The 115,343-nt window shown below is 40.3% G+C and carries 97 protein-coding genes, 2 tRNA genes, 1 pseudogene and 1 riboswitch (1 of these 101 only partly in view); of the genes and pseudogenes, 34 read left to right on the plus strand and 66 right to left on the minus strand.

The features are described from left to right. A protein-coding gene (gene hisF / locus A7P55_RS01165) for an imidazole glycerol phosphate synthase subunit HisF (RefSeq protein WP_016162352.1) crosses the window boundary here: on the plus strand, positions 1 to 632 show its 3' portion. 127 nt of this gene lie to the left of the window's left edge; only the last 632 of its 759 coding nucleotides appear in the window; its start codon lies beyond the left edge, outside the window; its stop codon occupies positions 630 to 632. 302 nt (positions 633 to 934) lie between these two features. Here the strand turns inward: hisF and A7P55_RS01170 are convergent, their stop codons facing one another. After that, entirely contained in the window at positions 935 to 1,588 is a 654-nt protein-coding gene (locus A7P55_RS01170) for a sterol desaturase family protein (protein WP_171550783.1), read from the minus strand. 115 nt (positions 1,589 to 1,703) lie between these two features. On the opposite strand from A7P55_RS01170, the gene A7P55_RS01175 reads away from it, so the two are divergent. Together A7P55_RS01175 and aqpZ are read left to right on the plus strand one after the other, a co-directional pair. After that, a complete protein-coding gene (locus A7P55_RS01175; protein ID WP_171550784.1) occupies positions 1,704 to 2,711 on the plus strand; it encodes an AraC family transcriptional regulator in 1,008 nt (335 codons plus the stop codon). Positions 2,712 to 2,888: 177 nt separating this feature from the next. Next, positions 2,889 to 3,578: an aquaporin Z gene (gene aqpZ, locus A7P55_RS01180; protein ID WP_171550785.1), complete on the plus strand. Its 690-nt coding sequence runs from the start codon at positions 2,889 to 2,891 to the stop codon at positions 3,576 to 3,578. 50 nt (positions 3,579 to 3,628) lie between these two features. Here the strand turns inward: aqpZ and A7P55_RS01185 are convergent, their stop codons facing one another. The 3 genes from A7P55_RS01185 to A7P55_RS01195 form a co-directional block, all read right to left on the minus strand. After that, positions 3,629 to 3,871, minus strand: coding sequence for a hypothetical protein (locus tag A7P55_RS01185; protein ID WP_171550786.1), 243 nt, complete (start codon positions 3,869 to 3,871; stop codon positions 3,629 to 3,631). Positions 3,872 to 3,939: 68 nt separating this feature from the next. Then, complete coding sequence (locus A7P55_RS01190; protein ID WP_171550787.1) at positions 3,940 to 5,013, minus strand: DNA/RNA non-specific endonuclease; 1,074 nt, start codon at positions 5,011 to 5,013, stop codon at positions 3,940 to 3,942. Positions 5,014 to 5,171: 158 nt separating this feature from the next. Next, positions 5,172 to 7,052 (minus strand): potassium transporter Kup, encoded by a 1,881-nt coding sequence (locus tag A7P55_RS01195; RefSeq protein WP_171550788.1) that lies wholly within the window; start codon positions 7,050 to 7,052, stop codon positions 5,172 to 5,174. A 125-nt stretch (positions 7,053 to 7,177) separates the two neighbouring features. Here A7P55_RS01195 and A7P55_RS01200 point away from each other — a divergent pair. From A7P55_RS01200 to A7P55_RS01210, 3 genes are all read left to right on the plus strand, one after another. Next, positions 7,178 to 7,267: transfer RNA gene (locus tag A7P55_RS01200), tRNA-Ser, on the plus strand. 183 nt (positions 7,268 to 7,450) lie between these two features. Then, positions 7,451 to 8,626 (plus strand): integrase arm-type DNA-binding domain-containing protein, encoded by a 1,176-nt coding sequence (locus A7P55_RS01205; protein WP_171550789.1) that lies wholly within the window; start codon positions 7,451 to 7,453, stop codon positions 8,624 to 8,626. Between the two features lie 124 nt (positions 8,627 to 8,750). Beyond that, entirely contained in the window at positions 8,751 to 9,344 is a 594-nt protein-coding gene (locus tag A7P55_RS01210) for a hypothetical protein (protein ID WP_171550790.1), read from the plus strand. Positions 9,345 to 9,570: 226 nt separating this feature from the next. Here A7P55_RS01210 and A7P55_RS01215 read toward each other — a convergent pair whose 3' ends face one another. The 10 genes from A7P55_RS01215 to A7P55_RS01260 form a co-directional block, all read right to left on the minus strand. Then, a complete protein-coding gene (locus tag A7P55_RS01215) occupies positions 9,571 to 12,726 on the minus strand; it encodes an HsdR family type I site-specific deoxyribonuclease (protein WP_171550791.1) in 3,156 nt (1,051 codons plus the stop codon). 84 nt (positions 12,727 to 12,810) lie between these two features. Then, positions 12,811 to 14,049 (minus strand): restriction endonuclease subunit S, encoded by a 1,239-nt coding sequence (locus tag A7P55_RS22845; protein WP_354667316.1) that lies wholly within the window; start codon positions 14,047 to 14,049, stop codon positions 12,811 to 12,813. 1 nt (position 14,050) lies between these two features. Next, complete coding sequence (locus A7P55_RS01225) at positions 14,051 to 16,807, minus strand: type I restriction-modification system subunit M (protein WP_171550792.1); 2,757 nt, start codon at positions 16,805 to 16,807, stop codon at positions 14,051 to 14,053. 166 nt (positions 16,808 to 16,973) lie between these two features. After that, positions 16,974 to 17,675 carry a hypothetical protein gene (locus A7P55_RS01230; RefSeq protein WP_171550793.1) on the minus strand — a complete coding sequence of 234 codons (702 nt, stop codon included), beginning with the start codon at positions 17,673 to 17,675 and terminating at the stop codon, positions 16,974 to 16,976. Next, entirely contained in the window at positions 17,662 to 18,105 is a 444-nt protein-coding gene (locus A7P55_RS01235) for a hypothetical protein (protein WP_171550794.1), read from the minus strand. The genes A7P55_RS01230 and A7P55_RS01235 overlap by 14 nt, the downstream gene beginning before the upstream one ends. After that, complete coding sequence (locus tag A7P55_RS01240; protein ID WP_171550795.1) at positions 18,102 to 19,202, minus strand: hypothetical protein; 1,101 nt, start codon at positions 19,200 to 19,202, stop codon at positions 18,102 to 18,104. Before A7P55_RS01240 ends, A7P55_RS01235 begins: the two co-directional genes overlap by 4 nt. A 148-nt stretch (positions 19,203 to 19,350) precedes the next feature. Continuing rightward, positions 19,351 to 19,584 carry an AlpA family phage regulatory protein gene (locus A7P55_RS01245; protein WP_171550796.1) on the minus strand — a complete coding sequence of 78 codons (234 nt, stop codon included), beginning with the start codon at positions 19,582 to 19,584 and terminating at the stop codon, positions 19,351 to 19,353. 76 nt (positions 19,585 to 19,660) lie between these two features. Beyond that, positions 19,661 to 20,557, minus strand: coding sequence for a hydrolase or metal-binding protein (locus A7P55_RS01250; RefSeq protein ID WP_171550797.1), 897 nt, complete (start codon positions 20,555 to 20,557; stop codon positions 19,661 to 19,663). A gap of 241 nt (positions 20,558 to 20,798) precedes the next feature. Then, positions 20,799 to 21,875: a lambda-exonuclease family protein gene (locus tag A7P55_RS01255; RefSeq protein WP_171550798.1), complete on the minus strand. Its 1,077-nt coding sequence runs from the start codon at positions 21,873 to 21,875 to the stop codon at positions 20,799 to 20,801. Positions 21,876 to 22,041: 166 nt separating this feature from the next. Then, positions 22,042 to 23,091, minus strand: coding sequence for a DUF932 domain-containing protein (locus tag A7P55_RS01260; RefSeq protein ID WP_171550799.1), 1,050 nt, complete (start codon positions 23,089 to 23,091; stop codon positions 22,042 to 22,044). Positions 23,092 to 23,331: 240 nt separating this feature from the next. Here A7P55_RS01260 and A7P55_RS01265 point away from each other — a divergent pair, with 240 nt between their 5' ends. The 4 genes from A7P55_RS01265 to A7P55_RS01280 all read left to right on the plus strand — a co-directional run bounded on the left by A7P55_RS01265 (position 23,332) and on the right by A7P55_RS01280 (position 25,991). After that, entirely contained in the window at positions 23,332 to 24,123 is a 792-nt protein-coding gene (locus tag A7P55_RS01265) for an NYN domain-containing protein (RefSeq protein ID WP_171550800.1), read from the plus strand. 401 nt (positions 24,124 to 24,524) lie between these two features. Further along, entirely contained in the window at positions 24,525 to 24,830 is a 306-nt protein-coding gene (locus A7P55_RS01270; protein ID WP_171550801.1) for a hypothetical protein, read from the plus strand. A gap of 136 nt (positions 24,831 to 24,966) precedes the next feature. After that, complete coding sequence (locus tag A7P55_RS01275) at positions 24,967 to 25,323, plus strand: hypothetical protein (RefSeq protein ID WP_171550802.1); 357 nt, start codon at positions 24,967 to 24,969, stop codon at positions 25,321 to 25,323. A 128-nt stretch (positions 25,324 to 25,451) separates the two neighbouring features. Then, entirely contained in the window at positions 25,452 to 25,991 is a 540-nt protein-coding gene (locus A7P55_RS01280) for a DUF1566 domain-containing protein (RefSeq protein WP_171550803.1), read from the plus strand. A gap of 129 nt (positions 25,992 to 26,120) precedes the next feature. Here the strand turns inward: A7P55_RS01280 and A7P55_RS01285 are convergent, their stop codons facing one another. The 4 genes from A7P55_RS01285 to A7P55_RS01300 form a co-directional block, all read right to left on the minus strand. After that, positions 26,121 to 26,390 (minus strand): hypothetical protein, encoded by a 270-nt coding sequence (locus tag A7P55_RS01285; RefSeq protein ID WP_171550804.1) that lies wholly within the window; start codon positions 26,388 to 26,390, stop codon positions 26,121 to 26,123. 89 nt (positions 26,391 to 26,479) lie between these two features. Continuing rightward, positions 26,480 to 27,376 (minus strand): inovirus-type Gp2 protein, encoded by an 897-nt coding sequence (locus A7P55_RS01290; RefSeq protein WP_171550805.1) that lies wholly within the window; start codon positions 27,374 to 27,376, stop codon positions 26,480 to 26,482. Between the two features lie 300 nt (positions 27,377 to 27,676). Beyond that, complete coding sequence (locus tag A7P55_RS01295; RefSeq protein WP_171550806.1) at positions 27,677 to 30,529, minus strand: hypothetical protein; 2,853 nt, start codon at positions 30,527 to 30,529, stop codon at positions 27,677 to 27,679. Between the two features lie 326 nt (positions 30,530 to 30,855). Next, entirely contained in the window at positions 30,856 to 31,587 is a 732-nt protein-coding gene (locus tag A7P55_RS01300) for a Fic family protein (protein WP_171550807.1), read from the minus strand. Positions 31,588 to 32,199: 612 nt separating this feature from the next. Here A7P55_RS01300 and A7P55_RS01305 point away from each other — a divergent pair. Then, the gene (locus tag A7P55_RS01305; RefSeq protein WP_171550808.1) at positions 32,200 to 35,148 is read left to right on the plus strand and encodes an ATP-binding protein; all 2,949 of its coding nucleotides are present in this window, start codon (positions 32,200 to 32,202) and stop codon (positions 35,146 to 35,148) included. 2 nt (positions 35,149 to 35,150) lie between these two features. Next, entirely contained in the window at positions 35,151 to 36,959 is a 1,809-nt protein-coding gene (locus A7P55_RS01310) for a response regulator receiver domain (protein WP_171550809.1), read from the plus strand. A gap of 20 nt (positions 36,960 to 36,979) precedes the next feature. Here the strand turns inward: A7P55_RS01310 and A7P55_RS01315 are convergent, their stop codons facing one another. The 7 genes and pseudogenes from A7P55_RS01315 to A7P55_RS01345 all read right to left on the minus strand — a co-directional run bounded on the left by A7P55_RS01315 (position 36,980) and on the right by A7P55_RS01345 (position 46,249). Beyond that, on the minus strand, positions 36,980 to 38,035 hold the full coding sequence (locus A7P55_RS01315; RefSeq protein ID WP_171550967.1) for a DNA cytosine methyltransferase: 1,056 nt from the start codon (positions 38,033 to 38,035) through the stop codon (positions 36,980 to 36,982). Between the two features lie 368 nt (positions 38,036 to 38,403). Beyond that, entirely contained in the window at positions 38,404 to 39,228 is an 825-nt protein-coding gene (locus A7P55_RS01320; RefSeq protein WP_171550810.1) for an HNH endonuclease signature motif containing protein, read from the minus strand. Positions 39,229 to 39,356: 128 nt separating this feature from the next. Next, a pseudogene (locus A7P55_RS01325) lies at positions 39,357 to 39,473 on the minus strand (AlpA family phage regulatory protein); the annotation flags it as partial. Positions 39,474 to 39,709: 236 nt separating this feature from the next. After that, complete coding sequence (locus tag A7P55_RS01330) at positions 39,710 to 41,434, minus strand: alpha/beta hydrolase (protein ID WP_171550812.1); 1,725 nt, start codon at positions 41,432 to 41,434, stop codon at positions 39,710 to 39,712. 1 nt (position 41,435) lies between these two features. Beyond that, entirely contained in the window at positions 41,436 to 42,494 is a 1,059-nt protein-coding gene (locus A7P55_RS01335) for a T6SS immunity protein Tli4 family protein (RefSeq protein ID WP_171550813.1), read from the minus strand. 20 nt (positions 42,495 to 42,514) lie between these two features. Next, positions 42,515 to 45,247, minus strand: a complete 2,733-nt coding sequence (locus tag A7P55_RS01340) for a type VI secretion system Vgr family protein (protein WP_171550814.1) — start codon at positions 45,245 to 45,247, stop codon at positions 42,515 to 42,517. Positions 45,248 to 45,271: 24 nt separating this feature from the next. Further along, positions 45,272 to 46,249: a hypothetical protein gene (locus A7P55_RS01345; RefSeq protein WP_171550815.1), complete on the minus strand. Its 978-nt coding sequence runs from the start codon at positions 46,247 to 46,249 to the stop codon at positions 45,272 to 45,274. A 315-nt stretch (positions 46,250 to 46,564) separates the two neighbouring features. Between A7P55_RS01345 and A7P55_RS01350 the strand changes: the two genes are divergently transcribed. Then, complete coding sequence (locus A7P55_RS01350; protein WP_171550816.1) at positions 46,565 to 46,891, plus strand: gamma-glutamylcyclotransferase family protein; 327 nt, start codon at positions 46,565 to 46,567, stop codon at positions 46,889 to 46,891. A 100-nt stretch (positions 46,892 to 46,991) separates the two neighbouring features. After that, positions 46,992 to 47,067: transfer RNA gene (locus A7P55_RS01355), tRNA-Thr, on the plus strand. Between the two features lie 9 nt (positions 47,068 to 47,076). On the opposite strand, the gene A7P55_RS01360 is transcribed toward A7P55_RS01355, so the two are convergent. The 4 genes from A7P55_RS01360 to A7P55_RS01375 form a co-directional block, all read right to left on the minus strand. Continuing rightward, positions 47,077 to 47,499, minus strand: coding sequence for a GFA family protein (locus tag A7P55_RS01360; RefSeq protein ID WP_004803720.1), 423 nt, complete (start codon positions 47,497 to 47,499; stop codon positions 47,077 to 47,079). A 7-nt stretch (positions 47,500 to 47,506) separates the two neighbouring features. Continuing rightward, positions 47,507 to 48,334 carry a class I SAM-dependent methyltransferase gene (locus A7P55_RS01365; RefSeq protein WP_171550817.1) on the minus strand — a complete coding sequence of 276 codons (828 nt, stop codon included), beginning with the start codon at positions 48,332 to 48,334 and terminating at the stop codon, positions 47,507 to 47,509. A gap of 2 nt (positions 48,335 to 48,336) precedes the next feature. Beyond that, the gene (locus tag A7P55_RS01370; protein WP_171550818.1) at positions 48,337 to 49,635 is read right to left on the minus strand and encodes an FAD-dependent oxidoreductase; all 1,299 of its coding nucleotides are present in this window, start codon (positions 49,633 to 49,635) and stop codon (positions 48,337 to 48,339) included. A gap of 432 nt (positions 49,636 to 50,067) precedes the next feature. Next, positions 50,068 to 50,934 (minus strand): pirin family protein, encoded by an 867-nt coding sequence (locus A7P55_RS01375; protein ID WP_171550819.1) that lies wholly within the window; start codon positions 50,932 to 50,934, stop codon positions 50,068 to 50,070. A 285-nt stretch (positions 50,935 to 51,219) separates the two neighbouring features. On the opposite strand from A7P55_RS01375, the gene ycaC reads away from it, so the two are divergent. Then, positions 51,220 to 51,846 (plus strand): isochorismate family cysteine hydrolase YcaC, encoded by a 627-nt coding sequence (gene ycaC, locus A7P55_RS01380; protein WP_171550820.1) that lies wholly within the window; start codon positions 51,220 to 51,222, stop codon positions 51,844 to 51,846. Positions 51,847 to 51,915: 69 nt separating this feature from the next. Continuing rightward, positions 51,916 to 52,842, plus strand: coding sequence for a LysR substrate-binding domain-containing protein (locus tag A7P55_RS01385; protein ID WP_171550821.1), 927 nt, complete (start codon positions 51,916 to 51,918; stop codon positions 52,840 to 52,842). 7 nt (positions 52,843 to 52,849) lie between these two features. On the opposite strand, the gene A7P55_RS01390 is transcribed toward A7P55_RS01385, so the two are convergent. Then, the gene (locus A7P55_RS01390; protein WP_171550968.1) at positions 52,850 to 53,770 is read right to left on the minus strand and encodes a LysR substrate-binding domain-containing protein; all 921 of its coding nucleotides are present in this window, start codon (positions 53,768 to 53,770) and stop codon (positions 52,850 to 52,852) included. Positions 53,771 to 53,906: 136 nt separating this feature from the next. Between A7P55_RS01390 and A7P55_RS01395 the strand changes: the two genes are divergently transcribed. Then, positions 53,907 to 54,584, plus strand: a complete 678-nt coding sequence (locus tag A7P55_RS01395) for a hydrolase (RefSeq protein WP_070074517.1) — start codon at positions 53,907 to 53,909, stop codon at positions 54,582 to 54,584. A gap of 68 nt (positions 54,585 to 54,652) precedes the next feature. On the opposite strand, the gene ssb is transcribed toward A7P55_RS01395, so the two are convergent. The 3 genes from ssb to A7P55_RS01410 all read right to left on the minus strand — a co-directional run bounded on the left by ssb (position 54,653) and on the right by A7P55_RS01410 (position 57,903). After that, the gene (gene ssb, locus A7P55_RS01400; protein WP_016542674.1) at positions 54,653 to 55,249 is read right to left on the minus strand and encodes a single-stranded DNA-binding protein; all 597 of its coding nucleotides are present in this window, start codon (positions 55,247 to 55,249) and stop codon (positions 54,653 to 54,655) included. A gap of 51 nt (positions 55,250 to 55,300) precedes the next feature. Next, positions 55,301 to 56,665, minus strand: coding sequence for an MFS transporter (locus A7P55_RS01405; protein WP_171550969.1), 1,365 nt, complete (start codon positions 56,663 to 56,665; stop codon positions 55,301 to 55,303). A 155-nt stretch (positions 56,666 to 56,820) separates the two neighbouring features. Then, on the minus strand, positions 56,821 to 57,903 hold the full coding sequence (locus A7P55_RS01410; RefSeq protein WP_171550822.1) for a DUF475 domain-containing protein: 1,083 nt from the start codon (positions 57,901 to 57,903) through the stop codon (positions 56,821 to 56,823). Positions 57,904 to 58,074: 171 nt separating this feature from the next. Here A7P55_RS01410 and tenA point away from each other — a divergent pair, with 171 nt between their 5' ends. Continuing rightward, positions 58,075 to 58,749, plus strand: coding sequence for a thiaminase II (tenA, locus tag A7P55_RS01415; RefSeq protein WP_101235457.1), 675 nt, complete (start codon positions 58,075 to 58,077; stop codon positions 58,747 to 58,749). Between the two features lie 156 nt (positions 58,750 to 58,905). Here tenA and A7P55_RS01420 read toward each other — a convergent pair whose 3' ends face one another. The 3 genes from A7P55_RS01420 to A7P55_RS01430 all read right to left on the minus strand — a co-directional run bounded on the left by A7P55_RS01420 (position 58,906) and on the right by A7P55_RS01430 (position 60,912). Continuing rightward, positions 58,906 to 59,259: a DUF1304 domain-containing protein gene (locus A7P55_RS01420; protein WP_171550823.1), complete on the minus strand. Its 354-nt coding sequence runs from the start codon at positions 59,257 to 59,259 to the stop codon at positions 58,906 to 58,908. 69 nt (positions 59,260 to 59,328) lie between these two features. Further along, on the minus strand, positions 59,329 to 60,306 hold the full coding sequence (locus A7P55_RS01425; protein ID WP_171550824.1) for a zinc-binding dehydrogenase: 978 nt from the start codon (positions 60,304 to 60,306) through the stop codon (positions 59,329 to 59,331). Between the two features lie 3 nt (positions 60,307 to 60,309). Continuing rightward, positions 60,310 to 60,912 (minus strand): TetR/AcrR family transcriptional regulator, encoded by a 603-nt coding sequence (locus tag A7P55_RS01430; protein ID WP_171550825.1) that lies wholly within the window; start codon positions 60,910 to 60,912, stop codon positions 60,310 to 60,312. A gap of 244 nt (positions 60,913 to 61,156) precedes the next feature. On the opposite strand from A7P55_RS01430, the gene uvrA reads away from it, so the two are divergent. Further along, a complete protein-coding gene (uvrA, locus tag A7P55_RS01435) occupies positions 61,157 to 63,988 on the plus strand; it encodes an excinuclease ABC subunit UvrA (protein WP_171550826.1) in 2,832 nt (943 codons plus the stop codon). Positions 63,989 to 64,091: 103 nt separating this feature from the next. On the opposite strand, the gene A7P55_RS01440 is transcribed toward uvrA, so the two are convergent. Then, positions 64,092 to 64,469, minus strand: coding sequence for an antibiotic biosynthesis monooxygenase (locus tag A7P55_RS01440; RefSeq protein WP_171550827.1), 378 nt, complete (start codon positions 64,467 to 64,469; stop codon positions 64,092 to 64,094). A gap of 112 nt (positions 64,470 to 64,581) precedes the next feature. Between A7P55_RS01440 and A7P55_RS01445 the strand changes: the two genes are divergently transcribed. Then, positions 64,582 to 65,493: a LysR family transcriptional regulator gene (locus A7P55_RS01445; RefSeq protein WP_171550828.1), complete on the plus strand. Its 912-nt coding sequence runs from the start codon at positions 64,582 to 64,584 to the stop codon at positions 65,491 to 65,493. 85 nt (positions 65,494 to 65,578) lie between these two features. Here A7P55_RS01445 and A7P55_RS01450 read toward each other — a convergent pair whose 3' ends face one another. Both A7P55_RS01450 and gigD read right to left on the minus strand, forming a co-directional pair. Further along, a complete protein-coding gene (locus tag A7P55_RS01450) occupies positions 65,579 to 67,300 on the minus strand; it encodes a GGDEF domain-containing protein (RefSeq protein WP_171550829.1) in 1,722 nt (573 codons plus the stop codon). A gap of 273 nt (positions 67,301 to 67,573) precedes the next feature. Beyond that, a complete protein-coding gene (gene gigD, locus A7P55_RS01455; RefSeq protein WP_004803678.1) occupies positions 67,574 to 68,026 on the minus strand; it encodes an Lrp/AsnC family transcriptional regulator GigD in 453 nt (150 codons plus the stop codon). Positions 68,027 to 68,173: 147 nt separating this feature from the next. Here gigD and kynU point away from each other — a divergent pair, with 147 nt between their 5' ends. From kynU to A7P55_RS01475, 4 genes are read left to right on the plus strand one after another with little or no spacing between them, the layout of a single operon-like run. Continuing rightward, positions 68,174 to 69,424, plus strand: coding sequence for a kynureninase (gene kynU, locus A7P55_RS01460; protein WP_171550830.1), 1,251 nt, complete (start codon positions 68,174 to 68,176; stop codon positions 69,422 to 69,424). Positions 69,425 to 69,464: 40 nt separating this feature from the next. Next, positions 69,465 to 70,871, plus strand: coding sequence for an amino acid permease (locus tag A7P55_RS01465; protein ID WP_171550831.1), 1,407 nt, complete (start codon positions 69,465 to 69,467; stop codon positions 70,869 to 70,871). 7 nt (positions 70,872 to 70,878) lie between these two features. Next, entirely contained in the window at positions 70,879 to 71,634 is a 756-nt protein-coding gene (locus A7P55_RS01470) for an alpha/beta hydrolase (RefSeq protein ID WP_171550832.1), read from the plus strand. Between the two features lie 24 nt (positions 71,635 to 71,658). After that, positions 71,659 to 72,819 carry a porin gene (locus A7P55_RS01475; RefSeq protein WP_171550833.1) on the plus strand — a complete coding sequence of 387 codons (1,161 nt, stop codon included), beginning with the start codon at positions 71,659 to 71,661 and terminating at the stop codon, positions 72,817 to 72,819. A gap of 343 nt (positions 72,820 to 73,162) precedes the next feature. Here A7P55_RS01475 and blaOXA read toward each other — a convergent pair whose 3' ends face one another. Further along, positions 73,163 to 74,005 (minus strand): OXA-286 family carbapenem-hydrolyzing class D beta-lactamase, encoded by an 843-nt coding sequence (blaOXA, locus tag A7P55_RS01480; protein ID WP_171550970.1) that lies wholly within the window; start codon positions 74,003 to 74,005, stop codon positions 73,163 to 73,165. 684 nt (positions 74,006 to 74,689) lie between these two features. Between blaOXA and omp33-36 the strand changes: the two genes are divergently transcribed. Beyond that, positions 74,690 to 75,634 (plus strand): porin Omp33-36, encoded by a 945-nt coding sequence (gene omp33-36, locus A7P55_RS01485; protein ID WP_289847002.1) that lies wholly within the window; start codon positions 74,690 to 74,692, stop codon positions 75,632 to 75,634. A gap of 120 nt (positions 75,635 to 75,754) precedes the next feature. Here omp33-36 and A7P55_RS01490 read toward each other — a convergent pair whose 3' ends face one another. Next, complete coding sequence (locus tag A7P55_RS01490; RefSeq protein WP_004657203.1) at positions 75,755 to 76,405, minus strand: response regulator transcription factor; 651 nt, start codon at positions 76,403 to 76,405, stop codon at positions 75,755 to 75,757. Between the two features lie 349 nt (positions 76,406 to 76,754). Here A7P55_RS01490 and msuE point away from each other — a divergent pair, with 349 nt between their 5' ends. Both msuE and sfnG read left to right on the plus strand, forming a co-directional pair. Then, entirely contained in the window at positions 76,755 to 77,495 is a 741-nt protein-coding gene (msuE, locus tag A7P55_RS01495) for an FMN reductase (RefSeq protein WP_005297521.1), read from the plus strand. Between the two features lie 27 nt (positions 77,496 to 77,522). Further along, positions 77,523 to 78,629, plus strand: a complete 1,107-nt coding sequence (gene sfnG, locus A7P55_RS01500; protein ID WP_171550834.1) for a dimethylsulfone monooxygenase SfnG — start codon at positions 77,523 to 77,525, stop codon at positions 78,627 to 78,629. Positions 78,630 to 78,706: 77 nt separating this feature from the next. Here the strand turns inward: sfnG and A7P55_RS01505 are convergent, their stop codons facing one another. Then, the gene (locus A7P55_RS01505; protein ID WP_171550835.1) at positions 78,707 to 79,120 is read right to left on the minus strand and encodes an AsnC family transcriptional regulator; all 414 of its coding nucleotides are present in this window, start codon (positions 79,118 to 79,120) and stop codon (positions 78,707 to 78,709) included. A 104-nt stretch (positions 79,121 to 79,224) separates the two neighbouring features. On the opposite strand from A7P55_RS01505, the gene A7P55_RS01510 reads away from it, so the two are divergent. Beyond that, the gene (locus tag A7P55_RS01510) at positions 79,225 to 79,767 is read left to right on the plus strand and encodes a cysteine hydrolase family protein (protein WP_171550836.1); all 543 of its coding nucleotides are present in this window, start codon (positions 79,225 to 79,227) and stop codon (positions 79,765 to 79,767) included. 59 nt (positions 79,768 to 79,826) lie between these two features. Here the strand turns inward: A7P55_RS01510 and acs are convergent, their stop codons facing one another. Beyond that, positions 79,827 to 81,770 (minus strand): acetate--CoA ligase, encoded by a 1,944-nt coding sequence (gene acs / locus A7P55_RS01515; RefSeq protein ID WP_171550837.1) that lies wholly within the window; start codon positions 81,768 to 81,770, stop codon positions 79,827 to 79,829. Between the two features lie 337 nt (positions 81,771 to 82,107). Here acs and A7P55_RS01520 point away from each other — a divergent pair, with 337 nt between their 5' ends. Together A7P55_RS01520 and A7P55_RS01525 are read left to right on the plus strand one after the other, a co-directional pair. Further along, positions 82,108 to 82,671, plus strand: a complete 564-nt coding sequence (locus A7P55_RS01520; protein ID WP_171550838.1) for a DUF805 domain-containing protein — start codon at positions 82,108 to 82,110, stop codon at positions 82,669 to 82,671. Positions 82,672 to 82,803: 132 nt separating this feature from the next. Continuing rightward, positions 82,804 to 83,775, plus strand: a complete 972-nt coding sequence (locus A7P55_RS01525; RefSeq protein WP_004803649.1) for a mechanosensitive ion channel domain-containing protein — start codon at positions 82,804 to 82,806, stop codon at positions 83,773 to 83,775. Here the strand turns inward: A7P55_RS01525 and A7P55_RS01530 are convergent. Together A7P55_RS01530 and A7P55_RS01535 are read right to left on the minus strand one after the other, a co-directional pair. Continuing rightward, positions 83,764 to 84,474 carry a 16S rRNA (uracil(1498)-N(3))-methyltransferase gene (locus A7P55_RS01530; protein ID WP_171550839.1) on the minus strand — a complete coding sequence of 237 codons (711 nt, stop codon included), beginning with the start codon at positions 84,472 to 84,474 and terminating at the stop codon, positions 83,764 to 83,766. The genes A7P55_RS01525 and A7P55_RS01530 overlap by 12 nt on opposite strands. Next, the gene (locus tag A7P55_RS01535; RefSeq protein ID WP_171550840.1) at positions 84,471 to 85,790 is read right to left on the minus strand and encodes a 3-deoxy-D-manno-octulosonic acid transferase; all 1,320 of its coding nucleotides are present in this window, start codon (positions 85,788 to 85,790) and stop codon (positions 84,471 to 84,473) included. The genes A7P55_RS01530 and A7P55_RS01535 overlap by 4 nt, the downstream gene beginning before the upstream one ends. A gap of 268 nt (positions 85,791 to 86,058) precedes the next feature. Here A7P55_RS01535 and A7P55_RS01540 point away from each other — a divergent pair, with 268 nt between their 5' ends. Beyond that, positions 86,059 to 86,793 carry a Hint domain-containing protein gene (locus A7P55_RS01540; RefSeq protein WP_171550841.1) on the plus strand — a complete coding sequence of 245 codons (735 nt, stop codon included), beginning with the start codon at positions 86,059 to 86,061 and terminating at the stop codon, positions 86,791 to 86,793. A gap of 101 nt (positions 86,794 to 86,894) precedes the next feature. Here the strand turns inward: A7P55_RS01540 and A7P55_RS01545 are convergent, their stop codons facing one another. The 3 genes from A7P55_RS01545 to prfB form a co-directional block, all read right to left on the minus strand. After that, the gene (locus tag A7P55_RS01545) at positions 86,895 to 87,959 is read right to left on the minus strand and encodes an alkene reductase (RefSeq protein ID WP_171550842.1); all 1,065 of its coding nucleotides are present in this window, start codon (positions 87,957 to 87,959) and stop codon (positions 86,895 to 86,897) included. A gap of 27 nt (positions 87,960 to 87,986) precedes the next feature. Continuing rightward, positions 87,987 to 88,289, minus strand: coding sequence for a helix-turn-helix transcriptional regulator (locus A7P55_RS01550; protein WP_010590065.1), 303 nt, complete (start codon positions 88,287 to 88,289; stop codon positions 87,987 to 87,989). Between the two features lie 162 nt (positions 88,290 to 88,451). Next, positions 88,452 to 89,547, minus strand: a protein-coding gene (prfB, locus tag A7P55_RS01555) for a peptide chain release factor 2 (protein ID WP_096089470.1) whose coding sequence is annotated in 2 segments (ribosomal slippage) — positions 88,452 to 89,474 and positions 89,476 to 89,547 — 1,095 coding nt in all. Because the reading frame shifts where the segments join, the coding sequence is not laid out codon by codon here. A 411-nt stretch (positions 89,548 to 89,958) separates the two neighbouring features. Here prfB and A7P55_RS01560 point away from each other — a divergent pair. Beyond that, positions 89,959 to 90,771 carry a putative porin gene (locus A7P55_RS01560; protein WP_171550843.1) on the plus strand — a complete coding sequence of 271 codons (813 nt, stop codon included), beginning with the start codon at positions 89,959 to 89,961 and terminating at the stop codon, positions 90,769 to 90,771. A gap of 211 nt (positions 90,772 to 90,982) precedes the next feature. Beyond that, the gene (locus A7P55_RS01565; RefSeq protein WP_171550844.1) at positions 90,983 to 91,840 is read left to right on the plus strand and encodes a putative porin; all 858 of its coding nucleotides are present in this window, start codon (positions 90,983 to 90,985) and stop codon (positions 91,838 to 91,840) included. A 48-nt stretch (positions 91,841 to 91,888) separates the two neighbouring features. Here the strand turns inward: A7P55_RS01565 and recJ are convergent, their stop codons facing one another. The 10 genes from recJ to A7P55_RS01615 form a co-directional block, all read right to left on the minus strand. Next, positions 91,889 to 93,589, minus strand: a complete 1,701-nt coding sequence (gene recJ, locus A7P55_RS01570) for a single-stranded-DNA-specific exonuclease RecJ (RefSeq protein ID WP_171550845.1) — start codon at positions 93,587 to 93,589, stop codon at positions 91,889 to 91,891. Continuing rightward, positions 93,590 to 94,240: a pyridoxamine 5'-phosphate oxidase gene (pdxH, locus tag A7P55_RS01575; protein WP_171550846.1), complete on the minus strand. Its 651-nt coding sequence runs from the start codon at positions 94,238 to 94,240 to the stop codon at positions 93,590 to 93,592. A 12-nt stretch (positions 94,241 to 94,252) separates the two neighbouring features. Further along, positions 94,253 to 95,590: a phosphoglucosamine mutase gene (glmM, locus tag A7P55_RS01580; RefSeq protein ID WP_171550847.1), complete on the minus strand. Its 1,338-nt coding sequence runs from the start codon at positions 95,588 to 95,590 to the stop codon at positions 94,253 to 94,255. Between the two features lie 127 nt (positions 95,591 to 95,717). Continuing rightward, positions 95,718 to 97,184, minus strand: a complete 1,467-nt coding sequence (gene guaB / locus A7P55_RS01585) for an IMP dehydrogenase (protein WP_004803627.1) — start codon at positions 97,182 to 97,184, stop codon at positions 95,718 to 95,720. 267 nt (positions 97,185 to 97,451) lie between these two features. Further along, a complete protein-coding gene (locus A7P55_RS01590) occupies positions 97,452 to 98,258 on the minus strand; it encodes an MBL fold metallo-hydrolase (RefSeq protein WP_171550848.1) in 807 nt (268 codons plus the stop codon). Positions 98,259 to 98,420: 162 nt separating this feature from the next. Further along, on the minus strand, positions 98,421 to 98,996 hold the full coding sequence (locus A7P55_RS01595; protein ID WP_171550849.1) for a TMEM165/GDT1 family protein: 576 nt from the start codon (positions 98,994 to 98,996) through the stop codon (positions 98,421 to 98,423). Between the two features lie 84 nt (positions 98,997 to 99,080). Beyond that, positions 99,081 to 99,221: riboswitch (yybP-ykoY riboswitch) on the minus strand. Between the two features lie 34 nt (positions 99,222 to 99,255). Further along, on the minus strand, positions 99,256 to 99,543 hold the full coding sequence (locus A7P55_RS01600) for a hypothetical protein (protein WP_171550850.1): 288 nt from the start codon (positions 99,541 to 99,543) through the stop codon (positions 99,256 to 99,258). Between the two features lie 122 nt (positions 99,544 to 99,665). Further along, on the minus strand, positions 99,666 to 101,633 hold the full coding sequence (locus A7P55_RS01605) for a 2-oxo acid dehydrogenase subunit E2 (RefSeq protein ID WP_171550851.1): 1,968 nt from the start codon (positions 101,631 to 101,633) through the stop codon (positions 99,666 to 99,668). 2 nt (positions 101,634 to 101,635) lie between these two features. Further along, positions 101,636 to 104,353, minus strand: coding sequence for a pyruvate dehydrogenase (acetyl-transferring), homodimeric type (gene aceE / locus A7P55_RS01610; RefSeq protein WP_171550852.1), 2,718 nt, complete (start codon positions 104,351 to 104,353; stop codon positions 101,636 to 101,638). Between the two features lie 204 nt (positions 104,354 to 104,557). After that, entirely contained in the window at positions 104,558 to 105,259 is a 702-nt protein-coding gene (locus A7P55_RS01615; RefSeq protein WP_005201593.1) for a M23 family metallopeptidase, read from the minus strand. A 105-nt stretch (positions 105,260 to 105,364) separates the two neighbouring features. Between A7P55_RS01615 and A7P55_RS01620 the strand changes: the two genes are divergently transcribed. Further along, the gene (locus tag A7P55_RS01620; RefSeq protein WP_004803613.1) at positions 105,365 to 105,805 is read left to right on the plus strand and encodes a hypothetical protein; all 441 of its coding nucleotides are present in this window, start codon (positions 105,365 to 105,367) and stop codon (positions 105,803 to 105,805) included. 98 nt (positions 105,806 to 105,903) lie between these two features. Here A7P55_RS01620 and lpxC read toward each other — a convergent pair whose 3' ends face one another. From lpxC to gshB, 8 genes are all read right to left on the minus strand, one after another. Beyond that, positions 105,904 to 106,806, minus strand: a complete 903-nt coding sequence (lpxC, locus tag A7P55_RS01625) for a UDP-3-O-acyl-N-acetylglucosamine deacetylase (protein WP_004803611.1) — start codon at positions 106,804 to 106,806, stop codon at positions 105,904 to 105,906. Positions 106,807 to 106,917: 111 nt separating this feature from the next. Next, positions 106,918 to 108,099, minus strand: coding sequence for a cell division protein FtsZ (ftsZ, locus tag A7P55_RS01630; RefSeq protein ID WP_171550853.1), 1,182 nt, complete (start codon positions 108,097 to 108,099; stop codon positions 106,918 to 106,920). Positions 108,100 to 108,263: 164 nt separating this feature from the next. Beyond that, positions 108,264 to 109,526, minus strand: a complete 1,263-nt coding sequence (gene ftsA, locus A7P55_RS01635; protein WP_171550854.1) for a cell division protein FtsA — start codon at positions 109,524 to 109,526, stop codon at positions 108,264 to 108,266. 61 nt (positions 109,527 to 109,587) lie between these two features. Beyond that, positions 109,588 to 110,445: a cell division protein FtsQ/DivIB gene (locus A7P55_RS01640; RefSeq protein ID WP_171550855.1), complete on the minus strand. Its 858-nt coding sequence runs from the start codon at positions 110,443 to 110,445 to the stop codon at positions 109,588 to 109,590. Positions 110,446 to 110,451: 6 nt separating this feature from the next. Then, positions 110,452 to 111,378, minus strand: coding sequence for a D-alanine--D-alanine ligase (locus A7P55_RS01645; RefSeq protein ID WP_171550856.1), 927 nt, complete (start codon positions 111,376 to 111,378; stop codon positions 110,452 to 110,454). 91 nt (positions 111,379 to 111,469) lie between these two features. Then, positions 111,470 to 112,921: a UDP-N-acetylmuramate--L-alanine ligase gene (gene murC / locus A7P55_RS01650; RefSeq protein ID WP_171550857.1), complete on the minus strand. Its 1,452-nt coding sequence runs from the start codon at positions 112,919 to 112,921 to the stop codon at positions 111,470 to 111,472. 13 nt (positions 112,922 to 112,934) lie between these two features. Next, positions 112,935 to 114,032 carry an undecaprenyldiphospho-muramoylpentapeptide beta-N-acetylglucosaminyltransferase gene (murG, locus tag A7P55_RS01655; RefSeq protein ID WP_171550858.1) on the minus strand — a complete coding sequence of 366 codons (1,098 nt, stop codon included), beginning with the start codon at positions 114,030 to 114,032 and terminating at the stop codon, positions 112,935 to 112,937. A 226-nt stretch (positions 114,033 to 114,258) separates the two neighbouring features. Further along, positions 114,259 to 115,203 (minus strand): glutathione synthase, encoded by a 945-nt coding sequence (gshB, locus tag A7P55_RS01660; protein WP_005201597.1) that lies wholly within the window; start codon positions 115,201 to 115,203, stop codon positions 114,259 to 114,261. Positions 115,204 to 115,343: the final 140 nt, after the last annotated feature.

The raw sequence follows: 115,343 nt of genomic DNA on the forward strand, positions 1-115,343 counted from the left end.
GTGCCGATGAAATTACCTTTTTAGATATTACTGCTACCCATCATGGACGCGACACCACTTATCGTACTGTAGAACGCATGGCAGAAAGCGTTTTTGTACCCTTAACTGTGGGTGGTGGTGTCCGTAAAGTTGAAGATATCCGTTTATTGTTGAATGCAGGTGCCGATAAAGTCAGCATCAACTCGGCTGCCGTGTTTACTCCTGAGTTTGTCCAAGAAGCCTCACAACGCTTTGGCGCACAATGTATCGTGGTCGCGATTGATGCGAAAAAAACTGGCGAGAACAAGTGGGAAATTTTTACCCACGGCGGTCGTAAGCCAACAGGCATCGATGCGATTGAATGGGCAGTGAAAATGGCTGACTACGGCGCTGGTGAGTTACTGATTACCAGTATGGATGCTGATGGTACCAAAGCAGGTTATGACATTGCCTTGATGCGTCAAATTAATGATCGCGTCAATATCCCGACCATCGCTTCGGGTGGCGTAGGTAACTTACAACATTTGGCCGATGGTATCTTAAAAGGTGGCGCAGATGCAGTACTGGCTGCTTCTATTTTCCACTTTGGTCAACATACCATTCCAGAAGCAAAACAATATCTTGCCGCACAAGGCATTGAAATGCGTCTTTAATCAGATAAGCCATAAAAAACCTCTCAAGCGAGAGGTTTTTTTATTTAAAAATAGCTGCATGCAGATAAAAAAATACCTTGCTGAGCAAGGTATGGAAACTGCGTTATACAACGCTAGAGGGTAAGCACAATATCATCATTTCGAACAAATTCTGAGCATTTAAAATGCTTGAGCTAAATTAGCGAGAAAATGAGTAAAGATATTGACATTAAAAGCCAATTTTATTGACAATTCACGACAAAACCTCAGGCTTGATGTCATGATCTGTCAATAAAAAGCTTACTCTCCAAAATCTATGCAGTTTAAGCCACCGATTCTTGTTTTGCTTCTGCCTCAGTGTGCTGTGCAGGCGATGCCACCAATTTTGGTTTCTGCTCGACCCATTTCACCGGAAATACCGCTTCCACTGCTTGAGTCAAAACTTTAGACAAGGCTGCCGGTAATGCAATACCTAAAGGATTGGCTTCTTTGAGATCCGCAGAAGAGACTACTCGGGTCCCCATGACATAATCAAACCATGGACGCGTTACACACCAGTTGGCGTCTTGGTTCGAATTCATATGATGATCATAATGCCAAGGAATGGTTTTTCTGGCCCAATCAGGCTCTAAATGTGCACGACGATGCACATAATAATAGTTACCCGCACTATATAGTGCCGCCAAAGACATGCCTTTTGAGATTGGGTAAAACGCCACACTAGCAACCCCTGCAACGACAGCCAATGACATGATTTCGTTGCGGGTACGCCAATGCTCCACGCCCTCAACATAGCAATCATCTGAAAATTCCTGCTTACGCACTTCCCGATGGTGTGCCCAGTGTGATTCCATGCTTTTCGGCACAGGGCTATAACGTGGCTGCCCCGGACGATGTACCCCATGCAAAATGTATTTATGTGCAAACCATTCAAATGCATTTGCAACCGCTAAACCTGCGATAAAACCCTTAATCATGGTTTTCTCCAAATGTTTCCTTATTTTTATTCAAGATATAAATTTTTGTAGGCGAAGTATTGACGATGCGATATATTTATATTGACAAAACACGACAAGATAAGAGGTGGACAGGATGTCTCAACTCAAGAACTATACCGGCTCAGTTTTTGGCGGTTTGGGGCATTTATTAAAAGCCTACTGCGAGGCAAAAAATATTGAAATTCCTGAACAATTGCAAAAAATTCAAAATCAGGAACGCTTTGATTATGTGATTTGGCGTGACTTACTTGAAGACCTGAATCAACTCCATCCCAAAATTGGTTTAGGCCTTGAAATCGCAGAATATGTGCAACCCAAACATCTTGGCATTATCGCCTATCTGGCCTTGTCCTGTGAAAATCTAGGTGAAGCACTATCACGCTATCAAGACTTTCACCGCCTGATTTATGATGGCAGTCCTTTAGTGGTTGAATTTAATCCCCCCTATGCATCGATTCGTTGGGAAGCCCCCGAGCCACACCCGACCCAATTGACCGATGAAATCGCGATTGCCTTGATGGTGCAATTTCTTAAGCTGTTTATGTCAGGTGATAGTATTCACCTACATGAAGTACATTTCGTGAATGCAGCACCGAAAAATATCAGCATTTATGAACAATACTTTCATTGTAAAGTACGTTTTGAACAAGCCAAGACTCAACTCCTGATCCCTGTCAGTGAGGCCTTTAAACCCCTACGCACCGGCGATCATACGCTGCAACAGTTGTTGTTGCAGCAAGCCCACGCCTTGCTGGATCAATTACCCAATTCGACTCAACTGGATCAACGCCTACAACATGCGATTTTGACCGGACTGCAAAAGAACCAATATCAGATCGATTTTATCGCTGAAAAACTGGGTCTTTCCGTGCGTCAATTACAGCGCCATTTACAACAACAAGACACTACTTTTCAAGAACGGGTACAGCAAGTCCGTTTTATGCTGGCGACCGAATATTTAAAGGACCCTCATCTGAGTTTGCAAGAAATTGCGCTACTGCTCTGTTATTCTGAACAAAGTGCTTTTCAGCGTGCCTTTAAGATCTGGACGGAACAAACCCCGCAACAATGGCGGAATAACAACACAACTTACAGTTCTTAATAAAAAATACTGAAGAACTAACGGTTTCACAACAGATCAGTTTCATTGCACGTTTTATATAAGAGCCTATATACCTATGTGAATTAGTTCACAATTTTTTCACGAGGGTTAAACATATCCATAATAAATTTTGGATGTTTGCTTTTTTTATTTTTTATAACTGATGTGGTGATAACAATGAACAAATATTTAGCAGAATTTCTGGGAACCTTTTGGCTCGTTTTTGGTGGTTGTGGTAGTGCTGTGCTTGCAGCTGCATACCCAGAACTTGGGATTGGTTTCTTAGGTGTTGCATTAGCGTTTGGTTTAACTGTATTAACTGGTGCCTACGCTTTCGGTCATATTTCAGGTGGTCACTTTAACCCAGCCGTCAGTGTTGGTTTATGGGTCGGTGGACGTTTTGATTCTAAAGATTTAGTCCCTTATATCGTGTCTCAAGTGATTGGTGGTGCGTTTGCAGCATTCGTGCTGTACATCATCGTACAAGGTCAAGCAGGCTTCGCAGGTACTGGCGGTTTCGCAAGCAATGGCTATGGTGAACTCTCTCCGAACCATTTCTCAGTTGCGTCAGCATTCCTGATTGAGGTTGTTTTAACTGCATTCTTCTTGATCGTGATCATGGGGGCTACTGATCGTCGTGCGCCTGCAGGCTTTGCACCAATCGCAATTGGTTTAGCATTAACATTGATCCACTTGATCAGTATTCCAGTGACCAATACCTCGGTAAACCCTGCACGTAGTACTGCGGTTGCGTTATTTGCTGAAACGGCAGCTATCAGCCAACTGTGGTTATTCTGGGTTGCGCCAATTATCGGTGCCATTATCGGTGCAGTGATCTACAAATTTGTGGGCAGTGAGAAAGACTAAGCGCGATATATCCCATAAAAAAAACAGCCTTTATCGGCTGTTTTTTTTATTTATAGAAATGGATTTTCAATATCTTGCTCAGGTTTTCTGTCAATCTGCTCAGGAAGTTGTTCTTTTTCCAAAGCGGCAACCACGTCATTGATAAAGCTTTGCAATACCTTGGCGGTTTTGAGGCCTGCCAGATCTTTGGTAATCTGCAAATTGCCATATAAACTCACGCAATCGACCTGATTTTCCAAAGTCAGATCATAAATTGCCGAAGATTCATCACCCTGTTCAAAAGGTTTAAACATCGTTTCCCTCTCATTGTTCTTGTCTAATCCACAACATGAGCCAAGCAGGCTGACTTTGCAAGCGGTACTTATCGCAAGATTTGTAAGAAATACTGCACCAAAGCATTGACCAATTGATTGATCAAGGCTTGCTTGGTTTCTTCATCAATTTGCGGAAATTTACTCTCCGTCGCTCCAGTCGGCTTTGAACTAAACTCACGTTGCTGCGCTTGAATTGCATCAGTTTTGGCATCTTCAGCACATTGACTCTGACCATCCCAATGCGAATAGCTAATGTCTTTATTCGGCTTCACTTGCTGCGCAGACAGCGGTAGTTGATAGACATTACGCTTCTGCTGTTCAGTCAACTGCGGGAATAAATTAATGCCTAGTTTCTCTTCTAAATAACAGACACTGACCACTTTGACCTGCTGAGAATTATTATTTGGCGCATAATACGCCCCTATAATCCCTTGCTTGGGTAAATACACGGCTTTGTAGACCGCAGTCGGGACAATCACACCACTGCCAATGGTTTTCAGGCGCTTGCCTTCAAATACGGGACCTGTCAGCACATAGGCGTCTTTATGCTGTTTAGTCACCATCGAACGTACAGCTTCTTCTAATTTACGCCACACTTCCTGATTATTCTTCGGCGCTTGTGGCACCATATTGGCCAGTGAGAAGCTGTCATATTGTGCAGCGGTATTATTCATATCACCATTCGGTGCCATATGACCACGGTCATAGCCAGAACCACGATAGTCCGACAATAAAGCACGATGAGCGGGCTTTACTCGTGTTTCCTCGTGGAAATTATCTTCCCGTTTAATTTTGACGCTCAAGCGTTCTGGGGTCAGATATTCTGCCGTCCATAATGGGGTCTTGGAAATACCTGAGTACATCACATTAAAATCATTAAAACACAGTGCATAACTGTCTTTTTTCAGACTGTCTTTGCTGAGTAAAGGCGGAACATCACGATAAAACTGTTTTAAACAACCGGTATTACTGGATTGAAATGGGATGAACTTGGAAATTTTTTCACTGCCAAATGCGATCGCAAAACTCCCTGTTGCGACCAGTGCCAACATCATTTTTCCAACATTTTGGCTCAAAAAAGCAAATGGGCTTTTACTCTTTCGGGTTGGTCTCTTTGCCATAACTACATCAAAATCAATATGAACGCGCAGCTTAACAACTCAAAAGCCCTATGTATATTGAGTTTCAGCCCAGAGCGACATTTTATGTCGCAAATCTGTACACTCAGGCAACAGACAATAAAAAAGGCACCCGAAAGTGCCTTATTATCTGTTTTTATTTAAATTTCAATCTGACTACCCAACTCCACCACGCGGTTGGTTGGAATCTGGTAGAAGTCACTGACAGGACTGGTATTGCGCTGCATCGAGATGAATAACTTTTCACGCCACGGCGACATACCATCGCCCACGGTATGTACAATACGATCACGTGAAATAAAGAAGCTCATTTGCATCATATCAAACTCAAAATCCAACGCTTTATAGGCTTGAGCCAAAGCCACTGGAATATTGGGTTGATCTTTAAAACCGTAATAGATAAAGATACGATAAAAATGCTCATCCAGTTTTTCAACTTTTAAGCGATCTTCATCTGCCACATAGGGAATATCTTGGGTATAGACCGTAACCATGACATTGCGTTCATGCAGCACTTTATTGTGCTTGATGTTGTGTAACATCGCATGCGGCACAATGTTTGGGGTTCCTGTTAAGAAAATCGCTTCACCTGGCACAAAATGGGTTTCTTTGCTCATGCCAATACTTTTGATAAACAATTCAATCGGCAAGGCATTGGTTTCCATACGGGTATAGACGATTTCGCGGCCACGTTTCCACGTCATTAAAATGGTATACACCACCACACCAATCAAGATCGGCACCCAACCGCCCGACAAGATTTTTAATGAAGTTGAACCAACAAAAATTAAATCAATAATCAGAAAAGGTACGGCAAATAAGGCCACTTTCCATAACGGCCAACGCCATACACCATAAGCTAAAGTCGAGATCAGAATGGTACCGCACAGCATGGTCATGGTCACAGCAACACCATAAGCACTGGCCAATTCCGCACTGCTTTCAAACAGTAAAATCAGGATCACCACCGAGATAAACAGCACCCAGTTAATGAATGGTAAATAGATCTGCCCTTGTTCCACATCCGAAGTATGGTGCACAGTTAGGCGCGGTAAATAGCGTAATTGAATGGCTTGGTTCGCCATCGAAAATACACCAGTGATCACTGCTTGAGAGGCAATCACGGCTGCGGCTGTTGCTAAGCCAATCATTGGGAATAAAGCCCAATCGGGAACCAGTAAATAGAACGGATTTTCAATGGCTTTGGCATCACGCAACAGCAATGCGCCTTGACCTGCATAATTCAGTAATAAGCAAGGAAGAACCACCAAGAACCACGCCAATTTAATCGGCACGCGCCCAAAATGCCCCATATCAGCATATAGAGCTTCGCCCCCAGTCATGGTCAGAATCACCGCACCCATGGTGATAAAGGCAACTGTCGGTTGATCAAAGACAAAATGGAACGCCCAATACGGATTGACCATCATCAAGACATAAGGCGTCTGGATGATGCTCCACAGTCCAATCAGACCAATAGATGCAAACCATAATAGTGTAATCGGACCAAAGAATTTCCCCATGGTGGCGGTACCATGTCGCTGCACCATGAATAATGCGGTGAGGATACCCAAAGCAATCGGAACCAGCCAACGATCTAAAGCAGGTGTCACCAGACTCAAACCTTCAATCGCAGATAGGACTGAAATTGCAGGGGTAATGATCCCGTCACCAAAAAACAGTGATGCCCCGATAAAGCCCAATGCGATCAGAAAGATTTTATTTTTATTGCTAAAAACGGAAGAGCGCAGATTCAGTGCGAGCAATGACATGATCCCGCCTTCACCATTGTTGTCCGCACGCATGATCATTGAGACATACTTAAAACTGATGGTTAGGTTCATACACCAGAAGATCAGCGAAAGAATACCTAAAATCGACCCTTCACTGATATCAACATGTCCTGTGACAAAGCATTGCCGTATTGCATAGAGGGGGCTGGTTCCAATATCTCCAAATACCACCCCTAATGCTGCCAGCGTCATTGCTGGCAAAGCGGCTTTTTTTGCAGTACTTTGCATATGATGTTGTCTTCAAAATTGAACGTGATATGGCGCAATATTATCATTAGCCAAAAACTTTTTCTGCAAATCTGTTCGACTACAACTTGGCAGCGTGCATTTTTTTGGGTACTATCGCACACCTTGGTGAGGTGTCCGAGTGGCTGAAGGAGCACGCCTGGAAAGTGTGTATACGTTTGCGCGTATCGAGGGTTCGAATCCCTCTCTCACCGCCAAATTTACTTTCTATGATATCTCATAGAGTCCTAAAAGCTTAAATTTAAAGGATTTAAGCTTTTTTTATTGCCTTATGTTTTCCAATTAACCCTATTGAATCCTGAGATAGTTGGGGGTATAACTGGGGGTATAATAAATTACCTCTATTTTTATACCCCCAAATTTCTACAGGAAGCGCTGCAATGCTTACAGATGCTCAAGTCAGAAAGATCAAACCTGCCGAAAAGAAAGCCAAATATTCTGATGAAAAAGGCATGTATCTGGAAGTCACACCATCAGGCGGTATGCACTGGCGTATGAAATTTCGCTTCAATGGCAAAGAAAATATTTTCAGCATTGGCACATATCCCGACACCACACTTGCCCAAGCGAGAAGAATTCGTGATGAAGCAAAGTTAAAACTCAAAGACGGCATTAATCCAAACGAAGCAAAAAAACAAAAAAAATTACTGGTCGATGAAAGTACGCTTTTCAGACCACTTGCGATGGAATGGATGCAAGATCGTAAAGCAGTGATAAAAGAAGCGACTTATTTACGTGATTTATCCGTATTTGAAAAAGACCTATTCCCTGCTTTAGGTGATATGCCTATTGATAAGATCAAAGGGAAAGATGTACTCGCTTGCGCCAAAAAAATTGAAGAGCGTGGTGCATTAGAAATGGCGAAACGCTCAATCCCTTTAGCTGGGCGTATTTTCCGCTTTGCAATATGTAAAGGTATTATTGAGAACGATCCTACTCCACACTTAGGAGAGGCGCTCAAGCCACGCAAAGTAAAAAATATGGCACGTTTAGATATTTCAGAATTTCCTGCCTTTCTTGAACGTATGGATCGTTACCACGGTAACCTTATCATTCGATCTGCCTTACAGTTTATGACACTTACTTTTGTCAGAACAGCAGAGCTTAGAATGATGGAGTGGGATGAGATTGATTATGAAAATCGTTTATGGCGTATTCCTGCACACAAAATGAAAATGGGTATGCCTCACATTGTACCGTTATCAAAGCAAGCTTTAGAAATATTGCAAAATATTCAACCAATTACAGGCATAAAACAGTATGTTTTTTATAACTACAGTACTGCAAAGCCAATCAGTAGCAACGCTCTTTTATGCGCAATTCGGACTATGGGCTATAACGGTAAAATGACAGGTCATGGATTTCGTGGACTTGCATCTACAACTCTACATGAACAAGGATATAGAAATGATGCTATTGAGATTCAACTAGCTCATAGGGTTGGAAATACTGTATCTCAGGCTTATAACCATGCACAACACCTAGACTACCGTATCAAAATGATGCAGGAATGGTCTGATTTTATTGATAATTTGAAGAATAAAATTCTTTCCTGATTATCAAAATTCTAAAATAAAGTTTTAATCTTCTTGCATAAAATTGTAGGGTATCCTATATTAGCAATCAAAGTAGGATATCCTACAAATATTAGCATTATAAAATTTTAAAAGGATTTTACCAATGGTAAAAACTAGAGCTGAAATTAATCAAGAAAGTAATGACCGCCGTGGAGTAGTTAACAAGGCCTTTAAGTTGCATCAGAATACTGTTGATGCTATTCGCAGTTTTTCTGATGATTCGGAGAAATCTCAAGCCCAACTCGTGACTAATGCTTTTGATGGTTTTTATACACCTTTACCTGCTGGCTATGAAAATGAATATGGTGAAGATATTTCAGCAGATATTTATATTTATCATCCCTATAGTTTAGAAACATGGCTCATTATCACGAATGTTGGATATGACTATGATGAAGAGAAAGAAATTGATTTTAATGAAATTAACTTTGAGGACATGATTAATTACTTTATTAGCCAGCATTTGCCAGGTCTTCATATCAATCATATCAAGATTTTCTATACCCCAATACTCGGCTCAGGTGAGTTCTACAGACCAAATTTCTCCAAATTAAAGCAAGAAATGTACAAAGAGTCAGTATCTTTCTTTTTTGACCTGTTCCATGAAATGCCAACCCTATTCCGATACAAGAATCTTGAAATGGTTCCAATGTTGGAGGATTATAAAGAATATGAAAAATTATTAAAACTATATTAATTTCAAAAATTTAAATATATTGAAAGTTAATAAGTGAATATTCTGCTAATGAATATTTGAATGTTATCATCATTTACTATTACCATTTCTTACTTTATTAACTTGTTATGATTTTTATCTAAGAGACGGAGCTTACTTCATCAGTAAGCCTCTTTTCTTTACATATTAAAATTTAAAAACTTACCAGACAAAAATTGCCCTCTCATCATCATTGAAACTATGCTAACTAAGAGCTTTTCAAAATAAATTCTTTTAGAAATGCTGAGACTTTAACATTCACTTTGAAGAGAGGTATTGTACCTTCCTCAACTTTCTCAAAATATTGTTTTGCCTTTACTTTATCAACAGAACTCAACAATTGTCCAAAACGTCCAAATTCATCAATATTACTTTCATTCACATGAACATTGATTAGCTGCCTCAGTTTCTTTTCATCTAGTCCCAAAGAATGAGCAATTTCGTGAATTTCATCCTCTTTAGCCTTAAATTGATATTCAGTAATGTAATCCCTAAACGATTTCCCCTCATTGAGCTGCACATCACCACGCTGAATCGCATGTAAGAAAATATTAGCAAATTTTTGTTCTTCTTGCGTAAGTGCAGCAAAACTCTTATGCAGCTCATTTAATGCTTCTTCAACTGAAGCAACTTTACTTCCATCATTTAAAGATTTTAAGTATTTGTTAAATCGACTATTCATGTAGTCAGAGTCAATTTTATCGGTATCGATTTCCGTCAAATAACCTTCGATTTCAAATGGTACGTTTCTCCCTGTTCCACCACCACCCCCAGCCGAGAAAAGCTCTTTGTAACGTAGTGCTAAAATCAAGTAAGTTTGCTTATCTATATCAACTTGAAGACTATATTCTTTTTCATCTTCATCCTTGAAATCATAACTTAATGTATTCCAATTAAAGCCTTGAATTTTTGCAGCTTCCAGATAGTCATTAAGCTGTTTAAACAGTTTGGCAAACTGACCACAAGATTCTTTATCCTGTGGCAACCGATCAAAGTTAGTGATTTTTGCAGATTTAAATAATTGGCAAATTTCCTGATAAATGAAATTCATTCTTTTTAAATTGATTTCCAACTTATCAACAAATAAAGCCAATGGCTTATCACCCGAATATAATTTGACGGCAGCATCAATATTACGTTTCATGGTGTGGGGTTTACGATAGTATCGAATCATACCAAAAGGCTTATCTTTACCAAATAAGCGGTTTGTACGTGAAAATGCCTGAATTAAGTTTGCATATTCAAGTACTTTATCTAAATACAAGGTATTGACCCATTTAGAGTCGAATCCTGTTAGCATCTGGTCTACAACAATAAGTAAATCAATTTGCTTGTCAGGGATATGTTCAATCCGTTCATAAGGCTTTTTGTGTGCCAACCGATTAGCAATATCTCTTTTAAACTTGGCATGTGTTGCCATATTAAATTTCATGCCATAACGTGCGTTATAATCTTCTATAATTTCGACCAAACCATCTTCTTTAAAGGCAAATCCATCGGTATTGTCAATATTTGGATCAAACAATGCCGTAATTTTTAATGCAGGATTGGCTTGTTTAAATAGGCGGTAATACTCAATTGCCTCTTTAATACTACTAGTGGCAAAGATGCCGTGAAATTTATAGTTTTGGCTATATTGCACCCAATTTTCTAAAATATCTGAAACGACCTTATTTTGATGTTCAGGCTCATGATATTGTTCGGTTAGAACGTAATCTTCGATTCCCTTAATGTATTTATTCGCCTGATCTGTATAGCCTGCCATTTTGACTTTACTGCTGTTCATAAAGTCATTATAGATCACACTCTTTTTAGGATCAGCCAAAGCCTCTGCTACTGTATTAGCTTTGGCTTTATGCAATGCGACTGCTTCACGAAGTTTAGAATCTTTATAGGTAGAAATCAGGTAAGGGTCAAAACCAAGTACGTTTTTGTCACGGATACCATCTGCAATACTGTAACGATGTAATTCATGACCAAATACAGTTGCGGTCGTATTGAGTTTCTTTTCGTTTTCTTCCTGAATCGGTGTGCCTGTAAACCCAAAGAATACCGCTTGTGGAAAAGTATCTTTGATGGTCAATAACATATCACCAAAAGTTGAACGATGTGCTTCATCAACAATAATCACAATACGCTTATTCTGCATTTGCTCTAAATCATGCGTATTGACTCCACTTTCTCCATTTTTGATATTACTCATTTTTTGAATAGATGTGACAATAAGTGCATGCTTATAGTTATTACTTTTTAGTTTACTGATCAAAGCATAAGTATTTTCGGTCGATTGTACATAATTTTTATTCGCATCTATTCCAACATTTTTTTTGTCAGATTCATCTGCAAAGTTATTATATTGCTCTAATGACTGTGTACCGAGTTCAATCCGATCCATTAAAAAAATTACTTTATCTGCATCTTTAGATGTTGCAATGAGGTAAGCAGATTTAAAGCTGGTCATGGTTTTACCTGAACCTGTAGTATGCCAGATATATCCACCTAAACGATCTCGTCCATCCCATTCAATACGGGCCACACGGTCCGAAATAGCACGTACAGCATAAAACTGATAACTACGCATGACTTTCAGTACACCATCAGTTCTATCCGCAACAGTATAAAAACCGATAAGCTGGTGTGCCATTGGGATAGACAAAAGATCTGCTGCAATATCTTTCCAGTAATTCATTGGCTCATTGTTAAAGTCAGCCCAGTTAAAGTAATAATCTGAGTTAAATTTTCCATCAGGACCAGGATTGGCAAAATATTTTGTTTCTTCAGGATTCATGGCAACAAAGATTTGCACCAAAGAAAATAAGCCTGAAAATATGCCTTCATGTGCATATTTTTCAATTTGATATGCTGCTTGACTGGCGGGTACGCCTGAACGTTTCAATTCTAAATGAAACAAAGGCATACCATTTATCAATAGCAATAAGTCACCACGACGATCATTAAGAATAGGTGATGATGTTGGAAACTTAGGTTGTTGTACAATTTGGTAACGGCTTTTACCTGCTGCAATCTCTTGTCTATCGTAAATGTTCAGACTAATTTCTTTACCTAAGTGCAAAGTATCCTTTGGGTTGTCTCGCTTAATCGAAACAGTCTTACCATTAATAAAACCATTCAATGCCAATGGTGTCCGCAAGGTTTTGATTTGTTCTAAAATTTGTTGCATCTCACCATCGGTTAATGGCTGATTGTTTAAACGGTCAATTTCACGATTGTTTTCAAATAGAATCTGCGCCCAATTGTTGAGTAAATCCTTTTCCGTTGGATTTTTGATAACTTCTTTCCAACCTTTGTTAAGTAGGGCTTCTATGAGTGCTTTTTCAAATTCTACTTCGTTTTTAAAGGTCATGGTCTATTTACTTTTATCAAGTGATATTAGCTTTAAGCATTCAGTTGCTTAAAATCTCAAGCAACTGAATTATTCAATATTATATTAAACAAACATTTTTTCCAAAAAAGCTTGTTTTAGATTTTTTAGAGTTTGAAGCTGTTGCTGTTGTAGTACAAGGGTTCTATCAAGTTGTTTAAAGAATTGCCCTACTTTCTTCTGTTCCTCCAGTGTAGGACAATAGATTGGCATTTCCATAAATATCGTATCTTTTATTGCTAAACGATCCGAACGAGCGCCAGTATCACCATTTAAAAACATAAATTTATGCCAAATTGATGTTTCAAAATAAGTTTCTAAAAACTGATAATCTACACCTTGTACTCTAAAAACAAAATAAAGTGGGGAAACCACGCCTGTTCGACCTAGCTTATTACGCTTGATAGGACCTACTGGAGCAAAGTTAGATATACGAGGGTTGTAGATAAAATCATTAGCCTTTACAACATAGTACCCTTTAATATTACTTGCATTCGATATATCTTTGTCAAAAAAATCACGTTGTGAAATGACACCAAATTGAGCAGAGTTTGTAAAAGTTTCTGAATATAAATTTTCGCAATTCTTTTCAAGCACTTTAAAAGAAATATCTTTTAATTGCTTTTCTTCCCAATCCTCAATAAACCCTTTTAAACGAATCTCAGGCTGCTTACATCCTTCTTTGGGAAACATTTTTTCCAACATAGCTTTTTTAAGATATTGCGTTTGGCCTAGTTTCTTTTCTTGTAAAGCAATAAATTTATCAAGATTTTGGAAAAAGTTGCCGATTTGGGTTTGTTCATCATAACTAGAAAAGAAAGATAAGAATTCTTTCATGTCTGATGAAAGAATATGCCTAATCGTATTACCTGTAGCAATTTTTTCAATAGCTTTTTTCGCATTATTCGTTTGCCATTGATAATTTAAAAAGTGAGGATTAGTTTGCATCTTATAATCTGAAAACATAATCAAAGCATGAGCTGCTGAATTATTTAATTCTTCAGAAATTACAGCAGAATGTCCTACATGACCTGACTGAACCATCACAAGATCATCAGTTTTAAGCCACTTATCCTTTTGTTTTAAGTAAAAATAATCATCAATAAAAATTTGTGATTTTTTATTGATTTTTCCATCTTTTACATTATTGGATTCTAAATAAAAATTTCCTTTTTTCACATAAAAAGGAGTCGCTGTACCAACAAAGGCATTCCGAATCCTTCCAAAAATATTATTTAATGGTTGCTCTTTCCAGCTTTCGCTATATCCATTAAACCTTACCACAGGGCATTTTTGCTTTTCCACATTACGCCCCTTTTAACAAAGTTTGAAACTGCTTCAAGCCTTGCATGTCAAAAGCATCACCAGCTAGATCATCTATTAGGTAGGCAAGACTATTTTCCGCTTCAGTGAGTTTTTGCGTAGTTTCTGTATAAGTCACCGCATACTTATCCACCAAAGCCTGCACCACATCAGTCAAATGCTCAATCACTTCTTTCGGCAATTCTAAAATTGCTCTTACAATTGGGTTAACCCATTTCTCTTCGAGCAATTCTAATACCTGTGCATCTTCCAAAGCTTCAATCGTAGCTTTGGTCAAAATATGCAAAGCATTGGCATCATCTTTGATTTCAGCTTTAAGCTGTTTTTCTCGTACAAGTAAATCTTCCACCTGGAATAATTTGGCTTCTAAAGAATCCTCAGCAAAAGTAAAATTAGCCTGCAATATTTTCAAATACGCTTTTACTTTGCCTACTGCATAGCTGCCATTTTTATTTGCTTCAATATTTGCCCACTGCACTTCAGAATGTACCTGTACAAATTGCTCCTGTTCAGGTTTCTTTGCTTTATTACCAAGCAATTCCAAAAACGCATTGACCGCTCGAATTTCAGGCGTTTCAATATCTTCAAAAGCCTGTCTTAATATCTTGTTAATCTCTGCTGTTACAAAAGCGTCATTGGCGTCGTTTAATAAAGTATCTTTTTCCTCTTCAGACAGAGAATCCATAATCGCTTCAATTTCAGCACTGGTTTCAGTTAAAGTACGTTCTTTGTCTTGTAAGGTGGTTAATTCATCTAGAAGTAAATGCTGTTGTACCAAATCGAATGGTAAAACATAACCCACCCAACCGTCTTGAACTTCCTGTTCTTTACCATCTTTCTTTTTAATGACTATATTTGGATTAACAATCTTGGTTGCAAGTAAACCTTCAGACTGAATAATTTCCAAATCACCTGCAATGCTTTGCCATTGATCATCCAAAGCTTGATATGCCTGATATTTATCTACTAAAGGAATATTTTCCAAACGCTTAAAAATATCAACACTCAATACATTTTCTTGCTGTGCAATATGCAAAGTCTGCATCTTGCCAATCAACTCAGCTTTTAGATAAGCACGGAAATTTGTAAAAGCGTTATTAAATTGAGTGCTGAATATCTTAACATTTTCATGTTCATGAATCGCTTTACTGATTTCTGTGGTTGCCAATTTTACATAAGGCGTATCACTATCTGTAAATAAATCATGACGCAACTGCGGGAATGCTTTCCAATAGTCTGTATGGACATCAATTTCTTTCTTTGGAATGCCACCGAACATAGTAGCATAAATATCCCATGTTTCACTTGCTGCGGAAGAATCCACATAACGAGGGATATTTAAGTTATAACTATGATCACGAATCTCTTGCTGACTTACAACTCTGGAGAATTTTTCAACATCTTTACGTTGAATCACGGAGTCTACAATTTTCTTGATATTCGATGCCTGTAAGTGGTTATTTTTACCCACTTTCACAAAACCTTTCGACGCATCGACAATTAAAACGTCATTATTGCTACGACGTTGCTTTAAAATAATGATGACGGTTGGAATACCAGTCCCAAAGAAAATATTGGCAGGCAGCCCAATAATTGCATCAATATGGTTATTTTCAATCAAGTTTGTACGAATACTTTCTTCTTCACCACCACGGAACAACACCCCGTGAGGCAAGACAATTGCCATAATACCATCTGGTTTTAGATGATATAAATCATGCAGTAGGAAAGCATAATCCGCTTTGGTTTTTGGTGCTACACCAAAACGAGCATAACGAGGATCTGAGTCTTTATTTGTTGGATCCCACGCCTGAGAATAGGGTGGATTGGATACGACTGCATCGACATACAATGGTTCATAGGTATTAATTGGATCATTGTCATCAAAATATGGCCAGTCATCCTCTAGGGTGTCGGCATTCCGAGCAACAATATTGGCAGGTAAAATACCACGCATAACCAAGTTCATACGAGTCAGGTTATATGTATTTTCCTTTAACTCTTGGGCATAGTATTTGATCTTATTAGCATCATTCACATGCTTGGCAACTGAACTACCAATATTAATCAGTAATGAGCCAGAACCACTTGTTGGATCGTAAATTTTGATTTCTTGTTGATCTTTTAAGTGATGTGCAATGATTTCAGACATCAACACAGAAACTTCATGTGGTGTATAGAACTCACCTGCTTTCTTGCCTGCATTGGCAGCAAACGAACCAATCAAATACTCATAAATAAAACCAATAACATCATAGTCTTGCTTGTTATTCATTGGAATATCTTTGATCAGTTGCAGTAAATCACTAATCGCTTTAGTCTGGCTGTTTGAGCCGTCACCTAGTTTACTTAAGCCTGTTTCTAGTGTTTTAAAAATGCCATCAAATACTTTTTTGTGTGAATTATTGATCAAACGTGAAAATGCTGAAAGTGCATCACGGACATTGGCAACATTGAAGTCATTTCCTTTTTTTAGCCATGTCGAAAATAGATTGTCATAAGCAATAAAGTAGCCAATACCATTCTTAATAAATTCAACCGTTTCAGCATCTTCTTCTGTCAGTGTTTCTATATCTGCCTGACTAAAATCATTTGCTTTTAAAAAATTTAATTCTTTATCTGACAAGAACTTATAAAACATAAATCCTAAAATGTAGTCTTTATATTCATTTGCTTCAATTTTTGAGCGCATTTTATTTGCGGATTCCCAAATTTTTGAGGCGAGTTGTTGCTTGTTCATAGATTGTCTACAGTTAATTAAAATTGACCAAAAATAAACCAAAGTTCTTTAGCATGAGTTGCTATTGCCGTCGTCAGAAGCTTTAGCCTGTGACATTCTCACCAATTTGTTCAAGGTTCTCAACTTATAGTTGTTATTTTTTAATTAATCGACAAAAGAAAGTCAATCAAAAATCAATACGTATATCTAAACAGCAATGCCTTATGCGGTAAGGATCGCCTGACCTATGATGAGTGTGTTGTGAATAAAAAATTGAACTCGTATCTTCATCAAACTTTGACTCAAAATTTACTAATCTATTATTTGGATCTTTTGCCAGTTCTTTTAGATGAGCATCCCAGCTTCGCATCACGTCTTTAACTGTGTATTGTGTCTTGTTCAAATAAATTAGTACGCCACCACTTTCAAATTTTCCGCCACTTGAGTAATCATTTATTAACTGGTACAACCCTTTTTGATGGTATTTATTCCCATCGTACAATTTAGCTTCACCGATCCATTTAAATTTTTTTGATTGATTCTGCACCAAGATATCAACATGGCCTTTATTATTGGGATCATGTGAAGAGACAAAGCCTTTTGCGTCAAGATGATCTACAACCCTGCAAGAGATATCATCTTCTAACTTTTTTTGTAATAAAATTAGATGTTTCTTTAACTCATCAACATCCTTAATATTTTTTTCAGCAGATTCACACAAATCTTTAAAAGTACTAACTACAGAATTTTTATTAAGACTGGAATAGATACGTTCAGCAGCCTCATTCAAAACTTCTTCGAGTAACTCTAGAAATTCATCATACTTTTTTACATTTCGAATCTTATATAACCGCAACACCAAAGGATCTTTCATACTAATACGTGTCATTTTTATGATCCAAAAAATTCTGTGTTACGCCAAAAAAAGATATGACCTCATCATAAAACTGTTCTTCAGTTAAATCCTCACCGGTAAAGGGATGTGAAAAAATATTTGACTCAATCATATTGTTTACTTTATCAAATCTTACTGGGACATATCTTGCTTCTACTTCTCTCCATGCAGAGAAACCTTGTTCAAGAATATCAATATCCTCTCTTGTCAAATAAAAAACACTCGAAACAAAATCTTCATCACTAACACTATGGTCAACTTTTTCACGTAACTCATCAAAGCTAAAAGTGACCTCAAGATCTCTTCCAGCAATGATTAAATAATCCAATATTAAAAGACAGCTTAACTTTATATCGGAATATTCAGAAAACTTCCGACTCCTAATCATTTGATGAAAATAGCTATCTCTTAATGAAGAATTCATACGATAGTTCTATTTGCTAAAATCTTATCGATAATGAAAACATAATCATCATAAGATTTGATATCAAAAATATGTGCTTCATATAAATTCTTCGTTCCTGATATAGCTTTATTAAAATAACGATAGTGCACACCTGTGTAAACTTGAGGCCATGTATTGGTAATTCGTTCGAAACGCTTACTTATTCGATATGGACGAATTTTACCACCCAAGGCTTCTTCAGCTGCTTTACCTCTAAGATGGTATTCAGCTTTACGAATATCACGAGCTCGATCTCTCAAAGTCTCATGATGATTATTTTTTGAGGTAGAAAATGATGCTTTTGTAACCTCCCCTTCCTCATTATCATAAAAGTTTTGGAGGGTAGTATAAAGATTTATAAACTGGGCCTTGTCTGGAATACGACAATTGGTGACGCCAACTTTTCGAAACGCTTTATTAACACTTACTTTTAAATTATTAAAAAACTTATCAACAGCATTTGCTAAGATAATACTACCTAGGTCCAATTGTAAAACTAAACGTTTGTTTTTTAAGTCAAGAGCTACGGCATCAAAACAAGTAATTTGTACAGGGCGGTAGCCTATTATCCTATTATATTTGGATAAAACTTCCTCAGAAAAATGACCTAAGTCACTTTCAGTTAACTCCTTCCGTTCAGAGACTTCACGGACTATTTTAAAGTTATGGAGAATTAAGTCCTCTGCAATTTGGTGACAAGAATCTGCTATGTATTCTGTTCCCTCAAAAGACGTACTATCACTATAAACTTTAATAAAAGCATTAATAAATTCTTGAAGCTTATCTTCAGTAAGATGGTCAAATACCATAATTAATTTATTATCATAACGAATATGATTTTCTAAAAGTGCTGATAATTTTTCTTCTATTTGTGAAGCTTTTGCATCACTACATCTGACGGCTTCACCAATAAGTGATCCCCATCTATGAGCTACATCAACTCCTGCCTTTTCAAATATATCTTCAACAATATCAAGATCTATTCGTCGCTCCTCACAAAATTTAATTTTATCCACTAAATTCTTACGTGGGTGCTCATTGTTTTCATCTATTTTAATAGCTACTTGTGCTGTCATTTTTCAACTTTTTTAAATATAACTTTTGTTAAATTAATACACTTTAATAAAAAAAAATAGTTTAATTCGACTAAATGCTATTTCTGAAAAAATATACTGTCTCTAAAATTATAGACTTACTTTAGAGACAGTTCAAAAGCTCCCACTATTATTCTTTTCGGCTTTCCAGCTTAATCTCAATCCACTGATGAATTTCCCAAGCTGACCAACCAATACGCATTTCAGTCAACCGTATAGGCTGGGGAAAAGTAGGATCATAATACTTTGATTTCTTATTAATCATTTCATAGATTTTTGATTTGCTCAGAGCAGTAAATTCAACCACATGCTTGATGTTAATGATTTGGTTCATCTGAAAAGTTTGACCTGTGAACGCGTTCATGATGTTTTTCTCCTGATCAATGAAGCGAGCGCTTTTCGCTCAAACAATAGGACAATTTCGTAAAAAATTACTTTTGCTAGTTCAAAGCCTGAACAGACTGCTGCAAATCTCTTTGTATATCCTGAACATGATTCAAGTTATAAGTCTGCTGAGATTGTTCGGTTGTTGCTTCATTCGTATAGAATTCATCAACAATATCAATCCCTTCATCATCTCCTAACTCAAAACTGGCATTCCCATAACCCTGCCGCGCGACATGATCTAAAGCCTCCTGATAAAACCCTGCTGCCTTGCTCTGTTCATCGATTTGCTTGGCTGAAGTAATTGCTTCTTGCAAGTTGATTCCATCACGTAAAGTTAAGTCCACGTAGTAGATCGGAGTGCGATAGCTTTGTGTGGTGCTTTTCCCTCTCAGGGTCAATTGCAGAGGCAAACATGAAAGTAGATCACCTGAAGCTGCATGGTAATAACGAAGTCGTGCCGCCAAAGTACGAATACTATTAAAACCTGTAGTTCTAAAAACAAATGTTCCAAATTCATCTGACGCATCGAGATTCACATAGAGCCGTCCATAAGGTTTACATAAGCCTCCTTGTGCCAGTGGACATAAATCAGGTGATGGGCATGGATGTTGCTCAATACCACTTTGACCAAGTCGCTGACAGGTTTCACCATTACCTGTGCAGATAGGTCGACCAGATTGTCGATCAAATAACGTGTATTCAACTCTTAGATTAAGATCAGGATCATTAAAGAGCATTCGGACTGGAATGGTTCTAAGCTTTTGGTTTTGTGCCTTGGCGCGTAGTTGTTCATCAAGTGGATGTTTAACCCAACCATCCTTATTTTGAATTTGGCTAGTAATCGTAAATTGGTCATCCTTTTCAGGGAGCCGTTTACCATTCTTTTCAACGATCTTGCCAATACTAATACGTCCAAGTACAGGTGGTGTAATTGCTAGACCTTTTATCATGAGATGAATCCTTGTTTTGTTAAATATTTACGAAGTCACGTTATTTACCGTAAAGCACTTCCTCTTCACCTGTTCCTGTACAGCCTGATCAATCACCTATCGTTATTCTTCGGTCATAAGAGATTGAGTGCATCAAAGATTTACACAAAGCCGCTCCAACGCCCTTTCTCTGTTATTTTGAGGGAGGGCAAGTGGGGTGGCTTTGCGCTTTTTTAGGTTTAAGGGGTATTACTAGAATTGTTTAGGGACGTGGATGAATGTTAAATCTACGACTACCACTACGGGATTGGGGATACTGCTGTAGTAGTTCGGGTTGTGCTTGGAGTAATGCTTTCTGGTCTAAAACCACACTATCCTTGGATTTCTTCCATGTCACACTGCCCCGACTAAATATGGCTTTTTCTGCATCTTTCATTAATATCTGAATACGATGTTTGAGGTAGTCATATTTGGTTTGATGGTGCGCTAGATGCTTTTCCTCAATGAGTAAATCAGTAAACAATTGATCTACTCCTGATAACGTGGATAGATCCACAGTTTGTAAAGAGATATGCTGCGGATATAAAAACTGTAGGGCTTTTGCTGCTGACTCGCTGGCATCTACATGCGGCGGCATATCATTTTCTACACAAGACCAGAAGATTTTTTCTGAAGCAATCAGACGATTAATCACAATTTCATTGCGTTCAACTTTAAATATCTTCGCTTCATGCCCACAGATTAAGGCACAGATATGCGCTGCTTGTTTTCCTGTAACAGCCAATTGATGTTGCACCTGTATGAGCACATACAGAGGCACGCCTTCTCGCCAATGCTTAGTTCCCCACTCTCCTACGGATTTACATTCCAGAAGCTGTACTTCATCACTGCCTACGACCGCATAATCCAGATTGGCTAACATAAAGGCATTGTCTTCATCAGGATGCTGTAATACTGCATTGACCCGACGAACCTTATTACCTGTGCGCTGCCGATAGTAATCTGCAATTAGTGGTTCGAGCTTGTTCCCCCAATATAGAGGTGAATAGTGGTTCTTAAGAGGTTGATCTGGAGGGGCTTGCATTCGGCCCGTTTTAATCATCCATAATTCCAGCATCGACATGTGGGGATTTAAACCACAGGCTGCTGCGGCATCACTACTCCCAATTCCCTGCTTTCGTATCTGTAACCATTGTTCACGACTCATACCTTGGGTTTTAGCCAAACGTTTAGCGGGATTTTGCTGTGATCTAGAAGTGAAAGCTGTTTGCGGTGGATTTAGGGTTAAAGGTCGATGAGCGTTTGCATGACTTGATGAGGTGTGAGTATTTGGATTCATCATATTCTCCATATCTGTAAAAAATTAAAATTTGGGCATAAAAAAAGCCGCACCTGGGGGAGGTGCGGCAAAAGGAAAAACTACTCATTAAAATTGATTGATTCAGGAAAGGTTTAGCTTAGGCTATTCATCTAATAAACCTGTGATTACGTATGTAGAGTTGAATTTAAGCTACCATTCTTAACGCTTGTTCCAAGCCTCGTTGCTTAATGGCTGCCCCCATACCGAACCAAGCAGAATCCAATCGATGATCTGTACTCATGGCTCGTCGTTCATGATCACAAAATTCTGTAATGGCGCAGAGCAATCCATAGGCTGTGTCTTTGGAAGAGCTCAGCTCCGCCCCACGACCATGCCCATTAAACATCGTCATAACTTTAGACATGGCTCGTCCATTTGGTTCAGTTTTACTATCTGATCTAGGTGAGTTTGGTTGATTAGGCATAGCAGCATTACGGTAGAACTGAATAATGCTTTCATCCTGTTCAGCAATACTCAGATTGGTATTGTTAAATACCGCATCAAAGTAAGCTGCTGCTTCCTGCTGTGTTACTTTACGTTGGCTGAGCTGTTTCATTTCATACATATGCTCATCCCATGTACGAATTGAAATACCCAGCTGTTGTTTCACTTTTTCTGCATTAAATCGAGTGCTGTGCGGAACTTTAATAACGCCTGTACTACTTTGCTGTCCTTTCAGTGCAATCGCTAAGGTGTTATTACACACCACCCGAATACTGGTGAACTGCGCTGTGGTTGCCAGTGTGCCATCACAAGCCGTCGCTAGAAGAATATAGCCATTACTGACATCCTTACCCTTTAAGGCAGTGCTCTGTCCTGTTCTAGCCAAAGCCCAGAATTTCTTACCACCTTTAAGTACACCTGCTGTTTCAAGTTCAAAGCCTGATTGTTCAGTTAAGTCTCTATAGAACTCCAAGATAGAACTTGGTTGTACTTCCTGAAAGCGTTGGCTAACCACAGATAATGGAGCATGGGTATCTGAACGATACAAAACCCGCTGCTCTTCAAAAGGCATAATAATACTCTGACCTTTCTCATTCTGAGCCATATAACTGACATCAGAAGATTCAATTCGCCAGTCCATACCTGCTTGTTGTGCCCAGACTTCTAGAGGCTGATTTGGGGTGAGTTGATTACCTAAACCATGCCAAGGGGTTTGACCGACGAATGCCATTGTTTCGACTAAGTGCGCCATAAGAATTCCTTATAAAAAATAAATACTGAATGACTTCAAATTCAGATTTTGTGTATAAAAAAGGCCTGCTAGGGATGCAGTCCAAAATAAAGAGACGTCAAAATGCATGTGAATACATTCATTCACTTAGATGATATATATCTGAAATTTATTCTATTTCTGATATTGTGTATTTCTAAATAAGATTAACCTAGTCTTAGAATAATGAATTACCAATAAGTAACTTAAGGGGGAATAAGATTGGACCATCAAACAAAAAAGCTTGCTGTATTAATCGATGCTGATAACTCTTCCGTTAATTCGATTAGTCCTATATTAGAAGAAATTGCCAAATATGGGATTGCAAGTGTCAAACGGGTTTATGGAGACTGGAGTAAAGATGTTTTAAATAAGTGGCGAGACATTCTTCTCCCCAATGCAATCACACCTGTACAACAGTTTGCCTATACTGTCGGGAAAGATGCAACTGATATGGGCTTGATTATTGATGCAATGGATCTTTTATATAGTGGAGCTTTAGATGGGTTCTGCATTATTTCCAGTGACAGTGACTTCACCCCATTAGCTTCAAGAATAAGGGAAAGTGGTTTAGTTGTTTACGGATTTGGTAGAAAGCAAACACCTGAAGCCTTTAGAAAAGCCTGCGACAAGTTCATCTATGTTGAAAACTTAACAGATGAAGAAAAAGTTTTAACTGAGAGCAAAAATACCATTGAGGAAAAAGAAAATAATAATGTTAAAACCACTACAGATAAAGATACATCACAGCAAGTCGATCGCCCTACTCTCAACCTAATTTATAAAGCCGTTAAAGACAATTCAGATGAAAATGGCTGGGCCAATCTCTCTGAAGTAGGTCAATATATTAATAACGTTCGCCCTGATTTCGATTCTCGCAATTATGGGCGAGCTAAACTTTCAGGCTTAATCAAAATGCTAAATCTGTTTGAAACTAGAATTGAAGGCAGCCAAATGTTCCTCAAGAAATTGAAAAACAATAAAGTTTCTAATACTGATAATAAATCCACTTAATACACCATCTAACCTTTAAAGTGATTTGACGTCCCCTAAAGCAGGTATTATCATTCAGATGCTGGTCTACATTGCCAGTCGGTTTTAGCAGACCGTTCTACAAAAGGCGCACAACAACGCTGTTCTGGTTTTGTGCGTTCTCTTAAGTCACGCCTTTATGGTGAGGCTAGGAGGGGCACGTTCGCGTGCGCTGGTTTCCTTTTGTACCGGTCTGCTAACCCTTCTAGTCTTGCCACCATTATTTAGCAGTAATTTGGTAAGACTCTTTTTAAATCAAAAGGAATCAATACCATGAGTTCACTATTCACCGCTCCAAAACAGCTCATCTCATTCACCCCAGATAATCTTTAAAGAATTAGTTCTGTAACCATTCTTTATTATTACTTATTCAGGGGCTAAAAATGAAAGCTATCAAACTTATAGCTATTGCTACACTATTCTCAACATCTAGCATTTATGCTGCCACACTGACAACCAAAGTCACAAGCAAATTGGAATGGACTGAAGAAGGTGCTTACTTCTCTTCAAGCAAAGGAGATATTTCTATCTACACGGTAGGCATCTCACCTAAACAATTCCAAAGCCTAAATTCGCTAAAAAAAGGTGATTGTATCCTCATCACGGCTAAAGATAGCAAATTGACAAAACAGCAAGGCACTATCTCAATTATGGAATTTCAGAGTGCTAAAAAGGTCTCTTGTAAATAAGGGTCAAGCTGTCCCGCTTTAGCTTTTAGTTATGCTTGAGTCAGTACTTTAAGGCTTTCTGGATATACAAACCCTAATGCTCAATTGACTTAAGTCATATCTAAAATAAGAGACAAATGATTAAAGGAAATTAAAAATGAAAAAATTAAATTTATGCCTCATCTTATCTGTTGGATTGTTGTCTAGCTTCCCTATGCTTGCTCAGGCAAAAGCCAAGGAAGCAATCTGTCAAATTGATGAAGGTGGTCAAACACGTTACAAAGGGAAATGTAAGTTTGAACCTCAAGGTGGGGGAAGTTTCTATATCAGCCATCCCAATATTACTAAAAAGGTAAAAGTTGAAGGGCTCATGGTGATGGTCGAAGGTAAAGACCAAGCTGTTGTCCAAGCCACTAAATTAGGTGGTGGCGGTTCTATGTGGGGTGAAGCTACCCGCTCTCAAAAACAAAAAGCATGTTGGGTCGGAAGTGATTTTAAAATTTGTGCATGGTGATCAATCACCTAACACTGATTTCACGATATGACCAGAAATGACCTACAGAAAGGAATAAGGGGTTTTCTCTTATTTCTTTTTTTATGGTTGTTAGCTCTAGATACCCTACTAAGATATGAAGTAATACGATGAAAAAATTAATCTATGCCCCTGCGCTACTCGCCTTCTGTCTATTCTCATCTACTGTAATTGCCCAAACCTGTGAAGAAGATCTAACCACCTTAACTCCCGATAGTCGGTATGTACTATTGAACTCAGGTAAAGAGGTTAAAGACAAAAATACAGGCCTTATCTGGCAAAGGTGTCTTGTTGGTGAGCAATGGAACGGACAAAACTGTACTGGTGATTTTGAGTATTTCTCGATTGAGAAGATTAAAACCTACCTTAATCAAAATATTACCGTTTGGCGGCTCCCAACGATTGATGAGCTTTTAACTTTAAAAAGTGTCACCTGCTGGGCTCCATCCATCAATACAACTATTTTCCCACCAGCACCTGAACGCTATGGTGATTCAGATACCTTACTCAGTAGCAGCATCTATAAACCAACAAAGCAAGAAGAACGCCTTGCTTTGGGTTATAAATGGAATTGGGCTTTTAGCACAGGCTACGGTCAAAAAAGCTTTGAAAGCAATGGTCGAGGTATGCAGGTTCGTCTAGTACGTTAAATCTAATAATGCTCGATGCATTTCTGCTAATTTAACAAAAAAATAAGGGAATGATGATTCCCTTATTTATCTTTGTACAATCTCCACCTCTAAAGAAAAGCAAAAAAGAAAGCTTTATACTTGTTAGTCCTATTGAAAGTCATGTTGGCAAATATTGCAGTGGAAATAGGGACTAGGTGTAGCGACTGATTGTGAAGGCTGTGTCAAACTATCAATTAGCCCTCCTACAACTACTCCCACTAGCCCACCCAATAACGGTGACATAGGTGTAGGCAAACTTTTAGAAATCATCGTACCAATTCCTGCACCAGCCATAGAGCCATAGGTATTGGTACTTTTAGATGGCACTGTTGTGCGGCTAACATTGTCTGAATAGCAATATGGGCATGTAATGTTCATAAGATCATCCTCATTAAATGAAAAAGGCTTATCGATTGATAAACCTTAAGTTTTGAATGTAAGGGAAAAGAAAACATTCAATCTTCATGTTAATGATGTATATCTTTGATTTTTTGGGATCGATATTCTTCTAAGCATTGTAGCCGTTGCCCTTTACTGAATTCTCTCATTCCTTTTAATCTAGCACGTAAGTATTGGTTATCTTTTTCTGGTTGAGCAAGGTAGCTAATTACGTCAAAAGCATTACAGACAGCAAATGTATCTTTACGCTCAATCAACCCAAGACCTAGTTTATTCAATTGCCAATATCGCTGCTTGTGCTCCTGTTGATTACAATTAAAAAATAATCCATCGCCTTTCGTTATTTGCTCCTGCCAGAGCTCTCCAATGCTCTGCCCTAGATAACTATCACGACACCGTGCAGAACCGTTATAGATCACTAGCAAATGGCAATGGTAACCTTTGCTCTTCCCACCTTGCTCTAAGCGATAGGCATAACCTACCTGATCCTTAAAAATCTTGTCCTTGTTTTGAATACGATTGATTAGCTTTTTAATGTCTTCATCAAATTGCCTAATTGTTGGACTACGCTCATATTGATACGACAAATCAACCCGAACTAACAGCAACTTTCGATGTTGCTCAAGCAAACTTTCAAAATATTTAAATAGACTTTGCCTATTACGATTAGTTTTGGTCTGAAGCACTTCAATGTAATCTTTATGCTGCTCTCGTAATTGCTTCTGAAAAGCTCTAAATGCTCGCTTGTTTTCAAATATCAGGTAATGATCAAAATCAATATTTTGAGGCATAAGATCAAAGTAGGCTTGGATCAATGGACTGTATTCATAATTACTGTCATACACTGATCTAGCCATTTCAAGGATTTGTTGATGTTCAGTTTTAAAGGATTTCCAATCATACATTTTGCTCGATACAACATGCATGAAGTTTTCGATTTTAAGTAAAGCTTGAGATTGATTCATTAGGGACACTCCAAGGTTGTTAGTCCATAGGAGTGTCTGTTTGGTATTTTTATAAATTGGGATAGATCTAGTTTGAATGAACTTTAGAGCTCTATGATCAAAGTGGATGATAGATAGAGATCTATTTTAGATATGAGTATGAATAATATTAAATATAAATCCTAGCCACTCCCACCTTGAATTCAGTCTACAAACTACACCTCTAAGCAAGAAATCCTTCTTCTATAGCAATATGGAAAATTACACTGATTTCCGTGATGTAATAGAGTAAAATGGCAAGCTAAAGTTAAGTTATTTTGATCAGCCTTTTGATCTATTTCTAATTGGTTTTGCAAAGACCTGTTTTCTACGAACTTCAATTTTCCCATCCATCTTCATATTTTCTTCTATCGGTTCTCCATGCTCTTCTTCTAAATTTATGGTCAAAGTAATACTTTTATCCAATTCATTTGACTCAGTATCCTGAAGCAGTTCCTTGTTAGCTACTTGCTCATCATATGCCTGTTTGACTGACAGGATATTTACATTGGGCTCAGTAACAATTTTAGCTTGGGCTGGCAATAAGACTGCTGGCTGTGCTGCCGTTTCAGTATTTGTCTCAAGCTTAACATCTTCTATCTCTGGATTTTCCTGCTGTTCTAAATAGCTATTTGAATCATCCATGCTAGCAATTTTTTGACGCGGTTCACGCACTCGCCCTAGAATTAAACAGCTTGTTCTTGGCATAGATTTATATTCTGTTGCCTCTACCAAGATAACAGGGCTATAAGCGTAGTACGATGCGATTTTTTCAATACATAATTTCTGAATCTTACTTTGCCCTTGAAAGATTTCCACCATGTACCGGTCCAATGAAGGTTCAGTTTTAACAACCGCCTCAGACCAAGCACTCAATCTGTGATTTGCAAAACAACGAAAAGGATTGATCTCACTTTTGAACTTGGAATTTTTCTGTTTTTTCTGATGCCACTGAATTTGGTCCCATTTATTCTCAACATAGTTTTCCCAGTACCGAGCCACTTCATCTTTAAGTTTTTCAATATCTCTCTTTGCTTTCATCGCATCACTGATCTGCTGATCATTTTGAAAAATCAATGTTGCATCAATATAATGCTCCTGTCGATGTGGAATATAAATACCCACCTGTCCTGCTAGGCGGAAGCCAGCAGTGTAACGACGTTTCAGATTATTGCTATAATCCGTAAACATGTCATTAAATAGTTTGACTTCGCTAGAACCAAGCTGACCACATTTAAAAATGAATCGAAGAATCACCACATCTTTCTTAAATATTTGGGCTAAATACTCCTGAATCGACTCTCTTTTTTTATCATACTTCTGCATGGCTTTCTGCTCATACTGAACCAGCGATCTTAGCTTGCATTTATAAGTTTCCAAATTTCTTTTTAAAGCGTATGTTTCGCTAATTCTGTAATTTTTTTTAAGAAAATCTCTACCTTTTCTCAGAGAGCGTCTTTCTTTCTTTCGAGAGTATCTGAATTGATTGACAAAATGAATGGCTTTGCTATTTAGCTCTCTAGGTAAAAGAGCCCCTCTGGCAAAACAATCCATTTTTAAAATCAGTACAAATTGCTGAAACACCAATGATAGCTTATTAAACTTGGGCACACGTTCAAAATCTTTTTGCTGATATGCCTTGCTAAACTCATAAACAGGCAAATACAACAATCTCATTAGAAAAGCTTCTATTTTAATCAAATTTTCTATCGCGCTTTCTCGTACAGTGGTAATGCTTTGCTGCCTGTATAGAAATTTGATTAATTCAAGCTGTGAGATAACCGCTGTCGGCAAGTCTTTATTGCTAAAAAAATGATCTACTTGAACATGATCCACCAATTCTCTCAAATGCGTAATGCTGAGCTCATCACATACTTGATCATCTATCTGATTTTTGGAATTATTAGCTTTTTGCTCAATTTTCTCATCATCAATGTATATTTTTTCTTTATAGAATATGTAGTCGTTCAAAGTAATATTTTTTAGCATCTTCCAATACACCAACTCCTCACCCTCATCCAAATGAACCAAAAAAATACTGGACATGAAGTAGCGCAGGAATTTATCACGGAATGCCATTTTTTGTTTCTTTGAAGAAAGCACTCCCACAAAAGTTTCTTCAGGATATAGGCTTTTGAGCATCGTTTCTCGATTGACCACTTTGACTCGATCATAGACTTCACCTACGATCCATCTTACTCTTGCCTGAATCCAATCAAATACCTTCGTTGGATTTTTATAATTCTTGGCTTTATAAATCACCAAATAAGATAAAACAAAGTGATGATTGTTACGCACATGAGCATGGTTAACAAAGAGTAAAATACCATCATCATGTCTAAAGGCCTCTTCCAGTTTTAAGACCACTTTGGCAAAAAGTTCAGTAGATAAGAATTCAGGGCGTGACTCATACGATCTGAGGTTGTAGGGCACAATAATATCGACTACACTTACGCCAATCTGTTGAACAGTAGCCGTCAAATCTTCGTAAGCTCCGACCAATTTTACATACAAATCATTCTGCTGATCGATACTTTCCTTAATCGATTGATAGCGACGATGATCTGTAGGGAGTGATGACAATGACAACATTGCCTGATAGCCTTCAATAAATTGAAAGAGGTTATTGGCATCAAATCTTTGTTGCTCCCATGCTCTTGCCACCCTTGATAACTTATCAAAAGACTTTTTTTGCTCTCCCTTGTCGCTACGAATAATTTCAGAGCGCCTATCTTCATCAGCGTCAAGAACAAGGTATTCATCCAAAAAAACTGAGTAGCGGCTAATTGTAGAATCAAACCAATAGTGTCGACGAAAGTTTTGAAAAGCATCAAACTCTTGATCATTCAATATAACCAACTTTTTATAAAAATCGATGATGTCCTGTTTCTGCTTCTCATTATTTTCTTTGCACGCCTTTTCATAATCTTCTCGAGTGGGCGCAGCACTATTTTCAATTTTACGTAGCACCTCATGGACGTTCTCCAAAGCCACAATGCTCTCATGATAAATACTTTTCTCTGTATTATTTTGCATGGCTGCAAGTGCAGTAAATCTGACTTCGAACTTGCGTTTTAAGTAGGCAAACACTGCTTGAAAAAAAACATCATCACTTCCTACCCAAAGTTTTTCCACGTTCAAAATCCTTTTTTATTGTAGAATATTTAAAAAAATACCATAAAAATTAGATAAAAGCATGCTATCAATAGGTTTAAAGAAATTATCTATCATTTCTATACCTTAATTTTTTATATTTTAAAGTATAATTTTCTATATTTTAATTACTCAATTTTAGAGATTTATATATTAATGATCTGTATACTTCACTCTCAAAAACTCTATTAGAAATTAAAGAAAATTATTAATCTGGTATAAAAAAACCCTTACCATTTTAAGGCAAGGGCTATAAATTCTCTTTAATATTTAGTCTGTATAAGCCGATAACATTGGTTAAAAAATAATTAAATTCCTAACACCATCTGATAAGGTTTAAAACCATCTAACACAACATCAGCAATCAAACTAATGAATTTTTCTGTCTTACTATAAGCCATCCATTGATCTAGAGCCTCATAGTACGCCAAGCGATTTTCTACAGTAATAACACTTGGTGGGTAGCCATTCTTTAATAGTTCCAGGTTCATCAGTAACCGAGATGTGCGACCGTTCCCATCAACAAATGGATGAATACCTACAAAGTCAGCATGAACTTTAGCAGCCCTTTCAACAGGATGTAGATTGTGAGCTTCCTTATTATACCAATCTATAAACTGGGCCATCTTCTCATTGAGCAATGTGTAATCTGGGGGATTGGTAGTAGCACCTGAAATTAAGACATTTTGCTGGCGATATCGTCCAGCATTTTCATCATCAATATTTTTCAATATTAGTTGATGGATGTTCCGAATTTGCCATTCTGAAAATGGCTCTTGTTTTTTTATAATATCTTCGACATACAAGATCGCATCCCGATGATTGATCGCTTCAAAATGCTCTCTTAATGCCTTACCACCTACGGTAATCCCTTCTAGAACAACTTTAGTTTCCAATAAGGTTAAAGTATTACCCTCAATCGCATTGGAATGGTAAGTCCAGCGCAGGATCAAGTCTTCATGTAGATTTTTGACAATCGCAGGTGAAAGAGGTCGATGCTGATCTAATTTAGCTTTTAAATCATCAATGATCTCAAACATGCTTGTCTCTGTACGTACGTAAGTATCAAATGATCATACATTAAAAAACGATAGCAATAAAATCCGTCAGGTTAGTGTAAAGCTTCCATGCTATAGTAAGAACAATGGCTCAGTAGCTAATGAAGTACCCATATGTAGTTGGGGGTATAACTGGGGGTAAAATAAAAAATATAATTTTTAGTTTTCATCTATTATCAAAATGTTAGATTAAAAAGTTTATTCCCTCTCTCACCGCCAGAATTTTTTATTCATGTGATTGCATGAAATGAGAAAGCTTAAATCTGATGATTTAAGCTTTTTTTGTTGAAAAAATAAAGAATGGCTATTATTCCTCCCCTTAAATAAAGAATAGCTGAGTTATTCAATAGCCGTATTATCAGTTTTCAAATATCTCTTCTTAAAAACTTATTGATAAATTAAATAAATTGACTAAAATAAATTCTAACTTTAAATATGAAAAGTAATATCATAGATTTTATATAAATATCAAACGATAGCAGATATCAATCAACACCATCTCTATTTTATTTATATCTCAAACTCATTAAGTATTACTTACAAATATTTTTCAAAGTAACTATTAGCTTTCTGTGAAAATCACTACGGGGTTATATGTCTGTAAAATCTTTTAACTTTAGAGCAAGGGCTCGTACTATTGAGCACTTAGGTAAAGGTCAAATTGCAGACTGCCCCACGGCTGTTAGTGAGCTTTGGAAAAATGCATATGATGCTTATGCAAGAGATGTTGCATTATTTACTGTAGATGCTGATTATCCTTGCGGTGCATTAATCGATAATGGTTGTGGTATGTCACCAGAGCAGATTATTGATAACTGGCTAATTGTTGGAACAGAATCAAAAAGTAAGAAAAAAGCTCTAAGTGAAAAAGATCGTTTTGGTATCGCAGTTCGTCAAACACAAGGCGAAAAAGGAATTGGGCGGCTCTCAGCAGCATTTTTAGCAAATGTAACTTTTCTTGTTACTAAGAAAATTAGTGGCTCTTTTACTTCTCTCCTCGTAGATTGGAGGTTATTTGAAAATCCATATCTATCATTTGAAGATATTAGCATTCCATTCTTGGAGTTTGATACGATTGATGAAATCACAATCGCATTTGATTTATTAAAAGAAGAGCTAATTAAAAACGTTCAATTCGGGTATGAAGATTCAATCAAAAAAAGAGCATGGGATCGTTTTTCTGAAGATGAACGAGAAGCAAGTAATTCCAATTATATTCTTACGACGCAGGATAAAATTCAAAATTTTTGCTTAAATGCTGTTTTGGATGAAAGAGCGATTACCCCTTGGAAAGAAATACTCAATAAAGTTTCTGAAAAAGATGGTGGGCAACACGGAACAGCTTTATTTTTACTTGATTTAAGAAGGGATTTAACATTACTAACTAATCAAGAAAACTTAGGTACTCAAAACCACGAACTCATTGCAACTCAACGTGACTTAGTTGATACATTAAGAGCTTTTACAAACCCATATGTTGAAAAAGATCAAAATTTCTCTTACGAAATTGTTACGATTAAAAAAAATAATTCGCCAAAGCCAATACTAAATGAGCAAGAGGTTTTTGGGCTTTCAGAGTTCTCTTCACTTGAACACATAGTGGTTGGTGAGTTTGATGAAAAAGGCTGGTTTAAAGGTAATGTAAAAGCTTTTGGTCAAGACAAAGGGGAAATATCTATTGCTCCAAATATCAGTATTAATCCTAAATCTGGTATTGGTAGCTTTAAAATTCAACTTGGATCTTTCGAGTATGATACAGATTTGAGTTCATTAGATAAGGATCAAATCTCTGTTTTTGCTGAGCAAGGACTCAAATATGGTGGCCTTTTAATTTTTAGAGATAATTTACGTGTCCTCCCATATGGTCGATTAGATAACGATTTTTTTGAAATTGAAGCCAGACGTACAAACCGCGCTGGTGATTTCTACTTCTCTACTCGCCGAACATTTGGCTATATTGGTATTACACATCAGAACAACAAAGAACTCATAGATAAATCTGGTCGAGAAGGATTTATTAGAAATTCTGCTACTATTCAACTTAAAGAACTAGTTTCAAATCTCTTAATAGAACTAGCCTATAGATTTTTTGGTTCTAAATCAGAAGAACGCCAAGAGTTAATAATAATTGCAAAAAAAATAAAAGAACTTAGAAAGGAAGCCCAAACACAAGCTCGAAAAGCATCACAAAAGAGCTTTAAAGAGGCGTTAAAAAGTCAATCACCGAAACTCGATGAGTCTTTAAATCTAGCTAAAACTCTTAAAAATAGTGTAGAAAATATAGATAAACTTAGTGCCGATGAACTACAACATCTTGATCAACAACTCTCAAAACTTGAAGTGACCCGGACTGAAATTAAAACGCCTACCAAACCACCTAAACTAGGTCTTTATGAAGAGCGCTATAGAGAATATCGAGATAAATATAATGAATTCTCTGCTTATGTTATTCAGCTAAAAGCCCTTGTTAATAAGATGGAGTCAGAATTAAATAAGTTAGCCCCTCAACAGACAGCTAAGAAATTATTTGATAAAAATCAAGCTATTTTGAATTCAAAATTGAACAAATATCTTTCGCTCATAGAAAATAAAATTGATGTACTTCATTCGAATTGGAAAAAGGATATTAGTGAAGATAGAAGCTCGTATTACAGCCAGGCAATCAATATTGTTGAAAGCGTTGAGGACTCATCTCAGTTAGAAAATGCCCTCAACAATTTAGATATTATCTATTTGGAATTAATAGAGACCTATACATTTAAGTATGACGCAATTTTAAAAACATTAGAAAAAATATCTGACGGCATTAACTTAGATTCAGCATTCTCAATAGCTGAGGAGGAACGTTCTGATATTGAAGAAAAAATGAGAACAATCAATGCAGTTGCACAACTTGGAATTAGTGTAGAAATCTTGTCTCATGAGCTGGAAGAGCTAGATTCCTTAGTCAATCGTGGGCTAAATTCATTACCGAGTAATGTAAAAGAACATCCTGGTTTTAAATTAGCAAAAAACTCTCATAAAGCACTCACAAGCCAAATTCGCTTCCTTTCCCCATTAAAAATTTCTGGCTATCAAGCACGTGAAACAATTACAGGGAAAAATATCGAAGACCATATTAATCAGTTTTATGGTGATCGTTTTGGAAGACAACGTATCAATTTTGAAGTAACTGAAGCCTTTAGATCAATAAAAATTAGTGACCTTCCTTCACGAATCTACCCAGTATTCATCAATTTGATTAACAATGCGATGTATTGGGTTTCATTAGTTGAAAATAGACAAATTAAGATAGATTTGATTGATGATCTCGTTGTGATTGCAAATTCAGGACCAAAAGTTGATGAAGATGATATTCAAAGACTGTTTGATCTTTTCTACACAAAACGAGCGAATGGACGCGGCGTAGGACTGTACTTATGTCGTGAGAACTTAGCTGTAGCGCATCACAAAATTTGGTATGCCGAACAACATAATGACGACCCTTTCATATTCGAAGAGGGCGCTAACTTTATTATTAAATTTAATGGATTGGAGAAATAATTGTGACTGTTGCACTAAATTACGCGAGTTTAGTTACTCAAACATTTTGTGATAATGCCATACGCAGTGTAATGATGATAGATGATGAATTTTTATCATATCCCGCTTTAATTGAAGGATTAAAGAGTAAACAAGTTTTAGCTACTAAATTAGTAGAAAATTCCTCAAGAGCCGCTGAGTTAGAAAAATTTTTTCAATCAAAAAATATTCTTTGTGATATCGACAACTCAGCTGAACATGCACAATGGGATAAAATTCGGAAGTCTGATCTTATAATTATCGATTATCACCTCGAAAATAATAGTCCTAAAAAGACCTTAGAAATTCTAAATGATTTACAAACCTCTCAGCATATGAACTTAGCGGTGGTCTACACAAATGAACCTTTAGAAACAGTTTGGAAACAGATCGCTTCATCTCTCATGAAAAAACATAAAACATCGGATGTTCTCTTAAAACTAGACATAGATGAATTAGATGAGATTTTGGAAAAAATAATATTAGATGATACTTATAAGCTTTCAAACGATGAAATTGCTGAGTATTTGAATACCAAGCTCCCCCCTAAACGTATCTCGAATACAATTGATGCCGATAAAGAACTACTCTCTATTTCCTCTATAATTCAAGCAAAATACGATAATCCAAATGATGATTTCCAGCTTATAGATAAGCTTTCTACCTTAATTTGTAATTATCAACTTGAACAAATATCAGATGAATTTGGTATTAATCCTGCAATCGAATCTAGCAAATTTATATCCAATAGAAATGGAAATAAATGGATTAAAATCAATAATATTTTTATTTGCCTAGTAAATAAAGTTGATAGAAGTACTAGTATTGACACTGCACCACAGAAAATTTGGGATACACTAAACGAATCACTTATTGAATGGAAGCCTACATACTATCAATTAATGCAGTCCGAAATTCAAAACTTTATTGAGTCAAATGCATTCGCTTTTAGTTCTAAACATGATAATGAAATTCTTTCGCAAGCTGCTTGGCTAAATGAAATTTTAAAATCCACTGAATTATCTCAATTTAACATCATTCAATCTCTTTTTAAAAATTTATCTGAAGATCTATTTTTTAAATTTAAAAAGAGCTCTAGCTTAAATAGATATATAGATAATATTTTTTTAGTATATAAAGAAAAATTTACTAAGTACCCAAGTTCTAACCAACAGAAAAGCCTTGAATTTTGTGCAAAAGAAATGAATGTCGTAATAGGACAAGATACATATCAAGATATGTATCATGCTCTGAATATGCATGCATCTTCAAAAAATTATGAAGAAAAGCATATTTCTACAGGAACCGTTTTTTTAGATAAAACTTATAATAAATGGTATTTATGTGTTTCTGCAGCTTGTGATATGGTTCCAGCACAAGGAAATGATCCTCATCACATTAGGCTGACACCCCACAAAATTATTAAGGTCCTTGAACTATTCAAAGTAAGTAAACCAAGAGATGCTCTAAGAAATGCTTCTCACTCGAACTATATTTATATCTTAGATGGAAATAAGCCTCTATACTTATCGATTGTTACAAGTAGTCGACCATTACCAAGTATTGATTATCTTTTATTAAAAGATCAAAAAAATACTTTTACTAATCAACCAAATATTATTAACGGATATTTGATAAATAAAGATTCAACTACTGACAATCCTAATTTGGAAGAGATTGAGCTTAAAGTTAAGTCCCAATTACGTACAGGATATGCTGAAAGATTTCAATCTGTAGCAGCACAATATACAGCTAGAATTGGGGTAGATTATTTCAATGAAAAGACGCTATAAACGGATTAATAATTGATTTCTTAAACCTTTAATTCGGTTAGGTAGTGGTGCAGAATGGCTAAACCAAATTGTTTAGCCATTTCACATGGTACAGCATTTCCAATCTGTCTAGAAGCCTCAGCCACACTTCCCTTAAAGATAAAGTCTTGAGGAAATGTCTGTAACCGTGAAGCTTCTCTTACACTAATTGCACGATGCTGATTTGTATCTGGATGACCAAAACGTCCATTAGAATAGCTATAACAACGTGTTGTTAGCGTTGGTGCAGGCTTATCCCAACTCATACGACCATACACATCCATATGCCCTAAATGCGTCTTATGGCATTCATTAATTAAATGGTCTGGCCAGTTACGTCTATCACCGCCTTCAAGTGTATATTGAATACGCTCTAAATTACGTTCACTCAATGGTGGGCATCTATGCCATGGATCATCTGGATGTATTTCGCCAGCTTTAATGGCTGGAAATTCTCCAATAAAATCGCGAACTGTTTTAATCGGTTCTAAACCGTCTCCATGTGTTCTTACTGGAATTTCCATTTTTCCAGATTTACAAGCTAATAGAACAAAACGCTTACGTTTTTGTGGAACACCATACTCTTCAGATCTTGCAATGAATTCTCTAATCTTATATTTCTTAGATTCTAAAAAAGTGATGAAACGCTTGTAAGGACCATCTTTTTCTTTATCAATTTTTTGGAGGCCAGGAACATTTTCTACAAGAATATATTCAGGTTTTAATTTGCTGATAAACCGGTGTGTTTCATCTAATAAAGTACGTCGAACATCATCTTCACTTTTTGATTTATTTTGTGTAGAGAATGGCTGACATGGGGCACATGCAACAAACAAAAGAGGTTCTTTTTCTCTATTTTTCTCTTTAAAGGCTTTTGTTAGTACTTTTTCATCTAGATCTCTAATGTCGACATTATAGAATAATGCCTCAGGAAAATTAGCTTGATATGTCTCAGCCGCCCTTATATCAAAATCAAGCCCAATAGTGATATCTAATCCAGCTTGACGTAGCCCTTCACTTGCCCCACCACAACCAGAAAAGAAATCTATTACTTTCAAAATATTACCCAAAATATATTTTTTAACAGCCAATTGAATAGTATAACAAAATTTAAATTTCCTCATAACTAAAACTTCTTTTTTTAAGTAAATTCTTAGCTGGAGGATCTAAATCTGTATGCTCATTTGACTTTTAAAATAGCCTTATAGAGCTCTGTTTTTAAAAGATTTGATATATAGAACCATTAATAATGGCTCTTTATACCCTCTATTTTTACTAGGACAAATAATCCTTCTTTTGTAGCAGGCAATGCCGATATCTGATTTCAACATTAAAAAAAACAAGTGATATAAAAGTTGCAATTATCATGAAAAAACAATATATCATCTTGAAATTTAACGACTTACACAATAAAAAACTTATATACTTACTTGTTTTTCAATGCTATAAAGTGATCATGATGTTGTTTTAATAAATCCATATCAATTCCAAACCGAACTGGTGAAGTAATGGAGTGACCTTCTATTTCCAGCAAACCAACATTGAATCGAGTAGTTTCACTAACTTTACGAAGTTTTGGCGAAATCATAACTTCGAGTTGAGCATTCAATGTCAATAAATGCTGATCAAATGCACGATCGTACAAGGCAGATAAACACAATCCATTATGAGGACTTAGGCGTTTATCTGGAGCCTCTGTCCAACTTACAATATGACTAGCAATTAATAATCGAGGTTCAGCCAACCCACTGATGCAGCATCGCTCATCAAAATTACTAAGTATTGTTGCTCTGAAAAAATTTTGACGAATTCGTTGACTTACCATAACTTGACGCTCTTCCCCATAAAAGCTTTTGTTAGATTCCGCAGGCTCCAATTGTGAGAATAAACTATCAAGTGATTTTACATCAGCACCAACTATTTTTTTTAAAATCAATTCAGCTTCAGTATTTAATAAATCTAATTTATTATTGTAAAACTCCCAAATTTCTCTATCTAAAGAAGATGTATTCCCCATTCCTTTACGGCCACTTGCAATTATGACAGGATCAAGACTCGCAAAATTCACTAGTTTCATAGCAACAGAATTAGCATTACGATTAATTATTTCTGCCCACTTAATAATTAATGGGTTTCTAGCATGTAAGCGTCCAAAAGGAATTTGATAGTACAAAAACAAAGCTAATATTGTCTGTTCTTTGTTCCATATACCTTTTGCTGGTAGCGATACTAAATTATATGTTAATAACATCGGCTCCTCTTATCGAATTAATAAATCTTCAAAAGAATGTATATCATAAGGGTTTATTCGCTACTTTTTTATTTGATTACTACTTATTCTACAAAAAAAGGGAGCAAAAACTCCCCCTATCATTCTTCTCAACGTTCCAACTTAGTCTCAATCCACTGATGGATTTCCCAAGCTGACCATCCGATACGCATTTCCGTTAATCGTATAGGTTGAGGAAATATCGGATCGTAATACTTTGATTTCTTATAACTCGCCTGACCATCAAGATTTGTCATTTTGGGAAATCACTTTAAATTATTAAACTCCCCAGATATCTCGAATTAAAGTTTGGCATCCACTCAGAAAAATGATAACCAATACACAAGCTAGTTTCATAAAATCTGTCTTTTTCATTATTTTAAATTCCTTATGCGGCTTCAGTTTCAGGATTAATTACTGCATTAAAAAATTAATCTTTAGTTAGAACTAAAACTCTATTTCCTTACCTATATTTGGGCTGAATATTATTTTCTTTGATGATTTTTATAATCGAGTAAAGTACAGAACGTTTGACATGGGTATTGTTATAACTGCCTTGGTGATTAAACCCTTTCATTTGAAATACTTGTTTTACCCCACTTTGGCCTAATGGTGCACAGCCTGACTGATAAGGTACTGTTCCATCTCCGTCTGCATTTTGAGAAGAAATTTTAAAAGTACCGAATTTACCACTCGTTAATCTGATATATCTTAACCCGTTGTTTTCCTTTGTATTGGCTTTCATATAGTACATTGCACTTTGCCCCATTTTCATCGCATCTTTTGCAACGTCTTGGTTATGTACTTCTATTTCCTTAGCACTCACTCTTGGTAATCTTTTCATTTGCTCAGCCGTTAAACCTCGCAATGCTTGGTCTAAAGTCCAAGTGAGTGTTCCAAAACTTGAATGTTTGGGGTCATGTCCATAATTGACATAAGTACATGGATGGTATTTATTCGTAATTTTCCCATGAAATTCTTTAACTTTTTCAACCTTTTTAAAATATATATCTTTTATTCTTTTACCTGGGTTTTTACTTTTTACCATCTTAGCAGGATCAATCAGCTCTTCTTTCACCATTTCCCACCAAACACCATCAGCCTTATAAATTTCTTCATAAGGATCACTTCTGGGTAAAGAAACCACATTGGTTTGTAAGTCTTTACCATTCATCAATCCTGAACCATTTAGAAATAACCATGGCTTACCACTATTATAGGCCTTACTTGGTAATAGCTCTAAGCCCCCAGGCGCATTTGCAAGAACTGCTGTAACATGTTCGGTATTTTTACCAATTACATTCGCTGCAACAGCACTTTCTAAACCACCTTCCGATGATCCTGCAACTAGGCGTCGATACGCTGCTGCTGCACCTTCTGCTGGCATCACACCATGCACCACACCTGCGATATCATTAGCACGTAATTGAGCTAACCTCCGTGTAAGTAAACCACCCATTGAATGGGTGATAACGATGAACTTATGAAATCTACTTCCATACTCTTGTTTGATTTTATCTAGCTTACCTGCAACAATTACAGCTCCGTCTTCGCTAGATTGCAGCCAGTTATAGCCCATCGCATAAACAGGAAAATGAAATTTTTTTAGATGCTCTATCTCCTGTTTATTAACTGGCGTAAATGATTCTTTAGGAGTCCATTCAGGGGATTCGTTTTTATTCAGTAAACTTTGCCATTCATAAATGGCTTCTTGTTGCTTGATTTGCTGAATTGCTGCATATCCACCTCCAACTCCTCCTGCATAAATAGGTTTATCATTCAAATCGACATTATTGAGTACCATTTGTAGATAAGTTAAAATTCCTCCATAGCTATCCCAGTGTACCGTTCCCCAATAGCGTTCTCTAAGTACTTTTTCTGTTAATTTAAGCCGACGATCAACTTTGATATCTCCATCAAGGTCAACCCTTGTATTTAATGGGTCCAATTCACTTTGTAATACTGCTGGGCTTTTCTGCATTTGAGAATAGATTGTACTCGCCATACCAACGCCATTGCCTAGTTTCCAAACAGGCTTTTTGAGAGCTGCATTAAAAATATTTGACCCCATAATTCCTGGTACAAAGATAATTGGAATCGTATCTTGTAAAGGAATTTCAAGATGAGTACCTGTTTTATTGGATGTTGGGCTTGTTGCAGATTTTGTTTGTGAAACGATCTCAGCCATTTTATTTTTCCTTCTTATTATTTGGTGAAATTTGAAGACTATTCAAAATAAAATCATGCAATTGAAATACAGCTTTTTGGCTAATCGTTGACTGTAATGCTTCATCACTATGGACTAATTCAGCACTTTCTAGACTGTAATGAACAAACGGATCATTATCATTCTCTAATGAACCTAAATACTGCCATGCCGCTGACTCAAAGCCGCGCTCAAAAAAACCTCTACGATGTGCATGACCGAATATCTCTTCACCTGCCAAGCCATGAATTACTTTTTTCTGTTCTCTTAGATTTTCCGTGCTCATCATTGTCTTAAAAATCAAAGGGGCATTGGCTTCATTTTCTTTCACCATTTCAATCAAAGGGCGATCTGACTCCAACCGAACACGATGCTCAATATCGACTCTAACTCGAGGGTAGCTAGGAAATCTAAAATGCAAATGTCCACCTGTAAATGGGATATTTTTACTCATATCGTCTAAGATAAAAAATTCTTTCCAGCATAGACCAGCTTGTTCCTCATCTTTAGCAGACCTTATTTTTATACTTTTTAAGGTATGTTGCATATCTGTTAATGATTCACTTAACAAGTCATTACTTGCACCACTTTTTAAAATAATCAACTTACCTGGTCTTAAATAGAGATAACCATATATTTCATATAAAGAAGTAACATATTTCCCATCTCTAAAAACAATAATATGACTGACAGATCGGCCTTGCTGTTGCACAGGTCCATTCATTTCACTTTTCAGTAGCGTACCTTCAGTTTCATGAGGTTCACTTTTCAAAGATTGAATCTTATCATTAACTAACTTCTGATATGCCTCATAGGTCTTTATACTTTCATCAACTTCAAGATCACTGCCATTGTAATTAAAGTTGCTATATTCCACTTCAGTTTCTTTCGGTACAGTCATTTCAATACGACCAAAACATACTTTCTTTGGATTACGATAATCAATCACTTGAATTCCTTCTTTCTGTTTCTCAACATTTGAACATGCACTAAAAGAAATTACCGTTAAGGTACAAAGCACTAAGCGCTTTAATAGTTTCATTCTTAACCTTCCTTCGTGCTTTATTCTGGAGAAAATACTTCAATATTTAGCGCAGTCATTACATCTTTAGAAAAAACACTCGTTTTGCCATCTTCACCAGATACGCCTTCAAAAACCTGTCCATCTTCAGCCGTGATTTTGTACTTCAGATTTTTTGCAGGTTCCCCATCGGGATAGTGCAAAATAAAATGTTCATCATAGTTAGATTTCAATTCAGGCATTGCTGGAAGCTGGCTAGACAGTGAGGCACCACTATTCGTCTTGATCTGCCCAGCTTTAAGCTCCATTAAACCAGGGCAAGCAATTTCAATATTTCCACCTTCTATTTTGATGTATCCTCCACCAGCAGTGATGAGAATACCTTTTCCACTTTCTACTCTTACAAGATCATTGAGTGAATACACATGCATTTGTTGCTTTGAAGAAAGTGTCATTTTTCCATTTTGTGCTGTGACATCCACATCACCTTCACCAGATTTAATCTTGATCCCAGCATGTTTTGCAAAAATACTGATTTTATCTAGTGCCTTTGCAATCCAACTTTTACCAGTAAAGAATTGAAGGTTTTTCGGCGTACTGACATCAATATTTTGTTTTGCTTCGAGCAACATATTCTCTTTACTGTTGAGAACCATTGCCGATTCACTATGTAAAGCGACTAAAGCATCTGAACCTTCATTCCACTGATCAACCTTTTCTAAAAGAGAGTTTTGTGGTTCTAAGTCAGGTTCATCAACTTCATGGGCTGAAGCCAACTCTTTAAAATATTGATTACTGTCGTTATGAAACTTTAGATTTTCATTAATATTGGATCTTGTTAACTGCTCACCTTGCGCTTGCTCTGATGATTCTGAAGATAAAAGAATTCCCTTTGACGCACGGATCGCTCCCCATGAATCAGTCCTTAATTCAAATCCTTCACCACGCCCCTCACTTTCAGCTTGGTCTTTCGGATGGCTTAAATTACCCAGGTTAAGTTGCGTTGCACCGTGACTACTATGTAATTGAGCACTGATTTGTCCTGTCGTGTCATCAAAACGCAGTTGGTTATAACCTTCACCACCGACTTCTTTAGAACGAATCCCGCTCAGCTTTTTGGTATCGGGAAGTTGGCCTTTAAGATCAAATTTAGTTGGTGAACGTTCTGCTTCATGGATACGTCCTGTCACAAATGGGCGGTCAATATTACCGTCAAAGAAGTCAATCACAACTAATTCATCTTTACGAGGTAAGAATCTAGCACCATAGCCTTCACCCGCCCAAGGTGTCAGTACATCTACCCAAGCAGAGTCTGTATCATTATCATTCGAACCTGCACCACCATCATGACTATGATCTTCTGTACGGGTAAACAGGAAACGAACTTTAATCCGTCCCCATTCATCTACATGAATTTCTTCACCATCTGTCGTGACTTTGCCACGTTGTATGTATGCAACTGGGCGATGTTGTAATAGATCATATTCAGGAACAACTGCAATACTTCGACGTACAAGCATCAATTCATTGGCTTGGCGTTCTTGCTCACTATCTTTACTGGTTTCCCAATGACTGAGGCTAAGCAATTTTTCCAATTGATCTTTCAAATCTTTTGGAAGATTATTTTGATTATAGTAGTGCTTGTTCAGTATCAAAAACTCACGATCATCCGAACTATGATTTTTCTCAAGTTCTGGATGATCTGATAGTCGAAACCAATATCCAACTTGAATATCTCGGACACTGCTGTGTGCGGTAAAATATTTGGCTTGTAGTGCTTGATATTGATTCAATTGAGTGTTGAGTTTATCAAGTTGGCTATTGCCTGATTTTGTGGCTTGATCTTCACCTTTAAGATCGCTGATCCATGCTGGGGAGATATTCCATGCTTGTTCTAGGCTTAGACTTTCATTGTCCCTATTGGAGCTGTGTTTATGCGAACTGAGTACTGATCCGCTGGCATCTTCTTGACTTAAGCTATCCGCTTGCCAACGTTGTACATGGATCGCTGTAGGCTGTAAGCTACGTTGTGCGATAAAGCTGGTGATGCTGTCATACTGCTCTGTTGCATTCGACCTATGGTAGCGTATGCTTCGACGTTCAATGGCTTTAAATTGGGCATTATCATCGACTAAACGTAATTTTTGTGCTTCAATACTTTGGCTATTACTTGATACAATATAACTCGCTTCATCAATGAGCCAATTAATCGATTCTTCGCGCATTAATCGAGTTAAATATGCATAATCGCTTTCGTTTGACTGCATCGAGAATGGACGGATATCATAAGACTTAGTTAGACCACTCGTATCTAATTTTAGACTTGAAGCAAATAGAGCACTTTTAGACTGCCATTCTTTGAAAATTACTTCAATAATTTCAATAACATTCTTATTCATAAACACACGACTATTACGTCGCTTATGCCATAAGCTAGTTGGGTCTTGCATGGTCAAGCGATATAGACTTAAAGCACCGTCAGATTGTCCTTGAGAAGCGCCTGTAATAATGCCAGTCGTTCTAAACAATCTGCCTGAATCAGTGACCTGATCAACTGCTATTTGACAACCAATGAATTGTTTGAGTTCTATGAATGGGTTCGTTGATAGGCAGATCAATTCTGCTGACATTCCTTCATTAATGCCATGAAAGCCATCAATACGTTGTAGCATAATCTGTGAATTAAGTTGTGCATTTGAAAATTGAGCACTGATGGCACGTTTTTGTGTTCCAAAGCCTAACTTATCCAAAATGCCAAAAATATTATCCAACATTGTTATTTATTGCCTTATTCTTGATCAAAGAAAATTACCAGAATGATTTGTCTGTTTCAATTCTGAATGAGTTTCGTTTTGTTTTAATTCAGTTAGAAGGTTGCGGTAGCTTCTTATTACATGTCGACCAATTTGATATTTTTTTTGTAATTCGACAATTGTCATGGTTTCGAGATCAGATTGATGTTGTTTTACCCAATTTATTTTTTGTTGAGTATGTGAAATATTAAGTATTTTCCTTAATTGGGCTCGACATCCACTTATAAAAAACTTGTTCGTATTAAATTTTTGCGCAATTTTTTCCAATGGAATATCAGTTCGCAATAACTCAATTTGATGATCAAGTATCCACTGCCTCTTGTCATTTAAGTGCTGTTGCCATTGTTCGGATTGAGTCGGTATATTTTTTTCTTGGCATACTAAATCATGGATTATTTTTGAAATATAGTATGAAAAGCCAAATTGCTTTTCAATCTCTTTAATATCAAGCCCAGACACCTTTTCTTTATTTTCCTGAAACCATTGAATATGTTTTCTTTCGCAAGTTGATTCACGTTGTAGCTGTTTACGTACAATACCATGATGGAGTAAACGGTTTGTATACGAAACGATTTGGGACTTTGTAAGACCATATTTTTGAGATAGTACTTCATAACTGTCATAAAGAATTTCATCTTGGTGTTCAAGAATCCATTCAAAGTTGTATGTTATGGGATGGGATAAGAAGAATCCAATCGCTTTTCTAAACCGTCGAACAACAGGCTCAGAAAAACCTAGCGTATTCGTGATGTGGACAATACTATGTTGTATTATATATTCTGCAATTTCATTGGTTAAAATATAATAAAAATTAGCTTGCCCACCATTTTGAGGTGTTTCAGCATATGGCCATCCTTTATAAACTATGATGCCTGCTTGAGTCTTGTATTCTTCGTATACATCCCAATATTCACCATCCCAATCCTTGATAGTTTTAATTTTAAAATATTTATATTTTCCCATTATTTTATTTCACTGCTCGAAATCAAATATAAAACCATATCCACCAAAATTTTTAACGATTTTAATACTAACGGACATTCATTTTAGAAATCAACAATTGACCTAATATGCAAAATAAACCGACCTATTTGGTATAAGTTTTTAAATTAAAATATGAGGTATATTTTAATTGAGTTAGAGGGTAAAAATTAAACACTCACATAAATATCAAAAGACAAAAACTTACCTAGAAAAGCAGAATTATTTTATACTCTGGGATACCCGATCCTGCCCCATCTCTGCTAGTCTATTTCTTTTACTGTCCTCGCTTTCACTATGCTCAGTTTATTTGTTTACGGCACATTAGGGCCTAACCGTCCCAATGCTCATGTTATGGAAAATATTGGTGGTACATGGGCAGACGCACATGTATTTGGCACACTCAAACAACAAGGTTGGGGAGCTGAATTGGGCTTTCCGGGTATTGTTTTAGATCAAACAGATCAAAAGGTCTCTGGCTTTGTATTTTTCTCAGATAACCTAGAACAACACTGGCAAGCACTGGATGAATTCGAGGGTGCAGGCTATCAACGTGTGCCTGTTAAAGCGCATTTAAGTACAGGTGAAGTGATTGATTCCTTTGTTTATGCACTCAATACATAAGTCAAAATTGGCGAAAATTCGACAAACGAATTAAATTTATCTGATTGCTCATTTTTTCGCTTGTTTTTTTAAACAGATTCTGTAGAATTCTCGCCACGTTGCCGGCATAGCTCAGTTGGTAGAGCAACTGACTTGTAATCAGTAGGTCCACAGTTCGAATCCGTGTGCCGGCACCATTTCTCGCTTTACTCTCGTTTCTTCCCCATCATTTTCTCAAAATGCGAAATATTCGGATTTAATAAATCCCATTCATTTGCATGGCTCACAAAACATTCTGCTTGCGGTTGATACAAATTTGGATCATCCAAGGTTCCTGCACGTATTGAAATCATCTCAGGTACGAGTTCGGGTAGGCCAAACATTTGCGAACCACAATTAGGGCAAAATGCACGGCGGATCGGTTTACCAGATAACCCTAAAGACTCAAAATATTTTAATTCACCTTCAATTTTAAGTTCGGATTGATGAAAGAAAGCAATCGGCGCATAAGCACTGCCCGTGGCTTTTTGGCAATCACGACAATGACAATTAAAACGATAACGTGGCGCAACCTCGGCCTGATAGCTCACGGCCCCACACAGGCATGAACCTTTATATTCATTTGGCATCTTGTTCTCACTTTTTTACTGCACTGATTTGAATATAACGTACTAATCCATCTTGGTAGAGTTTTCGGCACAACTTGGCAGTCATATTTATTTTGAGTTGGGCAAAATCAAACGCTGATTTTTCATTTTTTTGTGTTTCGATATATTCCGCAAAACCATTCAACACCGGCTCAGAAAAATCCTGAATTTGAATATCAATAAAACCATGCTGCACCAAAGTCTGCGCAAGCTGTTGCTGATCCATCAAATGCCGCCAATTCACATCGGCACTTTTTAATAGATAGCGATATTTTTGTTTTTGTAGAGCAGAACACTGTAGCCAATTATCCGACCACATTAGCGTGTGAAACGCAATTCGTCCTTTTGAATTCAAAACTGGAGTTGTAGATTCAAGAAATGAATTCAAATCACTGTGATAAGCCGCATCTATACACAGCACCACATCAAATGAATTCAAAAGTTGCAGAGTTTTTAAATTCAAAAAAGATCCACAATGAATTTGCACTTGCGGCAATTGTTTTTGAATTCGTTTGACGCATTCAGGCTGTAACTCAACCGCACTGAGTTGTTGAATATGATAATGCTGGAGCCAATGCAACAGACTGGCACCTTGTCCACAGCCTAGATCTAAAACACGATCTGTGGATTTCAGTTGAATGGATTGTGCAATTTGATCAGCCAGACTTTGGCAAGCCTGTGGATAACACTCATGTTGGTCTTGCCAAAAACCTAAATTACTCCAAGCAAGCCATGCATCATCACCGAGTCGTTTGGCATCAATTGCATATTTATGCCCAATGACTTTTTCAATCAGCGCTTGCTTGAAGGTGGTCATGCTTAATAACCGAGTTCAGGCGCAACTGTGACTTTTGGCTTTAATCCAACAAAGGGAACAGCTGCACCTAAGATTTCAGAAATATGCATCGCTGAGGTCACGGCAGATTCCAAGATCGGTAAACCGTCGCAGGACCATGAACCGCAGTAAAATACTTTACGGTTTAAATCCAAATGGCGTTGCTGAATTTGTTTATTCAAAGCCACGGTTTCTGAATCAACCACTGCACGAGTGAGTTTGACCTTGGAAATGATTTTCTTCGGATCGATATCAATCACCGGACACCACGTCTGGAACACGGCATTTTTACCCACCAAGCTGGGTTCAATCGCATTAATCCAAACCGTAAATTGCTGACGGGTAAATTTACGATCCATCATATAGCTCAATACCGCCCAATCTTTACGGCGTTGTGGCATCACAATCGGATCGGTATGAATCACCAAATCGCCTTGTTCAAAGCGGAATTTCTTCAATAAGGCAATGTCTTCGGCAAATTGTGGCTGCTTGAGAAAATCTTCAATCACTGGCGTTGGCGTGGCAATCACTACACGATCAAATAACTGGCTCTCACCTTGTGCATTTTCCACCCATACCTTATCACCCTGCTCTTCAACTTTTTGAACAGGCGAACCACTATGAATTTCAATGCCTTCAATCAAGCGATTGACCAATGCAGGCGTTCCGCCTTTCATCCGCAATAAGGCTTCACCCTCAGTCAACTGGCGGATAAATTCCAGTAAAGGTTTGGCCGGCCATTCACCAATGGTTTTAGGATGACAAGTACAAATGGTATACAGCACTGGCATCACCGTGCCATGCCAAAACACTTCCTCAATATGATATTGATTCATGAATTCAGCTAGTGTGATGTCTTGATTATCCGATTTAAAAAATTGGTGTACCGCAGTTTTCAGCTGCAACATGCCTTTGACCAAGCGCCAGCCATATTGCTGAATGCCTTTGCGGTTATTGATAATCGGGAAATTGCCGATACGGCTGCGTGAAGTGGTGAGCCATGTATCTGTTTTATCTTCAAACAACCAACTGCAAGCCATAAAGGTACGGACAGGGAAAGTTTCTATGCCCAAGTAGCTTGCCAAACTTAAAGTATTTTTCCAAAGCTTGGGATTCATCACCCTTAAAGGCGCATCAATGATGCCACCATCAAAATCAATACTATGACTATCCATGCCTCGCCCTGCGAGTGCTTCGAATATAGTCACCTTATGCCCTGCATCATGTAGGATTCTGGCTGAGGCAAGTCCTGCCATTCCACTGCCAATAATTGCAATATCCAAAATTATGTCCCATCAGTTGATGATTTTTCTTGATTATGACCGATAGTTAAGCGAAACGCGGTATTAAAAAATACCAGATTGAAGGCTTCTGCCAGACTTTTGTCGTAATATCGTTGTTGGATTCTTGTTACATTTTATCACAAATTGCATTTCTATCTTAACATGATGAAAAAATTAAACTTATTACATTTTAGGACACAAAAACATACAGAACATTCTATATTTTTTCATTTTCAGCGCTTTATAGCCTTTGCAAAGCCCAATATTAGTGCTATTTTTATTAAACAATAACGAGAACAAAGTCACATAACAAGCTGAATAATTATAAGTGACATAATATTAAAAAAATCAATAGAGGACCCTTACAGCGAAAGCCTATCACTCTAACGGAGTGATAGGCTTTCTTATATAAACAACTGATTTAAATTACAATTAAGCTTGCATTGAACCAAATTTACCACTATTGAAATCACGAACTGCCTCAACGATTTCCGCTTTGCTATTCATGACAAAAGGTCCATAACCTTCAATCGGTTCATTCAGTGGCTGACCAGTCAAAATCAGGAATTTACTGTCTTGTTCGGCCTTGATGCTAAAGTCAATTTCTTCACGGCTCAGCACCACCAAACTCGGTGCTTCTATGCTTTGGTTTTCATTTAAGACCACCTGACCAGAGAGCAATACCAACAATGTGGTATGGCCTTCAGTCGCATAAAAGGTATGTTCCTGATCTTTTACAATCATGCCATCCCAAACATTGACTGGACTAAAGGTGGTTGCTGCACCCTCGGTGTCTTGATATTGACCTGCAATCACTCGCATCTCACTACCCGCATCATCCAATTTAATGTGCTGAATTTGATCGGCTTCAATGGCTTGATATTTTGCTGGCGTCATTTTGGAATGCGCTGGCAAATTAACCCACAACTGAACCATTTCAAATAAACCACCTTGATGAGCGAACTCTGGTGAATGGAACTCTTGATGCAAGATACCACCACCTGCGGTCATCCATTGCACATCACCCGCTTTGATGGTTCCACCACCGCCACTTGAGTCTTTATGCGTCACTTCACCTTGATAGGCAATGGTCACGGTCTCAAAGCCACGATGTGGATGCGAACCGACACCATGTTGTGCTGTGGTTGGATCAAAACGGTATGGTGCAGCATAGTCCAAGAGGAGGAATGGGCTGAGGCTTTGACCTAAGCGATCATAGGAAAATAAGTTATACACTGGGAAACCATCACCGACCCAGTGCATGTGTTTGTTTTGATACACACCCAGAATTCTTTTCATTTGGTTTCTCCTATAGAGTAGAAGTTCTGTTCTTGGGATCTATTTTACGCCTCAAACAGGTGTGCTTATAGCCTCAGAACGGCAACACATTATTCTACATATAGGACAATTAAAAATTAAAAAGCGAATTAATCTCTAAACATTATCAATCATCCCATTTTTGATATTGTTTATCTCATTTTTTGCGCTTCATCTACATGAAAAATTTAACTAGCATAATTTCAAGCACTACGGAAATTCACTTTCTTTTCCGTATTCTTTTTACAAAAACATGAGGATACAACAATGGCTAAAGACTATATTCGCCTAGACAAAGACAACGCAGCCGTACTTTTGGTCGACCACCAAGCTGGCCTCCTTTCATTGGTTCGGGATATTGATCCAGATAAATTTAAAAACAATGTTTTGGCATTGGCAGACGCCGCAAAATACTTCAACTTACCGACAATTCTCACCACTAGCTTTGAAAATGGCCCAAATGGTCCACTGGTTCCTGAACTGAAAGAACTGTTCCCCGATGCCCCTTATATCGCTCGTCCAGGCCAAATCAATGCTTGGGACAATGAAGACTTTGTTAGAGCGGTCAAAGCAACTGGTAAAAAACAATTGATTATTGCCGGTGTGGTCACGGAAGTCTGTGTCGCATTCCCAGCCTTGTCTGCACTGGCAGAAGACTTTGAAGTATTTGTGATTACCGATGCTTCAGGAACATTCAATGCCTTAACCCGTGATGCGGCGTGGGATCGTATGTCTCAAGCAGGGGCACAATTGATGACCTGGTTTGGGATGGCCTGTGAACTGCACCGTGACTGGCGCAATGATATCGAAGGCTTAGGTGCTTTATTCTCGAATCATATTCCGGATTATCGCAACTTGATGACCAGTTATTTCACCAATAGCTCAGAAAAATAAATAAGGCCCTCGGAAGATGAGAAGAGTTAATGCTATTCTCATCTTTTGTTATTTCGGATTCGCTTTGCCTTGATTAACTCATTTGATGACTTTCATTATTTCTATTTGGTGGTGAAACACGGCGGATTTAGTGCGGCCAGCGAAGCTGAAAATATCAGTAAATCCAAACTTAGCCGTCGTATCATTGACCTAGAACATAAATTTAATGTCAGCCTGATCCAACGCACCACCCGTCATTTCAAAGTCACGGATTTAGGTCAAGAGTTCTATGAAGAATGCTGCAAAGTGATTGCACAAGTCGAATGTGCCGAAAATGTCTTGCTCAAGCAGAAAAATGAACCACAAGGCATGGTCAAAATCAGTTGCCCACCGTTAATGATGCATTTCCAGATTCGGAAATTACTCAATCAGTTTTTAAAAGCCTATCCCAAAGTTGAAATCTCTTTAGAATTGACCAGCCGCCGCGTCGATGTGCTGCATGATGATATTGATATCGCGATCCGTACCAGTTTTGAGCCCAATCAAGATTCCAGTTTAATTGTCCGCGATGTGATTCGGACTGAGCATTGTCTGGTGGCAGCGCCCGAATTATTGCAAGGTAAGACCATTACTCATTATTCAGAATTACAGCACTATCCGAGCGTAGCCCTAGGCATTCAAAAACACCAATATTATTGGCATTTATGTCATGTCGACCATGATGAAACTGTAGATGTACCTTATCAACCACGGGTCAAAAGCAATGATTTGGCTGGGGTTTATTATGCGGTCCATGATGGTTTGGGTATTGCGGACCTGCCTTATCTCACGGTGCAAGCCGATATTCAAAAAGGTAAACTGATTCACCTATTACCCGAGTGGAAATCCAATCGGGGCACCGTACAGCTGGTCTATGCCTCGCGCAAAGGGCAACGTTTGGTGCTGGAAAAGCTGATTGAGACCCTGATGGAAGGCCTGAGAGAATTGGCAAAAACTGACAGTGGCTATTCCTTATAGTGCAGTATTAATAAAGCACCGAATTGTGTTGTTTCAGTTCCGCAAATTTCTTTACCAGAAAATCAATCAATAATTTCATCGATGGCAGCAATCCACGTCTAGAGGTATAGACCAAGTGGATCAGCTCAGGTTTAGGTTGCCATTGGGGTAATACATGAATCAAACGCCCTTGTTTAATGTCTTCAGCTACCATCAATTCGGGTAATTTTGCCACGCCCAAGCCTTGCAGCGTGGCTTCTCTAAGCGCAGTCAAATCCGTGGTGGTCAGTCGTGGATGACATTGGACTTTGAGTTCTTGCTGATCTTGAGAGAATAACTGCCAAGCATATTCAGGCGCAAAGGACTCCATCATCAACACAGGGAACTGCGTCAGTTGTTGTGGCTCATGGATTGAATAAAACTGATGTAACAGGTCTGGACTGGCAACAATCAATTGTCGTGCCAAAGCCAGTTCTCGCACAATCAATTCACTGTCGGCTAAGGGTAAAGGACGAATTCGTATCGCCAAATCAAAACGCTCATTGATTAAATCAACGCGGCGATTGGTGGCTTCGACATGCAGACTGATTTTGGGATATAGCTGCAAAAACTCATTCAGCATTGGACTAATATTGATATGCAATAAATTGGTCGGGCAAGACAGCTTGATCAATCCACGTGGCTCGGCCGTTAAAAATTCAATTGCTTCTTCGGCAGCTTCCGCTTCAATCAACATGGCCTTGCAATGCTGATAATAAATTTTCCCCACCTCGGTAATTGACACCTGTCGGGTGGTTCGATTGATCAGCTTCACCCCGAGTCGATCTTCCAATTCGGCAATACGCCGGCTCAGTAAAGACTTGGTCACCATCAATTCTTGGCTGGCTGCTGAAAAACCACCGCAATCAATCACTTTCACGAAGAAATATAAGTCATTTAAATCTTTCATGTTATTTGCTCGACCCGTCAATGATGACCACAATTGTTCTTTTGACATGACAATATATCCTATTATAGATGTTTTTCACCCATCGTCCTGTCTATATCATCAATTATACCCCCTAAGACAAGATGAGGATACAACAATGACAATGCCAGCAAACTTCAATGGCCAAGCACCTGTTATCGATGTCAATGATGCCGTGATGCTTTTGATTGACCACCAAAGTGGTTTATTCCAAACCGTCGGCGATATGCCAATGCCTGAATTACGTCAACGCGCAGCAGCCTTGGCTAAGATTGCCAGTTTGGCCAAGATTCCAGTGATCACCACCGCTTCCGTACCACAAGGCCCCAATGGCCCTTTAATTCCTGAAATCCATGCCAATGCCCCTCATGCCCAATATGTGGCACGTAAAGGTGAGATCAATGCATGGCATAACCAAGACTTTGTCAATGCTGTTAAAGCGACAGGCCGTAATACCCTGATTATTGCAGGAACCATTACCAGCGTGTGTATGGCCTTCCCTGCGATCAGTGCTGTTGCCGAAGGCTATAAAGTCTTTGCCGTGATTGATGCTTCTGGAACCTATAGCAAAATGGCAGAAGAAATTACCCTAGCTCGTGTGGTGCAAGCCGGTGTGGTGCCGATGGATACTGCGGCTGTGGCATCAGAAATTCAGCGTACTTGGAACCGTGATGATGCATTGGAATGGGCTCAGGTCTATACCCAGATTTTCCCTGCTTATCAGCTTTTGATTGAAAGTTACAGCAAAGCTCAAGAAGTGGTGACCAACCACGAAACCTTGGACTCTGCGCGATAAAAAAACGTCCCCAACAAAAAAGGCATAAAACTAAGTTTTATGCCTTTTCTCATGCTGAACGCGAAGATCTAAAACGGTAAATCGTCATCTAAATCCGCTGGTGCTGCCGCAGCAGGTTGAGGTGCTGCTTTTGGTGTATTAAAACCATTACCTGCTTGTGGGCTACCTGCATAATTACCTTGCTGGTTGCCGCCATTAAAGCCACCACCTTGACCATAACCACCTTGGTTGTTGTTATTGTTATAGCCTGTATTTTGGTAACCGCCACCTTGGTTATTATTGTTGTTAAAACGTGGTTGGTTAAAGTCGCCACCGCTCTGCTCGCCTTGTTGACGGCTATCCAGCATCTGCATTTGATCGCCACGAATTTCAGTGCTGTAACGCTCTTGACCGTTTTGGTCTGTCCATTGACGGGTACGTAATGAACCTTCGATATACACTTTTGAGCCTTTACGCAGATATTGCTGTGCAATTTCACCTAAACGGTTGTGCAACACGATACGGTGCCATTCTGTTTGCTCTTTACGCTCACCCGTACTTTTATCCATCCACGATTCACTGGTTGCAATCGAGAATTGAGTTAATGATCCACCATTTGGAAAAGTTTTAGTTTCTGGATCTTTACCTAAAGTACCTACTAAAATAACTTTATTCACACCACGCATTAGCTGTCTTCATCCTATATATTTCTATGTTTTACTTTATAAGAGTTATGATTAAATGGCTACCTCTTTGCCAATCAAGTGCGTTAAATCTTGTCGCCCAGCATCATCAATGCACTGTTTATCGACTTTAATATACGCAACTTGCTGTTCTGGCATCACCACGACTTCTTCAATACCACGAATCGCCAACAGTTTTGAAGTCCATTCATCTGTTTGTATTGCTTGAGGTAAAGGCAACACAATAGAAGACAAATATCTCGGCTGAGCCAGACCAAAACTAATCAGCAGCCATATTATAGCAATCCCCGTCAGCACACTCCACCCGAGTGCAGTATTCTGTAACATCAAAAGCTGCCCCCCCAAGGTTCCGCCAAAGAAGGCACCCAAGAACTGGCTACTGGCATTGACGCCCATGGCAGTGGCTTTGGATTGGATCGGAGCTGCTTTGGATAGCCAAGAGGGTAATAATGCTTCCATCACATTAAACGCGATAAAGAATAAACCCAGTCCTGCCAGCAATATATATTTAGACTCATAGCCAAAGATTAGAATCAGCAAACCGCCGATAAGCCCTGCAATCGCAGTAAGAAAAATGCCGCGCATTTTGCGATACTTTTCCGCAATAATAATGCTTGGGAAGGCAAAGAACAGGCTAATCACTAATAGAGGTAAATAGACTAGACCATGCTTTGCTAAAGGAATTCCAGCATATTCGATGAGCTGTGAAGGTACATAAATAAACATCGCAGTCAGCAATAAATGCAGTGCAAAGACTGAGACATGCAGACGATTCAACTCGCCCATTTGGATCACTTGCTTGAGCTGCTTCAGATAACCTTGCTGATAGTTGCGATGGTGTCGCGTGACTTTAGGAACCAGTAAGAGCATTGCAATCGCAGCCAAACCCATAATCGTGGTGACAAAGAATAGACCTGAAATGCCCACCAGACTGGTCAACCACGGCCCCAGACTAAAGGCCACCACAAAAGACAGGCCAATACTCATGCCCATTGCGGCCATGGCCTTGGTTCGCTGTTCTTCACGGGTGACATCGGCCAGTAATGCCATCACCACAGCCGAAACTGCACCAGCACCAGCAATCGCTCGACCGATAATCACACCATAAATGGTGTCGGATAGGCCTGCGATGGCACCGCCAATGGCAAATAATAATAAGCCAAGCACCACCAGAGGCTTACGGCTAAAGCGATCGGCCAATAGGCTAAATGGAATCTGTAAAATTGCTTGGGTTAAGCCATAGACCCCCACCGCGAGACCAATTAAGGCAGGTGTGGCATATTGATAGGATTGTCCTGCAACTGAAAATACAGGAATAATCATGAACAAGCCCAACATGCGTAAGGCAAAAATGCTACTTAAGGCAAAGGTTGAACGGCGTTCTAAAGCATTCATTATTGATAAGACACTATAACTGGCTCAGCGAATTATAAGCCATTCGCCTACAAAGGTTGTAAGTTAGATCATGAAAAACACAATCTTTCTGCAGAGAAAAAATAAAGGAGCGATGTTCGCTCCTTTATTTACACTAGCTGATCAAGCTGAAAACAAGCTTAAGAAGCTTGCTGTTCGCGCTTGCTATATTGAATCGAAGCAATCACTGCCCACACAATAAAGGCCACCCCGATCAAACCAGTGACCACTTCGGGCACATGTAAGCCGGTACCGCTGGCAATCATAATGAATGCCAGTGCACCAATCGCATAATGTGCGCCATGCTCTAAGTAGATATACGCATCCAAAGTACCCTTTTCCACCAGATAAATGGTCATTGAACGGACAAAGATCGCACCGATTGCTAGACCCAGCATGATGATTACCACATCACTGGTAATCGCAAATGCACCGATCACACCATCAAAACTGAAGGATGCATCTAGCACTTCAAGGTAGAGAAAACCACCAAAACCAGCTTTTACCACACCCGAAGTTGCACCACTTGAGTCATGGCCAATGGCATTGCCATTTTCATCAATCTCAGGCTCTCCACCCAATAAATGACTCAAGACTTGCACCCCGATATACACCACGATGCCCCAGATTCCTGCCATGGTCACAGCCAAACGAGCAGACTCATCGACATTCGCCGCCATAATGATCATCGCGATCAAGGCCAAGAACACCGACATGGCAGGCACGTTAGCCAAATGGGCTAATTTCGCTTCCAGCCATTTAAACCAATGGGTTTCTTTACCATCATCAAAGAAGAAGTTTAAGAACACCATCAATAAGAAGGTCCCCCCAAAGGCTGAAATTTCAGCATGATGGGCCATTAAGCGTTCTGAATAGGTCTTCGGATCATTCAGGGCCATTTTGGCGACTTCAACCATGCCCATATCGGCGGTTACCGCCACAATCACCACAGGGAAGATCAAACGCATCCCAAATACGGCAATCAGGATACCCACAGTCAAGAAGATCATTTTCCAGAAATGATCCCAACCACGCAGTACTGAGGCATTCACCACCGCATTGTCAAAAGAAAGAGACACTTCCATCACCGCTAGAATTGCAGTAATGGTCAGTGCTTTTAGCATGGTGGCAACACCCGCTTCAGGGCCATGCGTATAGCCCCAGTAAGCCGAAAGTGCTAAACACACAATCGTAAAAAATATTGAGAAACGGAAATGCTTCATGAGCAGCCTTTTATCCAAATGTAGAGTGATAAAAATGTGCTTATTGTAGGCGAGTTTTGACCCAAAAACAGAAAAGATTGTTGGACTTGTTTGGCAAAAAAAACCATCCAGACCAGACTCTGCTATAGTGCTGAAAGATTTCTTTTATATGTACTTTAATAGGTTCATTCCATGACGTTTTCTCAAGATGTTTGGCAGCGTAATCAAGATTTATATCAAAAAATATTAGCGCTTCCGTTTAATCAAGAGCTTGCAGCAGGCACACTCGATCGTTCAGCCTTTTGTCATTATGTGATTCAAGATGCACATTATTTATTGGCCTATGGACGTGCCTTGGCAGTTGCTGCCGCAAAGGCCTATGAAGCCGATGATGTGATTCAGTTTTCTGAAGCAGCTAAAATTGCCATTATTGTGGAACGCAGCTTACACAGCGATTTTATGCAGGAATTTGAGATCAGCAAAACCGAATTTGAAAGCACACCGCTGACTTTGGCCTGCCATCATTACACCTCATTCTTGACGGCAACGGCATGGTCAGAAAGCTATCCTGTGATTTTGGCAGCCTTACTGCCATGTTTCTGGATTTATGCCGAAGTGGGTAAAGATATCGTCAGCCAATCGGTTGCCAACAATCCTTACCAAGCATGGATCGATACCTATGCAGGGGAAGAGTTTAATACCGCGGTACGTAATGTGATTGCGACAGTTGATAAAGTCGCAGCCCGTTGTGACGCAGACACTTTAGCCAAAATGCATGCGGCTTATAGCATGGGGGCAAAATTGGAGTGGTTATTCTGGGACAGCGCCTATCAACAACGTCAATGGTTGGGTCTGGATCAAGCCTAAGCACCTAACCCTGAGCCTTATTTTATCCAGACGTAAAAAAGCCCCAATTAAGGGGCTTAGTCGTATATCGTATCGTCCGATATACTGTATGAGGCTCATCTCAAACTGAGCGCATTAAAGCATAAATCAGCTCAAATGCCTACTTTTATTGCTGGGTTAAAAAACATTCACCACAATTAAAGCAATCAGTGCGGGAACTGCTTGAATATAAATGATCTTTTTGCTGGCTGTGAGGCCACCATAAATCCCTGCAATCAACACACAAGCTAAAAAGAAATTGGCAATTGCGGTCGCATAAGCGGTGGGTGCCAATAATGACCAAAATAAACCGGCGGCAAGGAAACCATTATACAGCCCCTGATTTTGTGCCAATACTTTGGTCAGTTGTGCTTTTTCCAGACTATTGCCAAAGGCTTTTAAACCATAAGGTTTGTCCCACAAAAACATTTCCAACACCAAAATATAGACATGTAATAATGCGATGAGTCCGATGAGTAATTGTCCAAGCATCTGATTTTTCCTTTTTATGATAACGAGATCGGAAGTGGCCAGCCTCACGGCTGGCGGTGAGTAGCTGAGTTATGGTTGTAACAACACCTTACCCTGACGCGCGCCTTGAGTTGCTTTCAACGCGGCAGTTTTAATCTGGTCAAAACTGAAGACACCTTCAACTGGTAAAATTAGTTTTTTCTGCGTCGCCAATGTAATCAGTTCTACAAACAAAGCCTTTTTACGTTCCACTGGCATTTCTTTATTGACCACACTGGCCCAGAATCCTTTAACCGTGGCTTGCTTAAAAATCAGATCACCCGATGAGATCTGCATGGTCTCGCCAGTCATACTGCCAAACGACACCAATAGGCTATTTTCACTGAGTAAACTCAACATTTCCCCGCTGGCGCTGCCACCAATTGAGTCCACCCCTGCAATTAAGGGCTGATCTGCATGGATCGCTTTGACTTGTTGCTTCCAATCTGACTGATCTGTCGCCACCACGTGCTGAATCCCCAAAGCCTGCATTTCTGCAATCGCATCAGTACGGCGAACCAGATGAATGACGTGTAGTCCGCGCGCTTGAGCAATCATGGCGACGGTTTTACCCACCGCACCATTTGCGGTATTTTGAATCAACCATTGGCCTGCTTGCAGATTAACAAAATCAAGTAGCATCAAGGCACTGATTGGCATGCCGATCAGTTGAGCTGCCGTTTCATTATCAATTGCATCATTTAATGGAATGATGCTTTGTGCAGGTGCAATAAAATATTCTGCCCAACTGCCATGTACGCCAGCAACCGCAACACGCTGTCCCAGTTTACTTTCATCGACACCTTCACCGACTGCATCGACAATCCCCACCGCTTCGCTGCCACCAATGGCTGGGAGCGTTGGCTTATAGCCATAGCTACCACGTACGGTCCAAACATCATGGTTATGCATAGGAGACATGATGGTTTTAATACGAACCTCACCTGCTTTAGGTTCAGGCTGTGGCATGTCACCCAACTGCAATACCTCTACAGGTTCACCAAAACTGTGATGGATAATACTTTGCATGGTTTATTCCTTAATCGGCTGTAACAGCTGTTGTGTGGTTTCTAAAGCTAAATGTAGCGGTGCCTTGTCTTGCGCTAACTTGGTCATCAGGGCCGCACCCAACCACAATTGATACATGACTTGGGCTGTTTTGGGTGGGTCAAGATGCACAGGGATTGAGCCTTGCTGTTGCCCTTCTTGTAATAACAAGGCCACGCGTTGCGTCAATCGATGCACCCCGAGATTGAGAATTTCACGCATGTCGTCGGACAAATCAGCAACCTCTGCCGCCAGTTTCACAATCAGACAATTTTCCGCCCAACTGCCATAAACTGGGTCCTCAATCCATGCTTGCCATAACGCCATCAGACGCGCATAGGCACTTTGTTCGGTATGTTGCCAGAGCTGTTCGACACGGACTTTATAATCCGCCATATATTGTTCGAGCAAAGCACAGCCAAATGCTTCTTTAGAAGCAAAATAATGGTAGAACGACCCTTTCGGGACGTCACAGGCTTTGAGAATCTCTTGCAAACCAACACCGACAAAACCCTTACGTAATACCAATTCAAAGCTGGTATCGAGAATATGTTGTCGCGTGGCTTCACTTTTATTTGATCGTTTCATGCACACACTATAAATCAATATTAGACCAGTCGTCTAGTAAATTATGTATTTTAATTCGTGATCAATTTTTACATGGCAATCTGTGGCATTGAATGCTAAAAATATGAGGCGCATCGCGTGAGATAAATGTGAACCAGTTCATTAACCGTCACAATTTGTCGTTTTAATTATTTTTATACTACTTGAACGATTTTAAATCGCTATCATATACATGTTTTCATATTCAGCTTATTGAGATGTATTTATGAGTCAAAGTCATATCCGTATTCGAGGCGCACGTACCCATAATTTAAAAAATGTGTCACTCGATATTCCACGTGACAAGTTTGTGGTAATTACGGGACTTTCTGGCTCAGGAAAATCATCCTTGGCCTTTGATACCTTATATGCCGAAGGTCAACGTCGCTATGTCGAATCACTGTCGGCCTATGCCCGTCAATTCCTGTCACAAATGGAAAAACCAGAAGTCGATTCGATTGAAGGTCTCTCCCCTGCGATTGCGATTGAACAAAAGTCGACCAGTCACAACCCACGTTCAACCGTCGGTACCATTACCGAAATTTACGACTATTTGCGTTTGCTCTATGCCCGTGTCGGTACACCTTACTGCCCTGAACATGATCTGCCAATGGTGGCACAAACCATTTCTGAAATGGTTGATGCTGTAAAAAGCCTTGAAGAAGGCACCGCCTTGATGTTGCTTGCGCCTGTGGTGCGCGAGCGTAAAGGTGAATACACCCAACTATTTGAACAGTTGCAAGGCCAAGGCTTTGTGCGTGCCCGTGTCGATGGTGAAATCATTGATATTGATACACCACCTGAACTGGACAAGAAGAAAAAACATACCATTGAAGTCGTGGTCGATCGCTTTAAAGTGCGCGACGACCTCGGTAACCGTATTGCAGAATCGTTTGAAACCGCATTACGTTTAGGCGGTGATATTGCAGTTTTATCATGGATGAACGGCGAACATCCTGAACGTGTGTTTTCAGCAAAACACTCTTGTCCTGAGTGTGATCGTGCCGTGGCTGAACTTGAACCACGTCTGTTCTCATTCAACAACCCATTCGGTGCCTGCCCGGTTTGTGATGGTTTGGGTACGCGCAGCCATTTCAGTTCAGATAAACTGATTCCAAACCCTGAGGTTTCAATCAGCCAAGGTGCGATTCGTGGTTGGGATCGACAACGCCCGTATTACTACACCATGCTGCAAAAAGTCGCGGATCATTTCAATATTGATCTCGACCAACCGTGGAACACACTGGATAAAGACACGCAAAAGAAATTCCTACAAGGCTCAGGCAAAGAGAAAATCGACCTGAGTTATATTGATGAACGTGGTCGTAAACACAGTCGTGTGCAAGCTTTTGAAGGGATTTTGCCGCATTTAGAACGTCGCTACCGCGAGACTGAATCCAATTATGTCCGTGATGATCTTGCGCAATATCTGTCGAATGCGGCATGTGATGCTTGCGGTGGTTCACGTCTCAATGAAATTTCTCGCCATGTGCGGGTCAAAGACAAAACCATTGCCCAAATCACTAAGATGTCGATTGGTGATGCGGAACACTATTATCAAGACCTGAATCTTGAAGGTGCCAAAGGTGAAATCGCCGATAAAATCTTTAAAGAGATTCGTGAGCGTTTACACTTCTTGGTCAGTGTTGGTCTGAACTATCTCAGCTTGGCACGTTCCGCAGAAACCCTTTCGGGTGGCGAAGCGCAACGTATCCGTTTAGCCTCACAGATCGGTGCTGGCTTGATGGGCGTGATGTATGTACTAGATGAACCGTCAATTGGTCTACATCAACGTGATAATGATCGCTTGCTACAAACCCTAATTCGTTTACGTGATCTAGGTAATACCGTATTAGTGGTTGAGCATGATGAAGATGCAATTCGTGCGGCTGACCATATTATTGATATCGGTCCAGGTGCGGGTATTCATGGCGGTGCGGTGATTGCCGAAGGGACTTATGATGAGTTGGCCAATCATCCTGACTCACTTACAGGTCAATATCTTTCAGGTAAATTAAAGATTGAAGTGCCGAAACAGCGTACTCAATCGCCACGTCCAGATGAAGTCATCAAATTGTCTGGCGCAAGCGGACATAACTTACAGAATGTCGATTTGACTATCCCATTGGGCATCATGACCTGTGTCACAGGGGTTTCAGGTTCAGGTAAATCAACGCTGATTAACCGTACCTTATTGCCTTTGGCAGCGACTCAACTCAATGGTGCAACTACGCTGACTGCGGAAAAATTTGATTCAATCGATGGCTTACAGCATTTAGATAAAGTGGTCGATATTGACCAAAGTCCAATTGGTCGTACTCCACGTTCAAATCCAGCAACTTATACGGGTTTATTCACACCGATCCGTGAATTGTTTGCGCAAACGCCTGAAGCCAAAGCGCGTGGTTACAGCGCAGGCCGTTTCTCGTTTAACGTAAAAGGCGGACGTTGTGAGGCCTGTGAAGGCGATGGCATGATCAAGGTCGCGATGCACTTCCTACCTGATATGTATGTACCGTGTGATGCCTGTCATGGCAAGCGTTATAACCGTGAAACTTTAGAAGTCGGTTATAAAGGCAAAAACATTTCCGATGTACTGGAAATGACGGTGGAAGATGCTGCTGAGTTCTTTAGTGCAATTCCGGTGATTCATCGCCGCTTAGATACCTTAACCCAAGTCGGTCTTGGCTATATTCGTTTAGGACAAGCAGCAACCACGCTTTCTGGTGGTGAAGCACAACGGGTCAAACTGGCACGTGAGCTGGCAAAACGCGATACAGGTCGAACCTTATATATCCTGGATGAACCGACCACAGGTCTACATTTCCATGATATTGCCAAGTTACTCGACATCCTGTACGAGCTCCGCAATAAGGGCAATACCATCGTGGTGATTGAGCATAATCTGGATGTGATCAAGACTGCCGATTGGGTGATTGATCTTGGCCCTGAAGGTGGTTCGGGTGGTGGTCAGATTATTGCTGAAGGGACACCAGAGCAAGTGGTGAAATCTAAAATTTCACATACAGCGAAGTTCTTAAAACCTTTGTTGAAATAAAAGATCACGTTCTAAACCAAGTGATTAACATTTCATCAAATGACTCTATCTGTGCGAACCTTAAAGAAACCGAGTCAAACTCGGTTTCTTTTTTGACTTGATTTTATGCATGTGTGTCCTGAAGTTTATGTACAACCCCTGAATGTGGAAAAACAACATCATTCGATTGATAAATATGAAATTCAAAATCAGCAACCGTTTTCAGACGATCAAATTTAGCCTCAAAAACCTTATCCCCAAAGAATTTTTTGACATCATCTTTGGATGAAATTGCTTCAATATTGACAACCGTTTTACCATCAAGACTTTTCGCTAAATTGCTCCATAAAAAGCCCTCTTTAAACGATGCATAATGCACAATTTCCTGAATAATTTTAAAAGCTTGCTCCTGTTTTTCTGGGTGAGCATGGATAACATTCACCACAAAAACAGTCGGTACAGGTTCTGATTGGAACTGGGTAGATGTAAGAATATGACTCATTTTTCTAACCTGATTCAAAATTAAGTAGAAATCAGAGTTTAGATTCACTTGGAATATTGAAAAATAGGTTAAGATTCTAAGGAATACGGAAAAATATTCCAGAATAAAAATTATGGATCGTTTTAGTTCTTTAAATGTCTTTATTCAAGTTGCTGAGTTTCGAAGCTTTACACTGGTGGGGCAAAAACTAGGTTTGTCCGCATCTGCTATTGGAAAAATCATTGCGAAACTTGAAAAGAAATTAAATGTCAGGTTGTTCCACCGCTCTACACGCAGCATTCAACTTACCCCTGAAGGTGCACTCTTCCTTAAACGATGCCGTCAAATATTGACCGAAGTTGAAGAAGCCGAATTAGAATTATCACAGATTAATCATGTCCCCCAAGGACGGCTAAGAGTCAGTTTACCTTTAGTTGGAATGTTAATGATGCCAACGCTCACTCAGTTCATAAAAGCATGGCCAGCCATCAATTTAGATCTCGATTTTTCCGACCATCTCGTTGATGTAATTGAGGAAGGGTTTGATGTTGTGATTCGTACAGGTGCGTTGACTGACTCACGCTTAATGGCAAGGGTATTAGGTACTTATCACTATCAAATGGTGGGCTCACCTGCTTATTTTGTTGAACATGGCATACCACAGGCTTTAGGTGAGCTTGCAACAAGACATTGCTTACGCCATCGTTATCCAAGTACAGGTAAAATCGAGGCTTGGCCCTTACAAGAACAAGGTAAACCCTACATCATGAATTTACCTGTCTCCACTGTGGCCAATAACATTGAATCTATTATTTATATGGTTGAACAAGGATTAGGTATTGCTTGTTTACCTGATTTTGCTATTAAAGATCAGATACAATCTGGACGACTCATCAGTATCATGCACGACAACATCATCCATGCTGGGCATTTCAATATTGTGTGGCCATCAAATCGCTACCTTTCGCCCAAAACCCGAGTATTTATTGATTTTATGCAGCAATATTTATTCCCTGAGGGCAAAGAAAATGACTCATTTCATTAAATAAAAGATGTGGTTAATGTATTTTTAACTCCCCCTTAACAAAAGCTCATTCTTAATCGCTTAGGTTGATTCAATCACGGGCAATTTAATATTCCACCACATTCTTCCCTTTTGCCTTCGCTTTTAACAACGACTGATCCGCTTTTTCTAACAGCTCTAACCAACTATTTGCGCCAATCGCAACCCCGATACTGACCGAAACATGAATCGACTCAGCTACATTCGGGATCACAATCCTTTCTTTTAAAATAGCCGAACGAATACTCTCTGCCACAACTTTTGCAGCGGTCATCTGAATATTCTCGATTACGACCAAGAACTCATCACCGCCATAACGCACAATTAAGTCAGATGCTCGAACATTATGTTTGAGCTGATCAGCAATCATGCTAATCACCTGATCCCCGACAATATGCCCATACTGATCATTTACAAACTTAAAATTATCAATATCAATCGCAATCACACAAGTCTGAGACAAAGCCTCAGGCTTGGATTCAAGAAACTGAATATATTCATCTAAAGCCAAGCGGTTTGCGACACCTGTTAAAACATCAGAATTTGCAATCTGCTTCAGTTGCAACTCCATCGCATCGCGCTGTTTTAACATCCCTTTTAATTTATCAATCGCTTCAAACAACGAGAAAAACTCTTCCTTATTATTTTTACCTAAAGGAAGTTCATCCGAAGTTCCAGATAAGCGCAAAATCATATCACGGGCATGGATCAGTGGACTAAACACCTTGCGCTTGGCATAAATCATGGTGAAAATTGCAATCAATAAAGATAGGCTAGAAATAATTAAAGTAAAAATAAACTGCCGCTTTGCGAATTTATTTTCATTCACTGCAACTTGGATGCTGTAATCTAGAATATAGTTTTGCAAGTCCATGACTGGTGTAAATTTCCCCACCATTCGCTCTGTCAATTGTGTCCCAGACAGAAAATACGCTTTATTATTTTTACTTTCATCCAATAAGCGCGCAATGATCGGTAATCCTTTATCTAAAAACTCCGTTTTAACACGACGATATAAGTCTACATATTCAAGCGTCTTCGACTGTTCAGGCTGGATCGTATCAATTAACTCCCACAGATAAATCGCTTGATGTTGTGTCTGTAATGAGCGCGCTCGATTTTCATCCGAAATTTTTTCCCCAAATGTCACTGGTGCCATGACATTAGATGCAACTCTACCTGCCTGATCACGCATATCAGTGAGTACTAAAATTGAGGTGAAATAATTCGACATCTTGCTGTTCTTACTATTGGAACGAACCAATAGCCACGTTAAGAACTCACGGCTTTCATCCCAAACACTAAACATGGATAAAATCGCATGATCATATTGCTTGGATGTTCGCTCAGCATGTGGCGTGCTGGCATATGCATCAACAATGGCTCGTGCTGCAGCCAATTTAACTTTTAAATCAGTTTCCAGTTCATAAGCAATCAGCCTAAACCCGTTTTGTTTTAAAACTTCAATGCTGTTATCAATTTCTGCATCAACAATCTTGCGATACTCGAATAATTCTTTTTGATTTTCCAATAACACATTCGCTTCACTCGACATCACTTTATTGGAAGGTGCCCGTTCTCTGGAAATTTTATTGGCTGTTTTAACTAATGTGCGAAGGCAAGTAATTTCATTGAGTGTTTGTTCTGATTTTATATATTCTTGATAACTATTAATAATTAAAGGGATGGAGAGATAAAAAATCGAAAAGATAATGACTATCATGCAGAAAAAGAGACGACGACTAATCTGCTCAGAACGTAATTTCGAGCTTTTTAATTCACGCCCCATTCATACACCTTGTACTTTTCAAAAACGATCTCAATTGATTTTTAAATAGAACTTAATTTTACCTGAATTATAAAACGCACTACCACGCTTAAACCGAGGTTTTTGGTTACATTAATCGCGACTGACTTTATTAAATCGTTATTTCAGTCTCGCAATTATTTTTAAAAATTGATTATGAGAATGATTTTTATTTAATTAAATTTATCTAAACACCTAATATCATTAAAATAAATATTTTTAAATTTAGACCAAGGTTCAATAGTGAATCGGGAATCAAAGCAGTTTTTTCTGAATGACCTTATCTAAAATGATCTTAGAATTAATACTCATAATGCCCTTAATCTTATTCAATTTATTAATAATGAATTGTGAAAAAGCATTCAAGTCTTTGGTGGCCACATGCAGCACATAATTCGACTCGCCTGTAATCACATAGGCATTCACCACTTCTTCAAAGTCCTCAATCTGCTTTAAGAAAAAATTATGGTCAGTTTCAGTAAGTTGAATCAATTTTATTTCAACTATTGCCTCAATTTTAATGCCTAATTTTTCATAATTGAGCCTGGCTTGGTACTTCTCAATAATGCCATTGCTTTCCAAAAGCTTGACCCGTCGATGACAGGCAGAGGGTGAAAGGTTCACCAGATCGGCCAATTCCTGATTACTCAGGCGTGCATCGTTCTGCAAGAAATTTAGAATTTTAAGATCAATCGCATCAATATTCATATTCGGAAATTATTCTAATAATTTAAATATTATTGAAATCATATCCTAATTTTCAACTTTATCTACTGATTTTATCGGATAAAAAATAAAAATTGCAGTGATAAAATTTAACAGTGGAATTCAATAAATATAGGGATGCAATTCAATATGGTGACACAAGAACAATGCCTTTATTGGGATAAACAAGATGAGCTCAACGCATTTAAAAATGACTTTGCCTTGCCTAACAATGTGATTTATCTAGACGGTAACTCTTTAGGTGCAAGACCAAAGCAGTCTTTAAATTATGCGCAGCATATTATTCAACAAGAATGGGGTGAAGATCTCATTAACAGTTGGAATAAAGCAGATTGGTGGGGCTTACCAACTCGTTTAGGCGATAAAGTCGGACAACTAATCGGGGCCAATGCTGGCGAAACCGTGATTTCTGATTCGACCACCTTAAATTTATTTAAAGTGCTATCCGCTGCAGTCAAAATTCAGGCCGAGAAGCATCCACAACGTAAAATCATTGTCGCGGAAAAAGACGCTTTCCCCACCGATATTTATATTATCGAAGGCTTCATTGACTTGATCAATCAAGGCTATCAGGTCGAATTGATTGAGGGTGCGGCAGGTTTAAGCGAAATTTTAACGACTGATGTCGCTGTTGTGGTGCTGTCTCATGTCAATTATCGCACCGGTTATTTCTATGATATGACCGCGATTAATCAGCAAATCCATGCCCATAATGCCTTAATCATCTGGGATTTATGTCACTCTGTTGGCGCTGTACCCATGGACCTCAATCAAAGTCACAGTGATTTTGCCATTGGCTGTACCTATAAATATCTCAATGGTGGTCCTGGCTCGCCTGCACTGCTCTGGGTCAACCCCAAACATCGGGATCAGTTCTGGCAACCACTTTCTGGCTGGTGGGGACATCAAAAGCCTTTCGCCATGGCTCAGCATTATCAGCCAGCCAACAATATTCGCCGTTATCTATGCGGCACTCAGCCGATTATTTCCATGAGCCTAATCGAATGTGGGGTGGATATTTTCCTGAAAGCCAACATGCAGAAAATTCGTGAGAAATCGCTTCAATTAACCGACCTATTTATTGCATTGGTTGATCAGGAATGTGCCGAGTATGGTTTCGAGCTGATCACACCGAAAGCGCATCAATATCGCGGCAGCCATGTCAGCTATCAACATCCACATGGCTATGAAATTATTCAGGCACTGATCGCCCGTGGCGTGATCGGAGATTATCGTGAACCTGAAGTGTTACGTTTTGGCATCACACCGCTCTATCTTGGATTTGAAGATATCTGGCATGCTGTGCAACATCTCAAAGCCATCATGCAGCATCAAGAATGGAACAATGAAAGCTACCTGGTACGGGGGGAAGTGACCTAAGTCGTCACTTTCGGATTGAGCTGATGGCTAGGAGAGGCCGATGAATAATTTTGACAAGATTCAAGCACGTGAAGCAGGACTACATAAAAAATTATCCGCCAAACAGATGGCAATGATTGCGATTGGTGGCGCGATTGGAACGGGGCTGTTTATGGGGAGCAAATTTGCAATTAGCTTTGCTGGCCCTGCTGTCATTTTGAGTTATGCCATAGGCGGGCTGATTGCCTTTGCGCTGATGGCATGTCTCGCCGAAATGACAGTACAGCACCCGACTTCAGGCTCATTTGGAGCCTATGCTGAACATTATATCAGCCCCTTGGCGGGTTTCTTGGTGCGCTACAGTTATTGGGCCTGTATCGTACTGGCGGTTGGAACCGAGATCACCGCAGTCGCAGACTATATGAAAATGTGGTTTCCCGATCTGCCCGCATGGATCTGGATCGTGTTTTTTTCAGGTACTTTGCTTGCAGTGAATGCTTATAGCGTCAAAGCATTTGGACTGGTGGAATACTGGTTTTCCACCATTAAAATCTTTGCCATTATCGTGTTTATTCTGTTGGCAATCGGCATTCTGACTCAAAACACTCAGCAAAGTCATCATGTGCTGACTAATCTGACTGGACACGGTGGCTTCTTTCCCAACGGATTCAGTGGCGTCTGGATTGGCGTGATTATTTCGATTTTTAGTTATTTAAGTATTGAAATGATTGCCGTCGCTGCAGGTGAAGCATCGAACCCAGAAAAAGCGGTCAAATATGCCTTTAAGAGTACCGCACTGCGTCTGATTTTATTCTATTTACTGTCCCTGTCTTTAATCGTGGCACTGGTTCCATGGACAGAACTGATTGGCAAAGATGCTAGCAGCCCTTTTGTGACTGTGATGAAAATTGTCGGGATTCCATATGCTGATAGCATTCTCAATTTCATTGTGATTGTCGCCGCCCTCTCTGCCATGAATAGCATGCTGTATATTTCAACCCGAATGTTATTTAGCTTGTCACGGGCAGGTGATGCACCTCAAATCTTCGGCAAAATCCGTCCCAATGGCGTGCCCATCAATGCACTATTTTTATCCGCCATGGGGATTGCTGTTGCAAGCGTGGTGTATACCATCAATCCTGAATCGGCCTTCCCCATCATGATTGCCTTATCGATGTTCGGCGCATTATTTACTTGGGGCAGCATCTTTGTGACCCATATCTGTTTTAGACGGCATATGGCGAAAAATGGCATTGGATTAAAATACAAAATTCCAGCAAGTCAGTTCATTTCACTGTTTGGTTTATTCAGTATTCTGAGCATTACCCTCACCACGTGGTTTACGGCCGAATTTAAATCTACGCTACAGTTTGGCATTCCCTTTATTGTGCTGTTAATCGTTTTTTATATGCTAAAACGCAGCTCGGCAAAGCTCGATTTAAGCACAAACACCGAAGCTTCTGAGTAAACACGCCATGAAGCTTTATGATAATTCTCGAACGGTTGCAAATGAGCAGGATATTCTGATGGACTTTCAACAGCGTAGTCTGTTGAGCTATCAGCAACACCCCTGTATTCAGAATATTGCCTATGCCGAAACAACTCGATCGTGCTTAGATCTCTTTCCTTTAGCGCAGGCACGTAAAACCGTCGTGTTTGTACATGGCGGCTATTGGCAATGGTGCAATAAATCCGATTTTGCCTTTATCGCCACTGATGTTCTTGCCAACAATATGCAATGTGTCTTACTTGAATATGACTTGGCCCCGCAACGCAGCATGGGCGAAATCGTCCAGCAAATCCAACAAGCGCTTGATTTTATCCAACAACAAGCATGGAGCACTCAAGAGATGATGTTGGTTGGGCATTCTGCGGGGGCTCATTTATCGGCATTAATGCTCACCCATCCTGCTGTAAGTGAAGCCGTTTTATTGAGTGGCATTTATGATCTCGCCCCCATTCAACAAACCCATTTAAATGCAGCGTTGAATCTCTCGGAATATGAGATTCGGCAATATAGTCCCATCCATGTCGAGGCCGCTGTCCCAAAGCCCTATGCCATTTTCTGTGGCGCGCAAGAGCTCGATGAGTTGATTGGGCAAAGCCAGTCGTATTTTCATAATAGGAAATCCATCGACCCAGACTTTGTCTCTTTCCAACTACTGAATAACACAGATCATTACAATATCTTAGATGAATATTTTCATCGGAGATTAACCGCTCACCCTTAAATCTATACACGGACGTATTTGAAAATGGTTAAGTTCAAACTTCAATACCATCGGGTTTTTATTGCCCTGAGTTTTGCACTCTGCTCTTCGGCATTTGCACAAATTGAATTGATCAATCAAGATCAGATTCTCAATGAGCAGGACAACTTTAAACTGAGCAGTGCCGGCAGTCTCAGACTGCAAGCCCTGAATTTCGATCAATATCAGCCTTCCAATGCAGGCCAGAAATATCGTCGCAATGGCTATAGCGCAACCAGCAGGATCTATCTCAATAGCGACTATAAAATTAATGATGATCTGCATTTGATCACGGGTTATCAAAATTTTATTAATCCAGCCAAAATTTTAGATTGGGATGGGCATTATCAAAACAATGATGAGCGTCTGACCACAGAACAAGCCTATGCGGGAATCTCGAGCCATCACTACGGCAGCTTAAAATATGGAAAAATTTATAGTCTGTATTACGATGTGGTTGGGGCTAAAACCGATCTTTGGGACTACAGTACGCTGGCTCAACCGCAAACATGGAGCCCTTTTGCCTATTTCGATGGGACTCAAGCGGCCAGTAAGACTTTAAGATATGAGAAGAAAACCAAAAATATTGATTTTTATGCAGCTTATTTATTTGAAGATCACACCAGTCTGAATCAGCTTCGTTATCAACGCAAATCTGGTCAAGAAGCCGCTGTCGATATTCACTTAAATAAAAACTTAAACTGGGCGATTTCATGGAAACACAACAAAGCTCAGCTGCAATCTGACCATGCAACATCTAAGCTCTCTCAAGACATGCTTGCGTCCGCCCTGTTCTACTTTGATGGGACATGGATGCTTAGTACAGGTGCAGGCTGGTATAAAAATCTATTGCCTAACTTTGATGCACTCAATCAAACATCAACTCAATCTGTTGAAAGCCTGTTAGACACGGAGGCTTATGGACTTGAATATTATGCAGGCTATCATGTCGAGCTTGACCATCATGGCATGAAATACATCCAACCTTATCTGATGGGGAATTATTTAAAATATCGTAGCGGCTATGATTTCTCTCGACGTGACCATGGCATTGGCGTGGCGATTCGTTTCAATCACGGTTTTGGCTTTGACTATGAACGCCTGTATACCCAAGACAGCAACCATACACCTGACATGCATTTATTTCGCTTACGCTACGAGTGGTAATCACGAAATTTAATTCACTCATATGGGCTAAACGTTTTGAGTCTCATTACACATACCAAGTGATCTAAACGTTTTGCCACTGAATTTCTATTTTAAGTAAAATCAATCATATTTCACTTGGGTTATGCGCTTGCTTTTCCACACTTGAATGCATTTAAAAATCGAAAAATTCTATTCTAAATATATAAATTATCAATTTTACAAATTACTTTCCAGAGAACATAATTTAAGCATACAGAGATTGCAGAATTTACCCCCTAACCCTCTAGGATGTTTTCTCCCCCAAGCTAAACATCCTTTCTCAGCCCAGCTTTCCCCAAAAGCTGGGTCTTTTTTTGCGTATTTAATGGGCTAACAACCCCAACTGTTGCAAGGCTTGATACACAATCACTTTGCGTGCATCTGCATGTTCAGGCTGACTCATTTGCATATTCAGTGAGAAGGCAGTGATCTTACCATTTGGCTGTTCAATCCAGCCTGTCCACCATCCCACTTGCGGGCTAACATCCATGCCCCAACCACTTTTGGCATAGATTTTGGTTCCCTGAATTTGATCCACCAATAACATCGCTTTGACTTGTTGCTGGGTCGGCTGGTCAAAGGGCAGTTTTTGTTTTGCCAACGCATAGGCAAAGCGAACTTCTTCTATGGGGGTAATTTTTAATGGGCCAACTAACCAGAAATTATCGACTTGTGTCCCAATATTTTTATTGCCATAACCCACGCGCTTCACTTCACGGGTCATCAGTTCCAGACCAATACGTCGCGCCAGTTCTTGATAAACGGGTACCGCCGATGCCTGCATCGCCTCAGCTAAGCTTAAATCTTTTTCCCAACTACTGAATGCCCGCTTTTTGCCATCCCATTTAAACACTTCATCTGATGTAGTCTTATGATGTTGTATCCCAATCAAGGCATTCAACATTTTAAAAGTTGAAGCAGGGATATAGCGCTGTTCTGCACGATCAAGATCATTGCCATAGCTGTGAATTTTCTTGCCATCATAAATCACCAAAACACCACTGGTTTGGGCACTCTGGAATAAACTTGAGATCTGCTGCTGCTCATTTTTTTGTGTCGAGAGCTGTTGTTTTTGTTGGCTAAAATTTTGACAAGCGGCCATGGGAATTGCAAAAAAGATGGCTGTAAAAAGGGCCAGACCTTTTAATTTTTTCGACATCATCATAAAGCTGGAAAAGTAGAATAATCTGTCACTATAAGTGTTTTGTCGCTGTTGTTCTGTAGTGTTATTTTCATCAATACTTTGTAAAAAAACAGACAAAAAAAAGCTCAGCCTTGGGGAAAGCCGAGCTAGTAAAACGATGATGTAAAAACATCAAAAAACTCAAAAGAAAATGTTATGAGATATTTAAATGCAAATTAGATATCCCTTGCTTTGCATTATGTGAATTAGCTCTCACAAAGTAAAGTTGATTAAATAGATCGGGTTTATCGTTACAATCGATTTTGTTGATTGTTCATTTAAAATCAGATTTATTTGATGCTTTTGGTTTATATTAATGCACAGTCAATAATATGAAATTATGCAAAGCAGGTCTCATAAAAACAGTAGAACAATATTTCAATACACACTTTTATCGTCAAAATTATGACAATAACAAGAATGATTTAAATGAAAAAACCGATTACAACAATTGAATAAACCAATTGAAATATTTACGGATGACATTCTTATGACATCACTTATCTTGTTAAAAAATAAACTTATCTATTTGTTAGATATATATTTTATAAAAGGTTGACAGCGTTTTTCTTAATTGTTCATTTATTATACACCGCCTGATCGGTATTTGTTCATTTATCGGAAGCTCAAATTTATTACATTGACTTCATACTTTGTTACAATACAATGGCTCCAACTTTACTCTTTATTGTTTTAAAGCTGGAAATTATTATGAAAAAACTCGGTTTAGCCACTGCTTTAGTTTTAGCCATGACCGGTGCTCACGCATACCAAGTAGAAGTTCAAGGTCAGTCTGAATTCATCGACGCAAAAAGCAACAATGACAAAGACTTCACTGGTGCTGCTCAAGGTACTTACTACTTCAAAAATGTAGATGCTTCTAAAGGTCCTTTAGCTGAAGCTGCATTCTTAAATCAAGCATCTAATGTTTCTGTAGCTTATAGCTTTGCAGAATTAAGCGGTGACGAAGTTGCAACTGTTAAGAACAATTCTTTCGGTGCAAAAGGTGAAGCTTACCTTCCAACTCCTTACTTACCTGTGTATACAAGTGCTGCATACAGCCACTCACAAACTAAGTCCGAAGGTAAAAAAAATAATGGTGACCGTTTCGCATTAGAAGTCGGTACGATGCTTACTCCTAATTTCTTAGTTGCTGTTGGTTATACGAACATTGCTGATCAATTTGCTTTAGACGCAAACAGCGTCCTTTCAAATGGTATTGCTAAATCAGTCGCTCAACCATTAGTTATCGGTGAAGACCAAGATGCGATCACTGCACGTACTAAATACGTAGGTAACATCGATGGTACAAACATGGCTGTAGGTTTTGAAGCTGGCCTTGTTTACGGTGACTTCCAAGCATACGAATTGAAAACTGACGTATATGTGACTCCTAAGTTAAGCGTTGGTGCTTCTTATGCTGAAGCGAATTTCAGCTCTAACCCAGCAAATGAAGACAACTTCTCTGCAATCAATTCTGCTTGGGGTGCAAACGTAAACTACTTCATTACTCCAGCAATTGCTGTAGGCGCAACTTATGTTAACGCAAATGCGAAACATGAAAGCACTGATACACAAACTATCGGCTTAAACGCGAAGTTCCGTTTCTAATATTGGATTTGGGTTCTACATAGAACATCTCATTCATCATAAAAAACCAGTTCTTAGGAACTGGTTTTTTATGATCTCGTATTCTACAAAATGAGAAATGGGCTTTCTCATTGCAATACATTACATCTTTTTATCTTCAATATTTAAGGCACTAATCGCCAAGACCGCCTGAGTACGATTTTGTACCCCCAGTTTACGGAAAATTGCGGTGACATGTGCTTTGATTGTGGCTTCTGAAACTTCTAATTCATAAGCAATTTGCTTATTCAATAAACCTTCGGCCACCATCATCAATACGCGGAACTGCTGTGGCGTGAGTGATTGTAAACGTTCGGCTAAAGCGGTTTCATCTGCTGCACGCGGATCAAAGCCTGCATGAGTCGGTAAGTTCGGTGGTAACCAGATCTCACCTTCCAAAACATGCTTAATCGCTTCACCAATATGGCTTGGATGTGAGGATTTTGGAATATAGCCCATTGCCCCATGTGCAATCGCACGCTGAATAATTGAAACTTCTTCATGTGCTGAGACCACAATAATCGGAATTGCAGGGTATTGTGCGCGCACATACACCAAAGCAGAGAAACCCGACGCACCCGGAAGATTCAAATCCAGCAATACCAGATCAGGCTCTGCACCATGCTCTAAACGTGCATAGAATTCATCTACATCTGCAGTCTCTTGGATCTGCGCCTGAGGCAAACTATAACGAACCGCTTGAATCAAAGCATGTCTAAATAAAGGATGGTCGTCTACAATTAAAATATTCATAAGCGCTTAAGCTATCTGCAAGTACGTCACTGTACGATGTTTATTTAAATTCAATCCGCTTAAGCCTATTTTCAATTCAAGGCTAGGTCAAGCACAAGGTACGATTTATTTCCTTTTCCCGCAAAATAAATCAAATATTGATATAACTTGATTAAAATCATCTTTGCATAAAACAGATTCAAAAATCTTGAATAGAAACAGAAAATTAACGACCTAAAATTTGATATTTATTGTGATTTATCGACATATCTTTAAAAAAGATAAGCTTGCAGCATTTCCTTATTTTACAGCTTGGCATGCGGTGTAGATAAATAAATAGCAATTCGAAATGATCTTTTAGGCCGTTATTATGTCCAATCACAATACCCTCTCAACTCCCCTTAATATTGTTGCCGTATCTGGTGGTTTAAATAGTCCCTCAAAAACAGAAAGTTTAGTTCAGGCGATTCTGGATGAGCTTTCTGAAGCGATTAATATCAAAGTGCATTTCGTCAAGCTCAGTGAAATTGGACCTTTATTGGGTGGGGCCATTTATCGTAATCAGCTGCCACAACGCGTACAAGATGATCTCGCAGCGGTAGAAGCAGCAGATGCACTGATTGTCGGCACCCCAGTTTATCGTGCTTCATTTACAGGTTTATTTAAACACTTTTTTGATTTTGTTGAACAGACGGCTTTGGTCGATGTACCCGTCCTACTGGCGGCTTCTGGTGGCAGTGACCGTCATGCACTGGTCCTAGAACATCAATTACGCCCTTTATTCAGTTTCTTCCAAGCACAAACCTTACCGATTGGGGTCTATGCCACTGATCGTGATTTCACGCCTGAATATACGGTTAAAAGCGAGCAATTGTCTGATCGCGTGACCTTAGCCGTGGCACGTGCCTTACCCATTTTAGAATGGGCACCAGCCAAAGGCCAACGTGCAGCGGCCATCAAAACCAAAACTGAGCAAGCCAATCAGAATCTCGGTATCAACAAACAGATTGAACAAGCAGAAGTCTTACCATCTGCGGCAGTACCCAATCTGGATGCAGCTGAGTCTCGCTTACACCCGAAGTCAGCCAAGAATTTAACCCACGTCGCATAAACCATATCTGTTATGGAGGATACAACGATGACAATAACAGCATCCGCAATTAAATTTGCCTACTGGGTTCCCAATGTGAGTGGCGGTCTCGTTGTAAGCAACATTGAACAACGTACTGACTGGAGCTATGACTATAATGTGCGCTTAGCACAAGCAGCGGAACGAAGCGGCTTTGAATATGCCCTCACCCAAATCCGTTTTACCGCGGGCTATGGCGCAGAAAACCAACATGAATCGGTCAGTTTTAGCCATGCGTTATTAGCAAAGACCGAAAAACTCAAAGTCATTGCGGCGATCCTACCTGGCCCTTGGAAGCCTGTACTCGCGGCTAAACAGCTGGCAACCATTGACTACCTCAGCCAAGGGCGTATTGCGATTAATGTGGTCAGCGGCTGGTTCCGTGGCGAATTTGATGCGATTGGCGAACCTTGGCCTGAGCATGATGAACGTTATGTTCGTTCCGAAGAATTTATTCGTACCCTCAAAGGTATCTGGACAACTGACAATTACAGCTTTGACGGCAAATATTATCAATTCCAGAATTACACGCTTAAACCGAAACCTTTGCAAAAACCTTATATCGAAGTGTTTCAAGGCGGCAGTTCCCGTGCCGCACGCGATATGGCTGCACGTGTATCGGACTGGTATTTTACCAATGGCAATAGCGTTGAAGAAATCAAAAAGCAAGTTGATGATGTCCGCAGCAAAGCAAAGTTAGCCAATCGACAAGTCAAGATTGGGGTCAATGCTTTTATTATCGCACGTGATACTGAGGAAGAAGCCAAAGCAGTCCTGAATGAAATCATTGCTCAAGCCAATGTCGAAGCGGTGAATGCCTTCGGTGATGCGACTCGTGAAGCAGGTGCAGCAGCCCCTGAGCGTGAGGGCAATTGGGCAAAATCGACCTTTGATGATCTGGTGCAATATAACGATGGCTTTAAAACCAATCTGATCGGGACGCCACAGCAAATTGCAGAACGCATTGTGGCCCTAAAAAATGTCGGGGTAGATTTGGTTCTTTCTGGTTTTCTGCATTTCATTGAGGAGGTTGAATATTTTGGAGAAAAAGTTCTACCGCTGGTCCGTCAACTTGAACAACAACAGGAGCATCATCTCGCAGCAAAATCAGCGTAGTTTTCAGCATTAAATAAGAAGAAAAACAAAAGAAATGGCAAATACTCCCCAAGGCTCGGCTTGGGGCTTTTTTTATTTTAACGGGTCTCAATTTCTCGCATGACGGTTTCAACCGAATAACGGCACCACTGCGACAGCTGCTCAATAAATTCATTCAATTGTGATGGGTTAAAGTGGCTGACAATCATATAACAGGCATTACCGAGAATTTTAAAACATTCATCTACCTGCTCATATTGTTTGACCAAACGCTCAACCTCAATAAAAGCTTGCTGATCATTCATAAACAATTGGATGAATTGTTGATGTTCATATTTTATCGCGATGGTGTAATTTTTGATAATGCCTGCATCCATTAACTGTGCAATACGAGCACCCACTGCCTGCCCAGTACGATGCACGCACTGTCCAATTTCTTTATGGCTTAAACGCGAATCTTGTTTCAGCAATTCAATAATTTTTAGATCAATCGGATCAAGTTCAATATTCATTTTTCATTAGGAAAGAAAACCAGCAACAATGCTTTCATCTGAATATAGCCGATTTCTGCGTTTCACCCTACTCTTGTTTTATCTTAACGCTGGAAGAAAAAGTGATGAAACAAGCCTTACTGATTATTGATGTGCAAAACGATTATTTTAAAAATGGCAAAATGGAATTGGTCAATCCAGAGCTTGCTCTGCAATATACCAACCAATTAGAAGATCATTTTATCCAAAACAATTTACCGATTATTTATATTCAACACGTAAATCCGACTTCTGCCAGTTTCTTTCAGGAAAATACCGTAGGTGTTGAATTACATCCACAACTGAAAGTGACCGAGAACTCAATCATTGTTGAAAAACATTTTCCCAATAGCTTTCTGGAAACCAATCTTCAAGCGTTGTTACAGCAGCATCAAGTTGAGCAGTTAGTGATAACTGGCATGATGACCCATGTCTGTATTGATTCGGGTACACGTGCAGCCAAAGAACTCGGGTATCAAGCTATTGTGATTGCAGATGCCACGGCAACCCGTGATCTCGAACATGCGGGTAAAACCGTCAAAGCAGCAGATGTGCAAACGGCGTTCTTATCTGCACTGGGTTTCTTCGCCACTGTACAAAACACGGCAGATTTTTTGGCGCACAATTAAATAATACAGATAAAAAAAAGAGCGTTCCATCGAACGCTCTTTTCACATTTGCATCGGGTTTATCGGTTTGGATAAACCGTGGCAATCAAATGTTCAACCACAGCAGGTTCAGCCAACGTTGAGGTATCCCCCAAAGTATCCAATTCATTTGCCGCGATCTTTCTTAGGATACGGCGCATGATTTTACCTGAACGAGTTTTTGGCAAAGCGGGTGCCCAATGTAGTGCATCAGGGGTAGCCACTGGCCCAAGCACTTTACGCACCCAGTTGACCAACTCCTTGCGTAGCTCCTCAGATTCAGCCACATCGGCTTGTAGAGTGACAAAAGTACAAATCCCCTGTCCTTTAATATCATGCGGCATACCCACCACCGCAGCCTCAGCCACTGCAACATGCGAGACTAAGGCACTCTCAATTTCCGCAGTCCCTAAGCGATGCCCCGATACGTTGAGTACATCATCGACACGTCCGGTAATCCAATAGTAACCATCAGCATCACGACGTGCACCATCACCTGTGAAATAGTAATTCTTAAAGGTCGAGAAATAAGCCTCGATAAAACGTTGTGGATCACCCCAAATGGTCCGCATTTGACCTGGCCAAGAATCCTTAATCACCAGATTGCCTTCAGTCGCACCTTCTAGCTCATTGCCCTCTCCATCCACCAGTGCCGGTTGAACACCAAAGAATGGACGTGTTGCAGAACCTGGTTTTAAGGCAGTTGCACCCGGTAATGGTGAAATTAGAATGCCGCCTGTCTCTGTTTGCCACCATGTATCGACAATTGGGCAACGACCTTCACCCACCACTTCATGGTACCAGTTCCATGCTTCTGGATTGATCGGCTCACCCACCGAACCAAGTAGGCGTAAACTACTCCGATCACTTTCACGTACATAAGCATCGCCTTCACGCATCATGGCGCGAATCGCAGTCGGTGCTGTATACAGAATGGTGACGTTATGCTTATCAATCACATGACCGATACGTGCCCAAGTTGGATATTGTGGAATCCCCTCAAACATCACCGTGGTGGTGGCATTACTGAGTGGCCCATAGAGTAAATAACTATGTCCTGTAATCCAGCCTACATCCGCAGTACACCAATACACATCATCTTCACGCAGATCGAAGACTTCTCTAAAAGTGGTATTCACATACACCAGATAACCGCCTGTGGTATGTAACACACCTTTCGGTTTACCTGTTGAACCTGAAGTGTACAGAATGAAGAGCGGATCTTCTGCTTTCATCGGTTCTGGCGGACAGTGTTCGTCTACCTCCATGATGGCAAGGTGATACCAAACATCTCGTGCTGCATTAAACTGAATTGGATTCCCTGTACGATGCACCACAATCACGTTTTCAACACTGCTGGTACCATCAATTTCTAAAGCGGCATCCACGTTTTCTTTCAGTGGCAGTAACTTTCCACCGCGCATGCCAGCATCCGCAGTAATCACCAGTTTTGCTTGGCAGTCTTCAATACGACTGGCCAAGGAGTCTGGCGAGAAGCCACCAAACACCACACAATGCACGGCACCAATACGTGCACAGGCCAGCATGGCAATTGCCGCTTCAGGCACCATCGGCATATACAGCACTACACGATCACCTTTGCGAATACCTTGCTTCTTTAACACATTGGCAAAACGACACACTTCATCATGCAGTTCAGAAAACGAAATGATTTTATGACGCGAAGGGTGGTCACCTTCCCAAATAATCGCTGGCTTTAATGGATTATCTTTAAGATGTCGATCTAAGCAGTTGGCTGAGACATTCAGCTCACCATCCGCAAACCATTCAATTTTAAAATTATCTTGATTAAAACTGGTATTTTTGACCTGTGTAAATGGTTTGATCCATTCAATCTTGCTAGCTTCCTCTGCCCAAAATGCTTCAGGTTGCTCAATCGAATGTTGGTAACGTTTGAAATAGTCTGCTTCAGAGATTCTTGCCGTTTCTTTGAATTTATCAGGCACTGGGTAGATTTCTTTCATAGCTCACTTCCTTGGTTTTTTATCTCATACCTTAGATGTTCTCATCTATTACACGGGTATGTTTTGTTCTCACTTGCAGTATTGACACCATTGACAAGCGCAAACAATGCGGCTTTGGTCGTAGAAATGTCAGGACTTTTAATCTTTCAATCTTGTCTTAGTTTTAGGCTAAAATAGCAAAGCCGACGCTTTTACGATCCATTTCTTTTCAAAAATTTACTCAAAATAATTTAAATTTGAACTGCTTGTCTATGCTTTTTGTTCTTAAAATAAGTGATTATTTTGATCATTGCCAAAAGCTTAAAAGATTTAATAATCAGAAAAATAGGAATGCACTATGTTTGACCCTGTAATAACACCCCAAGTACAACCAATCAATGACCATCCACTTTCTCCTAAAGGTCGTTTTAACCGTCTCAGCTATTTAGGTTGGTACGGTTTGCTCAGTTTGGCTTGTCTGGCTGCATTTATCTTGATCTTTGCTTTCGCGGGTATTTTTGCAAGCCGCAACGTCGATGATGCCATATTTAGTGCGTTTCCAGGCATGTCTGTCTTTGCCATGATTGCAGTGTGGTTGGGTGCCTTTTATTTGCAAATCGTGCTTTTGATTCGTCGCTTACATGACTTGAATAAGACTGGCTGGCTATGCTTGTTGCTATTGGTGCCCGTGATTCAACTGCTGTTTACCTTATACGTTTTGCTTGCACCAGGAACACCGCATCGCAATGACTACGGTGATGTTCGCCCATCTCGTGGATGGGAAAAAATACTGGCATGGCTGATGATTTTGGTCACCTTACTGATGATGTCTGGTATCTTCATTTTTGCGTATTATTTTGCCAGTCCAGATCTCTGGGAAGCACCAACCCAAATCATTCAAAATACCACCGAATATTTTTAAACGACCGCATCCAGCGAATTGATTTAATCATCATGGGAAGTAAAGACTGAATTTTCACATGCGTATTGGGTATAAATTCATTATGATTGCTTCCCTCATTTACTCCTTCCTTTGCGAAATAGAGATCTTGCTGTGGCAAACGAACAAACAACATTGACTGAAGTGGCAAAAGATACAGGTGCGCTGATTCATCAAGCCAGCACCAAGACCACTGAAACGGTCTTGGCTCATACTGAAAAGTATCACGATGCCTATACCACCATTGATAAAATTATGGACAGCTTTTGGGAGCGTATTCCCTATATCGGTATCGCGATTACAGTTTTCATTATCTTTTGGCTGCTCACCAAGTTGTTTAAACTCTTTATTCGCAAGACTTTAGAAAATCGCAGCTATACCCGTCAAAACCTAGTCCTAGTACTCAATCGTGTCGGTAGTACCTTTATTATCTTCTTTGGCTTCTTGATTGCGTTGGTGATTGCCATCCCAGGCTTTACGCCAAGTCAATTGATTGGTGCTTTGGGGATTGGTTCGGTTGCGATTGGTTTTGCTTTCAAAGACATCTTCCAGAACTTATTGTCCGGGATTCTGATTTTGATCAGCGAACCGTTTCGTATCGGTGATGATATTGTCGTAAATGGCTTGGAAGGAAACGTTGAAGATATTCAAATCCGAGCAACTTTCTTACGCTCTCCAGATGGCCGTCGCATCGTGATTCCCAATGCTACGGTGTACACCAGTGCAGTCACAGTCAACAATGCCTATCAACGTCGTCGTTGTGAATTTGTGGTTGGTATTGGCTATGAAGATGACATGCAAAAAGCCAAGAAGATTATTCTCGATATTCTGGATCGTAATTTGAATGTACTGAGTCAACCAGGTTTCTCGGTCAACGTCACCGCACTGGCAGATTTCTCAATTAATTTAACAGTACGCTGGTGGGTCAATACCACTGAAACCACTACCTCAGCCTCTATCAGCGAAATTCAAGAATTGGTGGTGACTGCTTTTGACGAAAAAGGAATTTCAATTCCTTATCCAGTGCAGGAAGTCAAAGTCTATCGTGGTGATCAATCTGAGCTGAGCGATGCTTTAGACAAATAATCGCCCTAAAATATTCGATACGGCTGTTTCAGTTCGCAAAATTCGGTTGCCTAAGCTCATCGCTTGGCAGCCGTTTTTTATCAGCAGATCAACCTCATAGGGAATAAATCCTCCCTCTGGACCAACGATCAAACTACAAGACTGTTGAATTGCATACGGCATTGGCTGCTCTGCATAGGGATGCGCCACAAAAGCAGGCTGTTCTGCGCTGATCAACGTCGGTAAAACATCTTCCACAAAAGGTTTAAAGCGTTTATACAGTTGGATTTCGGGTGCAATAGTATCGCCCGCTTGTTCTAAACCTAAAGTTACATAATCATTCAGTTGCTGTAAAAACGGTGTTTGCCAATAGCTCTTATCCACTCGATAACTATGAATCAGGCTAATCCGTTCCACGCCCAAGGTCACAGCATCCATAATGATGCGACGTAATACTTTAGGACGTGGCAAGGCCAGAATCAGATGCACGGGAAGCTTTGCAGGAACCACTTCTGTTTGTACTGGACGAACCCTAATGCATTCTTCGCTGATAGCCACCACCTCAGTTAAGTAGCGCTGATCTGCACGAATCCCAACCTTTAAGGTATCACCAACATTCAGCTGTAAGTGCTGAGCTAAATGCTGTAATTGTCTGGGCTGGCTAATCTGCCAGACCTCCGCCGAAACACACTGATCTGGCTCGAGTAAAACAATATTCATGACGATATGGTTTGCTGTAAATAGTGATCAAGACACTGAATATGCTGCTGTAGTGAGCCTTTATTTGCTTGTAGAACCCGCTGAGCCTGTGTAACCAGTTGCTGAGCCTGTGCATCATGCTCTAGACAGGTTAATAATTGCTGCCCCACCTGCTCCGCATCCGCTCCAATCAGAATCCCATGCTGAGCCACAAACTCATCCACAATAGTTTGAAAATTGAAATAACGCGGACCAATGGCGGTGGGCACATTCAAGACCATCGGCTCTAAAATATTATGCCCGCCACCCGGCTCATTCAATGAACCTCCAACAAAACAGGCTTGGCTCAAGGCATACCAGAGCCACATTTCCCCCATACTATCGGCAAGGAAGACTTGGGTATCCGCTTGAATCGGTTGTTGCAGACTACGGCGTTGCGTTTTTAAATTCAAACTTTGGCAAACTTGATATACCTCATCAAAACGTTCTGGATGACGAGGCACCACAATACAGAGTAAATTCGGATTTGAATTTAAATGCGACTGCAATTGTTTCAGCACACTGTGTTCTTCTGGTGCATGCGTACTGGCTAAAGTGATGATCTGACGATTCGCCAATTGCCATTCTTGTTTGAGTTGCTGTGCTTGCATGACAAAATGCTCTGGTGCAGCAATATCAAATTTAATATTGCCAACCACCTGACTTTTGACTGGATCAAGACCTAGATCGACATAGCGTTGTTGCGTTGCCACATCTTGGGCCAATAGCCAAGTCAACTGTTGCAGCATCGGTTGAGTTAAACGACGAACCTTGCCATAACCTTTGGCCGATTTTTCGGAAAGACGTGCATTCAATAAAATACAGGGAATTTGTTGCTGTTGTGCTTCGGCAATAAGATTTGGCCAGATCTCTGTTTCAACCAATGCCAATAGCCGAGGTTGATACAGGTTAAAAAATCGTTTTAATAATGCTTTTTGATCGACAGGCAAATATACCGCCTGAAATAAATCGAGATAGGGTACTTTTAAAAACAGGGATTTTGCCCGAGCTTGCCCAGTCTTGGTGGTATTGGTCACTAAAACGGGATGACCTAATTTTAGATAATGCTCTATCAAAGGTTGAGCCGCGTTGGTTTCACCAACAGATACCGCATGAAACCAAATTGCCCTTAAATTTTTAGCAGGCTGAAACGGCCCAAAACGCTCGATACATTCCTGCTGAAACAGCGCATCACTTTCTGCCCGTTGTTTGATTTTCCAACGGTATAAGGGCTTGATACAAGCCAATAAAACGTTATACCAAAACGGTGTTTGCTGTGCTGCTGTGTTCTGCGCCATCCGAGACCATAATTTACAAGGTGATTCCTGCCCATTATGCGGAAATTTATGATGTTTTGACAGTTAGACTTTTAAATGTGTTTTGAAGAAATATGGACTTCCTTTCTATATGCTTAGGCCAAATTATCTTGTAAATTAGCCAATTGCGCGATTTAGTCAATTACTTAAAGAATTGATATGTTTTCACTCTAAAAGAAAAATCTATTTGAAATTTCATTAGATCACGACACAACCATGAAAAGAAAAAAACGAACAAGGGGTTAAGCAAATGTATACTGTCCATAAACAAAAAGGATGTTTTCCAGCGGGAACTCGTATCCTCACAGAGCAAGGTCTAGTTCCAATTCAAGACATTAAAGTGGATGATATGGTTCTGTCCAAGCCAGAATCTGGTGAGGGCGAGCTTTGCTATAAACCTGTTATAAGCACAGCTTCTTATGAAGATAAAGAAATTTGGGAGCTAACATACTTTCAAGTTAAAGCAACTACTGATATCTCAAATTTAAATAAAGGTAAATTATTGCAGCTATCTAAAAAGGGTCAAATGAGTACAATTATGACCACTCCGAACCATCCATTTTGGGTTAATGGTATTGGCTGGACACGATTGGATGAATTAGAGAATGGACATATCCTTCAAACTAAAGATATAGACATTGTAATACTAGTTTTCAGTGTACAACCTCGATATAAAACAGATAAGCCTTTTGTTGCTGCATCCTATTCACCGAGAAATATATTTGACGCTGATAAAAAAGGCTTTGATATAGATAACGTTGATTATTATTTCTTTCTAGAGCAGCACCCAGATGGGCATCGAAAATACATAGGTAATGGTGATAACCCAAGCCCATTGATATTAAAAGAACATGACCCAATTTATGTGTTAAATGAAGCCTTTTCTACAACCGCTTTCCACTTGGAAATTGCTGACTATCATACATACTTTATTTTTAATGACGGTTTGTGGGTACATAGTACTGATTGCCCTCAAGCCTTCTGATGTTGCACCTCGGTTTCCGGAGATCCGTTCAGGTAATTAAAACAAAAACTCATGCAATTTTGGTAAATCACATGAGTCATTTTTTAAAGTTTTAAAACAGATTAAGCTTCTAACTGTTCAAAAGCAGGATAATCGGTATAACCCTCAGCACCATCACCATATAGCGTTTGTGGCTGAAGTGGATTTAAAGGCAAATCATGTTGTAAACGTTCAAATAAATCAGGGTTCGCGATATATTGTTTACCGAATGAAACTGCATCCGCTTGGCCTGTCGCCAAAATACGTTTCGCAGAATCCGCGGTTAAACCTTCATTGGCAATCCACACACCTTTAAATTTCGGGCGTAATTTTGGTAACACACTATCCTCAGCTTCATATTCACGCGTGAAAATAAAACCAATATTGCGTTGATCTAATTGCTCAACCACATAACCAAACGTTGCTAATGGATTTTCATCGCCCATATCGTGCGAATCACCGCGTGGGGCAAGATGTACGCCCACTCGACCAGCACCCCATACTTCGATGAAGGTATCTACAACTTGGAGCAATAAACGCGCACGGTTTTCAATTGAACCGCCGTATTCATCATCACGTTGATTGGTTGTGCTTTGTAGGAATTGATCAATCAAATAACCATTCGCTGCGTGTAATTCCACACCATCAAACCCAGCGGCTTTGGCCTGTTCAGCAGCATTTCTATATTGCGCGACGATTTCTTGAATTTCTTCATGTGATAAGGCACGTGGTGTCACAAAAGGACGCTTTGGACGAAGTAAGCTCACTTCACCCGTAGGTTGAATCGCACTGGGTGCCACAGGTGTATCACCATCCAATAAGTCTGGATGTGAAATACGACCGACATGCCACAGCTGAACCACAATTTTTGAACCTTGTGCATGTACAGCTTCAACAATTTTATGCCATGCCTGCGCTTGTTCTTGGGACCATAAACCTGGCGTATTGGCATATCCCGCTGCTTTTGGGCTAATCACCGTTGCTTCGGTAATAATAAGGCCAGCATTGGCACGTTGTTGGTAATATTCCACCATCAAATCGTTTGGAATACGTTGTGCACCACTACGCGCTCTGGTTAAAGGAGCTAAAACCAAGCGGTTTTTAATCGTGAAATCACCTACTTGCAAAGTAGAATTTAGTTCAGCCATGATCGCCTCAACTTACACTTCTTCGATTTAAAGTGCTTGTTTTAAATGTTCGATATATTGCTGAATCAAAGCTTCATTGCGCGTGAAATAAGACCACTGTCCATATTTCTCGACCTTAATCAAACCTGCCTGTTGCAATACAGACAAATGATTCGACATGGTCGATTGTGCAACTTTTCCTAAACGTTCGATGTGCCCTGCACATACACCCCGTTCAAAACTACCACCACATTGCTCAACGGGTAGAAATTGCTCAGGCTCTTTTAGCCATTGCAAAATCTGTCGACGTAATGGATTGGCTAAGGCTTTGCTTATAACATCAATATCCATAGACACACCACGTTTCTCAAGCGGCAACGCTTTGTTCAGCACCTGAAACCAGTATATCGAATTTTTCAAATATTAATATCCATTTTTTTCGATATTAATATCATATTTTTTCGATTAACCAGCCGATACTGAACGAGATTGCCGTTTTAATTGGATTAAAACTTATAAACCTTGCTTCAAACTTGCTTCGATGAACTTATCCAAGTCACCATCTAACACTGCTTTGGTATTGGAATTTTCGACACCAGTACGTAAGTCTTTAATGCGTGAGTCATCTAGGACATAGGAACGAATTTGACTTCCCCAACCGATATCTGACTTTGAGTCTTCTAAGGCTTGAGCAGCTTCATTACGTTTGCTCATCTCGAGTTCATAGAGTTTGGCACGTAATTGCTTCCACGCATGGTCACGGTTGGCATGTTGTGAACGTTGGTTCTGACAAGCCACTACAATGCCTGTCGGTGCATGCGTTAAACGAACCGCAGAATCGGTTTTGTTAATGTGCTGACCACCCGCACCCGAAGCACGGTAAGTATCGGTACGGACATCGGATGGATTGATATCAATTTCGATATTGTCATCAATCTCAGGCGAGATAAACACGGCTGAGAATGAAGTATGGCGGTTGTTGTTACTGTCAAATGGTGACTTACGGACTAAACGATGTACGCCACTTTCAGTACGTAACCAACCATAGGCAAATTCACCATCTACACGAATGGTTGCTGATTTAATCCCAGCGACATCACCATCTGACACTTCCATCAATTCAGCTTTAAAGCCATGACGTTCGATCCAGCGTAGATACATACGTAATAACATTGACGCCCAATCCTGTGCTTCTGTCCCACCTGAACCAGATTGGATTTCAAGGAAGCATGGATTTGGATCCATTGGATTACTGAACATACGACGGAATTCAAGATTACCTAAGGCCTGTTCAGCACTGTCTAATTCTGCTTGAACATCCAACAATAAACTTTCATCATCCGCTTCAACCGCAAGGTCTAGCATCGCTTTGGCATCATCTAACTGTTCAGCAAGACGATCAAATACACCTAATGTGTTTTCTAAACTGCCCTTTTCTTTTGCGATGGCCTGAGCACGGCTTTGATCATTCCAAATCGCAGGGTCTTCTAATTCTCTTAAAACTTCTTCTAAACGCTCAGCTTTTAGATCGTAGTCAAAGATACCCCCGTAGTGTTTGGCTACGATCAGATAAGTCTTTCAATTGAATTAAATACGGATTAATTTCCACGCGTCTTTTCTCACACTATTTTTTCACTTAATCCGCTATTTTAACATAACTGTTTTAGTCGACACAGCCATGTCATTTTGAATACATTTATTTATTAAAATGGATTTTTTAAATTACTTAATTTTATGCCTGAAATGTTTAGTTAGATTTCTCCGACCCTAGTTTTTGTATAAAAATTAGACCAATTACACTAAAACACACAATCTCTCCTAAGTTTTAATAAATCAAAACATTGATTTTTTATTAAATAATATCAATCAGATAAAATGTCAAAATTACAAGTCAATTACATTCGTACTGTTCGATTACCTTATCAAGATTGACGATATTGAAAATTACTCTAGACTCAAGTTGTAACAAAACATGTATCAGTGTTTAACACTTGGTTTAAATCTTAATGAGGAAACAACCATGAAAAAATTAGCAATTGCATCAGCACTTTTATCTGCCATCGCAGTAACAGGCACTGCTCATGCTTATCAAGCTGAGGTAGGTGGTTCTTATACCTATAAAGACCAAGATCGTTTTGGTGACAATGATCGTTTCAGCGTAGACGGCAAATATTACTTTAATCCAGTACAAACACGTAATGCACCTCTTGCAGAAGCAGCGTTCCTTGACCGTGCGAGCAATGTAAAAGCACAATACGCTCATGAAAAAGATGATGCATTCAAAAACAATCAATATGGCGCAGGTATTGAATACTTTGTTCCAAACAGCGATTTCTATTTAAGCGGCAATATTGGCCGTGAAGAAATCAAACCGAATTCTAAATATGCAACTGACGAAGACAAATTAAAAATCAACCATTATTCAGCAGAAGTTGGTTACTTACCAGCACCAGGTTTATTGGTTGCTGCGGGTGCAAAAACGGTTGATGTGAAAGATGGCGACCGTGAAACTAGTCCAACACTTCGTGCCAAGTATGTAACTAAAATGGGTCAAAATGACGTAAATTTAGAAGCATATACTGCTTTTGGTGACAACAAAGAAGTGAAGTTAAAAGGTGATTACTTCATCGACAAAACTTTAAGCGTTGGTGTGGATTATCAAAAACTTAAGTATGACGACACAATCGTTAACTCAAATGAATGGGGTATTTCTGCGAAGAAATTCTTCAATCAACAAGTGAGCTTGGAAGGTCGTGTAGGTTTCGGTAACGATAAATCATATATTGATAATGACTACACTTCATTCGGTCTTCGTGGTGCATACCGCTTCTAAGACTTGAATAGCAATTTTTAATATCGGAAACGCCCTGAATCATTCAGGGCGTTTTTTATTGCCCCCCCCCCGTTTTCTTATCATTTTCAGTCCTCCCCCTTTTGATTTTTTCCCAGCTTAATCCTGTATTTAAGAATTGACGCTTAGCTATTTTTGAATACACTACTCCGTGTAACAAAATATGTATGATTTTTAATCGGGGGAAATTCGAATGAAAAAACTAAGTCTTCTTGCAACACTGATAAGTGCTTGCTTTGCCATCAATGCCCATGCTTATCAAACCGAAGCCAACGGTGCATATGAACATATCAACATGGATGATGGGAAAGGCAACAGCGCAGTCATCAGCGGGAAATATTATTTTAACCCTGTGCAAACCCGTAATGCACCTTTAGCAGAAGCTGCTTTCTTAGATAAAGCATCGAATATCGGTGGCGGCTATGCCTATAGCAAACTGAAAGATGACGAAGATTTCGGTGACTTACAATTCAATATTATCGGCCTTCAAGGTGAGTTCTACGTCCCTAACTCACAATTTTATCTTTCTGGTGCCTTACATCGCACCAATGTCAAAGCAACAATTAATGGTTTAGGCTCTCATTCCGAAAATGGCGATGGCTATAGTCTTGAAGCAGGTTTCTTACCCATCAATGGATTACTCCTTGCAATGGGTGTTGCAGATTTATCTGATAGCCTAAATCCAGTTCAGGTTGCTCAATACGGCTTTACCAATACGCTTTCAAACGCTGCAATTGTGTCTGGCGAGAATGACGATACCGCCGTTTCTTTACGTGCAAAATATGTTTCACAGATTGGCGGTTACTATACCAATTTTGAAGCACTGAGTTATATTGGAGACGAAACGACCTATCGCCTAGGTGCTGATCTTTATCTTGATCCAACACTCAGTGTCGGTATCTCATTTGCAGATTCTACCGCTGATGATTCAGACAGTGTTTTCAATCTTCACGCACAAAAATTCTTTACGCCACAATTTGCTTTAGGCGTCGGTTATACCACAACAGATGGTGTTGATTCTTATGGTTTCAACGGTACTGTCCGCTTCTAACCAATAGCATGTAATGATTAAAAAATCCGCTCATCAGAGCGGATTTTTTTATTGTTTTAAATAGGAAATTTGCAATTGTAGACGGGTGTTACCATTAAAGACATTCCGCTCCAAGGTATAGACTAAATCCACATAGCCCAGCATGGGATTAAATTCAAAACGGTCCATCGCATTAAATGCAATTGCATCTATGGAATGAGACCCGACCGCCAATTTGAGTTTCAAATGTTGCTCTTTGAGCCAACGATAATCGATCACTTTGAATCGCCCCTCAAATTGAGGCAGTGGAAACTTCTGCCCCCAGGGCCCAAGTTGTTCAATCCAATCCAAAGTCCCTAAATGTAAATCTGAATCGCCCAGCTCACCATCCGTCCATAAGGTCGCCGTGAATAATTCATCATCCATTTCAGCAATCGCTTGGGTGAAAGCCGTTTTGAATGCATCAAAATTTTCTTTCTTCAGGGTTAAACCGGCGGCTGCAGCATGCCCGCCAAAATGACTGACCAAATGTGGATAGTGTTCTGCAACTTGCTCAATGGTATCGCGAATATGAATCCCATCAATCGACCGTGCTGAACCTTTAATATGGATCCCATCTTCATCAGGCGCAAACACTAAACTTGGACGATGAAATTGCTCCTTTAAACGCCCAGCCACAATGCCAATCACACCTTGGTGCCATTGTTGATCAAACATCACCAATGCTGCAGGTAAATGCTCTGTTTCCAACTGAATATGTTGCAAAGCACTTAGTGCTTGCTGCTTCATTTCAGTTTCAACTTGGCGGCGTTCGATATTGAGCTGATTCAACTGTTGTGCAATCGGATAAGCGGTTGCCATATCAGCCGCAAGTAAACACTCGATTCCGATCCGCATACTTTCCATTCGACCTGCTGCATTGATTCGCGGGCCCACCACAAAGCCTAAATCTTGTGCACGTAAACTGGCTGCGTCACGTCCTGCAATATCCAGTAAGGCTAAAATACCTGCACGACATTGATATTGCTGAATCCGCTTTAATCCGGCATCAATCAAAATACGATTGTTATAATCCAAACTGGCGACATCGGCATAAGTCCCTAATGCGACCAAGTCGAGATATTGGGTCACTTTACTGCTGCTTTTGCCTTGCTGGCTGCGTGAACTGGCCAATTTCGCCAATAAATAAAAAGCCACGCCTACCCCAGCCAAAGCCTTACTTGAAAACCCACAACCGAGTTGGTTCGGATTAACCACTGCCTCAGCACTCGGTGTTGGCTTGGTGGTTAAGTGGTGATCAGTAATGATCACCTGCATCCCTAACGCTTGGGCAGTATCTACACCCGCATGGCTCGATATACCATTATCCACGGTAATCAAAAGATCTGGCTGATAGCTTTGCTTGGCCAATTCAGCAATCGCAGGCGTGAGCCCATAACCATACTTAAAACGATCAGGCACCAGATACTCAACCCTAGCACCCATATCTTGCAAGACAAGCACCATTAAAGCGGTACTGGTCGCACCATCGGCATCATAGTCCCCCACAATCACGATCTGTTTTTGCTGATCAATGGCTTGATCGATCAACGCAACTGCCTCTGCCAAGCCTTTAAGCTCAGGGGAAAGCAAATGCTTGAGTTTCAGTTCCAGCTCTTGCTCAGATTGCACACCACGCCTTGCTAAAATTTCGGCAATAAAAGCAGGCACGCCCTGAAACTGTTCAGGGCGTGTCAGCAGTGGTCTTTTTTGAATTTGAATCTGGGTCATTTATGGCATCAAACGTTGGATAGTCCAAAGACCATTTTGTTTTTCATAACTTAAACGATCATGTAAGCGATTTGGTCGCCCTTGCCAAAACTCATAATAATCTGCTTCTAAGCGATAACCGCCCCAAAACTCAGGCTTATCCAGTTCATCTTGAACTTGACTTTGCAGCGCTTGAAAGCGTTGTTGTAATAACTCACGACTTTCAATCACCCCACTTTGTGGGGTACTGATATGCGCAGCAATCTGACTGTCACGCGGGCGTTTATGGTAATAATCCGTCGATTCTTGTTCAGAAATCTTGATGACCTTGCCACCAATACGGATCTGACGCTCTAAACTTGGCCAGTAAAACAGCAGCTCAGCATACGGATTGTCAGCTAAGTCTAAACCCTTTTGGCTGTCATAATTGGTATAGAAATCATAACCTGCTTCTGTCGCACCACGTAATAATACGGTACGCACATGCGGACGCCCTTGAGCATTTGCCGTCGCTAATGACATCGCATAGGGTTCATGTAAATTGGCAGCTAATGCATGATTAAACCAATTCAGAAACTGTAAATGCGGCTGTAGGCTAATCTGGGCTTCATGTAATTCACCCTGCTCATAGCTCAAACGCAACTCACTCAGGTCTTTAATGACATCACTCATGATGGCTCCCCCTTAAGCAGCTTGGGCTTGAGCGCGTACTGCATCTGCTAAATGATTCGCCAACGCCTCAACTTCTTGCTGCTGATCGCCTTCCACCATGACACGAATCACAGGTTCAGTACCTGACTTACGAATCAACAAACGGCCTCGACCTTTTAGTTGCTGTTCCGCTTTTTCAAATTCTGCAACCAAGGCTGGAATTGAATAGGGATCAATCATGTGTTGTAGACGAACATTGACCAGTACTTGCGGGAATAACACAAAACCTTCAACCAACTCATGCAGTGCTTTGCCTTGTTCCACCATCACAGTGAGCACTTGTAACGCTGCAATGATCGCATCACCTGTCGTGCTCTTATCTAAAGTGAGAATATGACCTGAAGGCTCACCACCTGTGACCCAATTCTTTTCTTCAAGGGCTTGTAATACATAGCGGTCACCAACTTTAGCACGAACAAAGCCAACCTTAGCTTGTTCTAGGGCCAACTCGAGTGCCATATTACTCATCACGGTGCCTACAACACCCGCTGGCTTATTCTTCGCCTGTGTTGCAAGAATATAGAGAATATGGTCACCATCAATCAATTGACCATTTTTATCCACCATGACCACACGATCAGCATCGCCATCGAAAGCAATACCGACATCGGCTTGATGTTCCAACACTGCTTTTTGTAATTGTTCTGGGTGGGTTGAGCCACAGTTTTCATTAATGTTTAAACCATCAGGTTCATTAAATAAAGGAATGACTTTAGCACCGAGCTCACGGAATACCGATGGGCCTACGCTATAGGCTGCACCATTGGCACAGTCCACTACGATTTTTAAATTACCTAAGTCAAAATGGTACGGGAAAGTCGATTTACAGAATTCGATATAACGACCATTGGCATCTTTAACACGAACACTTTTACCCAAATTTGCAGTGTCTTCAATCACTAAATCTTTTTCGAGTTCCTGATTGATTTCGTCTTGCAAAGTATCAGGTAACTTCTTACCTGCACTTGAGAAAAATTTAATGCCGTTATCAAAATAAGGGTTATGCGATGCTGAAATCACGATCCCAGCATGTGCGTGTAATGCACGGGTTAAATGTGCAATCGCAGGTGTTGGCAAAGGGCCTAACAAATGTACATATACACCTGCTGCATTCAAGCCTGCTTGTAGAGCGGCTTCTAAAATATAACCCGATAAACGCGTGTCTTTCCCCAGCACTACAATCGGTTTATTTTTAGGACTATTTCGTTTTAATACTTTTCCAGCGGCAAAGCCTAATTTTAATGCGAACTCTGGGGTAATTGGCAGTTGTCCAAATTTGCCACGAATTCCATCAGTACCAAAATAGCTCATCTTTTACTCACTTTCTTATCTTTTATATGGTGTGGAACCATATCTTTCTTCATCTGATTCACTTTACACCAAAACGAAAAAACCGTCAGTGGACTGACGGTTTTTCTGTCAACAAAATTACCAAAAATCAACCAACTCGATAGTTTGGCGCTTCCTTGGTAATTGTCACGTCATGAACATGTGATTCTGACATGCCTGCTGAAGTAATTTTCACAAACTTTGCATTTTGACGAAGATCTTCAATGACAGATGAACCCGTATAACCCATTGATGAACGTAAACCACCCATCATTTGGTGTACGATGTTACCCATTGGGCCTTTGTATGGCACTCGACCTTCAATACCTTCTGGTACCAACTTTTCCGCACCTGCTTTAGCGTCTTGGAAGTAACGGTCAGCAGAACCAGATACGCCCGCCATTGCACCCAATGAACCCATACCACGGTATGCTTTGTAGTAACGGCCTTGGAAGAATTCAACTTCACCTGGTGCTTCTTCTGTTCCAGCGAGGAGTGAACCAACCATAATCGTGCTCGCACCTGCGCCAATTGCTTTCGCCATATCGCCAGAGAAACGAATACCACCATCTGCAATTAAAGGAATTTGATCTTTCAGTGCATTTGCAACACTATCAATTGCAGAAATCTGTGGCATACCAATACCAGCCACAATACGTGTCGTACAAATTGAACCAGGCCCGATACCGACTTTCACTGCATCTGCACCTGCATCAAGCAATGCCAATGCTGCATCACCCGTTGCAATGTTACCGCCAATGACTTGAACTTGCGGGTAGTTGGCTTTAACCCAGCGTACACGTTCAATTACACCCGCAGAATGACCATGGGCAGTATCTACCACAATCGCATCTACGCCTGCATCAACCAAGGCTTCTACACGGCTTGGTGTTTCTGCACCTGTACCCACCGCAGCACCCACACGTAAACGACCCAAATCATCTTTACAACTGTTTGGATAGCTTTCAGCTTTACGGAAGTCAGTTACGGTAATTAAGCCTTTAAGCTCATGGTTCTCACCAACAACCAAAACTTTTTCAATACGGTGTTTTTGCAATAATGCTTGGATATTTTCTTTCGACTCGCCTTCACGAACAGTCACGAGGCGGTCTTGACCTGTCATGATGTTGCTTACAGGCTGCTCAAGATTGGTTTCAAAGCGTGTATCACGACCTGTGACAATCCCCACCACTTTGCCATCTTTTACAACAGGCACACCACTAATATTATTCGCTTGGGTAATCGCAATCAGCTCACGCACTGTCGTTTCAGGGCCAACAGTGATTGGATCTTTCACCATACCAGCTTCAAATTTTTTCACACGGCGAACTTCAGCGGCTTGTGCTGCGATATCCATGTTTTTGTGCAAAATACCAATACCACCATTTTGCGCCATCGCAATTGCCATACGTGACTCAGTCACAGTATCCATTGCAGCAGAAACGAGAGGGATATTAAGTTGAATTCCGCGAGTTAAACGTGTCTTTAAGGAGACATCTTTTGGGAGAACAGTTGAGTAGGCAGGAAGTAATAAGACATCATCGAAGGTTAGCGCTTCTTGAACGATGGTCAGCATAACAATCTCACTGGTAATTTCCGTGAGCTATTATAAACAAATTTCGATGTGATTTTCATTTTCTATGATGAAAATAATTTGAATCGACGCTTGAATGACTTTTCACCTAATCGGTTTTAGTCTTAAACCCTAAAACCACAGTCCGTATCTTGGCTCTTCAATATGAGATTTTTCAATAACCTACATTCAAAACTCTAAAACTGACTAGTGGGATAACGACTTTGCTATTCCACCAGCCATGAAACGTTATATTTCACTTATCATCGCTTAACTCATTTCAGTCGGTAAACTAAAAACATATTCATTCATCAAATCTACGCCACATTCCAGCGTTTCGATCCAGTCTAGAAATTGATTAATCATCTCTTTACCAACAAAAGCCGTACCATGTTGCGGCACAATCATGTCGATATCCATTTGGCGAACCATATTGACCCATAAACGAATCACCTTATTGGAACACATATAACGTTGATGAAAGCCTTTCATCTTTTTGATATGTGTTTCAAAATCTGTAATCAGTAGGCTTGCATCATCAACGATCGAAGCCCCCATATCCCCTGAAAATAGGATTTTGGCTGTTGGATCATAAAACTGGAAATTACCAACGGAATGCAGGAAATGTGCAGGCACTGCAACAAGCGTAGACTCACCTAAAGAAATAATTTGTCCCGTATCTGACAGTTCGATCAAACGTTCCTCCCAATTCCCCTTCATACGCTCACTCATAAAAGCAGAGTTAAGATGCGGTAAAAAACGTGCCCACAGCTTAGAGGCCACCACTTTGGCATCGGTATACACCAACCAACGCGGCATCGAGGTAATAATGTCAGGGTCTTGATGCGAGGCCATCACATAATCCAGATTTTTTAGTTTGGTGTAGCGATTGAGTTCCATAGTTAAAGGAACATAAGTGAGATCACCACCCGGATCCAAAACCGCGGCACGCTCATGATCAATAATTAAAAATTGATTGGCCTGAATACCCTCACCTTTCACCAAACTGGTAAAACTAATGCATTTATGTGTGCCATTATCAAATAATATTTGCGATGTTGTCCGCTCAAAACTCATAACCACCCCAGAAAAATTCTTTAAATATGAAATATTTTAATTCCATAATAAAATAATGGGATTTAATTCATGTTTCAATCAGATATTTGACTTTTATCATAATTGATAAGAAAAAACCCATCTCTTCTAGATGGGTTTTGATGGATTTGAGATTCAATCCGCTTAAAGGAAATAGTGTTGTACCAAAGCTGAAACACCAACGATCAAGAAAATCGCAGCACCAATTTTATGAATCAATGAAATCGGCAATTTATCAGCTAATTTATCACCAATAAACACGGCAGGCGCATTGGCAAGCATCATACCGAACGTAGTGCCCAACATCACCCAAAACACACTGTCGAAACGTGCTGCTAAAGCGACGGTCGCAATCTGGGTTTTATCACCAATTTCAGCCAAGAAGAATAAGATGAAAGTGGCACCAAATACCCCAAACTTCTGCCATTTATTAATATTTTCAGTTTCATCACCTAGTTCATCTGGTATCAACATCCAGATTGCCATACCAATAAATCCAAGCGCCAAAATCCATAACAAAATTTCAGGACTGAGTACGGTGGTAATCCATTGTCCCAAGACAGCAGAAATACCATGGTTAATTGTGGTGGCCAGTAAGATGGCAATTAGAATCGGAATCGGTTTACGGAAACGTGCTGCAAGCAAGAGAGCGAGTAATTGCGTTTTATCGCCCATCTCAGCGAGGGCAACAATGGAGGTGGAGATGAGAAATTCATACATAGTTGAATGCTCTGGCTAGCAAAATATACCGATGACCTACCCCTCCTGCTAGCCAAAATCAAATAGATTGATGCAGAGTGGTAAATCAAAGGTCTTGCCAACAAAAGCACAGCTGAGAAGCTGTTCTTGGTTCTTTGCTATGATGACCATGTTCAGTTGAACAATTATGTTGATCATCACCTCTTTACTTTGCGTAAAGAGCGGCTACTCCCCAATGAAGTGAAACTATTCTATCAAACAATAAAATGCTTTTGAATGCTTATACCCAAAATTTTTGGTAACTCCAGATCAACACCCGTAAAAAACCAAGCAAAAAGGCCAAATAGGCACTTAAACCAAGAAATCCGAAACTGCCCCAACCGCTGGCTCCGCCTACATCTTGTGCTTGATATTCCATCGCCATCACAACAGTCGCAAGCAGGACTTCAAGCCCCATGACCACATACATCACCCAATCCCATGGAAAGTGTAGAACGCTGACCCACAAGCCCATCGCCACAAAAACAACCAGCAATAAAGGCAGCATCACCCGATAAATCACCAACATCCCTGCTCCCTCTGGCAATGAAATTTTATTCTCAGCTCAACATAACATACATCTATTCATTTTTTGTTCAGCCTAAAAACAGAAAACCCCGCTTCTGCGAGGTTTTCCAAGCTCAAAAACAATTAGAGCAATAAGCTACGAATGTCTTTTAACAATTTAGTCAGCTTATTGGTAAAACGCGCTGCATCGGCGCCATTAATCACACGATGATCATAAGACAATGACAACGGCAACATTAAGCGTGGATCAAAGTCTTTACCATTCCACACAGGTTGCATCGTGGCAGGTGAGATACCTAAAATCGCAACTTGCGGCCAGTTCACCAATGGTGTGAATGCTGTTCCACCAATACTGCCTAAGCTGGTAATGGTAAAGTTGGCACCTTGTAGATCTTTCGGTGACAATTTACGATCACGAGCTTTTTGGCTGAGTTCAGCCAATTCTGCTGCAATCTGCTTAATTGATTTTTGGTCAGGGTTACGCAATACCGGAACGGTTAAACCATCTGGGGTTGCAACTGCAATCCCCATATGAATTTCGTTACGCAACAACACTGACTTCTGATCATCGGCCAAATGTCCAGCAAAATACGGCTCTTCTTTTAACAAGTGTGCAACCGCTTTGGCAATAAAGGCCAAAATAGTTAAGCTCAAACCTTGCTTTTTAAAGCCATCTTTCAGTTCACCGCGCCACCCTTCAAGCTCGGTAATATCCGCCAAGTCAAACTGTGTCACTTGTGGAATAAAGTTATTCAATGACAATTGCGGTACAGACACTTGCTGTAAACGCGTCATCGCTTTCACTTCACCGCCACCAAATGCATTAAAGTCTGGCAACTTTGGTAAGCCTGAAGCCACTGCTGCAGCTTGTGGGGCAGCGGCGGGTTGTGGTGCGGTCAGACGTGTTTTCACATAGGCAAAGACATCGTCCTTCATTACACGACCGTGCTCACCTGATGCTTTGACCTGTCCAAGAACCACACCTAACTCACGTGCCAGTTTACGCACGGCTGGACCCGCGTAGACTTTGGCATTGTCAGCTTCTTGCTGTTTAGTCAACTTCTCAGCTTGTGCAGGTTCAGTTGGTGCCGCTGTCACAGTTGCCGTTGGTTTTGCTGGCGCTGTCGTTGCTACGGGTGCAGAAGGAGCTTGAGTTTTTGGTGCAGATGCTGGAGCAGCAGCCTGACCACTCACTTCAATCGTTGCCAAAGCCACGCCTTGACGCACTTCTTGATTGGCAGACACATGAATTGCTTTCACAATCCCTGCAACTGAGCTTGGCACTTCAACCGAAGCCTTATCTGACTCAACCACGCATAAGCTTTGTTGCGCTTCGACGCGATCACCAACATTGACCAGAATTTCTGAAACAAGTGCTTTTTCTACACCCAGATCAGGCACTTCAATTTCAACATTACCTGTTGAGGTATTCGTTGCAGCTGGTGCTTCTGTTGCTGCTACTGGCGCTTCTGTTTGAGCAGGTGCTGCTTGAGATTCTGGTGCAGCAGCCGAACTTGCAGTCTTGACCTGAATCAAGACCACGCCTTCTTTAATGCTATCGCCTTCTTTGATTTGAATGGCTTCCACAATCCCCGCAACCGAGCTTGGTACTTCTACAGTTGCCTTGTCAGATTCAACCACAACAATACTTTGTTCAGGTTCAATCTGATCACCCACTTTGACCAACACTTCTGCAACCAACGCTTTTTCTACGCCAATATCTGGAACTTTTACATCCACAATCTGGCTTGAAGTCGCTGCTGGAGCAGCAACTGGTTGCGCTTTTGTTTCAGCTTCCACAGGTTTTGCTTCGGCTTTTGACGCTTCCGCTTTCGGTGCTTCGTTCACAGGTGATTCAGCAGCAGACTCAGACTCTAATTCAATGAGTGCGACACCTTCAGTGACTTCATCGCCCTGTTGAACCAGAATACTTTTCACGATACCGGCTGCCGTGCTTGGTACCTCTACCGTTGCCTTATCTGATTCTAGAACCAGAAGACTATCGTCAACTGCAACATGGTCGCCTACTTTGACTAAGATTTCTGCAACCAGTGCTTTATCTACGCCAATATCAGGTGCTTGGATTTGCATGATTATTTCCCCTCACCTGTTTGCGTTTCATTGTATTCAGCAACGGCCTGAACTTCTGGATGTGCTTGTGGCGCCCATGCAACTGGACGGTCCGTATCTAACTCAAAGTTAGAAATTGCATCTTTGACTAAACGTGCGTCTACTTCGCCTTCATCTGCTAATTTTTTCAACGTCGCAACCACGATATGTGCAGCATCAACACCAAAGAAACTACGTAAGTTGGCACGTGTATCTGAACGACCGTAACCATCTGTACCTAATGCAACAAATGGACGACCATCTGGAAGATATGCACGGATTTGCTCACTGTACGCACGCATATGGTCTGTCGCAGAAACGACGATACCCTCTGTTCCACGTAACTGTTTAGATACCCAAGACTCTTTCACTTCTTCAGTCAGCGGATGTAAGCGGTTGTACTCTTCACATACCATACCGTCACGTGACAACTCATTGAAGCTAGTTACACTCCAAACGTTTGAATGAATTTGGTATTCATCACGTAAGATTTTCGCCGCTTTAATCACTTCACGAAGAATGACACCTGAACCCAGTAATTGAACCGTTGCTTTTTCATCTTTTTCGAACAAGTACATACCACGTTTAATGCCTTCCGCAGCGCCTTCTGGCATTGCAGGATGCTCGTAGTTTTCATTCATTACGGTTAAGTAATAGAAGATTCGCTCTTGGTTCACATACATCCGTTGTAAACCGTCATGTACAATCACAGCCAATTCATAACCAAAACATGGATCATAAGATACGCAGTTTGGAATAGTGTTCGCCAAGATATGTGAATGACCATCTTGGTGCTGTAAACCTTCACCGTTCAGTGTGGTACGGCCAGCAGTCGCACCCAACAAGAAACCTTGTGCCTGTGCATCACCAGCAGCCCATGCAATGTCACCAATACGTTGGAAACCAAACATTGAGTAGTACATGTACATTGGAATCATCGGCAAGTTATTGGTTGAATAACTGGTTGCCAACGCAGCCCATGCACTCATCGCACCCGCTTCGTTAATTCCTTCTTGAAGCATGTGACCATCACTTGCTTCACGGTAATGCATTAACTGTTCTTGGTCTTCTGGAGTATATTTTTGACCGTGGGCGGCATAAATACCAAGCTGACGGAACATCCCTTCTAAACCAAAAGTACGCGCTTCATCTGGAACGATTGGCACGACGCGGTCTTTAATTGCTTTTTCTTTCAGTAAAGCCGCAATTAAACGAACCATCAGCATCGTGGTCGATTGTTCTTTACCACCGGAACCATTTAATACAGCATCAAATACAGAGAGTTCAGGAATCGCTAAAGTGTCACTCTCACGACGACGTGCTGGTAGGTAACCCCCCAATGCTTCACGACGCGCCTTCATGTACTTCATTTCTGGAGAGTTTTCACTTGGGCGGTAGAATGGGAGTTCTTCTAACTTATCATCTGTAAATGGCAGGTTAAAACGGTCACGTACATATTTCAAAGAGTCGATCTGCATTTTTTTGATTTGGTGAGTTTTGTTCACCGCTTCAATTTCTTCAGACAAACCGTAACCTTTAACCGTTTTCGCAAGAATAACAGTGGGTTGACCTTTGGCTTTCATTGCTTCTGCATAGGCTGCAAAAACTTTGTACGGGTCATGACCACCACGGTTAAGATTATCGATGTCTTCATCACTTAAATCTTTGACCAGTTCCGCAGCTTCTGGGTACTTGCCAAAGAATTTCTCACGGGTATATGCACCCCCTTTCACTTGATAGCGCTGATACTCACCATCCACTGTTTCGTCCATGACCGCTTTTAAGGCACCAGAACTGTCTTGCGCAAGCAGTGGATCCCAATGACGGCCCCACACCACTTTAATCACGCGCCAGCCTGCACCACGGAATAAAGATTCTAATTCTTGAATAATCTTACCGTTACCACGTACAGGACCATCGAGGCGCTGTAAATTACAGTTCACCACCCAAATGAGGTTATCCAGCTTTTCACGACCAGCAAGTGAAATTGCACCCGTACTTTCTGGCTCATCCATCTCACCATCGCCAAGATAAGCCCAGACTTTACGATCTTCTTCTTTGATCAAACCACGATTCATCAAATACTTTTGAATGTGTGCTTGGTAAATCGACATAATTGGACCCAAACCCATCGATACGGTTGGGAACTGCCAATAGTCCGGCATTAAATAGGGATGCGGGTAACTCGGAAGACCATTGCCACCCACTTCACGGCGGAAATTATTTAATTGATCTTCAGTTAAACGCCCTTCCAAGAACGAACGTGCATAGATACCAGGGGCACAGTGACCTTGGTAATAGATCATATCACCACCAAAGTTATTGCTGTTTGCGCGGAAGAAATGGTTGAAGCCCACATCATACAATGTTGCAGATGATGCGAAACTTGCAAGGTGACCACCTAGGTCATCGCCTGTTTTATTGGCACGTAATACCATCGCTAAAGCATTCCAGCGAATCAATGCACGGATACGGCGTTCCATATCCTGATCACCAGGCATCGCTGGTTGCTCTTCAACTGAAATGGTGTTGAGGTAAGGTGTATTTAAGCGCTGGATTGGCACATGTTTCGCAATTGCCCGTTGATAGAGTTTTTCTAGTAAGAAGGCAGCACGTTCCGTGCCCATATGTTGTAATACTGAATCAAATGCTTCTTGCCATTCTTGGGTTTCTTGCGCGTCAGAGTCGCCATAAAACGCCATACAATTCACCTTTTCCCTTAAGTTATTTGTCGACCCTATTTTTATCATGTTTTGCTGTGATAGAACTATTGCCCCAGATGAATGCAAAACGCCTTATTATTTTCTGACAAAATAGTCATTGACCTAAATGAAACAAAACACATAAAAAATCGCCAATAAAGGCGATTTTTTTGAATATTTATATACAACTGTTAACAAATTACATTAAGGCAACATTGCTAAGTAAGTTGATGGATTTTTACGTTGGCCATCTTTTACAACTTCAAAGTGTAAATGTGGTCCAGTACAACGACCTGTACAACCGACATTGGCAATATGCTCACCAGCACTGACGCGATCACCCGCATTCACGATTAAACGTGATGCATGGGCATAACGAGTGATATAGCCATTACCATGATCAATCTCGACATACTGACCATAGCCTGTACCCCAACCCGACTTCGTCACGACACCAGGGCCAGTTGAGTAAATTGGCGTACCAGAGGGTGCAGCAAGATCAACACCAGAGTGATGACGTGTTGAACCTAATAGGGTGCGGTTACCCCAAGAAGAGCTGACTCGACCTTCTTGCAATGGATGACTCACCAACCAAGAATAACCGGTATTTGCAGAGAATGAAGGGGCGTTGTCTTGAGATGAAATCGCTGAACGACCATATTTCTTCTCAATCGTTGCATTGTTCAATTCAATGGTTTTTTCACGTAATTTAACTGAGACATTCGATACGGCTGGCAGATCCATATCAGCAGAATGAGTATAAGAACCTTGAGCTAAGGTTTTTGATAATTGCTCTAAGCGGTCATCACCTGTGGCTTGACCAATGTTCTGATAATCTGCGAAAGCAACCGAAGCAGCTGAAGCAGCCAACGAAAATGCGAGTAAAATACGACGCGTATGATGCATAAAAAACCTCTTGAAACCGTCCTTCAAACGTTCCTTTATCATCTGTTCCTTGATAACAGCTGAAGCAAACGCTTAAGATGGACACATCACCTCCGAGGAAGTTCTATGTCTGACCCTAACAACGTTTTCCAACAGAAAGGACAACACATAAAAACTGGAAACTTAACGTTTCTGACGACGCAAGTCACACAATGGAAACAACTTACGAAAATTATTCAACCTTTACTGCCCCAACCAGAGCAATGGCAGGTTGTTTGTTATCAACATGGTGTGTTGATCATCACTGGTGAAAATCAAGCAATGATTAGTCAACTCAGCTATTTACAAAGCCACTATGTTGCGCAGTTAGCTCAACTCGAAGGACTCAAGGAATTACGAAAAATTCAAGTTCGGTTAAGAAACAAAACAGTTGTCTCTCGTGAACCCTCTCCCCCAACAAAAACACTAACATCAGAGACCCAAGAGCAATTGCGCAGCGCCGCTGAATATGTGAGCGACCCTAAGCTTAGCCAAGCTTTACTACGTTTGGCAAGCAATAAAAAGTAAACTTCATATATTAAGTGTTGGAATACACACTCTTTTTATGTGACAAAATTCTCATATTCATTTGTTATAATATAACATAGGCAATAAAAGACAATGACTTATGTCACACTCACATAAGGAATTGGACAATCACTCTCGTTATTAAATGTTACAATTTCATAGCTGCTTGGATCGTTTTGAACATTGCGTAATAGCTGATTATTCAGCGCATGTCCCGATTTATAACCATCAAACTTGGCAATAATTTGATGTCCAAGCAAATATAAGTCACCGACCGCATCTAGAATTTTATGACGTACAAACTCGTCGGCAAAGCGTAAACCTTCTTCATTGACCACACCTGTGTCATCAACACCAATCGCATTTTCAAGACTCGCACCTAAAGCCAGATTATTGGCTTTTAAATAGTCCAAATCTTTCATAAAGCCAAAAGTTCGCGCCTCACTCACTTCGTAGACGAAAGTTTCCGTCGAGAAGTCGATCGTGGCTGACTGATATTCTTTGGCAAAGGCAGGATGATCAAAATCGATCGTAAAGTTCAGCTGAAAACCTGAATGTGGTGAAAAAATGGCCTTCTTGTCATCAATTAAAGCCTCAACAGGCTTTAAAATGCGAATGAACTTCTTTGGCGCGTCTTGCTCCGCCAATTCACCTTGCATCAATAAATAAATAAAAGGCCCTGCACTGCCGTCCATAATCGGTACTTCGGATGCAGAGACTTCAACAATCAGATTATCAATCCCCAGTCCTGCAATCGCACTCATGACATGCTCAATCGTACCGACTTTAATATCTTCACGGACCAGATTCGAGCACATAAAGGCTTCTTGAATCAATAAAGCATTGGCTGGAAGGTCAATCGGGGGATTTAAGTCGATACGGCGAAAGACAATACCTCCATCAATATGATGTGGAACAAAATTAATCAGCACCTTTTGACCACTGTGCAGACCAATACCGCTCGCTTTCACCACACGTTTGAGAGTACGTTGTTTCAACATGCCATACCAACTTCATTTGCAAAAACCGATATAACTTAGCATATTTTGCCATTTTAAAAAAATAAAAAAGGGGGTAATTACTTACCCCCTTTCTCTAAATATATGATTTTATTATTTACGCTGTTGATTTTTCAGATAGTCTTGAATGCTCATTGGCGATGAACGTGGCGTAGAACTTGCTGTTGCGCCCACTGGTGCATCCGTATTTGCACGTTTGCTGATCGCAGGAACATCATCTTCATCAATTGGTTGCTGAGCCGCTTGAGCAGACGGTGCATGTGAAACTACAGCACGTCTTTTCTGATCAACTTCACTTGCATTACGCGTTAAGCCTGTTGCAATAACAGTCACACGAAGCTCATCACGCGCATCCGGATCAAATACTGTACCGTAGAAGATCTCACCTTCATCCAAATCAACGATCTGGTTGACGACATCCGTAATAATTTCAGTTTCACGCAGGGTAATATCATCCCCACCCGTAATGTTAATTAATACGCCTTTTGCATTAATAATATTCACATTATCAAGCAATGGGCTACGAATTGCCTGTTCAGCAGCTTGACGAGCACGATCTTCACCACGACCTAAACCCGCACCCATCATGGCATAACCACGGGTACTCATGGCTGTTTTCAAGTCAGCAAAGTCAAGGTTAATATGACCACGGTTTACCACAAGATCAAAAATACTACGTACTGCATTCAGCAACACATCATCTGCCTTTTTATAGGCATCTTTCATTGAAATATCACCATAAACGCTGAGTAAGCGCTGGTTTGGAATGATGATCAATGAATCAACATGTGCTTCTAAGGCATCAATACCCTTTTCAGCAGACTTTTGACGACGACGGCCTTCAAAGTTAAATGGTGTAGTTACCACACCTACGGTCAGGATACCCATCTCTTTGGCAACTTCTGCAACCACTGGTGCAGCACCTGTACCTGTACCACCACCCATGCCGGCAGTGACAAACACCATGTCAGTACCTTCAAGATGCTGACGAATCACTTCACGACTTTCTTCCGCTGCGATTTGACCCACTTCTGGATTCGCGCCTGCACCTAAACCACGTGTACTTTGTTCACCCAATTGAATTTTGAATGGAGCGTTCATGCTATCCAATGCTTGTTTGTCTGTATTTGCACAAACGAACTTTACACCTTGGATATCAGATTGCGCCATGTGCTGCACGGCATTACCGCCACCACCACCAACGCCAAATACTGTGAAACGGGCTTGACCGTTGCCATTGTCTAGTTCATCTTCTATAAATTCAAATGAGGCCATGACCTTTAGATTTCCTAATATTAATGGCAGTTACTTCAGCCCGTTACTGCCCTGATTTTTAAACAACTGATGTTTAGGATGCTGTTCAATAATCGCTAGCTTGTCAAGTACAGTGGCAAATTTAGAACAACTTCCTAACAAATTTTCCCAAAAATAACTACAACTTAAAAGATGGCCTTTAATTTGCTATTTAATGCATTCCAACCATTGGCAACACGATCAACAAAACTACGATCACTTGCTTCTTCTGGCTCTTCAACCGTATCTTGCAAATCACTTTGGCTAAACATTAACAAGCCAGATGCGGTTGCGTACATTGAACGACGCAATGCAGCTAAATGCTGATCATCTGCATAAACCTGTAATGGCGGGTTGCCCAAATGCGCAGACACCCCCAACATTCGACGCGCCAAATTCACCATCCCTTCAATTTGACATGCATCACCTGTCAGTACCACACCATGATAGAGACCGTGAATTGCGCCGCTATGTTCCAATTCTTCACGGATTAAAGTGAAGATTTCTTCATAACGCGCAATGATGATTTCTGCAAGCTCAATACGACTGATGGTTTGCGTACCATCAATCCCCTGCACCTGAATCATGTGATCAGGTTTCACCCCACTCAAGTCAACACAACCGTGTAAAATCTTGATGCGTTCCGCTTCTTCAGTCGTGGTCTGCAAAACGGCAGCAATATCACGCGTCACATTCTCACCACCACGTGGCAAGGTCCGTGCTAAAGCCAAACGGCCATCTAGATACACCGCGATATTGGTAATACCTGCACCAATGTCAACCAGACATACACCATATTCTTTTTCATCTTTGAGCAGACTCGCTTCAGCAGTTGCCAGGCAAGACACCACCATTTTCTCCACCCCGATATTGGCCCCTTTCATGGCCCGATCAAGGTTTTGCATGGTGCTGATCGGCATCATCATCAATTGATAATGACCCGTCATACTATGCGCCGACATATTGACTGGGTTTTGTACCCATTCTGCTGAATCACCCAACTCAAAGCCCAATGGCACAGCACTGGCAAGATAATAATCTGGCGATACATGACTGGCTTTGGCCAACTCTAGCGCGCGCACCACTTCATTTGTCGTAATAATATGATCGTGGTTGGCAACAGGTGTACGGCCTGAAGCATAAAAACTTTGTAATTCAGTACTTGGAATCGACACCCACGCACTATGAATACGACACTCAGCCATATCCTCGGCTTCGGATACCGCATTCTTAATCGCCGCAATGACCTTGTCTAAGCTAACAATCTTGCCTTTAACCATACCTCGGTTGCGAGCAGTTGCCATGCCAATGACTTGGATCTTATCTGGTGCATGGATCTTACCAATCAAAACTGAGACTTTATGAGTCCCAATATCAATCGCAACAACTGAGGGAACAGCTTCACTCATTACTTCAATACCATATCTTTAGTGTTGTTTAGGACGATTGCCCTTTATTTTAAGCCACGTATTATGGCTTTGCCTGAATTGCCCCTGCAAGGCTTGTGTCATCAATCGTTACAACTAACTGACCGTTGACAATCTTCGGCGGAGATGCGTTTTTCCACTGAATGGCAAGACCATTCCGATAACGCAAATCAATTGCCGTGATTTTTGACCATACAGGTTTTAAATCCGTTTGTGCCAAATGGCTTAAGCGTTGCAGCTTATTCATGGTCTGATCTTGGTCTACAATAATCCGTAAGCCCGAATCAAACTGCATGAACCACGTCATACGCTCGGTTAAATACAATTCTTTTAATCTCAAATTCGCTGGATGAAATAACTGATTAATTTCATTATAGCGACGCATCATCATTTTGGATTGGCTGGCTGGCCCATGTAAAAGCGGCAAGTTTGGATGTGCGGTTGGCACAGCCTCACTAAATACATCGCCATTGTCACTGAGCAAACGCCCTGTTCCCCAACGTGCAATCGCATGGCGCGGCATCACCCGTACCCGAATTGCATTTGGCCAAGCCCGTGACACCACCACACGATCAACCCATGACACTTTTAACGCTTGATCTCGAATTTGTTCTAAATCTGAAGTGAAATAGTTATCTTTAATAATTGGACTCAGATATTGAACCAACTGTTGGTTCTCAATATCAGAATTGGTTCCAACCACCTGCAACTGCGCCGCTCTTGCATCGGTCATGACTTTATATAAGCCAAACAAACCCAATCCCAAAACAGCAAACGCAATCACCAGCAAGATCCAACCGCCCGCATTCACCATTTTTTGTTTAGGCGAAGGCGGTTTCTCGTGAATCGAGCTAATGGCTGGCCGCGTTTTACGGCGCATCGAGGCAGGAAGCTGAGCCATAAATCGTTAAGCCGACGTAGCTAAGGTTTGCTCTAAAATCGCAACACAGAGCTGATCAAAACTATAACCTACAGCTTGCGCTGCTTTTGGCACTAAAGAGTGACTGGTCATTCCCGGAACAGTATTCACTTCCAACAACCAGAAGGTACCTTGCTCGTCTTGCATCGCATCAATACGACCCCAACCTTCAGCACCGACCGCTTGGAAAGCACGTAAGCACAATGCTTGTAAGCTTTTCTCTTCTGACTCGCTTAGACCACAAGGAATGCCATATTCCACATCATTACGCTGATACTTTGCTTCATAGTCATAGAAGGCAACGTCTGCGGGTGGTTGTAAACGAATCACCGGTAATGGCTGACCATTCAAGAATGAAATGGTGAATTCACGACCTGTGATCCATTTTTCTGCCATCACCACTGCATCATGCTGCGTCGCTTTCTCAATCGCTGCAGCAAAGTCTTCAGCTTTTTCAACCTTACTCATGCCGACACTTGAGCCTTCATGTACAGGTTTGATAATTACTGGCAAGCCCAATTCAGCAATCACTGCATCAAGATCGGTATCTTTAGTGACAATACGATAAGGTGCTGTTGGCAAATCACTGCCTTGCCAGATTTGCTTGGTTTTGACTTTATCCATGCCGATCGCTGAACCTTGCACACCCGTACCAGTATAAGGAAGGTTTAACCACTCCAATACACCTTGGATCTGACCATCTTCACCACCACGACCATGCAATACGATAAAAGCACGATCATAAGCAACCAATTCAGTCACACTACGATCTTGTGGGTCAAATGCTTCTGCCTGAACGCCCGAACGTAATAACGCCTCTAAAACAGCTTGACCGCTGTCCAATGACACAGCACGCTCAGCCGACTTCCCACCAAACAACACAGCAACTTTGCCGAATTTTGCAGCATTTGACACGTTTATATCCTTAAAAAAACTTCATATATTCTATTAAATCCCTCCCCACCTCCCTTTTCAAAGGGAGGAGTTCCCCCTTTAACAAAGGGGGTTAGGGGGATTTGGCATACAAGCGATGCTGAGCCAATTCTACCGAAATTGCGCCAACGTTACCCGCGCCTTGTGTTAATAACAGGTCATTTGCTTGTAACACTTTTTGTAAAACGTTCGGTAAATTGCCTTCCACTGGATCAACCAAAATCGGTTCAACATCACCACGTAGACGGATACTACGCGCTAAAGCACGACTATCAGCGCCCACAATCGGCTTTTCACCTGCTGGATAAACTTCCAGTAACAACAACTGATCCACCTGTGATAACACATCGACAAAGTCATCAAAACAATCACGGGTACGGCTAAAACGGTGCGGCTGGAACAGCATCACTAAACGACGGTCTGGATGGCTGGCACGCGCTGCCTTAATGGTTGCTTCAACTTCTTTTGGATGGTGACCATAGTCATCCACCAATTTCACCAAGCCTTCATCAACCTCAAATTCACCCTGAACTTGGAAGCGACGACCTACCCCACTAAAACCTTCTAAGGCACGGCAAATCGCGCCATCAGACACGCCTTCATCAGTTGCTACACCAATCGCAGCCAATGCATTCAAGACATTATGCAAGCCAGGTTGATTAATGGTGACACGCAATGGCTCACGGTCTTTACGCAATACGGTAAAGTGCGACTGCATACCTTCTTGTGCAACATCCACCGCACGGATGTCATTATCTTCAGCAAAACCATAGGTCAACACTGGACGACCAACACGTGGCAGAATCTCACGAATATTGGCATCATCGCCACAAACCACAGCCAAGCCGTAGAATGGCAAGTTATGTAAGAACTGGATAAAGGTATCTTTTAACTTATCAAAACTGCCTTCATAAGTATCCATGTGATCCGCATCGATATTGGTCACGATCGCAGCCATCGGTTGCAAATACAAGAATGAAGCATCTGACTCATCCGCTTCTGCCACGATAAAACGACTTTCACCGAGTGCAGCATTCACACCTGTACTATTTAGCAAACCACCAATCACATACGTCGGATCAAGGTTTTCTTCTGCCAACATGGTGGTCAATAAGCTTGTCGTTGTGGTTTTACCATGTGTTCCCGCAACCGCAATCCCGTGGCGGTAACGCATCAACTCACCCAACATTTCCGCACGGCGTACAATCGGGGTACGTTGTTCAATCGCTGCTTTAATCTCTGGATTTTCAGGATCAATCGCAGTCGACACCACCAATACATTGGCATTTTTAATATTGTCAGCCGAGTGACCAATAAATACTTTAATCCCATTGGCTTCGAGTTGAGCCGTTGTTTTCGACGCTTTAATGTCTGAGCCTGAAATTTTATAACCTTGGTTACTCAATACTTCGGCAATACCGCACATCCCCGCACCACCAATACCAACAAAGTGGATATTTTTAATACGGCGCATTTCTGGCACTTTAATCAGCTTTTTGGCTTGGCTTGGATTTGTAGGAGACATAGATAAACTCGAATTACAATTTTTTAATCAGATCAACCACATGCTGTGTTGCATTCGGTTGTGCTTGTTGACGTGCTTTAACTGCCATTTCAGACAGGAGTTGGCGATTTAATAAGGTTGCTAACAACTCATCCAAAACAGCAGGTGTCATGTCTGCTTGCTGGCAAATCTTGGCAGCACCCGCATTGGCCAAAAATTTCGCATTTGCGGTTTGGTGGTCATCTACCGCAATCGGTAAAGGAACAAAGATTGCAGCCAAACCTGCGGTTGCCACTTCTGTTACCGTTAAAGCACCAGCACGGCAAATAATCAAATCGGCTTCACTATAGGCCTTGGCCATATCCTGAATAAAAGGTTCAACCTGAATATTCAAACTGGCAGGGGCATCTTGATACAGGGCACGTGTGGCATCTTGCTTGTTTTGACCACATTGATGGAACACCTTGAGCGGTACAGTGACCTTTTTCAAGGCCTCAGGCAAACGCTCATTCAGTGCCTGTGCACCCAGTGAACCACCCACAATCAAAATATTCAGTGGCAGTTGTTCTTGTTCGCGAGTTTGATAGCGCCAAGAAGGATTCAAAATCGCAGTGATTTCCGCACGTACCGGATTGCCGGTGGTCACGACTTTATCACTGTTTGGGAAGGTATTTGGAAATGCCTGACATACGGTCTTGGCAATACGTGCCAATTGAGTGTTGGTAAAGCCTGCAATCGCATTTTGCTCATGAATCACCACAGGAATACCGAGTAAACGTGCAGCCAAACCACCTGGACCCGCCACATAACCACCGAAACCCGCCACAGCATCAATCTTGAGCTGTTTCATATAGCGCATAGCGCTGAGCGTGGCTTTTAAAATTTTAAACGGTGCACTGAGTTTACGGACCAGACCATTGCCGCGCACACCTTGAATATCAATTTGATAAATCGGAATATTTTGATCTTTCAACAACCGATTTTCCATTCCTGTCGGGGTCGCCAACCATGAGACCTGACAGCCTTCTTGTTGCAGTTGTCTAGCAACAGCAAGTGCAGGAAAAACGTGTCCACCTGTACCAGCGGCCATCATCATGACATGTTTAGGTTTGTTTTCTGGGGAATTGGTCACAGTCTAATTCTTCAACTCAAAAAAGAAGGTTATCGTCTATTGTTTTCGGCAGTTATTTTAATCCTAAAGCTTCATTCACGAAAAGCGAATTTCACCTGTTTACAACAGAAAGCTGGGCTTTTTTCGATTCTTTGTTAAAAACAAGGTTCTGCCGATATACAAAAGCCCGTTTGCCTGCCAATTATGCTGACATTCAAACGGGCAATTCGGTCAAAAATACAACTTTTTAGTTTTTACGACCGGCTTCTAAAACATCAAAAAGATCATCGGCAATTGACGTCCCAAACTGTGCATCAATCTCACGGATACAGGTTGGACTAGTGACGTTAATTTCAGTCACATAATTGCCAATCACATCCAAACCAACAAAGACCAGCCCTTTTTCACGTAGGAATGGACCGACTTTTGCCGCAATCAATTTATCATTTTCAGTCAGTGGACGGGCCTGACCTAAACCACCAGCGGCCAAGTTACCCCGCACTTCACCATTTTGTGGAATACGCGCCAAGCAATATGGAATCGGCTCACCATTGACCATCAAGATGCGTTTATCACCTTCCACAATTTCAGGGATATAACGTTGCGCCATGATTGGACGGGTGCCCATTTCCGTAAGCATTTCCAAAGTCGAACCAATGTTCACGCCATCTTGGTATAGGCGGAAAATCCCCATGCCACCCATGCCATCCAAAGGCTTTACAATCACATCACCATGTTCTTTGATAAATTCACGAATCAGACTTTGTTGAGAGGTCACCAAAGTGGGTACTTGTAGTTCTGGGAACTGCGTGGCAAATAACTTTTCATTACAGTCACGTAGCGATTGTGGTTTATTGATAATCCACACACCTTCACGCTCGGCCTGTTCTAAAATATAAGTGGTATAGACAAAGTTCATGTCGAATGGCGGGTCTTTACGCATCAACACCACATCGTAATCCGCCAAAGATTCTTTGCGCTGCTCGCCCAACTCATAGTAATGGTTATAGTCTTCAAATACTTTCAGCGGTGAGATCAGGCCAAAGGCTTTACCTTGGTCGATATATAAATCGTGTTGTAATGCATAGCCCAACTCATGTCCGCGACGGCTGGCCGCCCATAACATTGCCATGGTTGAATCTTTTTTGAGATTCACAGTTTCAATTGGGTCCATCACCACCAGTACACGCATATTCTGACGCTCGTATTTTTAATCTTGGCAAAAAGTATAGCGAAGTTTGCGGTCAATCGTGAAACAAGTTGTATAAATCTTAAAGATTAAAAAATCTATTTTGTTCAAATAATTACAACATATTAAAAATATTCAGCTTT

Origin of the sequence: Acinetobacter sp. Ac_5812 (genome assembly GCF_013072695.1) — a bacterium.
Classification (GTDB): Bacteria; Pseudomonadota; Gammaproteobacteria; order Pseudomonadales; family Moraxellaceae; genus Acinetobacter.

Coding starts and splice junctions, on each gene's coding strand:
- A7P55_RS01235 (WP_171550794.1), bottom strand. CDS start 18,105: ATGAATTCTTCATTAAGAGATAGCTATTTTCATCAAATGATTAGGAGT.
- A7P55_RS01430 (WP_171550825.1), bottom strand. CDS start 60,912: ATGAAACGATCAAATAAAAGTGAAGCCACGCGACAACATATTCTCGAT.
- A7P55_RS01270 (WP_171550801.1), top strand. CDS start 24,525: ATGAAAGCTATCAAACTTATAGCTATTGCTACACTATTCTCAACATCT.
- acs (WP_171550837.1), bottom strand. CDS start 81,770: ATGAAAGAAATCTACCCAGTGCCTGATAAATTCAAAGAAACGGCAAGA.
- A7P55_RS01425 (WP_171550824.1), bottom strand. CDS start 60,306: ATGCAAAGTATTATCCATCACAGTTTTGGTGAACCTGTAGAGGTATTG.
- A7P55_RS01565 (WP_171550844.1), top strand. CDS start 90,983: ATGAAAAAACTAAGTCTTCTTGCAACACTGATAAGTGCTTGCTTTGCC.
- A7P55_RS01300 (WP_171550807.1), bottom strand. CDS start 31,587: ATGTTTGAGATCATTGATGATTTAAAAGCTAAATTAGATCAGCATCGA.
- A7P55_RS01345 (WP_171550815.1), bottom strand. CDS start 46,249: ATGGGAAAATATAAATATTTTAAAATTAAAACTATCAAGGATTGGGAT.
- lpxC (WP_004803611.1), bottom strand. CDS start 106,806: ATGTTGAAACAACGTACTCTCAAACGTGTGGTGAAAGCGAGCGGTATT.
- A7P55_RS01445 (WP_171550828.1), top strand. CDS start 64,582: ATGGATCGTTTTAGTTCTTTAAATGTCTTTATTCAAGTTGCTGAGTTT.
- blaOXA (WP_171550970.1), bottom strand. CDS start 74,005: ATGATGATGTCGAAAAAATTAAAAGGTCTGGCCCTTTTTACAGCCATC.
- A7P55_RS01225 (WP_171550792.1), bottom strand. CDS start 16,807: ATGAACAAGCAACAACTCGCCTCAAAAATTTGGGAATCCGCAAATAAA.
- A7P55_RS01620 (WP_004803613.1), top strand. CDS start 105,365: ATGTCTGACCCTAACAACGTTTTCCAACAGAAAGGACAACACATAAAA.
- A7P55_RS01390 (WP_171550968.1), bottom strand. CDS start 53,770: ATGAAAGATTTAAATGACTTATATTTCTTCGTGAAAGTGATTGATTGC.
- uvrA (WP_171550826.1), top strand. CDS start 61,157: ATGAGTCAAAGTCATATCCGTATTCGAGGCGCACGTACCCATAATTTA.
- recJ (WP_171550845.1), bottom strand. CDS start 93,589: ATGACCCAGATTCAAATTCAAAAAAGACCACTGCTGACACGCCCTGAA.
- A7P55_RS01290 (WP_171550805.1), bottom strand. CDS start 27,376: ATGAATCAATCTCAAGCTTTACTTAAAATCGAAAACTTCATGCATGTT.
- A7P55_RS01210 (WP_171550790.1), top strand. CDS start 8,751: ATGGTAAAAACTAGAGCTGAAATTAATCAAGAAAGTAATGACCGCCGT.
- A7P55_RS01505 (WP_171550835.1), bottom strand. CDS start 79,120: ATGAATATTGAACTTGATCCGATTGATCTAAAAATTATTGAATTGCTG.
- A7P55_RS01470 (WP_171550832.1), top strand. CDS start 70,879: ATGAAGCTTTATGATAATTCTCGAACGGTTGCAAATGAGCAGGATATT.
- A7P55_RS01545 (WP_171550842.1), bottom strand. CDS start 87,959: ATGGCTGAACTAAATTCTACTTTGCAAGTAGGTGATTTCACGATTAAA.
- pdxH (WP_171550846.1), bottom strand. CDS start 94,240: ATGAGTGATGTCATTAAAGACCTGAGTGAGTTGCGTTTGAGCTATGAG.
- A7P55_RS01320 (WP_171550810.1), bottom strand. CDS start 39,228: ATGTTATTAACATATAATTTAGTATCGCTACCAGCAAAAGGTATATGG.
- A7P55_RS01330 (WP_171550812.1), bottom strand. CDS start 41,434: ATGGCTGAGATCGTTTCACAAACAAAATCTGCAACAAGCCCAACATCC.
- msuE (WP_005297521.1), top strand. CDS start 76,755: ATGTCCAATCACAATACCCTCTCAACTCCCCTTAATATTGTTGCCGTA.
- A7P55_RS01260 (WP_171550799.1), bottom strand. CDS start 23,091: ATGGCGCACTTAGTCGAAACAATGGCATTCGTCGGTCAAACCCCTTGG.
- A7P55_RS01615 (WP_005201593.1), bottom strand. CDS start 105,259: ATGCATCATACGCGTCGTATTTTACTCGCATTTTCGTTGGCTGCTTCA.
- kynU (WP_171550830.1), top strand. CDS start 68,174: ATGGTGACACAAGAACAATGCCTTTATTGGGATAAACAAGATGAGCTC.
- ssb (WP_016542674.1), bottom strand. CDS start 55,249: ATGCGTGGTGTGAATAAAGTTATTTTAGTAGGTACTTTAGGTAAAGAT.
- A7P55_RS01240 (WP_171550795.1), bottom strand. CDS start 19,202: ATGACAGCACAAGTAGCTATTAAAATAGATGAAAACAATGAGCACCCA.
- sfnG (WP_171550834.1), top strand. CDS start 77,523: ATGACAATAACAGCATCCGCAATTAAATTTGCCTACTGGGTTCCCAAT.
- A7P55_RS01250 (WP_171550797.1), bottom strand. CDS start 20,557: ATGATAAAAGGTCTAGCAATTACACCACCTGTACTTGGACGTATTAGT.
- A7P55_RS01450 (WP_171550829.1), bottom strand. CDS start 67,300: ATGGGGCGTGAATTAAAAAGCTCGAAATTACGTTCTGAGCAGATTAGT.
- A7P55_RS01535 (WP_171550840.1), bottom strand. CDS start 85,790: ATGGCGCAGAACACAGCAGCACAGCAAACACCGTTTTGGTATAACGTT.
- A7P55_RS01185 (WP_171550786.1), bottom strand. CDS start 3,871: ATGTTTAAACCTTTTGAACAGGGTGATGAATCTTCGGCAATTTATGAT.
- A7P55_RS01420 (WP_171550823.1), bottom strand. CDS start 59,259: ATGCTTGGACAATTACTCATCGGACTCATCGCATTATTACATGTCTAT.
- A7P55_RS01365 (WP_171550817.1), bottom strand. CDS start 48,334: ATGACCACCTTCAAGCAAGCGCTGATTGAAAAAGTCATTGGGCATAAA.
- A7P55_RS01335 (WP_171550813.1), bottom strand. CDS start 42,494: ATGAAACTATTAAAGCGCTTAGTGCTTTGTACCTTAACGGTAATTTCT.
- tenA (WP_101235457.1), top strand. CDS start 58,075: ATGACGTTTTCTCAAGATGTTTGGCAGCGTAATCAAGATTTATATCAA.
- glmM (WP_171550847.1), bottom strand. CDS start 95,590: ATGAGCTATTTTGGTACTGATGGAATTCGTGGCAAATTTGGACAACTG.
- A7P55_RS01605 (WP_171550851.1), bottom strand. CDS start 101,633: ATGCAAATCCAAGCACCTGATATTGGCGTAGATAAAGCACTGGTTGCA.
- A7P55_RS01175 (WP_171550784.1), top strand. CDS start 1,704: ATGTCTCAACTCAAGAACTATACCGGCTCAGTTTTTGGCGGTTTGGGG.
- ftsA (WP_171550854.1), bottom strand. CDS start 109,526: ATGAGTGAAGCTGTTCCCTCAGTTGTTGCGATTGATATTGGGACTCAT.
- A7P55_RS01190 (WP_171550787.1), bottom strand. CDS start 5,013: ATGGCAAAGAGACCAACCCGAAAGAGTAAAAGCCCATTTGCTTTTTTG.
- murC (WP_171550857.1), bottom strand. CDS start 112,921: ATGTCTCCTACAAATCCAAGCCAAGCCAAAAAGCTGATTAAAGTGCCA.
- A7P55_RS01520 (WP_171550838.1), top strand. CDS start 82,108: ATGTTTGACCCTGTAATAACACCCCAAGTACAACCAATCAATGACCAT.
- A7P55_RS01275 (WP_171550802.1), top strand. CDS start 24,967: ATGAAAAAATTAAATTTATGCCTCATCTTATCTGTTGGATTGTTGTCT.
- A7P55_RS01305 (WP_171550808.1), top strand. CDS start 32,200: ATGTCTGTAAAATCTTTTAACTTTAGAGCAAGGGCTCGTACTATTGAG.
- A7P55_RS01560 (WP_171550843.1), top strand. CDS start 89,959: ATGAAAAAATTAGCAATTGCATCAGCACTTTTATCTGCCATCGCAGTA.
- A7P55_RS01490 (WP_004657203.1), bottom strand. CDS start 76,405: ATGAATATTTTAATTGTAGACGACCATCCTTTATTTAGACATGCTTTG.
- A7P55_RS01195 (WP_171550788.1), bottom strand. CDS start 7,052: ATGCAAAGTACTGCAAAAAAAGCCGCTTTGCCAGCAATGACGCTGGCA.
- A7P55_RS01510 (WP_171550836.1), top strand. CDS start 79,225: ATGAAACAAGCCTTACTGATTATTGATGTGCAAAACGATTATTTTAAA.
- A7P55_RS01215 (WP_171550791.1), bottom strand. CDS start 12,726: ATGACCTTTAAAAACGAAGTAGAATTTGAAAAAGCACTCATAGAAGCC.
- gigD (WP_004803678.1), bottom strand. CDS start 68,026: ATGAATATTGATGCGATTGATCTTAAAATTCTAAATTTCTTGCAGAAC.
- A7P55_RS01640 (WP_171550855.1), bottom strand. CDS start 110,445: ATGGCTCAGCTTCCTGCCTCGATGCGCCGTAAAACGCGGCCAGCCATT.
- ycaC (WP_171550820.1), top strand. CDS start 51,220: ATGGCTAAAGACTATATTCGCCTAGACAAAGACAACGCAGCCGTACTT.
- A7P55_RS01540 (WP_171550841.1), top strand. CDS start 86,059: ATGTATACTGTCCATAAACAAAAAGGATGTTTTCCAGCGGGAACTCGT.
- A7P55_RS01285 (WP_171550804.1), bottom strand. CDS start 26,390: ATGAACATTACATGCCCATATTGCTATTCAGACAATGTTAGCCGCACA.
- A7P55_RS01340 (WP_171550814.1), bottom strand. CDS start 45,247: ATGTTGGATAATATTTTTGGCATTTTGGATAAGTTAGGCTTTGGAACA.
- aceE (WP_171550852.1), bottom strand. CDS start 104,353: ATGGCGTTTTATGGCGACTCTGACGCGCAAGAAACCCAAGAATGGCAA.
- A7P55_RS01475 (WP_171550833.1), top strand. CDS start 71,659: ATGGTTAAGTTCAAACTTCAATACCATCGGGTTTTTATTGCCCTGAGT.
- gshB (WP_005201597.1), bottom strand. CDS start 115,203: ATGCGTGTACTGGTGGTGATGGACCCAATTGAAACTGTGAATCTCAAA.
- A7P55_RS01600 (WP_171550850.1), bottom strand. CDS start 99,543: ATGTTGGTGATTTATCGGGTGATGCTGCCTTTATTGCTGGTTGTTTTT.
- A7P55_RS01375 (WP_171550819.1), bottom strand. CDS start 50,934: ATGAAAAGAATTCTGGGTGTGTATCAAAACAAACACATGCACTGGGTC.
- A7P55_RS01530 (WP_171550839.1), bottom strand. CDS start 84,474: ATGAATATTGTTTTACTCGAGCCAGATCAGTGTGTTTCGGCGGAGGTC.
- A7P55_RS01230 (WP_171550793.1), bottom strand. CDS start 17,675: ATGACACGTATTAGTATGAAAGATCCTTTGGTGTTGCGGTTATATAAG.
- guaB (WP_004803627.1), bottom strand. CDS start 97,184: ATGCTGACCATCGTTCAAGAAGCGCTAACCTTCGATGATGTCTTATTA.
- A7P55_RS01245 (WP_171550796.1), bottom strand. CDS start 19,584: ATGAACGCGTTCACAGGTCAAACTTTTCAGATGAACCAAATCATTAAC.
- A7P55_RS01395 (WP_070074517.1), top strand. CDS start 53,907: ATGACAATGCCAGCAAACTTCAATGGCCAAGCACCTGTTATCGATGTC.
- A7P55_RS01205 (WP_171550789.1), top strand. CDS start 7,451: ATGCTTACAGATGCTCAAGTCAGAAAGATCAAACCTGCCGAAAAGAAA.
- A7P55_RS01350 (WP_171550816.1), top strand. CDS start 46,565: ATGCTCAGTTTATTTGTTTACGGCACATTAGGGCCTAACCGTCCCAAT.
- A7P55_RS01255 (WP_171550798.1), bottom strand. CDS start 21,875: ATGAATCCAAATACTCACACCTCATCAAGTCATGCAAACGCTCATCGA.
- A7P55_RS01360 (WP_004803720.1), bottom strand. CDS start 47,499: ATGCCAAATGAATATAAAGGTTCATGCCTGTGTGGGGCCGTGAGCTAT.
- ftsZ (WP_171550853.1), bottom strand. CDS start 108,099: ATGGCCTCATTTGAATTTATAGAAGATGAACTAGACAATGGCAACGGT.
- A7P55_RS01440 (WP_171550827.1), bottom strand. CDS start 64,469: ATGAGTCATATTCTTACATCTACCCAGTTCCAATCAGAACCTGTACCG.
- A7P55_RS01590 (WP_171550848.1), bottom strand. CDS start 98,258: ATGAGTTTTGAGCGGACAACATCGCAAATATTATTTGATAATGGCACA.
- A7P55_RS01595 (WP_171550849.1), bottom strand. CDS start 98,996: ATGTATGAATTTCTCATCTCCACCTCCATTGTTGCCCTCGCTGAGATG.
- A7P55_RS01550 (WP_010590065.1), bottom strand. CDS start 88,289: ATGGATATTGATGTTATAAGCAAAGCCTTAGCCAATCCATTACGTCGA.
- omp33-36 (WP_289847002.1), top strand. CDS start 74,690: ATGGCTCCAACTTTACTCTTTATTGTTTTAAAGCTGGAAATTATTATG.
- A7P55_RS01465 (WP_171550831.1), top strand. CDS start 69,465: ATGAATAATTTTGACAAGATTCAAGCACGTGAAGCAGGACTACATAAA.
- A7P55_RS01410 (WP_171550822.1), bottom strand. CDS start 57,903: ATGAAGCATTTCCGTTTCTCAATATTTTTTACGATTGTGTGTTTAGCA.
- A7P55_RS01280 (WP_171550803.1), top strand. CDS start 25,452: ATGAAAAAATTAATCTATGCCCCTGCGCTACTCGCCTTCTGTCTATTC.
- A7P55_RS01170 (WP_171550783.1), bottom strand. CDS start 1,588: ATGATTAAGGGTTTTATCGCAGGTTTAGCGGTTGCAAATGCATTTGAA.
- aqpZ (WP_171550785.1), top strand. CDS start 2,889: ATGAACAAATATTTAGCAGAATTTCTGGGAACCTTTTGGCTCGTTTTT.